This is a genomic window from Paraburkholderia sp. GAS32, from assembly GCF_050434225.1.
Lineage (GTDB): Bacteria > Pseudomonadota > Gammaproteobacteria > Burkholderiales > Burkholderiaceae > Paraburkholderia > Paraburkholderia madseniana.
In genome coordinates, this window is sequence record NZ_JBNPVS010000016.1 from 1 (window position 1) to 115,343 (window position 115,343).

The 115,343-nt window shown below is 59.9% G+C and carries 99 protein-coding genes and 5 pseudogenes (1 of these 104 running past the window's edge); 18 read left to right on the forward strand and 86 right to left on the reverse strand.

Going from position 1 to position 115,343, the window contains the following annotated elements; all coding sequences use genetic code 11:
* Positions 1-90 precede the first annotated feature (90 nt).
* Positions 91-1,248, reverse strand: coding sequence for a serine hydrolase domain-containing protein (locus P3T25_RS20060; protein WP_429358768.1), 1,158 nt, complete (start codon positions 1,246-1,248; stop codon positions 91-93).
* 467 nt (positions 1,249-1,715) lie between these two features.
* Between P3T25_RS20060 and P3T25_RS20065 the strand changes: the two genes are divergently transcribed.
* A complete protein-coding gene (locus tag P3T25_RS20065) occupies positions 1,716-2,978 on the forward strand; it encodes an NAD(P)/FAD-dependent oxidoreductase (protein WP_429358769.1) in 1,263 nt (420 codons plus the stop codon).
* 26 nt (positions 2,979-3,004) lie between these two features.
* The gene (locus P3T25_RS20070) at positions 3,005-3,322 is read left to right on the forward strand and encodes a 2Fe-2S iron-sulfur cluster-binding protein (RefSeq protein WP_171926215.1); all 318 of its coding nucleotides are present in this window, start codon (positions 3,005-3,007) and stop codon (positions 3,320-3,322) included.
* A 71-nt stretch (positions 3,323-3,393) separates the two neighbouring features.
* Here the strand turns inward: P3T25_RS20070 and P3T25_RS20075 are convergent, their stop codons facing one another.
* The 15 genes from P3T25_RS20075 to P3T25_RS20145 form a co-directional block, all read right to left on the reverse strand.
* Positions 3,394-3,972 carry a nuclear transport factor 2 family protein gene (locus P3T25_RS20075; RefSeq protein ID WP_429358770.1) on the reverse strand — a complete coding sequence of 193 codons (579 nt, stop codon included), beginning with the start codon at positions 3,970-3,972 and terminating at the stop codon, positions 3,394-3,396.
* A complete protein-coding gene (locus P3T25_RS20080; protein ID WP_154558371.1) occupies positions 3,969-4,805 on the reverse strand; it encodes an SDR family oxidoreductase in 837 nt (278 codons plus the stop codon). Before P3T25_RS20080 ends, P3T25_RS20075 begins: the two co-directional genes overlap by 4 nt.
* Positions 4,806-4,841: 36 nt before the next feature.
* Entirely contained in the window at positions 4,842-5,966 is a 1,125-nt protein-coding gene (locus tag P3T25_RS20085) for an acyl-CoA dehydrogenase family protein (RefSeq protein WP_429358771.1), read from the reverse strand.
* Between the two features lie 2 nt (positions 5,967-5,968).
* Positions 5,969-7,180, reverse strand: coding sequence for an acyl-CoA dehydrogenase family protein (locus tag P3T25_RS20090; protein WP_429358772.1), 1,212 nt, complete (start codon positions 7,178-7,180; stop codon positions 5,969-5,971).
* Positions 7,181-7,274: 94 nt separating this feature from the next.
* Positions 7,275-8,063, reverse strand: coding sequence for an enoyl-CoA hydratase/isomerase family protein (locus P3T25_RS20095; RefSeq protein ID WP_308102506.1), 789 nt, complete (start codon positions 8,061-8,063; stop codon positions 7,275-7,277).
* A gap of 55 nt (positions 8,064-8,118) precedes the next feature.
* The gene (locus P3T25_RS20100) at positions 8,119-9,012 is read right to left on the reverse strand and encodes a crotonase/enoyl-CoA hydratase family protein (protein ID WP_429358773.1); all 894 of its coding nucleotides are present in this window, start codon (positions 9,010-9,012) and stop codon (positions 8,119-8,121) included.
* Positions 9,013-9,054: 42 nt separating this feature from the next.
* Positions 9,055-10,587 carry a class I adenylate-forming enzyme family protein gene (locus P3T25_RS20105; RefSeq protein ID WP_429358774.1) on the reverse strand — a complete coding sequence of 511 codons (1,533 nt, stop codon included), beginning with the start codon at positions 10,585-10,587 and terminating at the stop codon, positions 9,055-9,057.
* Between the two features lie 35 nt (positions 10,588-10,622).
* Complete coding sequence (locus P3T25_RS20110) at positions 10,623-11,438, reverse strand: 2-oxo acid dehydrogenase subunit E2 (protein WP_429358775.1); 816 nt, start codon at positions 11,436-11,438, stop codon at positions 10,623-10,625.
* Between the two features lie 72 nt (positions 11,439-11,510).
* Positions 11,511-11,741, reverse strand: coding sequence for a biotin/lipoyl-containing protein (locus tag P3T25_RS20115; protein WP_154558364.1), 231 nt, complete (start codon positions 11,739-11,741; stop codon positions 11,511-11,513).
* Positions 11,742-11,761: 20 nt separating this feature from the next.
* On the reverse strand, positions 11,762-12,784 hold the full coding sequence (locus P3T25_RS20120) for an alpha-ketoacid dehydrogenase subunit beta (protein WP_171926207.1): 1,023 nt from the start codon (positions 12,782-12,784) through the stop codon (positions 11,762-11,764).
* Positions 12,781-13,767: a thiamine pyrophosphate-dependent dehydrogenase E1 component subunit alpha gene (locus tag P3T25_RS20125; RefSeq protein WP_429358776.1), complete on the reverse strand. Its 987-nt coding sequence runs from the start codon at positions 13,765-13,767 to the stop codon at positions 12,781-12,783. The genes P3T25_RS20120 and P3T25_RS20125 overlap by 4 nt, the downstream gene beginning before the upstream one ends.
* A 17-nt stretch (positions 13,768-13,784) precedes the next feature.
* Positions 13,785-15,491 (reverse strand): FAD-binding protein, encoded by a 1,707-nt coding sequence (locus tag P3T25_RS20130; protein ID WP_429358777.1) that lies wholly within the window; start codon positions 15,489-15,491, stop codon positions 13,785-13,787.
* Positions 15,492-15,493: 2 nt separating this feature from the next.
* Positions 15,494-16,852 carry an aromatic ring-hydroxylating oxygenase subunit alpha gene (locus P3T25_RS20135; protein WP_429358778.1) on the reverse strand — a complete coding sequence of 453 codons (1,359 nt, stop codon included), beginning with the start codon at positions 16,850-16,852 and terminating at the stop codon, positions 15,494-15,496.
* A 158-nt stretch (positions 16,853-17,010) separates the two neighbouring features.
* Positions 17,011-17,940, reverse strand: coding sequence for an electron transfer flavoprotein subunit alpha/FixB family protein (locus P3T25_RS20140; protein WP_429358779.1), 930 nt, complete (start codon positions 17,938-17,940; stop codon positions 17,011-17,013).
* Positions 17,941-17,942: 2 nt separating this feature from the next.
* Positions 17,943-18,692: an electron transfer flavoprotein subunit beta/FixA family protein gene (locus P3T25_RS20145; RefSeq protein WP_429358780.1), complete on the reverse strand. Its 750-nt coding sequence runs from the start codon at positions 18,690-18,692 to the stop codon at positions 17,943-17,945.
* Between the two features lie 232 nt (positions 18,693-18,924).
* Between P3T25_RS20145 and P3T25_RS20150 the strand changes: the two genes are divergently transcribed.
* On the forward strand, positions 18,925-19,710 hold the full coding sequence (locus P3T25_RS20150) for a glucose 1-dehydrogenase (RefSeq protein ID WP_266259071.1): 786 nt from the start codon (positions 18,925-18,927) through the stop codon (positions 19,708-19,710).
* 73 nt (positions 19,711-19,783) lie between these two features.
* Here P3T25_RS20150 and P3T25_RS20155 read toward each other — a convergent pair whose 3' ends face one another.
* The 19 genes from P3T25_RS20155 to P3T25_RS20245 all read right to left on the reverse strand — a co-directional run bounded on the left by P3T25_RS20155 (position 19,784) and on the right by P3T25_RS20245 (position 42,231).
* Positions 19,784-22,252, reverse strand: coding sequence for an efflux RND transporter permease subunit (locus P3T25_RS20155; protein ID WP_266259072.1), 2,469 nt, complete (start codon positions 22,250-22,252; stop codon positions 19,784-19,786).
* 21 nt (positions 22,253-22,273) lie between these two features.
* A complete protein-coding gene (locus tag P3T25_RS20160; RefSeq protein WP_429358781.1) occupies positions 22,274-23,350 on the reverse strand; it encodes a WD40/YVTN/BNR-like repeat-containing protein in 1,077 nt (358 codons plus the stop codon).
* Positions 23,351-23,448: 98 nt separating this feature from the next.
* Complete coding sequence (locus P3T25_RS20165) at positions 23,449-24,810, reverse strand: DUF1329 domain-containing protein (protein WP_429358782.1); 1,362 nt, start codon at positions 24,808-24,810, stop codon at positions 23,449-23,451.
* A gap of 39 nt (positions 24,811-24,849) precedes the next feature.
* Complete coding sequence (locus P3T25_RS20170; protein WP_429358783.1) at positions 24,850-26,493, reverse strand: DUF1302 domain-containing protein; 1,644 nt, start codon at positions 26,491-26,493, stop codon at positions 24,850-24,852.
* 379 nt (positions 26,494-26,872) lie between these two features.
* Complete coding sequence (locus P3T25_RS20175; protein ID WP_154558352.1) at positions 26,873-28,099, reverse strand: cytochrome P450; 1,227 nt, start codon at positions 28,097-28,099, stop codon at positions 26,873-26,875.
* A gap of 149 nt (positions 28,100-28,248) precedes the next feature.
* Positions 28,249-29,382, reverse strand: a complete 1,134-nt coding sequence (locus P3T25_RS20180; RefSeq protein ID WP_429358784.1) for an acyl-CoA dehydrogenase family protein — start codon at positions 29,380-29,382, stop codon at positions 28,249-28,251.
* Between the two features lie 9 nt (positions 29,383-29,391).
* Entirely contained in the window at positions 29,392-30,609 is a 1,218-nt protein-coding gene (locus P3T25_RS20185) for an acyl-CoA dehydrogenase family protein (protein WP_429358785.1), read from the reverse strand.
* Positions 30,610-30,662: 53 nt separating this feature from the next.
* On the reverse strand, positions 30,663-31,532 hold the full coding sequence (locus P3T25_RS20190; RefSeq protein WP_429358786.1) for a MaoC/PaaZ C-terminal domain-containing protein: 870 nt from the start codon (positions 31,530-31,532) through the stop codon (positions 30,663-30,665).
* 30 nt (positions 31,533-31,562) lie between these two features.
* Positions 31,563-32,369, reverse strand: a complete 807-nt coding sequence (locus tag P3T25_RS20195; RefSeq protein ID WP_429358787.1) for an enoyl-CoA hydratase — start codon at positions 32,367-32,369, stop codon at positions 31,563-31,565.
* A gap of 25 nt (positions 32,370-32,394) precedes the next feature.
* On the reverse strand, positions 32,395-33,561 hold the full coding sequence (locus P3T25_RS20200; protein ID WP_154558347.1) for an acyl-CoA dehydrogenase family protein: 1,167 nt from the start codon (positions 33,559-33,561) through the stop codon (positions 32,395-32,397).
* Positions 33,562-33,596: 35 nt separating this feature from the next.
* Positions 33,597-34,751, reverse strand: coding sequence for an acyl-CoA dehydrogenase family protein (locus P3T25_RS20205; protein ID WP_429358788.1), 1,155 nt, complete (start codon positions 34,749-34,751; stop codon positions 33,597-33,599).
* A 30-nt stretch (positions 34,752-34,781) separates the two neighbouring features.
* On the reverse strand, positions 34,782-35,981 hold the full coding sequence (locus P3T25_RS20210) for an acyl-CoA dehydrogenase family protein (RefSeq protein ID WP_429358789.1): 1,200 nt from the start codon (positions 35,979-35,981) through the stop codon (positions 34,782-34,784).
* A gap of 71 nt (positions 35,982-36,052) precedes the next feature.
* A complete protein-coding gene (locus tag P3T25_RS20215) occupies positions 36,053-37,195 on the reverse strand; it encodes a CaiB/BaiF CoA transferase family protein (RefSeq protein WP_429358790.1) in 1,143 nt (380 codons plus the stop codon).
* 2 nt (positions 37,196-37,197) lie between these two features.
* The gene (locus tag P3T25_RS20220; protein ID WP_429358791.1) at positions 37,198-38,052 is read right to left on the reverse strand and encodes an SDR family oxidoreductase; all 855 of its coding nucleotides are present in this window, start codon (positions 38,050-38,052) and stop codon (positions 37,198-37,200) included.
* 76 nt (positions 38,053-38,128) lie between these two features.
* Entirely contained in the window at positions 38,129-38,971 is an 843-nt protein-coding gene (locus tag P3T25_RS20225; protein WP_233464727.1) for an enoyl-CoA hydratase/isomerase family protein, read from the reverse strand.
* Between the two features lie 17 nt (positions 38,972-38,988).
* The gene (locus tag P3T25_RS20230; RefSeq protein WP_171926197.1) at positions 38,989-39,795 is read right to left on the reverse strand and encodes an enoyl-CoA hydratase/isomerase family protein; all 807 of its coding nucleotides are present in this window, start codon (positions 39,793-39,795) and stop codon (positions 38,989-38,991) included.
* Between the two features lie 12 nt (positions 39,796-39,807).
* A complete protein-coding gene (locus tag P3T25_RS20235; protein ID WP_429358792.1) occupies positions 39,808-40,608 on the reverse strand; it encodes an enoyl-CoA hydratase/isomerase family protein in 801 nt (266 codons plus the stop codon).
* 46 nt (positions 40,609-40,654) lie between these two features.
* Positions 40,655-41,806, reverse strand: coding sequence for a thiolase (locus P3T25_RS20240; RefSeq protein ID WP_429358793.1), 1,152 nt, complete (start codon positions 41,804-41,806; stop codon positions 40,655-40,657).
* Between the two features lie 59 nt (positions 41,807-41,865).
* Positions 41,866-42,231: a Zn-ribbon domain-containing OB-fold protein gene (locus P3T25_RS20245; RefSeq protein ID WP_171926194.1), complete on the reverse strand. Its 366-nt coding sequence runs from the start codon at positions 42,229-42,231 to the stop codon at positions 41,866-41,868.
* Between the two features lie 393 nt (positions 42,232-42,624).
* On the opposite strand from P3T25_RS20245, the gene P3T25_RS20250 reads away from it, so the two are divergent.
* Genes P3T25_RS20250 through P3T25_RS20270 form a run of 5 tightly spaced genes read left to right on the forward strand, consistent with a single transcriptional unit; the run spans position 42,625 to position 47,200 of the window.
* On the forward strand, positions 42,625-43,788 hold the full coding sequence (locus P3T25_RS20250; protein ID WP_429358794.1) for an acyl-CoA dehydrogenase family protein: 1,164 nt from the start codon (positions 42,625-42,627) through the stop codon (positions 43,786-43,788).
* 52 nt (positions 43,789-43,840) lie between these two features.
* Positions 43,841-44,317 (forward strand): MaoC family dehydratase, encoded by a 477-nt coding sequence (locus tag P3T25_RS20255; protein WP_154558337.1) that lies wholly within the window; start codon positions 43,841-43,843, stop codon positions 44,315-44,317.
* A 2-nt stretch (positions 44,318-44,319) separates the two neighbouring features.
* Positions 44,320-45,573 (forward strand): CaiB/BaiF CoA transferase family protein, encoded by a 1,254-nt coding sequence (locus P3T25_RS20260; protein ID WP_154558336.1) that lies wholly within the window; start codon positions 44,320-44,322, stop codon positions 45,571-45,573.
* Between the two features lie 43 nt (positions 45,574-45,616).
* Positions 45,617-46,381 (forward strand): SDR family oxidoreductase, encoded by a 765-nt coding sequence (locus P3T25_RS20265; RefSeq protein WP_429358795.1) that lies wholly within the window; start codon positions 45,617-45,619, stop codon positions 46,379-46,381.
* A 42-nt stretch (positions 46,382-46,423) separates the two neighbouring features.
* Positions 46,424-47,200, forward strand: a complete 777-nt coding sequence (locus tag P3T25_RS20270; RefSeq protein WP_154558334.1) for an enoyl-CoA hydratase-related protein — start codon at positions 46,424-46,426, stop codon at positions 47,198-47,200.
* Positions 47,201-47,217: 17 nt separating this feature from the next.
* Here the strand turns inward: P3T25_RS20270 and P3T25_RS20275 are convergent, their stop codons facing one another.
* From P3T25_RS20275 to P3T25_RS20285, 3 genes are all read right to left on the reverse strand, one after another.
* Entirely contained in the window at positions 47,218-48,378 is a 1,161-nt protein-coding gene (locus P3T25_RS20275) for an acyl-CoA dehydrogenase family protein (protein WP_154558333.1), read from the reverse strand.
* A gap of 85 nt (positions 48,379-48,463) precedes the next feature.
* A complete protein-coding gene (locus tag P3T25_RS20280; RefSeq protein WP_154558332.1) occupies positions 48,464-49,675 on the reverse strand; it encodes an acyl-CoA dehydrogenase family protein in 1,212 nt (403 codons plus the stop codon).
* Positions 49,676-49,686: 11 nt separating this feature from the next.
* Positions 49,687-51,621: an AMP-binding protein gene (locus P3T25_RS20285; protein WP_429358796.1), complete on the reverse strand. Its 1,935-nt coding sequence runs from the start codon at positions 51,619-51,621 to the stop codon at positions 49,687-49,689.
* A 351-nt stretch (positions 51,622-51,972) separates the two neighbouring features.
* Between P3T25_RS20285 and bktB the strand changes: the two genes are divergently transcribed.
* On the forward strand, positions 51,973-53,154 hold the full coding sequence (bktB, locus tag P3T25_RS20290) for a beta-ketothiolase BktB (RefSeq protein WP_429358797.1): 1,182 nt from the start codon (positions 51,973-51,975) through the stop codon (positions 53,152-53,154).
* Positions 53,155-53,236: 82 nt separating this feature from the next.
* Here bktB and P3T25_RS20295 read toward each other — a convergent pair whose 3' ends face one another.
* The 5 genes from P3T25_RS20295 to P3T25_RS20315 all read right to left on the reverse strand — a co-directional run bounded on the left by P3T25_RS20295 (position 53,237) and on the right by P3T25_RS20315 (position 57,862).
* Entirely contained in the window at positions 53,237-53,674 is a 438-nt protein-coding gene (locus P3T25_RS20295; protein ID WP_233468793.1) for a carboxymuconolactone decarboxylase family protein, read from the reverse strand.
* Entirely contained in the window at positions 53,675-54,676 is a 1,002-nt protein-coding gene (locus P3T25_RS20300) for an NAD(P)H-dependent flavin oxidoreductase (protein WP_154558329.1), read from the reverse strand.
* A gap of 424 nt (positions 54,677-55,100) precedes the next feature.
* A complete protein-coding gene (locus P3T25_RS20305; RefSeq protein WP_154558328.1) occupies positions 55,101-55,406 on the reverse strand; it encodes a hypothetical protein in 306 nt (101 codons plus the stop codon).
* A gap of 587 nt (positions 55,407-55,993) precedes the next feature.
* Complete coding sequence (locus P3T25_RS20310) at positions 55,994-56,782, reverse strand: SDR family NAD(P)-dependent oxidoreductase (protein WP_429358798.1); 789 nt, start codon at positions 56,780-56,782, stop codon at positions 55,994-55,996.
* Positions 56,783-56,962: 180 nt separating this feature from the next.
* The gene (locus P3T25_RS20315; RefSeq protein WP_429358799.1) at positions 56,963-57,862 is read right to left on the reverse strand and encodes a LysR family transcriptional regulator; all 900 of its coding nucleotides are present in this window, start codon (positions 57,860-57,862) and stop codon (positions 56,963-56,965) included.
* Positions 57,863-58,254: 392 nt separating this feature from the next.
* On the opposite strand from P3T25_RS20315, the pseudogene P3T25_RS20320 reads away from it, so the two are divergent.
* Positions 58,255-58,602 (forward strand): annotated as a pseudogene (locus P3T25_RS20320) (fatty acid desaturase); the annotation flags it as partial.
* Positions 58,603-58,899: 297 nt separating this feature from the next.
* Here the strand turns inward: P3T25_RS20320 and P3T25_RS20325 are convergent.
* Positions 58,900-59,175: a hypothetical protein gene (locus P3T25_RS20325; RefSeq protein ID WP_372342450.1), complete on the reverse strand. Its 276-nt coding sequence runs from the start codon at positions 59,173-59,175 to the stop codon at positions 58,900-58,902.
* 145 nt (positions 59,176-59,320) lie between these two features.
* Positions 59,321-60,274: an alpha/beta fold hydrolase gene (locus P3T25_RS20330; protein ID WP_429358800.1), complete on the reverse strand. Its 954-nt coding sequence runs from the start codon at positions 60,272-60,274 to the stop codon at positions 59,321-59,323.
* A 297-nt stretch (positions 60,275-60,571) separates the two neighbouring features.
* Between P3T25_RS20330 and P3T25_RS20335 the strand changes: the two genes are divergently transcribed.
* A complete protein-coding gene (locus tag P3T25_RS20335; protein WP_429358801.1) occupies positions 60,572-61,255 on the forward strand; it encodes a TetR/AcrR family transcriptional regulator in 684 nt (227 codons plus the stop codon).
* Between the two features lie 197 nt (positions 61,256-61,452).
* On the opposite strand, the gene P3T25_RS20340 is transcribed toward P3T25_RS20335, so the two are convergent.
* From P3T25_RS20340 to P3T25_RS20430, 19 genes and pseudogenes are all read right to left on the reverse strand, one after another.
* Entirely contained in the window at positions 61,453-62,031 is a 579-nt protein-coding gene (locus P3T25_RS20340; protein ID WP_429358802.1) for a YceI family protein, read from the reverse strand.
* Positions 62,032-62,475: 444 nt separating this feature from the next.
* Positions 62,476-62,637, reverse strand: a pseudogene (locus P3T25_RS20345) (IS3 family transposase); the annotation flags it as partial.
* A gap of 19 nt (positions 62,638-62,656) precedes the next feature.
* Positions 62,657-63,205, reverse strand: a pseudogene (locus P3T25_RS20350) (GlcG/HbpS family heme-binding protein).
* A gap of 232 nt (positions 63,206-63,437) precedes the next feature.
* Positions 63,438-64,889, reverse strand: a complete 1,452-nt coding sequence (locus P3T25_RS20355; protein WP_429358803.1) for an NAD(P)(+) transhydrogenase (Re/Si-specific) subunit beta — start codon at positions 64,887-64,889, stop codon at positions 63,438-63,440.
* On the reverse strand, positions 64,889-65,215 hold the full coding sequence (locus tag P3T25_RS20360) for an NAD(P) transhydrogenase subunit alpha (protein WP_097391320.1): 327 nt from the start codon (positions 65,213-65,215) through the stop codon (positions 64,889-64,891). The genes P3T25_RS20355 and P3T25_RS20360 overlap by 1 nt, the downstream gene beginning before the upstream one ends.
* A 12-nt stretch (positions 65,216-65,227) precedes the next feature.
* Positions 65,228-66,370, reverse strand: coding sequence for a Re/Si-specific NAD(P)(+) transhydrogenase subunit alpha (locus P3T25_RS20365; RefSeq protein WP_429358804.1), 1,143 nt, complete (start codon positions 66,368-66,370; stop codon positions 65,228-65,230).
* Positions 66,371-66,948: 578 nt separating this feature from the next.
* Positions 66,949-67,473, reverse strand: a complete 525-nt coding sequence (locus P3T25_RS20370) for a YceI family protein (RefSeq protein WP_429358873.1) — start codon at positions 67,471-67,473, stop codon at positions 66,949-66,951.
* Positions 67,474-68,182: 709 nt separating this feature from the next.
* A complete protein-coding gene (locus tag P3T25_RS20375) occupies positions 68,183-69,070 on the reverse strand; it encodes a LysR substrate-binding domain-containing protein (protein ID WP_429358805.1) in 888 nt (295 codons plus the stop codon).
* Positions 69,071-69,710: 640 nt separating this feature from the next.
* The gene (actP, locus tag P3T25_RS20380; RefSeq protein ID WP_429358806.1) at positions 69,711-71,357 is read right to left on the reverse strand and encodes a cation/acetate symporter ActP; all 1,647 of its coding nucleotides are present in this window, start codon (positions 71,355-71,357) and stop codon (positions 69,711-69,713) included.
* Positions 71,358-71,381: 24 nt separating this feature from the next.
* Complete coding sequence (locus tag P3T25_RS20385) at positions 71,382-71,672, reverse strand: DUF485 domain-containing protein (RefSeq protein ID WP_429358807.1); 291 nt, start codon at positions 71,670-71,672, stop codon at positions 71,382-71,384.
* Positions 71,673-71,860: 188 nt separating this feature from the next.
* Complete coding sequence (locus P3T25_RS20390) at positions 71,861-72,064, reverse strand: tautomerase family protein (RefSeq protein WP_429358808.1); 204 nt, start codon at positions 72,062-72,064, stop codon at positions 71,861-71,863.
* An 18-nt stretch (positions 72,065-72,082) separates the two neighbouring features.
* Positions 72,083-72,313, reverse strand: coding sequence for a tautomerase family protein (locus P3T25_RS20395; RefSeq protein ID WP_301787304.1), 231 nt, complete (start codon positions 72,311-72,313; stop codon positions 72,083-72,085).
* 26 nt (positions 72,314-72,339) lie between these two features.
* Positions 72,340-73,749 (reverse strand): MmgE/PrpD family protein, encoded by a 1,410-nt coding sequence (locus P3T25_RS20400; RefSeq protein ID WP_429358809.1) that lies wholly within the window; start codon positions 73,747-73,749, stop codon positions 72,340-72,342.
* 453 nt (positions 73,750-74,202) lie between these two features.
* Positions 74,203-74,829, reverse strand: coding sequence for an MOSC domain-containing protein (locus P3T25_RS20405; protein WP_429358810.1), 627 nt, complete (start codon positions 74,827-74,829; stop codon positions 74,203-74,205).
* Positions 74,830-74,942: 113 nt separating this feature from the next.
* Complete coding sequence (locus P3T25_RS20410) at positions 74,943-75,935, reverse strand: NAD(P)H-dependent flavin oxidoreductase (protein WP_429358811.1); 993 nt, start codon at positions 75,933-75,935, stop codon at positions 74,943-74,945.
* Positions 75,936-76,130: 195 nt separating this feature from the next.
* A complete protein-coding gene (locus tag P3T25_RS20415) occupies positions 76,131-77,048 on the reverse strand; it encodes a LysR substrate-binding domain-containing protein (protein WP_429358812.1) in 918 nt (305 codons plus the stop codon).
* A 192-nt stretch (positions 77,049-77,240) separates the two neighbouring features.
* Positions 77,241-77,588: pseudogene (locus P3T25_RS20420) on the reverse strand (transposase); the annotation flags it as partial.
* Between the two features lie 24 nt (positions 77,589-77,612).
* A complete protein-coding gene (locus P3T25_RS20425; protein WP_429358813.1) occupies positions 77,613-78,245 on the reverse strand; it encodes a DsbA family protein in 633 nt (210 codons plus the stop codon).
* Positions 78,246-78,420: 175 nt separating this feature from the next.
* Complete coding sequence (locus tag P3T25_RS20430; RefSeq protein ID WP_429358814.1) at positions 78,421-79,932, reverse strand: CoA-acylating methylmalonate-semialdehyde dehydrogenase; 1,512 nt, start codon at positions 79,930-79,932, stop codon at positions 78,421-78,423.
* A 108-nt stretch (positions 79,933-80,040) separates the two neighbouring features.
* Here P3T25_RS20430 and P3T25_RS20435 point away from each other — a divergent pair, with 108 nt between their 5' ends.
* Positions 80,041-80,982, forward strand: a complete 942-nt coding sequence (locus P3T25_RS20435) for a LysR family transcriptional regulator (protein WP_429358874.1) — start codon at positions 80,041-80,043, stop codon at positions 80,980-80,982.
* A gap of 20 nt (positions 80,983-81,002) precedes the next feature.
* On the opposite strand, the gene P3T25_RS20440 is transcribed toward P3T25_RS20435, so the two are convergent.
* The 8 genes and pseudogenes from P3T25_RS20440 to P3T25_RS20475 form a co-directional block, all read right to left on the reverse strand.
* The gene (locus P3T25_RS20440; protein ID WP_429358815.1) at positions 81,003-81,845 is read right to left on the reverse strand and encodes an oxidoreductase; all 843 of its coding nucleotides are present in this window, start codon (positions 81,843-81,845) and stop codon (positions 81,003-81,005) included.
* 50 nt (positions 81,846-81,895) lie between these two features.
* Positions 81,896-82,318, reverse strand: coding sequence for a VOC family protein (locus P3T25_RS20445; RefSeq protein WP_429358816.1), 423 nt, complete (start codon positions 82,316-82,318; stop codon positions 81,896-81,898).
* Between the two features lie 256 nt (positions 82,319-82,574).
* Positions 82,575-83,827: pseudogene (locus P3T25_RS20450) on the reverse strand (MFS transporter).
* A gap of 206 nt (positions 83,828-84,033) precedes the next feature.
* Positions 84,034-84,921 carry a LysR family transcriptional regulator gene (locus tag P3T25_RS20455; protein WP_429358817.1) on the reverse strand — a complete coding sequence of 296 codons (888 nt, stop codon included), beginning with the start codon at positions 84,919-84,921 and terminating at the stop codon, positions 84,034-84,036.
* Positions 84,922-84,998: 77 nt separating this feature from the next.
* Positions 84,999-85,976 (reverse strand): LLM class oxidoreductase, encoded by a 978-nt coding sequence (locus tag P3T25_RS20460; protein ID WP_429358818.1) that lies wholly within the window; start codon positions 85,974-85,976, stop codon positions 84,999-85,001.
* Between the two features lie 521 nt (positions 85,977-86,497).
* Positions 86,498-87,601 carry a mandelate racemase/muconate lactonizing enzyme family protein gene (locus P3T25_RS20465; protein WP_429358819.1) on the reverse strand — a complete coding sequence of 368 codons (1,104 nt, stop codon included), beginning with the start codon at positions 87,599-87,601 and terminating at the stop codon, positions 86,498-86,500.
* 106 nt (positions 87,602-87,707) lie between these two features.
* Complete coding sequence (locus tag P3T25_RS20470) at positions 87,708-88,742, reverse strand: ketopantoate reductase family protein (RefSeq protein ID WP_429358820.1); 1,035 nt, start codon at positions 88,740-88,742, stop codon at positions 87,708-87,710.
* 34 nt (positions 88,743-88,776) lie between these two features.
* On the reverse strand, positions 88,777-89,457 hold the full coding sequence (locus tag P3T25_RS20475; RefSeq protein WP_429358821.1) for a FadR/GntR family transcriptional regulator: 681 nt from the start codon (positions 89,455-89,457) through the stop codon (positions 88,777-88,779).
* A 252-nt stretch (positions 89,458-89,709) separates the two neighbouring features.
* Between P3T25_RS20475 and P3T25_RS20480 the strand changes: the two genes are divergently transcribed.
* The 3 genes from P3T25_RS20480 to P3T25_RS20490 all read left to right on the forward strand — a co-directional run bounded on the left by P3T25_RS20480 (position 89,710) and on the right by P3T25_RS20490 (position 93,980).
* Positions 89,710-90,753: an enolase C-terminal domain-like protein gene (locus P3T25_RS20480; RefSeq protein WP_429358875.1), complete on the forward strand. Its 1,044-nt coding sequence runs from the start codon at positions 89,710-89,712 to the stop codon at positions 90,751-90,753.
* A gap of 401 nt (positions 90,754-91,154) precedes the next feature.
* Entirely contained in the window at positions 91,155-92,498 is a 1,344-nt protein-coding gene (locus tag P3T25_RS20485) for an MFS transporter (protein ID WP_429358822.1), read from the forward strand.
* A gap of 336 nt (positions 92,499-92,834) precedes the next feature.
* Positions 92,835-93,980 carry a branched-chain amino acid ABC transporter substrate-binding protein gene (locus P3T25_RS20490; protein WP_429358823.1) on the forward strand — a complete coding sequence of 382 codons (1,146 nt, stop codon included), beginning with the start codon at positions 92,835-92,837 and terminating at the stop codon, positions 93,978-93,980.
* 162 nt (positions 93,981-94,142) lie between these two features.
* On the opposite strand, the gene mdeB is transcribed toward P3T25_RS20490, so the two are convergent.
* Positions 94,143-96,893 carry an alpha-ketoglutarate dehydrogenase gene (gene mdeB / locus P3T25_RS20495; protein WP_429358824.1) on the reverse strand — a complete coding sequence of 917 codons (2,751 nt, stop codon included), beginning with the start codon at positions 96,891-96,893 and terminating at the stop codon, positions 94,143-94,145.
* Between the two features lie 152 nt (positions 96,894-97,045).
* Between mdeB and P3T25_RS20500 the strand changes: the two genes are divergently transcribed.
* Positions 97,046-97,573 (forward strand): Lrp/AsnC family transcriptional regulator, encoded by a 528-nt coding sequence (locus tag P3T25_RS20500; protein WP_429358825.1) that lies wholly within the window; start codon positions 97,046-97,048, stop codon positions 97,571-97,573.
* On the opposite strand, the gene P3T25_RS20505 is transcribed toward P3T25_RS20500, so the two are convergent.
* The 3 genes from P3T25_RS20505 to P3T25_RS20515 are packed head-to-tail and all read right to left on the reverse strand — an operon-like array spanning position 97,570 to position 101,437.
* Complete coding sequence (locus P3T25_RS20505; RefSeq protein WP_429358826.1) at positions 97,570-98,589, reverse strand: D-cysteine desulfhydrase family protein; 1,020 nt, start codon at positions 98,587-98,589, stop codon at positions 97,570-97,572. The genes P3T25_RS20500 and P3T25_RS20505 overlap by 4 nt on opposite strands.
* 20 nt (positions 98,590-98,609) lie before the next feature.
* Complete coding sequence (locus P3T25_RS20510) at positions 98,610-100,136, reverse strand: M81 family metallopeptidase (RefSeq protein WP_429358876.1); 1,527 nt, start codon at positions 100,134-100,136, stop codon at positions 98,610-98,612.
* 14 nt (positions 100,137-100,150) lie between these two features.
* A complete protein-coding gene (locus tag P3T25_RS20515; RefSeq protein ID WP_429358827.1) occupies positions 100,151-101,437 on the reverse strand; it encodes an MFS transporter in 1,287 nt (428 codons plus the stop codon).
* A 129-nt stretch (positions 101,438-101,566) separates the two neighbouring features.
* Between P3T25_RS20515 and P3T25_RS20520 the strand changes: the two genes are divergently transcribed.
* Complete coding sequence (locus tag P3T25_RS20520) at positions 101,567-102,526, forward strand: LysR family transcriptional regulator (protein WP_429358828.1); 960 nt, start codon at positions 101,567-101,569, stop codon at positions 102,524-102,526.
* Positions 102,527-102,540: 14 nt separating this feature from the next.
* Here P3T25_RS20520 and P3T25_RS20525 read toward each other — a convergent pair whose 3' ends face one another.
* From P3T25_RS20525 to P3T25_RS20555, 7 genes are all read right to left on the reverse strand, one after another.
* The gene (locus tag P3T25_RS20525; RefSeq protein WP_429358829.1) at positions 102,541-104,250 is read right to left on the reverse strand and encodes an FAD-dependent oxidoreductase; all 1,710 of its coding nucleotides are present in this window, start codon (positions 104,248-104,250) and stop codon (positions 102,541-102,543) included.
* Positions 104,251-104,628: 378 nt separating this feature from the next.
* Entirely contained in the window at positions 104,629-104,922 is a 294-nt protein-coding gene (locus P3T25_RS20530) for a DUF1330 domain-containing protein (protein WP_429358830.1), read from the reverse strand.
* A complete protein-coding gene (locus tag P3T25_RS20535) occupies positions 104,861-105,463 on the reverse strand; it encodes a DUF3331 domain-containing protein (protein WP_429358877.1) in 603 nt (200 codons plus the stop codon). The genes P3T25_RS20530 and P3T25_RS20535 overlap by 62 nt, the downstream gene beginning before the upstream one ends.
* A gap of 61 nt (positions 105,464-105,524) precedes the next feature.
* The gene (gene wrbA, locus P3T25_RS20540) at positions 105,525-106,133 is read right to left on the reverse strand and encodes an NAD(P)H:quinone oxidoreductase (RefSeq protein ID WP_429358831.1); all 609 of its coding nucleotides are present in this window, start codon (positions 106,131-106,133) and stop codon (positions 105,525-105,527) included.
* Positions 106,134-106,558: 425 nt separating this feature from the next.
* Positions 106,559-107,536: a LysR family transcriptional regulator gene (locus P3T25_RS20545; protein ID WP_429358832.1), complete on the reverse strand. Its 978-nt coding sequence runs from the start codon at positions 107,534-107,536 to the stop codon at positions 106,559-106,561.
* A gap of 359 nt (positions 107,537-107,895) precedes the next feature.
* Positions 107,896-110,040: a PQQ-dependent dehydrogenase, methanol/ethanol family gene (locus P3T25_RS20550; protein ID WP_429358878.1), complete on the reverse strand. Its 2,145-nt coding sequence runs from the start codon at positions 110,038-110,040 to the stop codon at positions 107,896-107,898.
* Positions 110,041-110,177: 137 nt separating this feature from the next.
* Entirely contained in the window at positions 110,178-111,077 is a 900-nt protein-coding gene (locus tag P3T25_RS20555) for a transporter (protein WP_429358833.1), read from the reverse strand.
* 838 nt (positions 111,078-111,915) lie between these two features.
* Between P3T25_RS20555 and P3T25_RS20560 the strand changes: the two genes are divergently transcribed.
* The gene (locus P3T25_RS20560; protein ID WP_429358834.1) at positions 111,916-113,610 is read left to right on the forward strand and encodes a sigma-54-dependent Fis family transcriptional regulator; all 1,695 of its coding nucleotides are present in this window, start codon (positions 111,916-111,918) and stop codon (positions 113,608-113,610) included.
* A gap of 24 nt (positions 113,611-113,634) precedes the next feature.
* On the opposite strand, the gene P3T25_RS20565 is transcribed toward P3T25_RS20560, so the two are convergent.
* The 3 genes in view from P3T25_RS20565 to P3T25_RS20575 are tightly spaced (at most 60 nt apart) and all read right to left on the reverse strand, a layout consistent with a single transcriptional unit that may run on beyond the window.
* Positions 113,635-114,780: an HPP family protein gene (locus tag P3T25_RS20565; RefSeq protein WP_429358835.1), complete on the reverse strand. Its 1,146-nt coding sequence runs from the start codon at positions 114,778-114,780 to the stop codon at positions 113,635-113,637.
* Between the two features lie 34 nt (positions 114,781-114,814).
* The gene (locus tag P3T25_RS20570) at positions 114,815-115,051 is read right to left on the reverse strand and encodes a tautomerase family protein (protein WP_429358836.1); all 237 of its coding nucleotides are present in this window, start codon (positions 115,049-115,051) and stop codon (positions 114,815-114,817) included.
* A 60-nt stretch (positions 115,052-115,111) separates the two neighbouring features.
* Positions 115,112-115,343: the end of an SDR family NAD(P)-dependent oxidoreductase gene (locus tag P3T25_RS20575; protein WP_429358837.1), read on the reverse strand. It continues 479 nt past the right edge of the window; only the last 232 of its 711 coding nucleotides appear in the window; the start codon falls outside the window, past its right edge — the gene reads right to left on this strand; the stop codon is at positions 115,112-115,114.

A 115,343-nucleotide genomic window follows, 5' to 3' on the forward strand; every position in this document is an offset into this window, starting at 1 on the left:
TGTTCTCTACCGAAAGGGCCCGGGAAAAATTGGCCAAAGCCTACCCAGTACCGACCTCTGACAAACCGTCATAACCTCTGTGCAAAGGTACTAGTCCAGATTCAATGCTTCGCGGATCGCCCGCGCGACGGGCAGCAGAGGGTCTTCCTCGGGCGAAGTCGGATTAAACATCTTGTTGTGGCAAATCGCAACGGCCAGACCGGTATCCGGATCGGCCCAGCCAATCGAGTTGCCCTGCCCCGGATGGCATAAGGCGCGCGGCGATTGAACGGCGGTCACCGGCGGATGAGCGCCGCCGAACCAGAACCCACCGATGGTGATCGGAATCGGAAACCCGAACATCACCGGGTCAGGTTCTTCGCTGTTCGCCCGCGGCGTATTCAGCGTCGCGACGAGCTCTTTCGACAGCAACCGCACACCGTCAAGCTCACCGCCGCCCGCAAGCATCGCCCAGAAGCGCGCTTCGCTGCGTGCGTTGAATATGCCGCCAACCCCCGCCACTTCCGCGCGGCGCACATCGGCCCGCTCGAACACCGTTGGATTCAGCGCGACCTGCTCAGGCATCGAGGCGAGGAACAGCGGCGGCAGATATTCCACCGGCACCATTGCGTAAGTGAGCTTCGCGATACGTGGCTCGACTTCATCGGGGATACCGATCCAGAGGTCAGCGATGCCGAGAGGCGCTGCGATTTCCTCGCGCACGAAGCGTCCCAGCGAGCGCCCTTCCGGATCCGCCCGACGTACCAACTCGCCGATGATCCAGCCGAAGGTCATCGACAGATAGAGTGTTTTCGTTCCCGGCTCCGCCAACGGTTTCAGGTCGGCAATCGCCGTGGTCATCCACTGCCAGTCGCACATCCGTTCGGGCGTGACGCCGCCGGGCATCTGCGGCACGCACGCACGATGGGTCAGCACGTCTCGAACCGTCGTGCGCGCCTTGCCGTGCGCACCGTATTCGGGCCAGTAGCGTGTAACGGGTGCGTCGTAGTCGATGTGGCTCCGATCGGCCAGAATGTGCAGCGCGGTCGCCGCCACGGCCTTCGTGACTGAGTAGACGTTGAACAGTGTTTCGCCATCCACAAGACGTCCCGTCGCCTGATCCGCCACCCCGCTCCATGCATCTACGACCAGCTTGCCATCCAGATAGGCCGCCGCCTGGACGCCGATTTCGCCGCCCTCGCGAGTCGCATGGTCGAGCGCCTGCTGGACGATCGCAGTGATGTTCGAGGCTTGCGCCGTCAAGTTCATGCCATCAGTCCCTGATCAAAATTTCGCGTATGCAGGTTCGCGTCACGTTCGCAATACGCATCACGCCATGTCATCGTGCGTCCGCCATAATCAGATCGGCTGCGCGCCATGCCATGGCCATCATCGGGCCGTTCGTGTTGCCGGAAATCATCGTCGGCGTGACGGACAAGTCCAATGATGTGCAGTGCAGATGTTGCGGATCGCCACCCGCGACAGTTGCAAACCGAGGTGTTCACGCAGACCCCAAATTGAGTTCTAATATTCGAACTATGTTCGATTTAATGTTTTTGTGCAATAAGAATTTCCCGTCCCGAAACGCGAACGGGAACGGGGTGGCCGATAGGGAACCCGAGAGTTGACAGCCCGTCCGAATGGCGTTCACAATTGAGAATGTCATTCAAAAATAACAATTGTCGCCAGTGCGTCGCAGTCCGCACGATAGTCACACGGGACGGGAGTGAGCGTTTATGAGCACTGCAGCAACCCCAGAGGACATCGCACTGATTGTCGGTGCCGGCCACGCAGCGGGCGAGTGTGCAACCAGCATCCGGGATCAGGGCTGGACGGGCCGCATCGTGCTGATCGGAGAGGAGCCGCATCTGCCGTATCAACGCCCGCCATTGTCGAAGGCTTTTCTATCGGGCGAACTCAGCGCGGAACAGCTTTATTTAAAACCGAAGGCCACTTACGACAAGGCCCGGATCGAATTCATTCCTAATACCCGGGCCGAGCGCATCGACCGCGCGACGCATGTGGTGACCCTGTCGGACGGTCGCGAGATCGGTTATTCGAAGCTCGTAATCGCGACGGGTGGCCATGCTCGCAGGCTCGCATCGCCGGGCATCGAAGCGATCGAAAAGCAACCGAACTTTCACTACCTGCGCACGCTCGACCACGTCGCACGCATCCGCATGCAGTTCCATAAGGGGGCACGCCTCGTCATCATTGGCGGCGGGTACATCGGCCTCGAAGTCGCGGCTGTTGCAGTGAAGCGAGGGCTGCACGTGACCGTTCTCGAAGCATTACCTCGCGTGCTCGCCAGAGTCACGGCGCCGGAGCTTTCTGCGTTCTATGAACGGGTGCATCGCGAAGCCGGCGTCGATGTGCGCACCAGCACGGCGGTCAGCAGCTTCGAACTGGATGCATCCGGCGATGCGGTCGCAGCCGTGGTCTGTGCTGACGGTTCCCGCATTCCCGCCGATCTCGTCATCGTCGGTGTCGGCTTGCAACCCGCCACGGAACTGGCCAGCGCAGCGGGTCTCGCCGTGGATAACGGCATCGTGGTGGATGAGCACACCCGCACGTCCGACCCTGACATCTTCGCCATCGGCGACTGCACCAACCACCCCAACGGACTTCTGGGGCGGCGCTTGCGGCTGGAGTCCGTGCCCAATGCCATGGAGCAGGCGCGCACGGCAGCGGCCACGCTGTGTGGCAAGGAGCGCGTCTACAACAGTGTGCCGTGGTTCTGGTCCGATCAATATGACCTGAAACTGAAGATGGTCGGCCTGTCGCAGGGTTATGACGAACTTGTCATGCGCGGTGCGCCTGAAAGCCGTTCGTTCTCCGCGTTTTATCTGAAAGATGGCGTGATGCTTGCGGCCGACACCGTTAGCCGTCCGCAGGAATTCATGCTGGCCAAGCGTTTCGTCGGCGAGAAGATTCCAGTGCGCGCCACCGACCTCGCAGACGATTCGATCCCGCTCAAAAGCCTGCTCCCCGCAGCCTGATTGATCATATTCACTCCAGCTACATCATGCCCATCATTCGATTCGTTCAACCGGACGGCCATGAAACCACTGCGACGGCCAACATCGGCGAATCCGTCATGCAAACCGCCGTCAGTCACCAGGTGCCGGGGATTCTGGGGGATTGCGGCGGCAGTTGCAGCTGCGCGACCTGTCATGCATACGTCGACGAAGCGTGGGTCAACCACATGCCGCCCGCCGAGCCGTATGAGATCGACATGCTGACGTGCGCGATGGACGTGCGGGAAAACAGCCGCCTGACGTGTCAGATCAATGTCACGCCGGAACTCGACGGTCTGGTGGTTCGCCTGCCCGGCGCGGCCTGAAAGCGGTGCGGTGGGCGCGCTTGCGCTGTCCACCATCACCAGCCCTTCGCCGCTTTGTGAAGTGGAGTGAATCAGGGCGAACGCGTCAGCACACCGATCGCGGCCGGTTCAACCGCCTCCCAGAAAGACGCCCAGGTCGGAAACGACTGTGGCAGGCGCGGCTGGTATTTGTCGCTCTCGTACTTGCCGGGCCAGTTCTGTAAACGCGGCGTCCCCGGGCGCTCCAGCCAGTCGGTCGAATACCAGTGGCGTTCGTCGCGGCGTTCGAAATACCACGTCCCCTCGCGCCGTACGTAGTGGTCAAAATAGCAGATCGCCATGACCACCCAATGACCATTGTCCTCATGCTCGGCGCGGCAATACACCTGACCTGTCGCATGATCTGCATCGACCAGGTCGATCGCATGTCCGCAGATCTGGTGAATGCTGCGGTAGAAGCTGCGCAGGATATGCTCCGACCCATAGAATGTTTTCAGCGCGGCACGCCCTACACCCCACCGCCCGCAATTCACGTCGTCGGTAAAGAGCGCGATAAGGCTGTCCAGATCGCGCGAATCGACGGCAAGCGCGTAGCGCATGGGCAATTGCTGGATCGCCAGTTGCGCCTCGATACGGTCGATTCGAGCAAGCAGATCGGCATCGATGGTCATGTCGTCCTCTTCGCGCCGACCGTCACACCGCCAGCGGTGCGGGCGCGAATTTCATCGGCGTAGTACGGTTGATGCGACAGCAGCCCACCGTCCACGTTGATGATTTGCCCGGTGACAAAAGCGGCCTCATCGGACGCCAGGTAGACCACCGCATGTGCCACGTCTTCCGGCTTCCCGAGGCGCGGGGTGAGATGATGGCTCAGCATCATCTCACCCACGGGTCCCGCGTAATGGCCTATTGTTGCCGGCGTCACGATCAGGCCGGGCGCAATTGCGTTGCAGCGAATGCCCTCTTTGCCGTGCTGAGCGGCCACGTAACGCGTCAATGCTTCGATGCCCGCCTTGCACACACCGTAAGCGCTATAGCCGAGCGCACCGGCCTGAGCCGCGCCCGACGACGTATTGATGATCGAGCCGCCTCCGCGCGCCCGCATCAGCGGGATGGCATAACGTGACGCCAGCATGGTGCCGCGCAGGTTGATGCGCATCGTGTCGTCCCAGACAGAGACATCGACGGCTTCTACGGCGGCATCGACGGTGCTCGACAGCGAGGTGGCCGCCGCATTGTTGTGCAGCACGTCAAGGCCGCCCCAGGTTTCGACGGTAAGCGCAAACAACGCCGCTATTGATGCCTCGTCGCCGATATCGACCCGCGCGGCAATCGCCCGGCCGCCCTGCTGCTCGATACGCTGGGCCTGCGCCACGGCGCCGTCGAAATCCCGGTCCGCCACGACCACCCGCCCGCCTTCAGCAGCCAGCATCGCGGCACACGCCGCACCGATACCGGACGCCGCGCCCGTGACGATGGCGATCCTGTCTTTGACTCGTAACATAAGCGCTATTCCTTCTGATTGGACACGTGGCCCGATTCAATGCGGCGCGGCGAAGCGCGCGAGGTGAAAGTCGATGTCGCCGAACAGCTTTTCCATCATCGTCATCTTGCGGAAGTAATGGCCGACCTGATATTCCTCGGTGATCCCCATACCACCATGCAGCTGAATACCCTGCGCACAGACGAAACGGCTTGCCCGGCCGGCGACCGCCTTGCCCGCCGAGATGACGCGGCTGCGTTCCGTTGCCGGCCGATCCAGGTGCGCGATGCCGCAGTAGAGTATCGAGCGGGTCTCCTGCACGGCGACAAACATTTCGGCCATACGATGCTGCAGCGCCTGAAATTTGCCGATCGGCTGACCAAACTGCACGCGAGCCTTGATGTATTCGGCGGTGATGTCCATCACGGCTTCCATCACGCCGAGCATCTCGGCTACGCTCGCTAGCGTAGCGAGTCCGGTCGCCACCTCGAGCACTTCGCGGGCGCGATCGGAGGCAACCAGCAACGAGGACGCATCCAGTTCGACGTCGCGAAACTCAATGTCCGCGGCACAAGTTCCATCGAGCAGACGATATGTCCGGCAGGTCACGCCCGCCGCACGGCGGTCCAGCACGAAAATCGCGACGTCTTCCGCTTGCTCGTTCAGGCGCGCGGTCACCAGCAACTGGTCCGCCGAACCGCCCGCCATCACCAGCGTCTTGGCTCCGCTCAGCAAATAGCCAGCAGCCGTCTTGCGTGCGACTGTACGATCACCGCAGCCCAGCTTGAACCGTGAGCCCGCTTCGCTGTCGGCCAGCGCGAGCAGCAGCCGGCCTTCGATCACTGCCGGCAGGAGCGCCTGCCGTTTGGCATCCGAGCCGCTACGGTCAATGATGGCCGAACACAGAAGCGCGGTTTGCACGAAAGGCTCGAGCACCATGCCGCGCCCGAATGCTTCCATCACAATGGCAGTTTCGACAAACGAGCAGGCAAGACCGCCGACATCCTCAGGCAGCATCAGGCCGAGCCAGCCGAGGTCAGCATAGTCCTGCCAGCGCGCGCGGCTAAAACCCTCTTCGCTTGCGGCAATCTCGCGGCGCGTTTCGAATCCATACTCCTGCTGAATGAACCGGTCCACGCCGTCCTTCAGCATCAATTGTTCTTCGGAGAGGTTGAAGTCCATGGTCAAAGTCCAAAGGCGAGACGGGCAATAATGTTTTTCTGCACCTCCCGCGCACCGCCGTAAATGGTCGACGCGCGGCCGATGAGGTAGCCGGTCGTGCGGCCTGCCACGTAGCCGGGCCATGCGTCATCGTCGTCGGCTAACGGATCGTCGAAGCGCCAGTCATCGTGCTGCTGGAACCGCATGCTGCGCGGACCGAGCGCATCAATCTGCAGCTCCGTGACGCGCTGCTGCATCTCCGAGCCACTGATCTTGAGCGCCGACACCACCGCGTCGAGATTGCGCGTGCTCCTTTCCTCGGCCAGGATTCGTAACACCGACCATTCGAGCGCCAGCAGATCCACTTCGACCGACGCCAGCTTGCGGGCAAATTCTGCAGTGTCGATCAGACGCACGCCGTCCACCATTTCCCTTTCGGCGATGCTTTTGGCGCGCTGCAATTCCCGTTTGTTGAAATAGAGAAACGCGCTGGTGGTGCGCTCCTTTTCGAGCAGATATTTCGCGTAAGTCCAACCCATGCCCGCCTCGCCAACCAGGTGTGTGCGTGGCACGCGAACGTTCTCGAGAAAGACCTCGTTCAGGCCCGTTCCGCCTTCGATCGAAACGATCGGGCGCACGGTGATCCCAGGCGTATCCATTTTGACGAGCAGAAACGAGATGCCGCGCTGCGGCTTGACCGTCGTGTCCGTCTTGACGAGGAAGAAGCCCCATTCGGCAATCGAGGCGTCGCTGGTCCAGATCTTCTGACCGTTGATCACATATTCGTCACCGTCAAGGACCGCGGTGGTCTTGAGACCCGCCAGGTCCGAGCCCGCATTCGGCTCCGAAAAACCCTGACACCAGAACTCGTCCCCGGAAAGAATGGCGGGTAGAAAACGCTTCTTCTGCCAGTCCGAGCCGAACGCGATGATGACGGGCGCCACCATGTGGGTTGCCTGCCAGCCGTAGTCCATCGCGTCCGCGTTGTACAGCTCTTCCATGAAGATATGCTTGCGAAAGGCTGCCCAGCCGGTGCCGCCGTGTTCCACCGGCCAATGTGGTGCGCCCCACCCGCGCTGATGCAGAATACGCTGCCACGTACGAATGTCTTCCTTCAACGGAGGATGCGCCCCGATCGTCCAGCGATGCGCAATCGCGGCGGGCAACTGCTCCCTGAAAAACTGCCGGACTTCCTGACGAAACGCTTCGTCCTCCGGGGTGTACTCGAAGTGCATGCCTGATTCCTCCTGCTATGTCCCCATGCGCGCGTCCACCGAAGGTCGCACTGTCTCGCGGCCGCCGCCCGCTTGCGCCGGTTATTCAATCGACCTAGTGCCCCTTGAAGGAGGGGGTGCGTTTTTCCCGCGCGGCGACCCGTCCCTCGGCGGCATCGTCGGAATTCACCGCGAGCGCAACGGAATTCAACTCGTGCACGAGGAACTCTTCCATGCTGCCGGCGTTCAGGCGGAAGAGTTGTTTGGTCAGTCCGATCGAGAACGTCGGCATGGCCGCCAGTTCGGCGGCGAGCGCTTTGGCGGCATCCATGAGGCCCGCGTCCTCGACGACACGGCTTGCCAGTCCCGCCTCGAACGCCTCCTGTCCGGTCAGCCTGCGATTGAGATACATGATCTCCTTCGCGCGAAATTCTCCGCAGTGGCGGGCAAGCAGATGCACCATGCCGCCTTCGGGCAAGGTTGCGCGCATCAGAAAGGCCGGAATGAACTGCGCCGTGTCCGACACCAGAAGCTGGTCGGCGCACAGCGCAAAACTCCAGGCAATGCCGACCGCGACACCTCGCACCGCCGCGACCACCGGCTTATTGAGGTTGTAGAGCTTCAAGGCAACCTGCTGATAAACCGCCATCGATTGGCGCGCGTGCGACACGCTCATCGGCGGCGGCGCCGCGCCACTGCCCTTGATATCGGCACCGGCGCAAAAGGCCCGCCCTGCGCCCGTCAGAATGACCGCACGGATTTCCGGATCACGTTCGATGCGATCAAGATGCTCGATCAGCATGCTCAGCATGTCCGGCGTCAACGCGTTGAGCTTCTCCGGACGATTCAGACAGAGCGTGGCAACCGCGTCCTTCACTGAAAGTTCGACATCCATGGTTTTCATGTCTTAAGTGAGTCAGCCGGATGGCTCCGGGTCCCCCGCATGGTGCAGGGACGTTTCATTCGCCGCGTGCACGCAGCTTGATCACGCCGTCCCCGAAAGGCTCGTCGCGGCGCTTGAGCGCTTCCTTCAGGCCATTGGCTTCCATATCCGCCTTGAATTGCGCACGCCGTGGGCCCTGGCTCTGATGGGCACGCGCGTCGTTCTCGACAGCAAGGCGTTGCAGCGTGCGTGCGCCCGCCAGTTCAAGCCCGAGATTCACAATCCGTTTGTTCGCGGAGAGCAGATCGGCGTCGACGAACGACAGCCGACGCGCGAGTTCCGCAACCTCGGCTTCAAGTTCTTCCGCGGGTACGGCGTCCATCACGAGACCGATCTTTGCCGCATCGCGGCCGGTGAGCGAATCCCCGGACAGCAACAGGCGTTTCGCCCACTGTGGCCCCACGTGATAGAACCACATGTGCGCCGGCGGCGAGCCGTTGGCGCGCGTCGCGGGAAAGCCGATCCGCGCGTTGTCCGCGGCCAGCACCATGTCGCAGGCCAGCGCGAGGTCGGTGCCGCCCGCAAGGCAGTTGCCGTGAACCTGCGCGATGATCGGCTTGTGCACGTCCGCCATGATGTTCACAGTTTCCGCCTGCCGTTCCATCGACCAGCAGTCGTCATCGAAGCTTCGTACCGTGCCCCGGTATTCCCCCGGATCGACCTGCTCCGCCGCGCGATCCGAATAGGTGGTGACGAGGTCATAACCGGCGCAGAAGTCCTTGCCGGCGCCACGCAAGACGATCACGTTCACCGACTTCAGATCGTCCGCCTCGAGCAGCGCCTCTTTCAGCTCGCGCAGCAGGACACCATTAATCGCATTGCGTTTGTCCGGACGATTCAGCGTGATTCGCGCCACGCGCTCGGCGACCTCGAATTGAACGCATTCCGTGCTTTGGAGCCATTTGCTCATGATTCACTCTCATTCGAAGTAGGCGGCATGGCTGCCACGCGTTCAGCGGCCGAACCGCTGGCGCAATACAACCTTGCTGATCTTTCCGGTAGGCAGCCGCGGGAGCTCGTCGACGAATTCAACCGATTTCGGGCATTTGTAGCCGGCGATCAGCTCGCGGCAAAACGCGATCAGTTCAGCCTCCTGTACCGTCTCGCCCGGCCGGAGCACAACGATGGCCTTCACGCATTCACCCCATTTTTCATGGGGTGCGCCGATCACTGCCGCGTCGATCACGAACGGATGCTGCAGCAGGGCGTTCTCCACTTCGCGGCTGTAGATGTTTTCGCCGCCCGAGATAATCATGTCCTTCTTGCGGTCCACCAGGAAGACATAACCGCTGCTGTCCTGAAAGCCCATGTCGCCGCTGCGATACCAGCCGTCGCGCAAGGCGTCGATCGTCGCCACGCTGTTGTTCCAGTATCCGCTCAGTTGAGTCGCCGAGCGCAGCCACACTTCGCCGGTCTGGCCCTGCGGCAGGTCAAGGCCGCTATCGTCCACAATGCGCAGTTCGATCCCGGGACAGGGATGGCCGACCGACGCCAGACGCCGGACTTCTTCCGCTGTGCCATCTGGCCGCACTTCATGAGACGGCAGCCAGCAGGCGTTGCTCTCGGTCATGCCATACTGGACCGAGAACACCGGGCCCAGCACTTCGATGCCGCGCTTGAGGAGCGGCACCGGCACCGGCGCGGCTGCCGTTGTGATGTTCTCGATACTCGACAGATCGTACGAGGACAATTCGGGTATATCGAGCAAGGCCTGCAGCATGGCGGAGACAAGGAACGTGAACGTGATGCGCTCGGCCTGGATCGTCTCCAGCATCGCCTTCGGCTCGAAACTGCGATGCAGTACGGTCGTTCCGCCCAGCCACGCAACCGCGTTCACAAAGCCAATGCCGCCCACGTGAAACGCCGGTGTGGTCTGCAGCACCCTCGAGTGTCCGGAAAATTCGGTGACCAGCGCACAGCTATCCGCCGTGGCGCACATCGCGCGATGCGTGCGGACTACCCCCTTCGGGTGCCCGGTTGTGCCGCTCGTGTAGATCAGATACGCGAAGTCGTCGGGTCGCGAGCGAATCGGCGGCCCGTCAGGCGAGCCGGCTTCCATCGCGGATTCGAATGATGTCGCCCATGACGGCGCGTCGCCGATGCAGATATAACATTCAACATCGGGCAACTGCGGACGCAGGGCGTCCACCAGCGCAGCATATTGCGCTTCGAAGACAAGCGCTTTCGGTGCCGCGTCCTTCACGATGTGCAGGATTTCCGCAGGCGCCAGGCGGAAGTTGACGGTGGCGAGCAGAAAGCCGGCCCATTCGCAGGCACGGTAGGTCTCGTAGTACTCGGCGCAATTCATCGCCAGCACCGCGACCCGGTCCTGCCGACGCAACCCTTGCCGATACAACGCATCAGAGAAACGGCGAGCGCGCTCCGCCATCTCGCCATGAGTCACACGCCGGTCGCCAAACACCAACGCTTCCCTGTCCGCATGGAAACGCGCATTGCGCTCTATCATCTCCCCAAGCGTTTTCATCTCGATCCTGTCGTTGTCGGTTGGGTGTCTGCGGTTCAGGCTGCAAGTGCCTGAGGGTCGGCGAGCAGCGTGGCAATCAAGGCCGTAAAGCGCGCCGCATCCGCACCGTTGATGACCCGGTGGTCGTAGCTCAGCGAAAGCGGCAGCGTCTTGCGCCAGTCCACGCCGCCATCGTCTGAGGCTTGCGGCATCAGCCGGGTTTTCGTCACCCCGAGAATTGCCACTTCGGGGGCGTTGATGATCGGCGTGAAACCCGTACCGCCAATCCCTCCGAGCGAACTGATCGAAAAGCAGCCGCCCGACATCTCCGCCATCGAAAGACCTTTCTCTCGCGCCTTCGACGACACCGCCGTCAGTTCCGCCGCCAGCTCCAGAATGCTCTTTTTGTCGCAATCGCGCAGCACCGGCACCAGCAGGCCGAAACGTGTATCCACCGCCACGCCGATGTGAAAGTACTTCTTCAGCACTAGGTTCTTGCCGTCGCCATCCAGCGAAGCATTGAACTGCGGAAACGCCTGCAGCGCGCGCACGGCCGCCTTGATGAGGAACACCAGCGGCGTCAGCTTCATCGTCGCGCCGCCGTCGTTGTATGCCTTGCGAAAAACCTCGAGGTTCGTGATATCCGCGTCATCCTGATGGGTCACGTGCGGAATCGTCAGCCAGTTACGCGACAAAAATGCACCGGTCAGCTTCTGGATGCGGGAAACCGGCTTGACCTCGATCTCGCCGAACTCGGCGAAATCGACCTGCGGCCATGGCGGCAGATGCGCACCGATCCCGGCTTGCGCCGGACCGGTCGCCGCGGCAGGCGCTGCAGCGGGTGCTGGGGAGGAAACGGATTCGACGCTCATTGCAGATGCCTCGCTAGACTGTTTCGACCAGGATGAATGATGAATGACGAGTGACGGATACCGGGTGCCGGCTCAGACGATTTCCGCCAGTACCGTGCCGACCGGATACACCTCGCCTATCTGGGCGACGATCCGCAGCGTTCCCGACGCCGGCGACTCGACCTCCTGCACCGATTTGTCGCTCTCCAGCGCATAGAGGGCCTGGCCTTCGGCAACTGTCGCGCCGTCCTCCAGGAGCCATTCGGTCAGCGTGCCTTCGTTCATCGAAAAGCCCAGCTTCGGAAGCAAAACCTGTGTGGTCATAAGTGCACTCTTCAGGATGATTAAAGTCCGGATACGGCTCGCGAACCCGTGTCGTCGAGCGTTGCGCGAATCGCGGCCTCGATCTGCGCCGCGCCCGGTACAAAGGCGTCTTCGAGCGGCTTCGAAAACGGCACCGGGCAAAACTGCGAGCCGACCCGCTGCACGGGCGCCTTGAGCGACCGAAACAGCGATTCATAAATGCGCGAGGCTATTTCCGCGCCGACACCGAACGGCTTGACCGCTTCGTGCACGACAACGGCGCGGCCCGTTTTGGCCACCGAGGTCAGGATCGTATCCATATCAAGCGGGGAGATCGTGCGCAGGTCGATCACTTCGCACGAGATTCCGGTCGTACCGAGCTGGGCCGCCACGGCCATCACGTCGTGCACGCGGCGGCTATAGGTGATAACCGTCACGTCCGTGCCGTCGCGCACCACGTTGGCCTTGCCAAGCGGAATGCGCACACCACGCTCCGGCGCCTTGCCCGGGTTCCAGTAGCTCGGCAGGTTCTCGATGAAGAGGCACGGGTCGTCATCTTCGATACAAGAAAGCATCAGCCCATAGGCATCCGCGGGCGTGGACGGCGCGACCACCTTGATGCCCGCGACGTGCGCGAACCACGCCTCCAGATAGTCGGCGTGCTGGCCACCGGTACCGAAGCCGGCGCCGGTCATCGTGCGGATCACAAGCGGCACATGCGTCTGGCCGCCCGACATGAAGCGCAACTTCGCCGCGTGATTGACGATCATGTCCATCGCGACCGTCGTAAAGTTCATCAGCATGATCTCGGCTACCGGACGCATGCCGACGATTGCCGCGCCGATCGCCGCCCCGATGATGGCCTGCTCCGAAATGGGCGTGGATCTGACACGCGATGTGCCATATTTCGACGACAGCCCTTTGGTCACACCGACAATGCCGCCCTCCTGGCCGTCGGCCACGTCCTCGCCGAGCACAATGACGTTGGCATCGGCGGCCATCGCATCGTCAAGCGCGAGGTTGACCGCCTGAATCGTATTGATGTCAGTCTGTGTCTGGTTCATGCCGGCACCTCGTCTTTGAAGATGTCGCGCCGCAGTTCGGCGACCTCAGGATAGGCGCTCGTCAGCGCGAACTCGACTGCCGCATCGATTTCGGCGTTGTGCGCTGCTTCCATCTCCGCCAGTTGCGCTTCAGTTGCATGTTTCGCCGCGATCAACCATGCGCGGAACAGCGGCACCGGATCTTTCGCCATCCACGCCGCTTTCTCATGCTCGTCCATGTAGGCATCCGGATCGCCGAACACGTGGCCGTAGAAGCGAAACGTATTCGCTTCGATCAGCGTGGGGCCACCGCCGTCGCGGGCCCGTTCGATGGCCTCGCGCGCCACCCGATGCATCGCGATGGGATCGTTGCCGTCAACCGTGATGCCGGGCATCTGATACGCCACCGCGCGTTGCGCGATGTTCGGCACTGACGTCCCGTATGCGTATTTCGTGTGTTCGGCATAGCCGTTGTTCTGGCAGACGAAAACAACCGGCAGTTTCCAGACCGACGCCATATTCAGCGACTCGTGAAAAGCGCCGATATTGGCCGCGCCGTCGCCGAAATAGGCGACAGCCACGCGCGGTTCACCCCGGATCTGCGCGGCAAGAGCCAGGCCGTTCGCGATGGGCATCGAACTGCCCACAATGCCGGTGGTTACCATCACGCCGGACGCAGGATGGGTCACATGCATCGGGCCGCCCTTGCCTTTGCAGGTGCCGGTGACACGCCCCCCGAGTTCGGCCCAGAGATCCTTGAGCGGCACACCCTTGGCGATCATGTCATGCACGCCGCGATAGATCGTGCAGATGTAGTCGTCATTGCTCAGGCAGACGGACACCGCGGAAGGAATCGCCTCCTGGCCGCGCGGCGAGTAATAAGGCATGACCAGCTTGCCGGACTTGATCACTGCACGAAAACGCTCGTCGTTCTGCTTGATGAGTGTCATCCGCCGATAGATATCGATCAGCACTTCACTGCTGGGCGGTTGCTGGACTTTCATGCGAAGCTCTCCTTCGATCACCAGATCGTTTGGGCGCCGCTGGCATGCAGCGCGGCGATGTAACCGAATACGAACGACGCGCCAATGCTGCTGCCCGCGCCCGGATAGCAGCGGCCCACCACGGACGCCGTGCAGTTGCCCGTCGCGTAGAGCCCTGGAATCAGCGACCCGTCTTCTTTCAGCACGCGGGCGTACTCGTCCGTCACGAGCCCACCGGCCGTGCCGACGTCGCCGGGGTACATACGGACCGCGTAAAACGGCGCCTGTTCGATCGGACCGAGATTCGGATTCGGCTTGATCGTCGGGTCGCCGTGACAGCGGTCGAAGGCTCGCGAGCCGCGTCCGTAATCGCTGTCCACCCCCGCCGCGCAGAAACCGTTGAAACGCGTCACGGTCTCCTGTAAGCCTGCAGCGTCGATACCGCATTTCGCCGCCAGCTCTTCGATCGATCCGGCCTTGATCATGTAGCCGCTATCGAGCCATTGCTGCGGAATCTGCCCCTGCATCGCCGAACCCCAGGGGTAATACTTGCGCTGACGGCTGTCCATTACGACCCACGCGGGAACGGCTTTACCCGTCTCCTTCTGACGCCGGTACATGCGTTGCCCGATCTCCATGTAGGCGCCGGCTTCGTCGCAAAAGCGCTGGCCGTCCTGGTCGACCATGATCGAAAACGGCAGCGACAGATCGAGGTGGTGCATGAAGGGCAGCGGCGAGCCGTCCGGCGCGCGCGCACCCTCGGGCAACGTCTCATTGGGACCGAGCGAAGTCACGACCCACCACGCCTCTTCCATGCAATCGACGGCTGCGCCGAGACCCACAGCGGCTTCCAGCACTTCGCCGGTGTCGCCCGGATTGGCGTTCGTCCAGTTGCTCGACGACGGTTGCGGCTGATATTTGCGGCGCATTTCGGCGTTATGTGAAAAGCCGCCGGCGTTCAACAGCACGCCCTCGCGCGCGTGCACGCGCATTTCGCGCCCGTTGCGGATCGCGACCACCCCCGTGACACGGCCGTCCTCAACGATCAACTCGCCCACAGGCGTATCGGTCCAGATAGGAATATCGGCACGCAGCGCCATTTGCAGCATGCGCCCCTGAAGCGCGGCACCGTTCGAAACCAGCTCTTTACCTGTGATCTTCTGATACAGCATGCGGCCCGCGAGCTGCATTGCCTTGCGTTTGCCACCCCACGTGCGCTTTAGCAGGAACAACTCGGTAAACTCATTGGAGTTGGCCGGGATCGACGGGCCCTTGTATCGCGAAAGCTTCGGCGCCCACTCGCCCAGTTCCCTGATGTCGAACAGTTTGGCCAGCAGCGAGCGGCCACGCGGCTCACCGCCCGGCAGCGTGTCGTAGTAGTCCGACCAGCCGTCCGCATAGACAAACTGCATACCCTGCTGTTCGAGGAACTCGGCCATCTTCGGGCCCGTGCGCAAATACGCCTCACGACGTGCCGGCGATGTTCCGGGGCCCTGATAGGCGACCGCGGCATCGAAATATTGTCGCGCACGTTCGTAGGAGTCATTCACGCCGTGGCGCTTCATCACGTGATTGTTCGGCAACCACCAGACGCCGCCGGAATACCCCGTTGAGCCGCCTACTTTGCCCTGCTTCTCAAGGATGAGCGCCTCTTTGCCTGCGGTCTTGCACGCAAGTGCAGCGCACATCGAACCGCCGCCGCTGCCAACCACGACGAAGTCATAGCTTGCATCCCAGACAGCCATGCTCAATCCCCTTGCGCAATGAATTCCCGCAATGCGCGGTGGAAATTGGACACAGACGTCTCCTGAAGCGGGTTTGTGCGCGACCCCTTGAAACCCCGCGATTTCATACCTTGCTGCACATTCGTCATGTTCTGAAAGTCCTGCCAAAGGATCAGACCGAAATTCTCGATTGCGTTCTGCTTCCAGTCGTCGACGCCGTGGTAGATCTCGCGCTTTAGCGGTGGCTCCGCACCCGGCGCATAGCGAACCAGCGACCAGATGTCGTAAATGCAGGAATCCGGATTGTCGCCGTCGGGCCGCGCGCGGTAGAACAGCGCACCGTCGGGGTAAGGCAGGAAAATCAGATTCGGGAACACGTGCCAGTCGGCGCCCGCACGTCCCATCTGCTCGAACGAGATGTCAGGCCAGCCCGCCCCTTCGGCCACGGCCGCTTCGCGCTGGAACTCCATGGCCTTCGCCAGCACCTCGAACTGGTTGCCGCTCGGCGCCATCTCGGTCAGCAGACGTTTGGAAGCTTCGTAGTCGCGCGCCGAGTTGATCGCCTTCAGCGTGTCTTCCATCACCTTGAAGAAATTGACCAGGCCTTGTCGCACGTCTTCGGGCATCGGCTTGCCGGTACGCGGTGAGGGGGCGCCGATAAAGCGCGTGGCCGTCGCGTAACCGAACATGCCGTGGCGTCCATAAGGAAAGCTGCGAGTCACATCGTCGCCGGCGACATCGAGGAGTTGCGGGTGCGTGGCCGAGACGTGATAGCCCTCGTTGAACGCCTCCAGCGCGACCTTCCAGTTGCACGGCAGCCGGATCGACTTGTACCAGCGGTAGCGCATCTTTTCAAACTCGAAGCAGTCCGTGATTTCAGGTACCGGTTCGAGAAATTTAGCGAGCGGTTCCGCGTCGGGATCCATGTTGATAAATACGAATCCACCCCACGTGTCCACCCGCACTTCCTGCAGCCGCAGATCGCTGTCGGCCATGTCGGGGCAGCCTTCCCAATCGCCGCGATCGAGCACGCGTGCGATGCTGCCGTCAAGATTCCACTGCCAGCCGTGGAAGTTGCAATGAAACTTTGCCGCCTTGCCGCAACCATTGGTCAGACGCCGGCCACGATGCTGGCAAACGTTGTAGTAGGCTTTGATCCGGTCGGCCGCCGTGCGCACCACGATGATCGACTCACCGATTACATCGAACGTGACATAGTCGCCTACCGCGGGAATCTCCTCGAGCCGGCATGCCACCTGCCACACGCGCGGCCACAGGTTGCGCGTTTCCTGGTCGAGGAACTGCTTCGACAGGTAGCTATCCTTGGGGACAAAATCGAGGCGGACCGGATGCTCACCCGAACCGGAATTCGTGTCACGCATTGATATCTCCTTCATGGTTTCGTCGGCTCGCGCACCGATTCTGGTTTCTTCTCGCCGGCTCACCGCCCATCGGGGCCAGGTGACGCATCAGTCGGTATATATGAACACCGTTCAAAATACTAGGCTGACGGTGAGAACCTTGTCAATCCGGTCCAACGTCAGCCCAGTGCCGCTGTCAGCGCCGGTACGGCCTCAAAAAGATCGGCGGCGAGGCCGTAGTCGGCAACCTGGAAAATCGGCGCCTCGCTGTCCTTATTGATCGCGACGATGACCTTCGAATCTTTCATCCCGGCCAGATGCTGGATCGCGCCGGAAATGCCGACTGCGATATAAAGCTGCGGCGCGACGATCTTGCCCGTTTGCCCGACCTGATAGTCGTTCGGCGCGAATCCAGCGTCCACCGCGGCGCGCGATGCGCCCACTGCCGCACCGAGTTTGTCGGCGAGCGCGTCGAGCAATCTGAAGTTATCGCCATTCTGCATTCCGCGGCCGCCTGAAACCACGACGCTGGCGGCCGCCAGTTCGGGCCGGCTCGATCGGGTCAACTGCTGGTCGACGAAACGTGCCCGCTCATAAGCTGGCGCGGCCGGCGCCGACTCGACCGGCGCGTTGCCCTGCAATGGTGCGGCATCGAAGGCGGTCGTGCGCACCGTCAACACCTTCAGCGGATCGGCCGACCTGACGGTGGCGAGCGCATTGCCGGCATAGATCGGCCGCACAAACGTATCGGCCGCCTTGATGGCGACGACTTCGGAAATCTGCGCACAATCGAGCAACGCTGCGACGCGCGGCATGAAGTTTTTGCCGACGGCCGTGGCTGCGGCAATCAGATGGCTATACGACTGAGCAAGCGACAGCACCAGCAGCGCGAGATTTTCAGGAAGTGGATGCGCGTACGCGGCAGCGTCTACGTGCAATACCTTGCTGACTCCGCTGACTTTCGCTGCATCGGCCGCGGCTCCCGCTGCTTCATGGCCGGCTACCAGCAGATGAACCTCACCGCCGATCTGCGTTGCGGCAGTAACGGCGTTGAGCGTCGCGCGATGGAGCGTCGCATTGTCGTGTTCAGCAATAACGAGGATGGACATAGTCAGATCACCTTGGCTTCGTTGCGAAGTTTTTCGATCAACGTCGCGATGTCGGGCACCATCATCCCGCTCTTGCGCGCCGCCGGTTCGGTGACTTCGAGTACCGCAAGACGTGGCGCAACATCCACACCGAGTGCTTCAGGCGTCAGCGTGTCGAGCGGCTTCTTTTTCGCTTTCATGATGTTGGGCAGCGTCACATAGCGCGGACTATTCAGACGCAGATCCGTGGTGACAACGGCGGGCAGATCGAGCGCGACGCGTTCGAGCCCGCCGTCGATTTCGCGCGTCACGGTCAGCACGCCGTCCGCGATTTCCGTCTTGAAGGCGAAGGTGGCTTGCGGCCAACCGAGCAGTCCGGCGAGTTTCTGCCCCGTCTGACCGGCATCGTTATCGATGGCCTGCTTGCCGAGCAGCACCAGTTGCGGTGCTTCCCGTTCGACGATCGCTGCCATGAGTTTCGCAACGGCCAACGGCTGCAGCTCGGCTGAGGTCTCGATCAGGATCGCCCGGTCGGCACCCATGGCAAGCGCGGTGCGCAAGACTTCCTGCGACTGCGCGGTGCCGGCTGAAATCACGACGATCTCGGCGGCAACCCCTGCCTCTTTTAGCCGTACCGCCTCCTCCACCGCGATTTCATCGAACGGATTCATGGCCATCTTCACGTTGACCAGATCGACGCCGGAGCCGTCGGATTTGACCCGGGGCTTCACGTTGTAATCGATAACACGCTTCACCGCGACCAGTATTTTCAATTGACGCTCCATGCTATTTTCTGAACGATGTTCTACATTCTGAACCAACTCTTTTGCTGTTGTCAACGACAATGGCTTTTGCAGACCCTGCCCCGTGTAAACCCCGTTTCAAGGTCACCGGAATATATCCATAATTTAGAACATCGTTCGTATTTTAAAATCCCGCGCAGATCGACTGACTGCGTGCTCTGCCGCAGGATCGCCGGCGGTAGCTCCTGATAGAAACTCGCCCATGAAAATGTTTTCTCTCGATGGTCAGGTTGCGCTTGTCACGGGCGCTTCGCGCGGCCTGGGGCTGGCGATGGCCAATGCGCTTGCGTGCGCCGGTGCAACGGTGGTGCTCGCAGCCCGGTCGCGCGCCGGTCTCGACACAGCCGCGGCGTCCATTCGTGCCGGCAGCAACGCTCTGATCGATGTCGAGCCATTCGATCTCGTCGATCAATCCGCCATCGAAGCCGCCGTGCAGAACGTTTTTGCGCGTCATGGAAGGATCGACGTCCTGCTGAACAACGCCGGCATCTGCGAGTGGAGCGACTTTCTACAATCAACACCGCAGATGTGGCACCGCACCATGGACACCAACGTTACCGCTGCATACCTGCTCGCGCGGCAAGTGTCGCCGTCGATGATCGAACGTGGGCACGGCCGCATCATCAATGTCGGCTCGTATGTTTCGGTACTCGGGCGCGAAAAGCTCCAGGCCTATGTAGCGAGCAAGCATGCGGTGGCGGGTCTCACCAAATCGCTTGGAGCCGAACTGGGGCGGCACGGAATCCGCTGTAACGGCATTTGCCCCGGTTACTTCATGACCGAAATGGCCGAACCTGTCACGTCAAATGCGCAAATGAAGGAGATCGTCCGCTCGCACATCTCCGTCGGACGCTGGGGGCGCCCGGAGGAACTCGGGGGCGCCGCGGTGTTCCTCGCCTCCGAGGCGAGCTCTTATATGAACGGCCAGATGCTGATGGTCGACGGCGGCGTTTCGGAGATTCTGAGCTTCCCGATGTCGGTGGTCTAGCCTCGGCCAACAGCGGGTGCCGCCAGGTGGCCGGCGCCCGCAGCACGCATGGCGCTTGAGCGCCGCCGGGCCTTCACGCGCCTTTCGAGTTCTCGGCGAGTGCTATCGCGCTGCGTAACTCCGCGTGCCCGGGCCGCGACGATACCCCGCGCAGCAGAAAGTGGGACAGCGACGGGATCAGAACCAGTGCGCCGATCATGTTGGTGACGAACATGAAGGTCAACAGAATGCCCATGTCGGCCTGGAACTTGATCGGCGACCATGCCCACGTGACGACCCCGGCGGCCAGCGTGACACCCACCAACGCCACGACCTTGCCGGTGAACTGGACCGCCCGGCGGTAGGCGTCCCGCAGCGGCAAGCCGGCGCGCTGATAGTTGAGCTGCACCGACAGCAGATAGAGCGCGTAATCGACGCCGATGCCTACGCCAAGGGCGATCACAGGCAAGGTCGCCACCTTGACGCCGATGCCCAGCATCACCATCAACGCCTCGCATAGGACCGATGTGACGACGAGCGGCACCAGTGCGACGATGGCGGCGCGCCAGCTGCGGAACGTGATCAGGCAGAGCAGGACGACAGCCCCGTAGACCAGCAGCAGCATGCGTTCATTCGCTTCCTTGACGACGATGTTGGTCGCGGCATCGATACCCGCGGATCCGGCAGCCAGCAAAAATTGGTGGCTTGCGTCCTTGTGCGCATCCGCGAAACGTTGTGCCGCGTCGAGCACGCGAGTCAGCGTGGCGGCCTTATGATCGGTCAGGTAAGCGATGATCGGCATCGTATTGCACGCTGCGCTGATCAGATCGGGACGATCAAGCAAAACCTGGAAGAGCGAGCGATTCAGAATCGCCGGTGTGCGATTGATCGTGAACCACTTCGGATAACCTTCATAGGCACCGGACGTCACGAGCCGGGTGAGAGACGCGGCCGAACTCGTGGTCTGCACGCCGCTCACATTTTGCAAGGCGATCTCGAAGCGGTCGACATCCGCCAGCATCTGATAATGATCCGCATCGCAATTGGGCAGTGACGATTTGCCGATCACCACGAACATGTCGCTCGACAGACCATAGTGGGCGTTGATGAAGGCATTGTCCCGGTTGTAGACCGAGTCCGCTCGCAATTCAGGGGCGCCCGCGTCGAGATCGCCGATCTGCAGACGCTGGCTGACCGCAAAGCCTCCCGCGGCCAGCAGCACGGTCACGGCGATCGCCCCCGACGCCCAGCGCCGTTCCGTGAAGCGGTCCAGCCAGTTCCACAGGCTCGCGACGCGCGAGCGGCTGCCGGTTTCCGCGGCCTCTTCGATCAGCGTGCGCCGCGCGGCCGCGGGACTCACGCCCACATACGACAGCAACACCGGCAACAGAAGAAGATTGGTGAAGACCAGCACGCCCACGCCGATGCTGGCTGTCAGCGCAAGATCCTTGATGACCGGGATATCGATGATCGTCAGGACGGCGAAGCCCACCATGTCGGCCATGAGCGCGGTGAGACCCGCGAGAAAGAGCCGCCGGAAGGTGTAGCGCGCCGCCACATACTTATGCGTGCCGCGCCCGACGTCCTGCAGGATGCCGTTCATTTTCTGGGCGCCATGCGACACGCCGATGGCGAATACCAGGAATGGCACCAGCACCGAATAAGGATCGACGACGAGACCCAGCGTCGTGACGATGCCAAGTTGCCAGAGGACCGCGACAAGCGAACACGCGACCACCAGAAACGTGCTGCGCGGGCAGCGCGTATAAAAGAAAATCACGCCGAGCGCGATGGCCGCCGCAATGCCGAAATACGCCATCACCTGCTTCAGGCCGTCGATCAGGTCACCGATCAGTTTGGCAAAACCAACCACGTGGATGCGAATGTTGCCGTGCTGCTGCGTGCGCACCATGTCGTCGAGCAGATGCGAGAAGTGGGCATAGTTGATCGGCTTGCCCGCCGCGTCGCGCTCGAGCAGCGGCACCACGATCATGGTCGACTTCAGATCGTTGGCGACGAGCGAACCGGTGATGCCCGCGCGCGCGATATTGGTTCGCAGCGCGTCGATTGACGCGGGCGAGCCGTTGTACGTCGACGGCATGACCGGGCCGCCCGCATAGCCCTTTTCGGTGACGATATTCCAGCGCACCGCCGGCATCCAGATCGACTTGACCCACGGTCGGTCGACGCCGGGCATCAGAAATACCGCGTCGTTGATCTTTCTCAGCGACTCCAGATACGCGGGGTCGTAAATGTCGCCCTGAGTATTCTCGATCACAATCCGCAAACTGTTGCCGAGCCCCTTCAGGTCGCCCTTGTTCGCCAGGTAGTTGCGGATATACGGGTTCGACTGCGGAATCATCTTTTCGAAGCTGGCATTGATCTGCAGCCCGGTCGCCACCTTGATGCCGAAAAAGACCGACAGCACCGCGCACAACAGAATCAGGACAAGCCGATGATTGAAAACCAGCCGCTCCAGCGCGTTGCCGGACTTCGAGTCGAACGCACGGCGCTCCTTGACCACGGGCATGGAACTGATCTGCTCATTGTTCTTACCGGCCATCATGTGCTCCCTTTGCCGCGATCACTTGAGTACCCCGACGTTCTTTACGCCCCCGGCGCCCACTACCACGATGCCGCCGCGAGCGAGGCTCGTACCGTCCCAGAGCGACCACGCCTGCCCCGCCGCATTCGCCGCACTGAAGCTGGCGCCGCCGTCCGTGCTGATCAGCACACGCCCATCCTGGCTGAACAACGCAAGCCGCCCGTCGGCAAGACGCGCGCCGCCCAGCAGACTGGCTTCGCCGGGAATGCCGACCTTGATCCAGGTCTGCCCGCCGTCCACGCTGCGCATCGCATTGCCACGCAGGCCATAGAGAATCAGATTGTCAGGCGTGCCGACGATGCCAAAAAAGCTGCCCTTGTACGGCACCGAGACCTTGACGAACTGTTGCGAGGTCTCGTCGAGGCGCATGACCAGTCCCTGTTCACCGACCACATACAGCGCGTTGCCGATTCTGCGTATCGCATGCAGGTTCAGTGCGTCCTGTTCGTTTTCGGTGTGGTCGAACCACGGTGTCCAACTGGCCCCGCCATCGTCGGTCCTGAAGATGATATTGAATGAACCGATGATGAAGCCCGTGCGCTCGTTATCGAACCAGGCCGACAGAAACGGCCGCCCCGGACCGTCGTTGACGAAGCGCCGCGCTTCCTCTAGTCCGGCCGCAACCTTCGGGTCCGACTGGTCCCGCTTCTGGTAATAGGCCAGCATCAAGGCGGCCGCCGACCGGCCGTCGAGTTGCTTCGTCCATGTCGCGCCGCCGTCCGCGGTGTGCAAAACGATGCCGTCCTGACCGGTCGCCCAACCCGCGCGCGGCGAAACGAAATACACCGAGACCAGATCCGAGCTCACCGGCGCGGAAACCTGGCGCCAGGTCCTGCCATTGTCGTCGGACAGGACGATCAGTCCGCGTAAGCCGACCGCGACCAGCCGGTCGCCGGCACGGGCCACGGCGAGCAGCGGTGCGGTCTGCGCATGTGGGTTGGCGGTGGCCGGCGTATCGATCGGATCGGCGAACGCGGCAAGCGCCGGCTGCGAAACGGTCAACGCGAGGGTCAGCGCAAGCGCCGACACCGCCACGTTCATAGAGGTACTCAGCATCATGTCTCCTTGTGCTCGCCTGATACTCGCTGGCCGCACCGGGCGAAACCCGCTGCGGCCCTGCCTTTCGAGGCTATGCTGCCGGCCCGCGCAAGGTATCAGCGGATGCCAGTCGACTGCATTCGTTCAGGCGTGAAAAACCCGTTGGGAAAGTCCACGTTGAAGAAAATGCCGGAGGTGTCCGCAGGATGACTGCCCAGCAGATACACCCCGCTATTGAAGTCGAAGAACCAGTTGCCGAGTGAATACGGAACCTGGGCGTCGTAGGCCGGTACCGTATCGGCAAAGCCGCCTCGATATAGTTTGCCGGCCTGATCATAGGCATCCATCATGCCACCGCCCAGATCCTCGTCCGTATAGAGGATCTTTTTGCTGTACAGGTGCCGCGCACCGGGTTTGAGCGTCAGTTCAAGCACACGCACGCGGTGCAGTTCCCAGCGAATCAGGTTGGCATTGGGGAAATGCGGTGTCAGCATGTCCTTGTCCGAGGTCGCGTACTGCCACTTGTATCCGTTGTACGGAATGTACATTTCCTTGGTGCCGAGCATCTTGACCTTCCAGCGATCGAGCTTGCCGTACATCAGTTGGATATCGTCCATCGTGATCACGCCCGAGTAGCCTGGGTTAGGCGTATCGTAAGCGAGATCAGGGGCGACGCGCGTGCGGCGCTGGCCCGGCGAATACGACCAGCCCGGCCAGTCACGCGAACTCGCGGTGTAGTCCCAGAACAGCGATGTCTCGCCCTTCAGGCGCGCGGGCGCGGCGTAATCGTTCATCACCTGGTACCAGACGCCATCCGATTTCTTGAACCCGTCCCGGCCGAGCGTGGGATCGTAGTACGGAAAATAGATGCTGCTTTTAAACGAGCCCGTCAGCACCGGGGTGCCCGAACTGTCCATCAGCCAGGTATTGACGAAGTTCTTTTGCCTGGTTCCGACGAAACGCATGATGTAATTCCAGAGCGCTTCCTCGCCGGTCTTCGCAATCGGGAAAGGAATACAGCCAAAGGCGCCTTCGATATCCTGCCCGCCGTTGGTCAACTTGGCCTGCACCGCATTGATCTTGCAATTTTCACCGTACCAGTCCGGAAACGATGCGCTGCGATGGGTCGGATAGACCATCATCTTGTAATCGGGAAAGCGCTTGAACAGTTCCTTGGACGACTCGCTCAGCTTGTCCGAGTATTCCTGCCAATTCTGCGCGGTGATCGTCAGAATCGGCTTTTCGCCGGCAAACGGATCAAACCACTTGCCGCTATTAAGCTTAGATTCCGCAGGCGCCTTGGTGACTCCTCCGGTGTATGCCGGAATCTGTCCGTCCGCGCTGGCCGCGGCGTCCGCGCCGAACACTGTGAGCGTCGTGCCCAGCTTGGCGGCTTCTTCGGCCGATACGGATGCGTGCACTGTGGAACCATAGGTGGCGGCGATCAATACAGCCGTCACTAACCTTGGGATGTTCATTTGCGAATGTCCTCTGAAGTACCAGATAGTCGGCTTTGGTTAAAGCGTGGTCTGATAGGTGATCCCGATCCAGCCCTTGTCGGAATATGGCGCGCCGTTGACATTGGTCGCTGTTTTCTTCCAGTTGGTATAACCGGTGTAGGTGAGATTCACGATGTGCTTGTTGTAGATCGTGAATTGCAGGCCTACCTGGTAGATGTTGCTGCCCTGGTTACCGCCATCGACAGTCGGTGTATTGCCGTGGATGTTCCATTGTACGAACATCGGCAGGTCGAGATCGACGCCGGGAAACACCTGGTTCCAGTGCGGCGTGAACGACACACCAAAGGTGTAGTAATTTTTCGTCGCGCAACCCAGCGCGACCGCATCGGCTGCTTTCGTGCAAGCGGCGGAGTAACCCGGCGCATTGAAGTTCTGCGCGCCCGAAGTCACCCTGAGCAGGTGGGCCACCGCGATTTCCATGGCGAGCGGCGCCTCGTTCCAGAGCGGTGTCTTACCGAGGTATGTGGTTGTGTTGAGCAGTGCGTGCAACGTGTCACCACGCGCGCCTTCGAGCGTGCCCGGTGTGGCGCTGCCGGCCGAAGCCAACGGCGTATTGCGGCGATACGACACCTCGGCGCCGACCGCCGTGCCGCCAATCGTGCTGTTCACGCCGAGGCCCAGCAATTGAACCTTGTTCGCGTAGATATCCTCGGTCGTGAAATTGTTCTGATTAAACTGGGCGAACCACGGTGTCTTGTAGCTGAAGCGGCGATAGGTCAGCTCGACCGTGCTCGAGAACTTTTCAAGGCGATACTTGGTTTCAACCCCGATGTCCCCAATCTTGCCTTGCGGGCCCCTGACGTTGTAGATCGGGAAGTTCGGCCCCGCATACGCGGCGATCGGCGGCCCGTAGTCGATGGAATCTGAACCGCCGAAATAGGTGCCGCCTTCAGGATAGCGGTCGTGCGCCCATTCGAACGAGTAGTAGCCGCTCAATTGCATCCGCTCGGTCAACTGGGCCGACATGGCGACCTGCCCGGTCGGCAGCGACAGTTCCTTCAGCGATGCCCCGGGGCTTTGCGTCGCGGCAATCAGGTTTTGCGGAGCCTGCGATACCGCAACCGAGTTGACGCCGCCCACGCTGCCGATCAGCGACTGCCCCCAGATTTGCGCGAGGCGCCCTACCTTGATGTCAATCGGAACGGGGCCCGCATTGACGGTGGTGAATCCGAACGCGTCGCGCACCTCCGCCGACGGGCCGATGTAATACTTCTTGATGTAGCTGGTGTAGTTATTCCCCGGGTAGTTCGCAACACTTTCGAGACCCGGCCCGCTCTTGTCCTTGCTCGAATAGGCTGCGTCGTACCAGCCCGCAACACTGAACCGGAAGCCGGTCGTCCCCTTGTACTTGAAGTCGAATTCGCTCGTCACGTCGAGCCGCGCGAGTATGGTCTGGTAGCGCCTGAAGGTGTTGTCGCCTTCGTCGTAGCTCGGGTTGTTACCGATCGCCGAGTTGATGCCCTGAAGCCGTAACCCATAGTTCGCACGAACTGTCGTATCCAGATCCATCTCAATGTCCGGATTAGGCGTCGTAAACGTGAACGCCTGCGCTCCGTTCGCAAAACTGCCGCAAACACCAACCAGCAACATCACTTCAAAACGACGCCGGTAAACGGCCCCGCCTTTGGAAATCCGATTCATTTTGTCTCCTCCGCGAGGACATTCACACGACTTCTATTCGTTGTATTTTTCGCGTCGACTTGCTTCCCACATTTCAAGTTCATCTAATACTTGAATGCTGTTCAAAATGATAAACACCGCGTAGTGGGGTGTCAATAGTGTTTTCCAGTAGAAATCGGGACCCTTGCACACCGCTGGACTGAGGTATTGAGCAGCCGCCTGAGACGTTAGGAATCCGTCTAAAGTCACCCATGCGGGATCGATTCGCGCGGCTGGCGAATGGGGATAACGGCTGCGCCGGGCCCGTCACAATAGGACAAACAGACCTGTTGTGGCTGCCCACCTCGGGATGTCTGACGAAATGCGACCAGGGAGGCCGTCGATCGTCATCACATGGGGTTCATTTCACGTCCCAGACCAGCGGCAAGTGGTAGAGCGTGCCGTTGACGCCGCCATGCACACCGGCTTTGGCGCCGGGCCTGAGCGAAAAATCGGGGATGCGTTTGAGCCACTCCTGGAGGAACACCTTGATCTCGACGCGGGCGAGGAATGAGCCCGGACAACGATGCGCCCCATTGCCAAAGGTGGAATGAATCGGTGTCGGACGGTTGAAGTCGACTTCGAGCGGATTCTGGAACTTGCGCTCGTCCAGACCGTGCAGGGTTGTCGGTATGACGATCATGTCGCCGGCCTTCATCTGCACGCCCTGGTATTCGAAGTCATGCGCGACCTGACGTCCCTGGTTGACCACCGGAAAGCGGCGCAACAACTCATCGACCGCTTTTTGCGTCAGGTCCGGGTGGTCGATCAGATGTTTGCGATGCGCGGGGCTTCCCGCGAGGAAGTTCGCGATGAAGCCCATCGCAGAGGCGACCGTATCGAGGCCGCCGATCAGGACGAGCCCGCACAGCCCCTTAAGCTCCTGATCGCTCAGATCACGACCGTCAATCTTCGATTGAACGATCCGGCTGATCAGATCGTCGCCCGGATTCGCCCGGCGCTCGGCGATTTTTACGCCGAGATATTCGAAGATCGCGCCCAGCGCTTCAAGCTTCTGCCCGGAGGAAGCAGGCCGCACCATCTTGTCCGCCAGGCCCAGCAAATAGTCGCGATCTTCCGAGGGCAGCGCCACCATGTCCATGAAAATGCCGATGGGCAGATGTTGCGCGAACTCGGAGACGAACTCGCACTCGCCCCGCGAATAAAAGCCTTCGATCAGCTCGATTGTCATTTCGCGCGCCTTTTCCTCGAGCTTGCTGATCGCTTGCGGCATGAAGGCAGGCGCAATCAGCGCGCGGTAGCCGGTGTGTTCGGGCGGGTCGAAAAAGATTGGCGGCAGCGGCGCGTGGTCGACCAACGGCACGGTCAATTGGCGCGACGAAAATTGCTCGTATTCCTTGAAGATGCGGTAGATGTCGTCACCGCGCGTCGCGATCCAGTGGCCGCCGTTACGCGGCGTCCAGAAGATGTCAGGCACGGCGGGGTCGTGCAGTTTCTTGAGCGCGAGATGATAGTCGTCGGCGGCGCCGGGCGGATTGTATATGTCGAAGTCGACCACCAGTTGCGTCGGCACGTGCGCGGGAATAGGCGCCACTTCAGGCGTCGCGCGTTGATTGCTCTCTGACATTCGATGTCTCCTTCGTGATTCCGGACCAGCTGGCTGGCTCACACAATCGCCACGCCGACAATTTTCTGAATGACGTTCACATATGTATCATACATTTTCTGCTACTGGAACAACATAAAAAAAGCGGGGCAAAAGCGCACGCCGCCGCGTTACAGGTGCGTCCCGTAGCGCTCCAGATGGTGCTCGGCATCACCCCATGTCATGTCAATGCAGGTCAGCCGCTTGAAGTACCAGCCGACCGGAAGTTCTTCGGTCATGCCCATTCCGCCGTGCAACTGCACCGCCTGCTGGCCGACGAACCGCCCGCACCGGCCGATCAGGTTCTTGGCGGCGGACAGCGCCCGCCGCCGCTCGTCGGCATCCGCTCCGGCCAGCCGCGATGCTGCGAAGTACACCACCGAGCGGGCCTGCTCGACCGCCGTCAGGATGTCGGCCGCGCGATGCTGAAGCGCCTGGAACTCGCCGATGGGTCTGCCGAACTGGGTGCGCGTGCGCAGGTAGTCGTAGGTCATCTCGGCGAGCTTCGCCATGGTTCCAACCGCTTCCGCGCAGAGCGCGAACAGCCCGTGGTCGACGGTCCATTCCAGCAGGCCATAGCCGGTGCCGATCACGCCCAGCACCGCTCCGGACTCGACCGATACGCCCGAGAAGCACACTTCGGCGACCCGCTGCCCGTCCAGCGCCGGAAAACCTCTGAGCGTGACGCCCGGTGTCTTCGGGTCGATCGCGAACAGCGTGATGCCGGTGGTGTCATCCTGCGCGCCGGAAGTCCGCGCCGACACCAGCAGCAGATCGGCGCTATCGCCGTGCAAGACCACGCCTTTGCGGCCATCGATGACAAAACCCTCGCTCGAAGACCTGGCGGCCGTTGTTACGTTCGACAGATCGAATCGCGCGCCAGGCTCAAGCGTGGCCAACGCCGTTTTCACACGGCCAGCCGCAAGCTCGGGCAGCCAGCGCTCTTTTTGTGCATCGGTGCCGGCGTGGCTGATCAGCCGCGCGCCAAGCACCGCGGTCGAGAGATAGGGCTCCAGTACCAAACCCCGACCCAACGTCTCCATCACGATCATGGTCTCTGCCACGCCCCCGTTCATCCCGCCGTATTCGTCCGGAACGTTGAGCGCGAGGAGACCCATATCGGCCAACGTGTTCCAATGCTGTTCGGACCAGCCGCGCGGCGTCGCCGATAGCTTGCGCCGCGCCTCGAATGAATATTCCTTCTCCACGAAGCGGCCCACCAGGTCGGCCAGCATCTGCTGCTCTTCAACGAGCGTGAAATCCATGACGTGTCCTCAGATGCCAAGCGCCAGTTTGGCGATGATATTTTTCTGAATCTCAGTGGAACCGCCGTAGATCGAGATCTTGCGCCAGTCCAGATAGTGCGGCGCCAGCGCGTTGAGCAGTTCGCCGTGCGCCGTGGCATCCGCGCCTTCGCTCCAATCCGGCTCGAGCGCCTGCGGTACAAACGGCACCGCGTAGGGCCCCGCGCACGCCATGATCAGCTCGGTGAGTTCCTGCTGGATTTCCGAACCGCGGATTTTCAGCACCGATGCCTCGGGCCCCAGCGGACGGCCGGCTGACTCGGCGGATATCGCCCGCAACAGCGACCATTCGTGCGCGATCAGATCGATCTCGACCTTCGCGATTCGGTCGCGGAAGCGGATATCGTCGATCAGCGGCTTGCCGTGCTTCCGTTCGCTCCGCGCGATTTCCTTCAGCCGGAGCATGAAGCGTTTGCAGTTGCCGAGCCCCGCAATATTGGTGCGCTCGTGGCCGAGCAGATATTTGGCGATCGCCCAGCCACGATGCTCTTCTCCGACAAGATTGCCATCCGGCACTTCGACGTTTTCGAAGAACACCTCGTTGACGTCATGGCCGCCATCGAGCGTTCTGATCGGCCGCACGGTAATGCCGGGCGTCTTCATGTCGATCAGTAGAAACGAAATGCCTTCCTGCGGGCGGCCATCGCTGTGGGTGCGTACGAGACAGAAAATCCAGTTCGCCCACTGTGCAAACGAAGTCCAGATCTTCTGTCCATTGACGATATAGAACGGCTTGCCGTCGCGTGGAACGCACTCGGCGCGCGTCTTCAACGAAGCGAGATCGGAGCCCGCGCCCGGCTCCGAATAGCCCTGACACCACCAGTCCTCCATCGACACGATGCGTGGCAGAAAATAGTCGCGCTGCGCGGGCGTGCCGAATTTTTGCAGCACGGGCCCGACCATCGACAGACCGAACGGCATCTGACGCGGCGCACCTGCGGTAAAGCACTCTTCATCGAAGATATTGCGCTGCGTAGCGTTCCAGCCCGCGCCGCCGTATTCGACCGGCCACGCCGGCGCGCCCCAGCCATTCGCCGCGAGGATGCGCTGCCAGCGCACGTAGTCGTCGCGCGGCACGTGGCGGAAATTCAGCACGCGGTCGCGAATCTCCGTGGGTAGCCGGGCCGTCACAAACTCCCGCACCGATGCGCGAAAGACCTTATCGTCGTCACTTTCTCGCAAATCCATCAACCCTCTCCTTTGACGATGGGCGCGCCCTGGACCGCCAACCGGCCCCGCTCTCAGCCGATTTCGACAACGCCGTTGTTCAACACGACCACATCGCGTGCGTCGACGCGTGCCCGCACATGCACGCGTGTGCCGCTCTCGCGCCAGAACTGAAATCGGATGACCTCGCCGGGATAAACCGGCGAAGTCATCCGTAGCGCAAGCCGTCTGAGCCGCGCCGCGTCGTTTCCGGCCAGGGTGCGAATCGCGGCGTAGCCTGCCATGCCGTACGTCGCGAGGCCGTGCAGGATCGGTTGCCTGAAACCGGCCTTCGTAGCGACTTCGGGATCGGCATGCAGCGGATTCGAGTCGCCGGAAAGACGGTAGATCAGCGCCGCCTGCGCCGGGGTCCCGAACATGAATTCGTGGTCGGGTGCGCGCTCGGGAACGGGCGGCAAGGCTTCGGGCGGCGCATCGCTCTCGCCGGATTCCGCGCTGAAGCCTCCGTCGCCTCGCAGGAACGATACCTGCCGAACTTCCGCGAGCCGCTCGTCGCTCTCCGCTTCGAACAGATCGCGCCTGAGTTCGACGATCGCGCCCTTGCCTGCGCCCTTATCGGAAACAAGGCTCACACGCGTCTTGCTGACGATGGTGGCGGCGGTCGGCATTGGACGGAGGAAACGGACGTCCTGTTCGCCGTGCACCACCTTCAGATAGTCGACACCGGCGCGCGGGTCACGCATCCACGATTTGGGCCATGCAAACGCCGCGGCACAGGTCGGCATCGCCTGCAGGTCTTTCTCATAGACATAGCGAAGTTGCGCCGCGTCGAGAGGATCGCCACCGATGCCAAGACCCAGCGCGTACAACATGACGTCGCGTTCGGTGTAAGTGTGGGTGACGTCTTCGATCGGCCAGTTCTTGATGACTTCATACTTCAGCATGACTTTGCCCCATAGCGTATCGATCGCGTATCAATCGTCGGTGAAATTCGGCTTGCGCTTCTCAAGGAAGCTCGCGATGCCTTCCTTGTAGTCGTCGCACTGATTGGCGACAGGCATGTCCAGTCCGGCAGCCATGATCGCTTCATGGGGCGTCTGAAACGGCACCTCCCAGAGTTGCGCCTTCATGACGCGCATCGAGCGCGGCGAGCAGTTTTCCGCGAGATCTGCCGCATAGGCATAGGTTTCTTCCGCTAGCGTGGCAGACGGGAACGCACGGTTCACCAGCCCCATTCGCTCAGCCTCGATACCCTTGATCTTGCGTGCCGACAGCAGCAGGTCGAGCGCCCTTGCGTGCCCGACGTGGTGCGAAAGTATCCACGCCATGCCATATTCGGCGGTCAACCCGCGACGTGCGAAAGCGGTGGTAATCGTGGCATCTTCGGCCGCGAAGCGGATGTCGCAGAAGAGCGCGTGAATCAGGCCGATGCCGACCGTCGCCCCATTGAGCATTGCGATCACGGGCTTCGGTATCGCCGGATAATACGAACAGCGCGTTTGCCAGTCGGCGCGCTTGCGCATATCGAATGGACGCGGCAGCTTGGTCATCAACGCATTGGGATCGCCGCCAAAGCTATGAATGTCGCCGCCGGCGCAGAATGCCTTGCCCGCACCGGTGAAGACAATGACCCGTACGCCGCGATCGGCGCCCGCGGCCTGCATGGCGTCGTACACCTCGGTGGCCACCGTGTCGTTCCAGCTGTTCATCTGTTCGGGACGGTTCAGGGTGATCGTGGCGATCCGGTTCTTCACGTCGTACAGAATGGTCTCGTAGCCCATGGCTATCTCCCTCGATTGGCGACGCTCAGAACGAACGCGGCATGTCCAGCACGTGTTCCGCGACGTAAGACAGAATCAGATTGGTCGAGATGGGCGCCACCTGATAAAGACGGGTTTCGCGGAATTTGCGCTCCACGTCGTATTCGCAGGCGAAACCGAATCCTCCATGCGTCTGGAGGCACGCGTTAGCGGCCTTCCATGAAGCGGTAGCGGCGAGGTGCTTGGCCATGTTCGCTTCGGCGCCGCACGCCTCGTGGTTGTCGAACATTTCGCATGCCTTGTAGCGCATCAGATCCGCGGCTCGCACATCGATATACGCTTCGGCGATGGGGAACTGCACACCCTGATTCATGCCGATGGGCCGGTCGAACACCTGGCGCTCCGACGCGTACTTCGATGCGCGATCGACGAACCAGTAGCCGTCGCCGATGCACTCGGCAGCAATCAAGGCGCGCTCCGCGTTCAGACCGTCAAGGATGTACCTGAAACCCTTGCCTTCCTCGCCAATCAGGTTCTCTTCGGGAATCTCGAGATTGTCGAAAAACAATTCGTTGGTTTCGTGATTGACCATGTTCGGAATCGGCCGTACGGTCAGACCGTTGCCGATCGCCTGATGCAGATCGACCAGAAAGCACGACAGGCCTTCGGATTTCTTTTTCACATCGGCGAGCGGCGTGGTGCGCGCCAGCAGGATCATCATGTCCGAATGCTGCACGCGGGAGATCCACACTTTCTGGCCGTTGACCACATAGCGGCCGTCTTTCTTCACCGCCATGGTTTTCATTTTGGTGGTGTCCGTGCCGGTGGTCGGTTCGGTCACGGCCATCGACTGCAAACGCAGTTCTCCGCTGGCGATCTTCGGCAGGTACGCGCGCTTTTGCGCCTCGGAGCCGTTGCGCAGCAAGGTGTTCATGTTGTACATCTGCCCGTGGCAAAACCCGGAGTTGCCGCCGTTACGGTTGATCTCTTCCATGATCACGGACGCTTCCGCGAGGCCAAGCCCCGAGCCGCCGTATTCCTGCGGAATCAGCGCAGCCATCCAGCCCGCGCGCGTCAACGCATCGACGAACGCCTCCGGATAGACCCGCTCGTGGTCGACACGGCGCCAGTATTCGTCAGGAAATTGTTTCGACAGTTCGCGCAATGCATCGCGCAGGTCCCGGTACGGATCGGAGGTGGTGGATCTGCTCATTTAAAGGATTCCTGTCACACGACGACGCGGCGGACTTACAGCGCCGCGTCGATCAGTCCGCCTGCGCTGGCGAGCTGGGTCAAATGATGTTCGGCGGCGCCGAACAGAATGTCGATTACGCTCAGGCGGCGCAGGTAGTGGCCGACCTTGCATTCCTCGGTCATACCGATGCCGCCGTGAAGTTGCACACCCTGCTGCCCGACAAAGCGGCCGGCACGGCCAATCTGCACCTTGGCCGCTGCCATGCTGCGCGCGCGCTCCGCGACATCGGACTCCTCGCTCATCATGGTGGCAAACAACGCCATGCTCCGTGCCTGTTCGACCATGACCAGCATGTCCACCGCGCGATGCTGCAAAGCCTGGAACGAGCCGATCGCGACGCCGAACTGCTTGCGCACTTTCAGGTACTCAACCGTTTCCTCGTGCGCGGCCGCCATCGAACCGACCGCTTCGGCACATAGCGCAGCGATCGCCTGCGCGACAACGGTCTCGATCAGTGGCAGCGCCTCCCCGGCCACGCCGATCGCATCGTCGTCAGTGACGCGCACGCCCGACAGATCGATATCCGCCGCGCGCAACCGGTCCTGCGTCAGATATTCGCGGCACGTCAGACCCGGCGCTTTCGCGTCGACCAGAAACAGCGCGATGCCGTCGCGGTCGCGGCGCGCACCCGACACCCGTGCCGACACGATCAGCCGGTCCGCGCTGCCGCCGTGAACGACGACACGCTTGGCGCCGTCGAGTACCCAACCCGCGTTTTCGCGTCGCGCAGTGGTAGCGACGTCCTCCACGTCGTAGCGCGACTGCGGCTCGGCATGCGCAAACGCCATCAGCAGCGAACCGTCGGCGATGGACGGCAGGATGGCCGCGCGTTGCGCAACGCTGCCACCCAGACGAATACAGCCGCCACCGAGCACCACCGTCGCCAGATAGGGCTCGACAACCAGCCCGCGGCCAAATGCCTCCATCACGATCATCGTTTCGACCGGACCGCAACCGCTGCCGCCGAAGTCCTCATCGAAGGTGAGGCCCAGCAAGCCCATGTCCGCGTAACGACTCCATTGCGCGCGGCTGAAGCCGTCCGGTTCCGCGAGATAACGCGCCCGCTGTTCAAAGCCGTACTCGTCGTTCACAAGCCGGTCGACGCTGTCCTTGAGCATGCGTTGCTCGTCAGTCAGATCAAAGTCCATGGTCAGTGCGTCTCCTCGTTCGATTGGCGCTCACAGTCCGAGAACGGACTTGGCGAGGATGTTCTTCTGAATCTCGTTCGATCCGCCCACAATCGAAACGTGACGCGCAAAATAGTGATTCGGCGCGATGGTCAACGCCCAGTCGGGCTGGCGAAGCGGATCGCTCAAACCGCGCAGAAAGTCGAGGTCGAGCGGCAGCGCGTCGGGGCCGGCCACTTCCAGGAGCAGTTCAGCCGAGAGCTGCTGCAGTTCGGAGCCCTTGATTTTCAGGATCGACGTCTTGGGATCCGGCACGTGACTGTCACGCGCGGCACTTTCGGCGATCACCCGCATCTGGGTGATTTCCAGCGCCTTCAATTCAACTTCGACCGCCGCGACGCGCTCGCGAAACTGCAGGTTGTCCCACAGCACACCGTCGCCACTCGGCACACGTTTAGCAAGATCTTTGGCGTGCCGGATCCGCATCTTCGACACGCCTACCCGCGCAATCCCGCTGCGCTCGTTACCGAGCAGATACTTGGCATAATCCCAGCCCCTGTTTTCTTCACCGACCCGGTTTGCCAGGGGTACGCGCACGTTGTCGAAGAACACCTCATTGGTTTCGTGAAAGCCGTCGATGGTGATGATCGGGCGCACCGTCAAGCCGGGCGTCTTCATATCGATCAGCAGGTAGGTAATGCCCTGCTGTTTTTTGCCGCTCGCGTCGGTACGCACGAGGCAGAACATCCAGTCCGCGTGATGAGCGGTCGAGGTCCACAGTTTCTGGCCGTTGATCACATAGTGGTCGCCCTCGCGAACCGCTTGCGTGCGCAACGCCGCCAGGTCCGACCCCGCTCCCGGTTCCGAAAAACCCTGGCAGAACCAGTATTCGAGGCTCGCGATGCGCGGCAGGAAATCGCGCTTCTGCTCGTCGCTGCCGAAAGCGATCAGCACCGGGCCGATCATGTTCACGTTGAACGACAGCGGCTCGGGAGCCGGCGCCATATGCAGCTCTTCCTTGAAGATGTACTGCTGCACCGCGCTCCAGCCCGTTCCACCCCAAGCCTTGTCCCATGCGGGGGTCGCCCAGCCGCGCTCGTACAGAATGCGCTGCCAGCAGCGCAGGTCAGCGGCGGCATAACGTTGACCCAGCGCTGCCTTGCGGCGGATGTCTTCCGGCAATGCTTCCTTGAAAAAGGTTCTCACCTCATCGCGGAATGCCAGCTCTTCATCGGTGTATCGCAGATCCATGAGTGTCTCGTCTCAATTCGCTGCCGCAACGCGCGCGGCCGTCCATGCTTTTTGTCCCGCTCATTGGCTTCTCAGGCCAACGTTCCCGCTTTTTTCAGGTCATTGATTTTGTGGGCGTCGAGCCAGACAGACAGCGCGGCGTCCAGCGTTGCCGGATCAGGTGCTTCGGGCGGCGTCGGCGTCCCGGGCACGGTGGCCGAAAAACGCGGCGCGGGCGCGGGCTGCACGATCCCGTCAACTTCGATAAAGGTTCCGCGCGCTTTCAGATGCGGATGGTCAGGCGCTTCGCTCCACGACAGCACTGGTGCGAAACACGCATCGGAATGTTCCAGCAAGGTGGTCCACTGCGCGCGGTCGCGGGTCCTGAACTTGAGCGCGAACAGGGCGCGCGCGGCCGGCCAGTTACTCTGGTCGAGCTGGGCGCCAAGCGTATCCGGAGAAACATCGAGCAAGCGCAGCAGTTCCAGATAGAACTTGTCCTCGATCGGGCCCACCGTGATCCACTTGCCGTCGGCGCATTCGTAGACATCGTAGAAATGCGAACCCGAATCGGTGATATTGGCGCCGCGCTGGTCACGCCAGATGCCCGCGGCCTGCATGCCGAAAAAGGTCGTGGCCAGATTCGCCGTGCCGTCGACGATCGCCGCATCCACCACCTGGCCCGCGCCGCCATTGCGAGCGTGCAGGATGGCGGCAAGCAGGCCCATCGCCAGATACAGCGAGCCGCCCGCGTAGTCGCCGATCAGGTTCAGTGGTATCGAGGGCGCCTGGCCGGATCGGCCGATAGCGTTCAGCACGCCCGTGATCGCGATGTAGTTCAAATCGTGACCGGCATACTGCGCAAGCGGCCCCTCCTGCCCCCAACCCGTCATGCGTCCATAGACCAGCTTCGAATTGCGCGCCAGACACGCTTGCGGACCGAGTCCCAGGCGCTCGGTCACGCCCGGGCGGAAGCCTTCGATCAAGGCGTCGGCGCCTTCCACCAGCGTCAGCACGAGATCGATCGCGGCCGGGTCCTTCAGGTCGAGCGCAATCGTCTTGCGGTTGCGCAGCAGCAGGTTGTAGCGCACAGGACGCTCGATGCCGAGCTTGACCGGTTGCCGCCGGTCGATGCGCAACACCGTCGCACCGAGGTCCGCGAGCAGCATTGCGCACATCGGGCCCGGCCCGATGCCGGCCAGCTCGACGATCTTGACGCCAGCGAGCGGCCCCATGCTCAGCTTTTCCTCGCGTGGGCACGCATGGCGTCCCACTGTTCGTCGCTCCAGTCCTGCATCGCGCGGAACGTGGGACCGCCTACGCCCTGCATCCAGCGGCCGCCGTCGATCACGATCATGTCGCCCGTGATATAGCCGGAGCCATCCGAGGCCAGGTACGCGTACAGATCGGCAAGCTCGGCATGCTCGCCGAAGCGCCGCAACGGCACACTGCGATCCTGCGGCTCGACCTGCGAGCCGGGCGGATAGAGTTGTTCCCACGCGCCTTCAGTTGGAAAGAGACCCGGCGCCACGGCGTTCAGACGAATCCCCTTTGGCCCCCATTCGACCGCGAGACTGCGCGTCATGGCGAGCACGCCGGCCTTGGCCGCCGCCGACGGTGCCGTGAAAGCCGAACCGGTCATGGTGGGTGTCGAGACCGTGCTGATCACGTTGCCTTTGCGTCCAGCCGCGATCCAGCGTTTCCCCGCGGCGATCGTGCAGTAGAAGCTGCCGTGCAGCACGATGCCGAGCACCGCATCGACCGCGCGCGCCGACAGCGTTTCGGTCCGCGCGATGAAGTTGGCGGCGGCGTTGTTGAGCAGCAGGTCGAGCGGGCCGGCGCTCCAGATCGCGTCCATCATCGCCTCGACCGACTCGGCGTTGCGCACGTCGGCGGTGATCGTGGTGACGCACGCACCGCTAATCGCGGCGCGAAATTCGTCGGCGGTGGCGTCGAGCACTTCCTTGCGGCGCCCGCAAATCACCAGCTCGGCGCCGAGTTCCAGATAGCGCCGGCCAATGCTTTTGCCAAGGCCCGTGCCGCCGCCGGTGATCAGAATCTTTTTGTCCCTGAGTAGATCGGGTGTGAACATGGTCGGTGTACGTCCGTAAAATCCAGGGTCAGAAAACAACGCGCGACAAGACGAAGCGGCACAAGCGCCGTGACGCTCAGGTGCCGGTAAACACGGGTTTGCGTTTCTCCATGAATGCCGCCACGGCTTCAGTGTGGTCGCTGGTTTGCCGTGTCAATGGATTCAGATCGACTTCCAGCCGCCACGCGTCTTCAATCGAATTCCCTGCGTTGACCAGGCTCGCCTTGAGCAGCGCCAGCGTAACGGGCGGATAGCTCGCAAAGCGCGCAGCCTGCCGGATCGCCGCATCGAGCGCGCCGCCCGGTTCCGTGGTCTGATTGACAAGGCCGATGCGCTGCGCCGTGGCCGCGTCGAACACGTCCGCTTTCAACATCAATTCGCGCGCCTTGCCGCCGCCGACCTTCTGCGGCAGCGTCCACAAGAGGCCGGTGTCGGGCAGCAAGCCCACCTTGGTGAACGCACAGCAGTATTTCGCCGCACTGCTGCTTACCGCGAGATCGCACGCGGCAGCCAGTGATAGACCGGCGCCGAAGCACGTGCCCTCGACCGCCGCGACAACCGGCTTGGTACCGGTGTAGATCAAGCGGAACAGACGCACGCCGACGGCAATGCGCTCGCGTAGTTCAAGCAGCGTTGGCGTGGCAGCCTGCATTTCGGACAGGTCGCCGCCCGCGCAGAAATGACCCTCTGAGCCGGTCAGTACGATCGCGCGCGTGGCCGCGTCCTCGTGAAAAAGGCGCTGGAACACATCGATCAGCGCAACGCGCATCGCCATCGAAAAAGCATTGCGGCGTTGCGGATAGTTCATCGTGACAACCGCCACGTCGCCCTCGTGGCGCACCTGCACGAGATCATTCAGTTCGTCCGTGCCCGGTACGCCATCCACGCCGATCGGTGCTTCATTTCGCTCGACACTCATCGGAGACTCTCCAATGTTCATTGGCCGGTAAACACCGGCGTGCTCTTGTCGAAAAACGCCTGACATGCAGCCTGATGATCTTTGGACTGCCGCAATAGCGGCTGATAGTCGATCTCGGCACGCAACGCCGCGTCCATGGTGGCGGCGCCGTCGGTCAGCGCCGCCTTGAGCAGCGCCACGCCAAGCGGCGGATGAGCGGCGAGGCCGCGGGCCACTTCGATCGCCGCGGCGCGTGCGGCGCCCGGTTCGACGACCTCGTTCGCGAGACCGATCTCACCAGCCCTTACGCCATCGATTTCCGTCGCGAGCGAGAGCATTTCGCGCGCATGCGCCATGCCGATTTTTTCTGGAAGCGTCCACAGAATGCCGGTGTCGGGAATCAGCCCGACCCGCAGAAACGCCGCGCAGAAGCGCGCATTCGACGCTGCCACCACGTAATCGGTTGCCACTGCCAGCGACAACCCCGCGCCGAACGCCACACCTTCGACAGCGGCCACAACCGGCTTCGCGCCCGCCAGCATGTCGCGCACGACGACGCACGATTCAGCCAGAATTTCGCGGCTTTGCAGAATGGTTCGCTGCGTCATTTCGGAGATGTCGGCGCCGGCGCAGAAGTGCTCGCCCGCGCCGGTGAGCACAATGGCGCGCGATTCGGGATCGGCCGTCAGCAGGCGATGCATCGTGTCGCGCAGTAACTGACGCATCTGCCGCCCCATCGCATTGCGGCGGCCGGGATTGTTCAACGTGACGATGGCCACGAGGCCGTCCCGGGTCACCTCGATCGATGCGGGCGCGTTGCTCTTGTCCGTATGCTTTTCGCTCATGGTGTGCTCCCCCTAGTCGGCCACGAAAACCGGTTTGCGCTTTTCCATGAAGGCGCTGACGGCCTCCCGGTGCTCACGGCTGCGGCGCAGGATGGGCTGCAGATCGACTTCGGTTTCGATCGCCTGGTCGAGCGTGCGGATACCAGTTGCCAGCGCCGCTTTGAGATGCGCCGTGGCCACCGCCGGAAGCGCCGCGTACTGGTTGGCGATTTCCAGCGCCGCAGCAAGTGCCTGCCCCGGCTCGACGAGCCGATTGGCAAAACCGATCTGCAGGGCTTCCGTACCTTCGAATTCGCGGGCGCTCAGCATCAGCTCACGCGCCCGTCCACCGCCGACACGTTGCGCGAGGGACCAGTAAAGCCCCGTATCCGGCATCAATCCAACCTTGACGAACGCGCTCGCATAACGTGCCGCCGATGAGCTGACCACCATGTCGCACGCAGCGGCGAGCGAAAGGCCTGCGCCAAACGCAAAACCCTCGACGGCAGCGACGATGGCCTTCGGCCCCGACACCATCAGCTCGAAGATTGCGAGCGGCAACTGGTTGCGCTCGCGGTACTCGAGCACTTTGCGCGGCTTCATCTCCGAGATGTCACCGCCCGCGCAGAACGTGTTGCCGGCGCCCGTCAGCACGATCGCCCGGCAACCGTCCTCGTGGTGCATCAAGTGATGCAGACGCTCATACAGCGTCTCGCGCATCTTCAGCGAAAACGCGTTGCGCCGTTCGGGATAGTTCAGGGTGACGATTGCGATCGTCCCGTCATGCCGGACCTGCACGATCTGTGTCGCGTCTTCGGTGGTCTGTTCGCTCATCTGCGTGTCTCCTTTCGACCCGGCATCGCCGCCCGGATGGCGCCTGTCACAGCGTTTCTTCGGTACCGAGAATCACGGTAGCCTGACTCGACAATACGCCGCCGTTGCCGTGCGCGACAGCAAGCCGCGCGCCGGGCACCTGGCGCTCTCCGGCACGCCCCGTCAACTGGCGCATCGCTTCTTCCATGAGAAACAAACCGTACATGCCGGGATGCACGCACGACAAGCCACCGCCATTCGTATTGACCGCCAGCCGCCCACCAGGCGCGATCGCACCGTCGGCAACGAATCGGCCGCCCTCGCCCTTCGGGCAAAAGCCAAGATCTTCGAGAAACAGAATGGTGTTGATGGTGAACGCGTCGTACAGCATCGCGACGTCGATATCGCCGGCGCCGACGCCGGCCATCTCATACGCGCGTCGCCCGGATTCCCTCGCCGCGGTCATGGTCAGATCGGGCATGCTCGCGATCTCGCGATGCGACGTGGCCGACGCCGCGCCGAGCAGATAGACCGGCTTGTCGGTCAGGTCGCGCGCCCGTTCGGCACGCACCATCACGATCGCGGCGGCGCCGTCGGTCACGAGACAACAATCGCGCACGGAAAGCGGATCGGATACGAGGCGCGCCCCCAGCACGTCGTCGATAGACAAAGGTGTACGCACGAAGGCTTCAGGGTTGAGCTGGGCCCATCGACGCGCCGCCACCGCCACTTCGGCGAGATCCCTGCGGGTCGTGCCGTACTGGTGCATATGGCGGGCCGCGGCCAGCGCATACGACGACACCGGGTTCATCGGCTTATATGGACTCTCCCACGGCGACGGACGCGACGACTGCACCAGTTTGCCCGCCCCGCTACGCTGATTGCTGCCATAAGCGATCAATGCGACATCGATCTGGCCCGTCACCAGCGCCATGGCCGCCGTATGCGCATAGATCTCGAATGCCGAGCCGCCGCTGCGGTTGTTATCGGTGAACTTCGGGTGGATGCCGAGGTATTCGGCGAATGTCAGGCCCGACAACATGTCGTCAGGCATGCAAACGAACAGGCCGTCGACATCGCCCGGCGACAAGCCGATCTGCGCCAGCGCATCGACCGATGCCCGCGCTGCGAGATCCAGCGAGGACATTCCAGGCGCTTCGCCGATTCCGTATGTCGCGCCGGCCACCAGTGCGGTGCGGCCACGTAAGTTGAATTCCATGCGATCTGTCTCTCGTCGGTGCAGCACGCGCATTCCCTCGCGCTGCCGGTTGGCTTGCCTCAGGCAGGCTCGAACACGAGCAGTGCCGCGTCGTTCCTGAATACGATCCGCGCCTGAACGGGCATGCCGATACGCACCGCGTCCGGTTCGACCCCTTCGACACAGCTGAGCATCCGGACCCCTTCGTCGAGATCGATCAATGCGACGTTGTAACTCGGCGTAGGCGCCTTCTGCCTCACTACCGTCGTGGAGTAAACCGTGCCCCGCCCACAGGCTTCGACCCATTCGAGATCGCGTGCGCCGGTGACCGGCTCGGCTACCCGTGGATAAAACACGTGCCGGCCACTGCTGCGGCTGCACTGGATCATCAAGCGGCCTTCGGCCAGAAACTTCTGATAGTCGACTTCAGGACAAACAGACTCCATTTCCCGCTCCTCCAATGCATTCCGCCACGGGCCTTGATGCCAAACCGAGCCGTAACTTCTGTTTTCGATCGGAATCAATCAAATAACTGAACAACGTTCCACATTCTAAACACGCAGCGACTACCATGTCAATCTCGCCGAACGGCCTCGGTGCGCCGCCCGACAAGGCTCTCACTACATCGGAACAACGCCCGTTCCGCACTACGGGCAAACCCCTGTCCGCTCGACATCACGCTTGACGAGCACCATGCCATCGTTTACGTTATCGAACATTGTTCAGTATTTCGAAGAACACGAGATACCGGATTTACCTCGATCGTGCGTTCCATTCATACGTGTTTCAGAACGCCGTTTACGTATCGGGGCTCGCACCATTCGCAAGAGACTTACAACGTGACCTATCAACTAACAGACGACCAGATCCAGATTCGTGACCTGATACGGCGCGTCGCAACGGAACGGGTGGCGCCGCGGGCGGACGAAATCGACCGCACCGCGGAGTATCCGGACGACATGTACGCGTTGCTCAAGGACCTGGGTCTTTTCACGCTGCCCTTTCCCGAGGCCTACGGCGGGGCGGGCAGCGTGATGTCGGCCTGCATCGCCGTCGAGGAATTCGGGCGGGTTTGCTACAACACGGGGTATCTGCTCGTCGTGCAATGGACCCCGTTCGGCGCGATTCTGGAGGGCGGCACCGAAGAGCAGAAGGCACGCCTGCTGCCTGGGCTTGCGTCGGGCGAACTACGGGGCGCGCTTTCCATCACGGAATCGCAGAGCGGTTCTGACGTCTCCGGCATCCGCACCACCGCACGCCGCCAGAAAGACGGCTATGTGCTGAACGGCTCGAAGATCTGGTGCACCAATTCGCACATCGCCGACTTCATGCTGGTGGCGGCGAAAACGCTGGATGAAGCAGGCAAGCCGCTCGGCATCAACCTGTTCATCGTCGATCGCAAGACACCCGGTCTCACGATCGGGCGCGAGGAAGACAAGATGGGCGCGCGCGGTGTGCCCTCCTGTCCGCTGTTCTTCGACGACGCGTTTATCAGCGCCGACAACCGGCTCGGCCCTGAAGGCGGGCAAGGTTTCAAGGTGGCGATGGAAGCGCTCAACACCAGCCGGCCGATCGTGGCGGCACGCGCCGTGGGCATTGCACAGGGTGCGATCGATCACACCCTTCGCTTCATTCAGGATCGCGTCGCCTTCGGGCAAACCATCAGCAACTTCCAGGGTGTGCGCTGGATGGTGGCCGACATGGTCACGCAGACCGAAGCCGCGCGCCACCTCGTCTACCGCACCGCATCAATGGTGGATGCCGGCGTGGCCGGGCGCGAGCTGGCGCCGATGGCGGCGATGGCGAAGATGTTCGCCTCCGACGTCGCCATGAAGGTCGCCACCGACGCCGTGCAACTGTTCGGCGCCGCCGGCATCTCGAACGAATACCCGATCAACCGCTATTTCCGCGATGCCAAGGTGGTTCAGATCATTGAGGGGACCAACCAGATCCAGCGAAACATCGTCGCGGACAGCGTCCTCGGACGGGTCACGAAAAACTGAGCAACACGCCCTGCCCCTAACGGCGCGCGACAACAAGAGGAAGGACAGACAAATGGCAGAAATCGAAACAGTTGGGCTGGGGATTCATTGGGAAGATCTGCCCGTTGGCCGCAGATTCCAAACCGTCGGCCGTACGGTGACTGAAGCGGATGTCGTCAACTTTGTTTCGGTAACGGGCATGCTTGAAGTGCTGTTCACCAACACCGAATTTCTGAAAGAGACGTCCGCGATCAAGGGCCGGGTCGCACCGGGTGCACTGGTGTTTACGTTCATCGAGGGACTGCTGACCCAGGCGACGATGCAAGGTGTCGGCTTTGCATTCCTGAACATGGAACTCGACATCAAGGGCCCGACCTTCGTTGGGGACACGATTCATGCCGAGTGCGAAGTGATCGAATGCCGAGCCAGCAATGGGCGACCTGGGCTCGGACTCGTACGCACCCGCAACCGGGTATTCAAGCAGGACGGCTCGGAAGTCATGGTCTATACGCCGCTGCGGCTGGTAAAGGGTAAAACCTACGAGGCCTGACCATGCACACCCCACAGCAACCCCTGGATCTTCCGACCGGCCCGCTGACCGGTGTGCGCGTGATCGACCTGACCATCAATGTGCTTGGGCCCGTCGCCACGCAGCTCCTCGGCGACATGGGCGCGGACGTCATCAAGATCGAACCGCCGGAAGGCGACCAGAACCGCAAGAACGGTCCTGGCCGCAACCCGGACATGGCGGTGTTCTACACGATCATGAACCGCAACAAGCGGAGCGTATCGCTTAACCTGAAGCTGGCCGAATGTCGCGAAGCGGTGCTGCGGCTCGCCGAGACCGCGGATGTCTTCGTTCACAGCATGCGGCCGAGCGCGGCGAAGCGTCTGGGGATCGACTACGAAAGCATCAAGGCACGCAATCCGCGCATCATTTACGCATCGGGCCCGGGCTACCGCCCCGATGGCCCCTACAAGGACCGCCCCGCGTTCGATGACGTCATCCAGGGCGAAACCGGCATTGCCGCGATGAATCGCGATGCGTACGGCTCGCCGCGCTATTTTCCCACCGTGATCGTCGACAAGTTCTGCGGCTACGTGCTGGCCTCATCGGTGAGCATGGCGCTGTACCACCGCGAGCGCACCGGTCTCGGCCAGTGCGTGCAGGTGCCGATGTTCGAAACGATGCTGCAGTTCAATCTGTTCGAACATTTGTGGGAGGGCGCGCTCGGCTCGGCTGACGGCAAGGGCCTCGGTTATACCCGAATGTTCTCGCCCCACCGCCGCCCCTATGCGACGAAAGACGGCCACATCTGCCTGCTGGCGGTCAACAACGAGCAATGGCGGCGCGTGCTGTGCGCGATTGACGCAGCGCACCTGCTCAATGACCCGCGCTTTTGCGATATGGCGGATCGCATGCGCAACATCAACGAGTTGTACCGCGCAGTCAGCGACGCGATCCTGACTCGCACTACAGCCGAGTGGAACGCCATCTTCGCAGCCGCCGATGTGCCGCACGGCCCGGTACGCGAGCTGAACGACCTGATGCAGGACGACTACATCAAGGAGACGGGGTTCTTCCAGCACTTCGAGCACCCAACCGAAGGCGACATGGTCATGACCTCGATCCCTGTGCACTTCTCCGAGTCGCCGGGCAATGTCCGCTACCTGCCGCCGAACCTGGGCGAGCACAGCATTGAAGTCCTCCTCGAGGCCGGCTACACCGCTAGCGAGGCGGCCAGCCTGAGTGGCCGCACGCTGGTCGATACGACGGATGCGCCTGAAACTATCACCAAGGCTTGACGGGCGCCGAAGCGCTCCGCTAAATCATGCGAGGAATCCGAAAATGAAAGGTCTCAAGAACAAGGTCGTGGTCGTCACGGGTGGCGCGGGCGGTATCGGCACTGCCATCTGCAAACGCTTCGGTGAAGAAAGCGCCATCGTCGCGCTGTTCGACCTGAATATCGAAAACGCGGGTCGTGTCGTGGCTGAAATCGAAGCCGCCGGCGGCAAGGCTCGCGCGTACCGCGTCGACATCACCGATCACGCTGGCGTGAATGCGGCGGTCGCCCAAGTCGAGGAAGAACTCGGTCCGATCGAAATGCTCGTGAATAACGCGGGCTGGGACATGGGCGCCTTTTTCCTCCAGACCGAGAAGCCGTTCTGGGACAAGGTGGTCGCCATCAACCTGTACGGCCCGCTGAATATGCACCACGCCGTGCTCAAGCGGATGGCCGAGCGCGGCCGCGGCAAGGTCGTGAATATTTCATCCGATGCCGGGCGCGTCGGGTCGTCGATGGAAGCGGTCTATTCGTTCTGCAAGGGCGGCATCATCGCCTTTTCGAAGACCATGGCGCGCGAAATGGCGCGGCAGCAGATTCCCATCAACGTCGTGTGTCCCGGCCCCACCGCCACCGCGCTGCTCGACAACCTCGCGCAGGGCGAGAAAGGTGACCGGATCAAGGCGGCGCTCGTCAAGGCAGTGCCATTCGGCCGCATGGGCGAGCCCGGCGATATCGCCGGAACAGTCGCATTCCTCGCCAGCGACGATGCCGCGTTCATCACCGGCCAGGTGATCAGCATCTCCGGTGGACTGACGATGGCCGGCTGAACGCCACGCTCCGCTTATTCAACCCGCAACCGGACCAGGAAAATGGAATTTCAGGACATTCTCTATCACGAAGCCGACGGCGTCGCGACGATCACCATCAATCGCCCGAAGGTCTACAACGCGTTTAACGCCAATACCTGCGAAGAACTGATCAAGGCATTCGGCAAGGCTGGATGGAACAAGGAGATTGGCGTCGTGGTCCTGACCGGCGCCGGCGAAAAGGCATTCTGCACCGGCGGCGACCAGTCCGGCGACGGGTATGGTGGGCGCGGCACGGTTGGGCTGCCCATCGAAGAACTGCAAAGCATCATTCGCGACATTCCCAAGCCGGTCATCGCACGCGTGAACGGCTATGCGATCGGTGGCGGCAACGTGCTCGTCACGATCTGCGACCTCGCCATCGCATCGGAAACCGCGATTTTCGGTCAGGTCGGCCCCAAGGTGGGATCCGTCGATCCCGGTTTCGGTACAGCATACCTGGCGCGGATCATCGGCGAAAAGCGGGCCCGCGAGATCTGGTATCTGTGCCGCAAGTACAGCGCGAAAGAAGCGCTCGAATGGGGTTTGATCAACGCCGCGGTGCCGCCGGACCAGCTAGATGCCGAAACGAAAAAATGGTGTGACGAGATTCTGCAGATGAGCCCGACCGCCATCGCACTTGCCAAGCGTTCGTTCAACATCGATAGCGAAAATATCCGCGGCATCGGCGCGTTCGCGATGCAGGCGCTGGCGCTCTACTACGACACCGACGAATCGAAGGAAGGCGGCAACGCGTTCCGTGAGAAACGCAAACCGGAGTTTCGCAAGTATGTGAAGTGACGATTGCGCGACGTACGTTACGCAGCCAGAGCGCGGGCGTCAGCCTGAATCTGGCGTGCGTAGCGATTCAGGTGATACTCCATGTTGCCGAACAATGCGTCGACGATCAGCGTGCGCCGGTAGTGATGGCCGACCTTGTACTCGTCGGTAATGCCGTAACCGCCGTGCAGCTGAATACCTTGCTGCGTGACGAATTTCCCGCTCCTGATGGTTTGCGCCTTGCAACCCGACACTTCCACGCTGCGCGTGCCGTTATCGTCGCTCAGCGCTTTGAGTGCCCGATGCAGCGTTGCCCTCGCCTGCATGGCATCGATCGCCATGTCGGCAATCCGGTGCTGCAGCGCCTGAAAGCTGCCGATCGGCACGCCAAACTGCTTACGTGTCTTCAGATATTCGGCTGTGAGTTCAACCGTGTCGTCGATGTCGCCGACCAGCTCCGCGCAACTCGCGACAATCGCCTCGTCCACCGCGGCCAGCAAGCCCTTCAGCGCCTCGCCGGGTGTGCCGATCACCGCTTTCGCCTCGACGGTCACGCTGGCGAGGACCAGGTCGGCGGCAGGTGTGCCGTCAAGCAGGCGGTACGGCTCAAGTGTCACGCCGGCCGCATGAGGATCGACGACGAACAGCCCTAGCCCAGCCGCATCGCGCACTCCCCCGGCCACCCGCGCAACGACGATCAGACGATCAGCCATCGTTGCACCGACCACCAGCGTCTTGTGGCCGTCCAGTCTCCATGCGCCGTCCTGAGCCTGCTTTGCTGTCATCGACACGTGCGACACGACGCCTCGCGCTTCCCGCTCACTGTGTGCAACGGCAATCAGCGTTTCGCCCGAGATGATCTCTGCCAGCAGCTCGTCGCGCTGTTTGCCGCTCGCGCAACGGGTAACGAGCGCCGCTGGGAACACACCACACATCACGTAAGGTTCCAGTACCAGCCCCCGCCCCAACTGCTCCGCGATGAGCGCGCTCTCCACCGGCGTAAAGCCCAGGCCGCCGAATGCTTCGGGTACCGCGACGCCGAGCCAGCCCATCTCGCCGAACGCGCGCCACATGTCGCGCGAAAAGCCGCCGCCATGAGCCGCCAGCTTGCGGCGGTGTTCGAAGGTGTAGTCTTTCTGCACGAAGCGCTGGGCGCTGTCCTGCAACATCTGCTGTTCGTCGCTCAGATCAAAGTTCATGCTGCGTCCTTTCCTGCTCGCCAGAGGCCGGAGCAGTGATGTCGTATGAAGTGAAGTGCCTTGCGTTATGGCGTCCACTCAACCGTCACAGGCCAAACAACGCCTTGGCAATAATGTTCCGCTGGATTTCGGCCGTACCGCCGTAGATCGTGCAGGCGCGCCGGTAAAACACCTCGGCGGCAAGACCTGGCGCGTAGTCCGGTCCCACGAAGCTTTGCTCCCGCAGCGCGTGCTCTTCGTTCGGATCGGCGTAGAACACCGCGCCGTAATCGCCGATCACCTCAAGCAGCATCTCGGTCAGCTTCTGATGCAACTCGGAACCACGCACCTTGAGCATCGAACCGATGGCCATACCACCGCTGCGCTCGTCGAGCCCTTGATGCAGAATCTTCTGCACCGCCATGTCGATGGCAAGCACTTCGAGTTCGTATTGCGCGAGCCTGACTGCGAACGTCGGATCTTCGATCAAGGGAATGCCGCCCGTACGCTCACGCATCGCATAGTGACGAATCTTGCGCAAATAGCGCTTCAGCGCCGGCGCTTCGGCGCCGAGGAAAGCGCGCTCGTTGAACAGCAGGAATTTCGTATAACCCCAGCCCTTGTTTTCTTCACCGATCAGATTCTCCACCGGGACGCGCACGTTGTCGTAAAACACTTCGGCGAGGTGGTTGCAACCGTCCAGCGTTGCAATGGGCCGAACCGTCACGCCTGGCGAGCTCATGTCGAGCAGCAGAAAGGAAATGCCCTTCTGCGGTTTGGCTTGCGAATCGGTGCGGACCAGAACGAAGTTCCACTGGCCATAGCTGCCGAAGCTGGTCCAGATTTTCTGGCCGTTGACGACGTAGTGATCGCCATCACGAACGGCCGTCGTGCGCAACGATGCAAGATCCGAACCCGATCCGGGCTCGGAAAAGCCCTGGGTCCAGAAGACCTCGCCACGCTGGATCGGCGGCAGGAAACGCTGCTTCTGCTCTGCATTCCCGAATTCGCAGATCACCGGCCCGACCAACGACACGCCGGCCTGATTCTGCGCGGGCGCACCGGCCAGATAACACTCCTCCTCGAAGATATAGCGCTGCGCCGCGCTCCACCCCGTGCCGCCCACCTCCACCGGCCAATGCGGCACCGACCAGCCTCGCGTTTCGTGCAGGATGCGAGTCCAGCGCAACGCATCGTCGTCGCCCGCGAGAAATCCCTGTTGGCCGCGCCAGGCGAGATCGCGAGGTAAATGCGTATGCAGAAAATCCTGCACCTCGGTGCGGAAGGTTTTGTCCGCGGGCTCGACATGAAAATCCATCGTGTGGGTTCCTAGGGTTCGGTTCGACGGATCTCGCCTGCAGCGCTCGCGGAGCCGGCGTTTCGACCCACCAGCGTGCGGGGCGTCGGCACCGGCTCATACAGTTCGGCCACCACGTCACCGCGTCGCGCGAGGACGTTGGCCTGACTGATCGCGCCTTTTGCGCTCAATTCACCGTTATCAAGCGTGGGCGGCTCGCTCTCGAGCGCGACCCGCAAAATTCGGCTCGAACTACCGCCGGGCTGTGTCGCCAACGCGTCGAGCCCGCGCTGAAAGTGCGCACGCACCCCCGTGCTGCGGACGATCCGGTGCGCGTCCGGCGCAGGCTCGTGCAGGTCGTCGCACAACGCCCTGCACGCCTCCAGGTCCGGAAACACGAGCGCAGTGAGAAAGTCGCGATCATGGCCGGCAATCACAACGTCCCGTGCATAAGGGGAAAAAAGGTTCAACGCAAGCAGACGCAGTTCAGCCACGTTCACCCAGGTGCCGGTGGAAAGTTTGAAGTTCTCCGCGAGCCGTCCATCGAAGCGCAAACCCTTCTCCGGATGCTGCGGATCGATGAACGTGCCGGCATCTCCCGAGCAGAAATAACCCTCTTCATCAAATGACGCGGCGGTCCGTTCGGGATCCTTCCAGTAACCAGGCGTTACGCAATCGCCCGCATAGCGTATCTCCAGCTTCGCCCCAACCGGAACCACCTTGACCTTGACACCGGGCACCGGAAGCCCGGCAATCGCTTCCCGGCGTGGATCCCACGCCGCCGACATCGGCGTGGGGCCGGCTTCGGTGCCGCCAAGGCCGGACATGATCAGCACGCGCTGACCGATCGTCCTGACCGCGAGCTCGTCGAATGCGGCCCAGATGTATTCGGGCAAGCTGGCGCCGCCATAGTAGATCAACGCCAGCTTGCTGAAGAAGTTGCGCCGCAGTGCATCATCGGCACGCAGATGCGGGATCAGCGCTGCCAGGCCTTGCGGCGTATTGAGGTAGATGACCGGCGCGATTTCCCGCAATGCCTCGACGGTCGGACCGATCTGCTCCGGCGTAGGCTTACCGGGATCCATGTAGTACGTCCCGCCGCCGTAGAGCACCATGCCGAAGTTATGCGTGCCGCCGAAAGTGTGATGCCAGGGAAGCCAATCCACCAGCACAGGAGGCGCGCTCTGAAGAAAGGCGAAGGTCTGTGCGACCTGCTGCCGGTTGCTGCACAACATTCGTTGCGAATAAATCACGCCCTTCGGCGCGCCGGTCGTACCGGACGTGAACATGATCTTGCCTACCGTATCGGGACCGACACTTTCAAACGCCTGATCGACGGCAGCGGTAACGGGTGTCGCAAGCCAGTCAGAAAAGAGCGAAGCCGCGCGCCCTTCTGGAAGCGTGCGGCTCACGAGGCATTCGACCTCGCCGAACACCTCCCGCAGGGCCCGGCCGTAGAGCGCCCCGTCGTCTGCAAACACCAGGCCTGGCGTACACACCGCGGCGAGATGCTTGAGCTTGGAGAAGTCCTCGGACAGCAGCGAATACGCTGACGTAACCGGCACATAGGGCACACCGACATGGAGCGCCGCGAGTGCAAGCAGCGCATGTTCGAAACTGCGGTCCGAAAGGATCATCAGCGGCTTGCTGGGCGACAGGCCTCGTGCGAGCAGAGCCTCGCCGAGCGAACGTGCGCCGTCTAGCGCCTTGCGGTAGGTCAGATGCTCCCAGCCGGCGCCATCGGCTGAGCGCCGTGCAAGCAGCGGCCGCTCGGGCGCGACACTGGCCCAATGCACCAGCCGCTCAGTCAAGCGCGCCGGATAGGGCTCCAGCGCCTCCTCCAGTTCATAGACCACGCTCCCGTCAGAACGGTATTCGACAGTCGCCTTCGTACCGCCCAGGCGAATGGGGCGATACGGCACATCCATTAAAGGGTCATGTGAAAGCGGACCTGCATTCATCTCCATCGTCCTGTCGTTAGTTCGCCATGCTCGCGTGACTACTCATTTGAGGCCTTCTCCAATTCCGTCACAGCCTGCTGCGCGAACCTATATATGAACATTGGTCAAATTTAAGAACAAGAATATCGCTAAATTGCGTGTGCGTCCATCCAGACTCGCCCGATATAGGGCGCTGCCGGAACACGGCTTAGCGTGCCCGCCCGATTGATGAGTCTGCTCAGCCCAGTCTCGCAAGCTTCTTAAGCTCAGACACAAACCGACCCTGGACATCTCGTCAAATTTGAGCTATTTTATGAACGTCGTTCATATTTGTAAACGATTCGGGGATGTCATCATCCTGATGTGCTGGAGAGCAAAATGGAAAGGGAAGTCGTAATTGCAAGCAGTGTTCGTACTGCGATCGGCGATTTCGGAGGCGCGCTCGCCTCCGTGGCGCCGACTCAACTGGGCGCGACCGTCGTCCGCGAAGTGCTCGCTCGCGCGTGCGTCGAAGGCGACGCGGTTGGGCACGTCGTGTTCGGCAATGTGATTCATACCGAGCCGAAAGATATGTACCTCGCGCGCGTAGCGGCACTCGAAGGTGGAATCGGCGTCGAAACGCCGGCATTGACGGTAAACCGCCTGTGCGGCTCGGGTCTGCAGGCCATCATTTCAGCCGCGCAGGCGATCTGGCTCGGCGACACCGATATCGCAATCGGCGGCGGAGCGGAAAGCATGACGCGCGCGGCCTATCTCGCGACCGGTGCGCGATGGGGTGCGCGCATGGGCGACATCCGTCTCATCGACATGATGGTCGGCGCACTTACCGACCCGTTTGGCGCGTGTCATATGGGCATAACCGCGGAGAACATTGCGGCGAAATACGGCATCACTCGTGACGATCAGGACGCACTGGCCGTGGAATCGCACCGTCGAGCCGGGCGTGCCGTCGAAGCCGGGTATTTCGCGGAGCAGATTGTTCCCGTCGCGGTACACACAAAAAAAGGCGCGACAATGTTCGAACTCGACGAGCATGTTCGCCCCACCACAACGCTCGATGAGCTGGCGAAACTGCGCCCGGCATTCCAGAAGGAGGGCACCGTGACGGCGGGCAACGCGTCTGGTCTGAACGACGGCGCTGCCGCCGTGCTGCTGATGGAGAGACGCACGGCTGAGGCACGCGGGATCCGCCCACTCGCCAGATTGGTGGCCTACGCTCACGCGGGTGTCGATCCACGATACATGGGCATCGGTCCTGTGCCGGCGACTCAAAAAGTCCTTCAACGCGCCGGACTGACCGTAGCGGACCTGGACGTTATCGAAGCCAACGAAGCGTTCGCGGCACAAGCCTGCGCCGTGGCAAAAGAACTGCAACTCGACCCGGCAAAGGTCAACCCGAACGGCTCCGGCATTTCGTTGGGACACCCAATCGGCGCGACAGGTGCGATGATCACAGTAAAAGCCCTCCATGAACTGAAGCGAATTGACGGCCGCTATGCGCTCGTGACAATGTGTATCGGCGGTGGCCAGGGTATCGCGGCCATCTTCGAACGCATTTAAATGCAATAGGGGCGCCGGCAGAGAAACCATCGAAGGACGTGATGTGACACGCCGCCGAACAGGCGGCGCATACACTGGCCCGCTACTCCTGAATGGTTGCGACCCGGTCGCCCAGTACTTCCTTGCACGCCTTGAGCGCGACACTCACCGCGGGAAAGCCTACATACGGAATCGCATGGAGGACAACTTCCTCCAATTCCTTCTCTGTCAAACCGTTCGCAAGCCCGATACGGACATGATTGCTGAACTCCCAGGGCGTACGTAGCGCGATCAGCATACCCAGCGTGACAAGGCTTCTGGAGCGGCGATCGAGGCCCGGACGCGACCACGCATCACCGAACGCATTTTCGAGGGCAAGCGACGCCGCATCGGCACCGAACCCGCCGGATGCCGCAGCGGCATCCATCGCGCCCAAAAACTCCTCACCCAGCATTTCCCGCACTACCTGACGTCCTTTTTCACGACTTTCTGACACGGTCCGCTCCTTGTTCGTCATCGACTGTTGTAGCTCAATCTGCATTCAGGCTGCGCACGCCGCTTCGCTATCAGTCTTGCCCATCATGGTGGCAAGACGTCGGTGAATCAGTTCGCGTGCCTCCACAATCATGCGAGTCACCAGTTCTTCGCAAGTCGGGATATCGTGAATGAGGCCAATGGCGAGTCCTGCCGGAAACGTTCCGTCGTCGGTGTCGCCCGTTTCGTAAATGCGTTTTCCGCGCTCGCCGCTTACGAGCGGCTTGAGGTCGGCAAATGTGGTGCCGTCCTGGCGCTCCAGCTCGAGCACCTGCTCCGCCACTGCATTACGGAAAATACGCGAGGTGTTGTTGAGAGACCGGAAAATCAACGCGGTCATCCGCTCATCATGCTGCAGTAGTTGACGTTTGACGTTATCGTGAATCGGCGCCTCGCGCGTTGCCATGAAGCGCGTGCCCATATTGATGCCATCCGCGCCAAGTGCGAGTGCCGCAACCATCCCGCGCGCATCCGCTATGCCGCCCGATGCGAGCATAGGAATGTGTAGCCGCGCTGCTGCTGCCGGCAATAAGACGAGGTTCGGCACGTCGTCTTCGCCAGGATGACCCGCACATTCGAAACCATCGATGCTGACCGCGTCGCAGCCGATCGCCTCCGCTTTCAATGCGTGGCGCACTGACGTGCACTTGTGAATCACCTTGATACCGGCGGCTTTGAAGGCAGGCAGATACGGTTCGGGATTACGTCCGGCCGTCTCGACGATCTTGACCCCGCTCTCCACAATGACCTGCACGTACTCGTCATACGGAACGGGCTTGATCGTTGGCAGAATAGTCAGGTTCACGGCGAACGGCATTGCGGTCATCGACCTCACACGATCTATCTCGACGCTTAGCGCTTCGGGTGTCGGCTGCGTCAATGCGGTGATGGTGCCGAGGGCACCTGCGTTTGATACCGCCGATGCCAGCTCGGCGCGTCCCACCCACATCATGCCGCCCTGCACAATCGGATAGCGAATGCCCAATAGCTCCGTAATGCGTGTTTTCATGCCCTGGTTTCCGTGAAGCAATGGAGTTCTGGCGCTGCAACTGCCATCGTGCAGACGCAACCGCCTTGAAGATGCGCACCATCAACGCCCCTCTCACTGTTCTTATTTTAGAACGATGTACAATTATATACACTTTTCGAAATCCCACCAACACCTCATGAGATGGGAGCGGCGGTGGCATGTCGCCGCCACTGGGCATTTGCTCTTTGGAGCGCGATTCGAGCCCGGCAACGCATGGTGAAACACGAATCCAGGGAGACGTAGTGAATCCGCGAGACAACATCGGCGACAAGGCGGTCGTCGTTCGGTCATCGCTGGCAGAGTCAGAAGAGGTGGTGGGGATCTCGAAGCTGGCGCGAGCGCGCCAATACTCAACACCTGAATGCAGATGCCGACCCAACCGGCCGGCATCGTTCAACACTGCTTAATTGAGAAGCGCGACGAAAAATACGATTGCGCCGAGCAGTGCACCCAGAAAGCAATAGCCCTCGCTTTGCCCGTCTTCGGCACGCTGCCCACGGCGCGCAAGGCAACTCACCACGCCGAAGAACGATGCACCGCCGAGCACAACAAAAATCATGACGATGTCGAAGATCGCGGAACGACCGAGTTCCTCCATCCGCCAGTCACGCAGCACCAGATAGACGGCTGCGACAACGACCGACAGCAGCAGAAGCGGAAACATCACGCGCCGCTCGTCGCGGGAGAGTTTTTGAGTCAGACGGGTCATGAGCGGTTTCCCTCAAACATATCAGTTGGGGTCATCGCGGCGCCATTGCGCGGCGTGCTTTCTGAGCGAAGCAAGTTGACTTTGCGAAGCAACGAGGTCAAGCGCGACGGCGCGCTGGGCGGAGCGGTGGAATCCGGTTCGCCAACGTCTTCGCACGACAACCCGGCGTCGACGGGCGGGGCTCCAGAACTGAGCGAGTAGTCGGCGAGAACGCCGCACAAATCGGAATACAGGAGATACATCGTTTGTCTCCAATCAGGCGATGCCAGGTGGATGCTCGTGAGGCATCTCTTGACGTTCATCGTAGGCGAGCGCGTTCCGTTATGCAACTATCCGTTCAATTATTTGGATCGGTGTTTTCACTAGTTTTCATGACGTCGCCGTGCGGACGACGGCTCATTGGCTGCATCACGGTCAGATCGACAGAGCGCCGTTTATTCCGCGACCGCACATAAAAAATCCCCGATGCCGTACTTTCGGCACCGGGGACAAACAGACATCATGTACAGGCTTCACTCGCTGCTTACAACACGATTAACGCCACCCGATCTGGGGCGAGCGCGAGTCACCCGCTACATCGGCATCCTTCAGGAAATCTGGAAGCCTCCGTCGATGGCAAGCAACTGCCCAGTCACATAATCGGCGGCGGGCGACGCGAAGAACAGCACAGCACTTGCGATATCAGCGGCAACGCCCATGCGCCCCAAAGGCATGCGCCCCGGCTGCGTGATCGGCCCATGTGCCTGATGAACTTTCGTCGATGCAGCGGCGCCTTCGGTAGCGACGCCACCTGGAAGCACGGCGTTGACGCGAATACGGTCCGCGGCGAATTCGAGGGCAGCGACTTTCGTCAGATTGTTCACGCCGGCCTTTGACGCGCCGTAATCGCCATTGTCGAAAATCACCGGTTGCAGGGATGCCACGGACGAGATATTGATGATCGACCCACCCGTTCCGGCGGCCTGCATCCGCTTGACTGCCTCACGCATACACAGGAACGTTCCACGCAGATTGACGCGCAACACGCGGTCCCATTTCTCCGCCGACGTATCGACGAAGCTCGTCTTCGGATAGATTCCCGCGTTATTCACCAGCACATCAAGCCGGCCGAGTCTGGCGTGCACGGCCTCGAACATCGCAATGATCGAGGCTTCGTCGCCAATATCGACTTTCACCGCGATCGATTTGCCCGCAGCCGTTTGAATCTGTGCGACCGTTTGCTGAGCCCCCTCCTCGTTCAGATCGGCCGCGACAACGATCGCCCCGGCCGATGCCAGCAATAGCGCCGTTTCCCGCCCGATACCGGAACCTGCACCAGTCACGAGAGCAACCCGGCCGCCAAGGTTAAACAGGCTCTCCACTTTCAATGAACTCACTGCTCCTCCGATCACTCGCCATGCGAGCACTTGTTTTGTGAACGTCATTCACGAAAGTAAACAGTGCTGGGGGTGTTGTCAAGACAGAGGAAGTCCCGGGGGCGTGCGCAGTACACGATGCCAAGCTCTGTTGTCAGAGCAGAATCTCAGCGAGAGTTCATACGGACCTGACGGACCTGCTCACTTTTGCACGGTGAGCGACAGATCGCGAATGATATCGAGCATCGCGCGGTGATACGGCTTATGCGGACGATCGGTCCAGATCAGGGAGACTTCCGTATCGAGCGACGGCGATAAATCCTCGATATCGATAAACACCACGCCTTCAACCGGGAGATGTCTTGCCGAATCAAGCATCAATCCGACGCCGAGTTCGTTTGCGACGAGATTGAGCATCGTATAAGGGTGACGGGCTTGCTGGGTGACCTTCGAAGACACGCCGGCATCGCGCCGGGCAGCCTCGAACGCCGCGAACACGGGTTGCGAAATCTGCTGCGGAAACATGATGAGCGGATACGTCGTGAGATCTGCCATGCTGATGCGGGTTCGCCGAGCGAGCGGCCAATTTGCCGGAACCGCGGCCACCATGTTCATACGTTCGATGACGATGCTCTCCAGTTCATGCACATCGGCAACACTCGTGACAACTACGCCCAGATCAATGCTGCCGTTCTTCACACTGGCCACAGTAAGCGCACTGCCACGCTCAATCAGGCGCACGTCGACACCGGGCCATTGTTTGCGGAGGGCATGCAGGGCAAGGGGCATGATGTGCATCGCGCACATCGGCACGAACGCAATACTGAGGCTGGCCAGTTCGTCCGCCGCCTGACGCACGCGGCGCTCCGCCAGATCCGCCTGGGCGAGCAGCGGCTTCGCCTCCGCCATGAGCGCCTCGCCGGCAGCGGTCAGTGACACCCCACGCGGCGTGCGCTCGAGCAATTTAATGCCCAGCGATTCCTCCAGACGCATGATGGACTGACTCAGCGGCGGCTGAGCCATGCCAAGCCGTGCTGCCGCGCGGCCAAAATGCCGGGTCTCCGCAACCGCGACGAAATGCCGGAGGTGACGCAATTCCATGGCGTGATATCGAGTCGATATGAGGATGGCGAAAGAATATCGTTTTTGCGCTTCCCCGGCGAGTTGCATATTCGCCATCAATGGGTACGCCGCTAACCCCAGCGGCGATCCGTGCGGCCGGACATGGTGCGATGCCGAGTTGTTCCTCGAAGATCCGCTTCGAACCTGGCTAGTAACGCCTGTTGCCCCCCGCCAGTTTATCCGCGGCCCCCCAGCGGCTCTACAACTGTCTCGGAACGCTCGAAAATACTTGATCTGAGCGGGTCTGACGCTTCAAAGCGTCGCGACAGGCATCCGTAGCGACCTGCGGGTAAATTGCGGGTAAGAGTTAATATTTTCACCCAGCAATGACCCATCAAGTCCCAACCAGCAAGGCTCTGTGCGATCCTAAGTTGCTCCTGAACAACAACTATCATCTGGTTCACCACGACTTGCCTCATGTTCCGTGGTTTGCACTCCGGAGCGTCTATGAAACGTCCCGACAGCAGTACATAGAACGCTCGGGAGGCTTTCTCGTGCACGGTTATAGCGAATGGTTGAGGCTTTACGCATTCGCTCTGGTTGCGACTCCGGTGCATGGCGGCAATCTATCCGATTTCATTCAGAGAAACCCGCCTGCTTCCGCCCGGTTTGCGGGTAAGTTGCGAGGCACTTTCATGGCAGTTGTCCGTCAAGGAGAACTTCATGAAGCTCATCCGTCTGCGACTGCAGAACGCCGAAGCGCAGGACAAATTACATAAACTCCGGGGCCGCGAGGCCGCGTGTTTCCACGCGCTATGCGAAGGGTTCGCCACTCGGGACCATGCCGGTGCACGACAGGCGACATTCACGGCAAATCCCATCGCTAGTCGAAGAGCTGCGGCACCGGCTGAGCATTTCTACGCTACTGCGCGTCTGAATGAAAGGCAACGCCGCGCCTCATGGTCGAAAAGTCGGTCGCTACCCCCAGGCACCAGAACAGCCCGCTCTCCAAGTACCTGACGCGACGATTCACGCTCTGGACGTCCATCAAAATCAGGTGCGATGCGTGCGCTACATTAACGGCGAGAGTTAAACGAATCCGCGCCAGTAGCGATCACGGCTAAAGGAGTGCCCGATGCGGACGCATCAGTCACGACACCACCGACGCCGCTGAAGCCAGCAACGCGAACCTGTGCCGTAACGCGTGGTGCATTTTGCGCAGCGAGCGTCAACGCGCTTTGGCCGCGTTGCGAAGCCGGTGCACCGTCAATCGGGTTATATGACGGTGCGGGACCAAAGCCGCTCGCAAAGACAGGGGGCGCCAGGAAAGCCGTTGCGGCGACCATGGTCATTGCGAGCAGGTTTGTGCCGACGAACAACAACGGCGCAGCGAGATTCTTTTTCATGATGTTCATTCCAATGTGTCGTAAAGGTTGTGGGTCTGGCGTGCGTTCATTGAACGTCGTCAGAGCCGCGGCGCAGTAGCCGCTGCCGGACTCAGTTCGCTGCGAGGAAGTTCTGTACCGCGGCGATAGTCGGCGCGGGCGCTTCGTCCATCAACCAATGACCGGCGTTCGGCACGATGACTTCCTGCACGTTCGTCGCCGCGTTGCGCATCTGGACCGCCACGTTGGCGCCGAAGGCCTTCTCTGCGCCGATGGCGAGCACCGGCATCGTCAGCTTCGTCTGCATCGCCTTGAGGTTGTCGGCCTCGTCCTTCTGGTCGATCGCGAGGAACTGGGCGAACGCGGAATGCATCGCGCCGGGCCTGGCGTAGATCGCGGCGTAGTGGCGACGGGTCGCTTCGTCGATCTTCGACGGGTCGCCGGCGAACTCGTCCCAGAAGCGGTCGAGGTAGATGCGCTCGCGGCCGCCGACCAGGCGCTCGGCGTCCCGGCCGCCGAAGTTGAAGTGCCACAACGCGGGCATGCGCACGATCTGGTTCCACGGAGGGATGCCGGGTATCGGCGAATCGATCACAACGAGGCGGCTTGTTTTGTCCGGATAGCGCGCGGCGTACGCATACGCGACCATCACGCCGATGTCGTGGCCCACGATATCGGCGCGATCGATGCCGAGGTTGTCGAGGGCAGCGCGGATGTCGCCGGCCTGCGTCCACTTGTCGTAGCCGCCCGCGGGGTGCGAGGACAGACCCATGCCGCGCAGGTCGGGCACGATGACGGTGTGGTCCTTCTCGAGCGCGGCGGCCATCGGCGACCACATGTCGCCGGTCTCGCCGAAGCCGTGAATCAGCACGACCGCGGGCCCGTGGCCGCCGACGCGGACGTTGATCGTCGCGTCGTCGTTCACCACCTGCGAGGTGCGGAAGTCGGCCGGGAAAGGCGTGGGCGCGGCGTGGGCCGACAAGGTGCCCAACGCCAGGCTGGCGGCAAGGCCGGCCACGACTCGGCGGAAGCGGCGGGAAAACGTGGATGAAACGGCCGCGGACACGCTCAGCTCCTTGGGATGGGGGGACTGGCATCCCGCATTCGAAAACGTTCTCCGGATGCTGTTACGCCAGTCACGCTTTACCGTCACGTCTCCCCCCTCCGAACGCGCGCCATCGGCCACAACTCGCGCAAGATTTTCAGTGTGTCCGTGGGTGGAGTCTTGGAGAACAAATGCTTTCGCCATGGTGAATCTTCCTTGCCCTGGGGCAATGTGGATCAGTTGAGATGCGCTGCAGTTCGGCGGTCGAGGCCGGGTGCCGCATCGACTCCACGCATTTTATGACGATCGTCAGAAAACATGCAACCGATTTTTGTGACGACCGTGATAAAATGGGTTTTTGAGTCGTTCACTCTCACCATTAACCGAAGGATCCAGATGGCCAGGCCCAGGGAATTCGACGAAGACACGGTGCTCGAAGCCGCAATGCAACGTTTCTGGAACAACGGCTATGAGGCGACATCGATGCGCGACCTCGCCGACCTCACCGGAATGACTACGCCAAGCCTCTACAACGCGTTCGGTGACAAGAGAGCCATCTACCGTCTCGTGCTCGATCGGTACGTCCGTCTGGCGCTCAAAACCTGCTCGGCGATCTTCGGAGGCGATGAGCCGCCCTTACGCGCATTGGAGCGGTACTTCGATGCAACGATTGAAGAAGCGCTCGCCGACACGCTTCACAAGGGGTGTTTTGTCGTGAACACGGCGTTGGAGGTGGCGCCGCACGACCAAGGCTTCAGAGAAGTTGTAACCGGAGTCTTTGGTGAAATCGAAAAATGTGTCCGCGACTGTGTCGCGGCTGGGCAGCGCGACGGATCAATCCTTACCTCGCAACCTCCAGCCGACATCGCACGGCTCGCTCTGAGCACCATCCTGGGCCTCCGGGTTCTGGCCCGCGCCAATCCCGATCGCGAACTGCTGAGCGGGGTCGTTCGGCCGTTTTTCGTTTTGCTAAGGACACCGACTCAGGGAAGCGGCCAATGAGGAAGGAAAGTCGCGTTCGCGGTGGGGCAGAAATTTGCCCCAAAGTGGCGGAGCGATGGCCAACGCGGCCCGAGCCGCTACACGCCGGCAACACAGCTGCGGTACTCGACTGCGTACGCCGGGCCAAGGCACGCTGCGGGTCAAGCCGCGAGTCAAGCAGGTGGCGGCACCGGGTAGTTGTCGATGCCGCCTATAGACTAATCCGCCTTCACGCCTTCAACCTGAATCTGCAAGCGAGTCAACGTCTTGAAACCGTAATTGGTGCCCCAAGCCACGCCGTAGTCGGCGCGGTCGAATTTCGCGCTGGCTTCTGCACCGCACACTTCTTTCTTGATCAGCGGGTTGATGAAGCACTTGAACGAATCGATCTTCAACGTCAGCGGTTTGGTCACTCCGTGAAAAGTGAAGTCGCCCGAGACTTCGACCGGCGTGTTGCCGTCGAACCGGAGCGCACTACCTTTGAACATCGCGGTCGGGTACTTGATAACATCGAGGAAATCTGCTGACTTCACCCGCGTATCGAGTGGTGCATTTCCGGTGTCAATCGACTCGGTGTCAATCGACACGTCGACTGTTCCAGTCTTCGCCGCGACGTCAAGCGACACGACGCCGCTGCTTTTCGTAAACTTACCGCGCCACACCGAAATGCCACCAAAATGGTCGGCTTCGAAGCTGGGATAGGTGTGCCTCGGATCAAGGTTGTAAGTCGTCGGTGTCGCCACGGCTGACCCCGCGATCAGCGCGAGAACGGCAGATACAATCAGGTGCTTGTTCAAATCAGACTCCTTCGGTGTCGATGATGGGCCGCTTACTGCCTGCAGCAAACTTGAACAGCGCTGACGCGCATGCTCCAATTAAACAAAATATGACCGTACGAACCGTTAGCAATTTTTTTTCGCCGCAGAGCACGCTTGGTCTTGATGTATTGAAACGCGAAAATGTATCTTGCTTATGTCAGGAAGTATCGTTTGTGTAAGTGCGTGTATATAGATCCCGTAAGATACATTGCGATACAAAGAGGAGTGGGGACAGGGTGAATTCGCTGCCTGGATCGCTGCGCTAAGTTCCGCCCGCGTCAATTCCCCTCGCTTGCGACCAGGGCTGTTAATTTCTCGTAGCTCCGCAGACGCAGCGCCGCGAACGTTCAAAGTTCAGCGCGCTGCGGTGCCGCTCGATGGTGATGCTTCGGCCTGATGTAGCCCGCAGGCGTTGTGCTTGAGTCATGCCACGATGGCAGACCCAGCGAGTTTTGCGTAATAAGCGGCTCCCGCCTCGGCGGATGGAACGTTGCCGATCGGCTCCAACAGCCGCCGATGATTGAACCAGTCGACCCATTTGAGCGTAGCCAGCTTAACGGCCTGCAAGTTGTGCCACAGCCCACGCCATGGTCAATGGTGACGCTTATCTCACCATATCGGCGCCAGCCTTACATGCTGCAGCGTCCTGATCGGCTGTTGCACCGCTACAACCGATAGCGCCGATCAGCTTGCCACCTTCGATCAGCGGTCACCCACCAGGAGAGGCTATCAGCGTCGGATCGACCGTCGCCCAGTAGGCATGACCGGCCTCGAAGGCGTTGTAGAAAACGCGCGTCTCTCGACGGTAACGCGCCGCAGTGCGGGCCTTGCCCTGGGCAATGTTGATCGAGGCAAGCTGTGCGCCATCCATGCGCGAGAAGTGGACGAGTTCGCCATGCGTATCGACAACGGCGATGTTCACCTTCCAGCGATGTTTGCTCGCCTCGGCCTCAACCGCGGCGACCAGCTTTTTTGCAGTCTCCAGACTGATCGGAGTGCCGTACGGTATATCAAACGGCATGCCGTCCGCAGTGCCGCCGGCGGACGGTTGCGCTGGTGGTGCTGTTGGCGCTGCCGGTACTTGCGCGCAGACCTCGGCGTTGATTAGCAGCGCCCCCCAAACCATCAACGATGTCAACACGAGCCTACGCATGCGAATCCTCCTATAGTGTTGTCAAAGAAACGTATGTCGATCCATCCAATCAAAACTACTCTCTCGATTCGACCAGGCCCTTTGCGGCGTCTGCTCAGAATCTCGCAATTTTTGCGGGGCCTTCGCGTCATCCACCAAGGCGACGGCGGCCGTAGCACATTGCAACGGCTCGTCATCTTGATAGAACCTTTCCTGTCCACAATCTTCCATTGGCTTCATAACCTGAGTCCCGTTATGTTGACTTCGCCATATCTTCGATCACCTTCTTCGCATCGCCGAACACCATCATCGTCTTGTCCATGTAGAACAGGTCGTTGTCGAGACCCGCGTAACCTGCGGCCATCGAACGCTTGTTCACGATGACCGTGCGCGCCTTATAAGCCTCGATGATCGGCATGCCCGCGATCGGTGACTTCGGATCGTTCTTCGCGGCTGGATTCACCACGTCGTTCGCACCGAGCACCAGCACCACGTCGACCTGACCGAACTCGCCGTTGATATCGTCCATTTCGTAGACCATGTCGTACGGCACTTCGGCTTCGGCGAGCAGCACGTTCATGTGACCCGGCATCCGTCCGGCCACCGGGTGAATCGCGTACTTCACCTCGATGCCCTTCTCCACCAGCTTGTCGGTCAGCTCCTTTAACGCATGCTGCGCACGCGCCACCGCCAGCCCATAACCCGGCACGATCACCACGGTTTCAGCGTTGCCGAGCATGAACGAAGCGTCGTCAGCCGAACCGGATTTCACCGGACGCTGCTCCGCCGACCCACCCGCCACCGCCGCTCCCGCCTCGTTACCGAAGCCGCCGAGAATCACGTTGAAGAACGAACGGTTCATCGCCCGGCACATGATGTACGACAGAATTGCACCGGACGAACCCACCAGCGAGCCCGCGATGATCAGCATCGGATTGTTCAGCGAGAAGCCGATGCCCGCCGCCGCCCAGCCCGAGTACGAGTTCAGCATCGACACGACCACCGGCATATCCGCGCCGCCAATCGGAATGATGATCAGCACGCCGAGCACGAAGGCGATGATCGTCATGATGATGAACGGCAGCCAGGATTGCGTGAGGAAGAAGATCACGCCGAAGCCGAGCATCGCGATCGCGAGCAGCAGGTTGATCAGATGCTGCCCTGCATAGACGACCGGTGCGCCCTGGAACAGCCGGAACTTGTACTTGCCCGACAGTTTGCCGAACGCGATCACCGAACCGGAGAACGTAATCGCGCCGACGAATGTGCCGATGAACAGCTCGACGCGATTGCCGTACGGCAGGAAGCCCGGCACCGGATTGTCCGGATCGACCAGACCGAAGGCCGACGGCTCCGATACCACCGCATACGCAATACACACAGCCGCAAGACCGATCAGCGAGTGCATTGCCGCGACCAGCTCCGGCATCTTGGTCATCTCGACGCGAGCGGCGACGAACGCGCCGATCGCACCGCCGACCACCAGCGCGACCAGCAGCAGGCCGAGCCCTAACCCAAGATTCGAGCCGAGCGCATTCGCCTGCTTGACGATCAGCGCGATGGTGGTGAGGATCGCAATCGCCATCCCGACCATGCCGAAGGTATTGCCGGTGCGCGCCGTCTTCGGATTCGACAGCCCCTTGAGCGCCTGAATGAAGCAGACCGACGCAACCAGATAAAGCAGCGTGACGACGTTCAGACTCATTACGCGTTCTCCTTGGCGGCTGCGGGGAGCTTCTTCGGCTCTTTCTTCCTGAACATCTCCAGCATTCGCCTTGTCACCAGGAATCCGCCGAACACGTTCACTGCGGCGAGCGCGACGGCCAGCGTGCCGAAGAACTTGCCGGTGTCGCCTACGGTGAGGCCTGCCGCGAGCATCGCGCCGACGATCACGATCGCCGAAATCGCGTTGGTCACGGCCATCAGCGGCGTGTGCAGCGCGGGCGTGACGTTCCAGACGACGTGATAGCCGACGTAAATCGCCAGCACGAAGATGATCAGGTTGATGACGGTGTGGTTGATGACTTCCATCGCCGTTCTCCTCTATGCCTTGCGCGTGACTTCGCCGTCACGGGCCAGCAGCGTGGCCGCGACGATGTCGTCTGCGAGATCGATGTTCAGGGCGCCTTCCTTGGTGATGATCAGCTTCAGGAAGTCGAGCAGGTTGCGTGCGTATAGGGACGACGCGTCGGCGGGGACCATCGAGGCCAGATTCGTATAGCCGACGATCTGCACGCCGTTCCGGGTGACGACCTGGTCCGCTTCGGTGAGCGGACAGTTGCCGCCGCGCCGGCCTTCATATTCGGCGCCGCGTCCTGCCGCGAGGTCGACCAGCACGGAGCCCGGTTTCATCGCCTGCACGGTTTCCACCGAGATCAGCGTCGGTGCGGCGCGGCCGGGGATCAGGGCGGTCGAGATCACGACGTCAGCCTGCTTCGCCCGTTCGTGGACCAGCGCAGACTGGCGCGCAAGCCACGAAGGCGGCATCGGCCGCGCGTAGCCGCCGACGCCCTGCGCGGCTTCGCGCTCTTCATCGGTTTCGTACGGGACATCCAGGAATTTGGCGCCGAGCGATTCGATCTGCTCTTTCACCGCCGGACGCACGTCCGAGGCTTCGATCACGGCGCCCAGGCGCTTGGCGGTCGCAATCGCCTGCAAACCCGCCACGCCCGCGCCGAGAATCAGCACGCGGGCCGCTTTGACAGTACCCGCTGCCGTCATCAACATCGGCATAAAACGCGGATAAAGCGTTGCCGCCAATAAAACCGCCTTGTACCCGGCAATGTTCGCCTGCGAGCTCAGCACATCAAGACTCTGCGCGCGCGTGGTTCTTGGCGCGGCCTCCAAAGCGAACGCGGTCACGCCGGCTGCGGCGAGCTTTGATGAGTTTTCGGTATTAAACGGATCAAGCATGCCGACCAGCGTCGCGCCGCGCTTCAGAAGCGGCAACTCGGCATCGGCCGGCGACTGGACCTTGAGGACCAGATCAGCCCCAAAAGCAGTCGCCGCATCGACGATTTCCGCGCCGGCGGCTGTAAATGCTTCGTCAGGAAAGCTTGCGCCGGTGCCGGCGCCGCTCTGGATCGTGACCCGGTGGCCCTGGGTCACATACTTCCTGACCGTTTCGGGCGTCGCGGCGACGCGGGTTTCGTGCGCGCGCGTCTCGGCTGGCACTCCGATGTGCATCGTTGAATCCTTGTGAGATTATGGTTCTGCAGACAAACGCATGACTAGGGTGGCACTGCCGTTGCTACTGCGACGGAATCGCGTCAACCGGAGGAAATAGTCAACTAACGTCTGCAAAACTTTATTTCTGAGCACTGATCTTTTACTTCCTGCGCGGCATCAGCGCTGAGAATATGTTCGGACGTTGATCGCCCTGTTTTTGCGTCGTGCCAGACGACGTTCGCTGAGACTCCGCGCCCTAAACAATTTCGGATACCTTACTTCTGTGAATTTTTGGCCGCGTGCTAATGACCGTGTGAACCAGGTCTGACTCCGCGCCCACACCGTTGTACGCTTTCATTCCAACGTACCAGTCGCCGCCCTTCTGTATCTGACGCATTTTCCGATCGCGCATTCCCGAGTTGATCTTCGTCGACCCGAGCGCTGAAATCAATATGACATCAACCACCGACCCGGTTCTCAGCACCAAGCCTTTCTCCACAATGGTCTCATCGACCAGCGCCAGATTTTGAGCAGCCAGTCGGTGCGTATCGAGCAGGTGGAGAAACCGGGTAAGTTGTCGATGACCGTCCTACAGACTAATCCGCTTTCACCCCTTCAACCTGAATCTGCAAGCGAGTCAGCGTCTTGAAGCCATAGTTGGTACCCCAATTCACGCCGTAGTCGGCACGGTCGAATTGCGCGCTGGCTTCCGCACCACACACTTCTTTCTTGATCAGCGGGTTAACGAAGCACTTGAACGCATCAATCTTCAACGTCAGCGGTTTGGTCACCCCATGAAACGTGAAGTCACCCGAGACTTCGGTCGGTGTGTCGCCGTCGAAGCGGAGCGCACTGCCTTTGAATGTCGCGGTAGGGTACTTAGTAACATCGAGGAAGTCAGCCGACCTCACCCGCGTATCGAGTGGCACATTCCCAGTGTCAATCGAATCGGTGTCAATCGACACGTCGATTGTGCCGGTCTTCGCCGCGCGATCAAGCGTCACGACGCCGCTGCTTTTTGTGAACTTACCGCGCCAGATCGAAATGCCGCCAAAATGGTCGGATTCGAAACTGGGGTAGGTGTGCCTCGGATCCAGGTTGTACGTCGTCGGGGTCGCCATGGCCGACCACGCGATCAGCGCAAGAACGGCAGATACAATCAGATGCTTGTTCAAATCACACTCCATAAGTGATGGTAATGGGCCGCTTACCGGCCGCGGCTAACAGGACAGGGGTCGTACTTCCCGAGATAACGAGCGTGGCTGGCTGGTGCTTTCATGACCATGTCTGGCGGGAAAAGCGATCCACGGTACTCTGTCGGCCATGTTGACCAAAGTACCGCTGCACGCTTGGCACTGGAACGCGCGTTCAACAACGGCCTAAATTGCGTCAGGATCGCTAATGAATCTGTCCGTGGATTAGTAATCCATATCGGCAAAGTTCATGCAGTTATCCTATCCGGGTAACTTAACGAGGACAAGTGAACAGGTTTCTGATTCTTTTGCCATCTGCGCAACAATGCGAAGCAATTCGGCCCTCTCTGGCCACAGGCTACTGAGACGAATAGACGCCGACGCTGCCAGAAAGGCACCATCGCTGCTAACAGCGAGTTAGCTGACAAAGAAAAAGCAACAGAAAATGGAGCGTCAAAGACGACAGACGGCGAAGCGCTATTCACGTCGGAATAGAGGCACTACGCTGTCTGGGGGGAGGTCAAATCCATATGAGAACGGTGAGGCAGAATTCGGCTGAAATCAGCACTTCATGCGTTCCAGCAGACATGCTGAAACGCGATCCGCTACAGTCGTGGCATTGCTCCTGTACACCCGTCTATGCGGCGGCCATCATCGGCCCGAGCTGAGACCGTGCCACGTCAACGAACGCCAGCATTGCACTCGAAACATAAGCATCATGCCGTCGGATGAAAAGCGTTTCAACGTGCGCCCTTTCTGGCGATATTGTGTGGATACTGACGAGATCTTGTTCCGCCGCCGCCGAGACCACGCCTCGCGGCAATAGCGTGATACCGATGCCCGCAGCAACGCACGCAATGATCGCGTCCATTGAGCCAAATTCGAGAGGCGCGGCCGTGAGTACCCCCATTTCGGAAAGCAACGCGTCGAGCCGCTGACGGTACGAGCAGCCCAAACGGAAGACAATTGTTTTGAGGTCCGGCACCGATCTGATCAACTCGAGCGAGCGCATGGTACGCGGAGCAACCAAAACCAACTCCTCATGAAAGACTGTCTCGGTGTGAAGGTCCGGATGGTCTAGAGGACCTGCTATAAATGCCCCATCGAGTCGACACTCCGCAACGTCGGCAGTGAGACTACAACTCGTGCCGGTCGTCAGGGACAGTCGAACCTGCGGATACATTCGAGCGAAGTTACTTAATATTGGAGAGAGCCTAAGCGCCGCCGTTGTCTCGAGTGTTCCGAGCGTGAGCGTGCCACCCGGCGCGCCGTCATCCAGTGCCGCTATCTTGGCGTCCGTAATTAGCTTCGCGATACGTGCCGCATACGGGAGCAGGCGCTGGCCAGCGGGGGTCATGCTCACGCCGCGTACATGCCGCTGAAAGAGAACGACTCCGACCTCCCGCTCCAAGGCTCGAATTCGCGCGGTTACATTCGACTGAACAGTATTTAGCTCGGTAGCTGCCCGGTTCATACTTCCGTGACGAGCTACGGCTTCAAAGACCTTGAGGTCGGCAACGTCCATGTTTTCCACCTCTATGAAATGACCACAACCTTGATCAAGCTTTCGTTGTCCGACCAGCAACCTATCAACGCCCGCAATTCGATAATTCAGATCTATTTCGACGCGTGTATGGCGAAGCTCATTGAAAATGGATGCAGACTCTCGGCAACTATCGGAGCCAGCCCAAAAATTGCACCACTATCCAACACCAAAGGGGCAACAAAATCAGGAGGGAGTGCAGCCTCTCGGCAACTATGCGATCGCTTGAGCAGTGCTGTGAACCTGTCGTCCATCGTACACCAAAGCGAAATTGAGCATCCAACGGAAACAATACGCCATCGGCAATTTTCGAAAACGCAAGCGCTAGCGCCGAAGCAGAGCAGGGTTGCAGGAAAGTCAAGTCCAGCATGTTGCCGAACCTGGTGAATTGCCGACTTCTACCCGATACAAGAGCGCAGGAGAGGCTCGCCAATCCAAAGGTCAGACGTTTCGCATTTAACGCAAGGACGCGGCGTAAACGGAAAAAGCGGATCTGGTTGATCCGCCCTCGGACTGAACACACGCTGTGCCGCTTTGTCTCGCGGCGGAACGCCGGGCTGACCGGCCCGAAAATTCAACCACCTAACGGCGACACGACTTCTGTGTGCCGCTGCTACTGAATCTAGTGGCTAACCGGTCCCGCGAATACCGGACGCTCCTGCAGAGTCACACTCCGCGCCCGGTCAGTATCCGCCTGTTTGCTACGGTCCAGTACCGATACGAGCCAGCACGTCACGAACGCGAGCGGCATAGTCACTATGGTCGGCGGATCGATCGAGAAAAGTGGCTTCGCATGCCCCATAACATGCACCCAGACGGCTGGGCCTGCAACGGTCAACAATACTGCGGAGACCAACCCAACGGTTCCGCCCGCAACAGCGCCAAACGTAGTCAATCGCTTCCAGTAAAGGGCAAGTAGCAGCACCGGGAAAGTTGAACTACAGGCGACCGAGAATGTGAGCCCAAGCATGTAAGCAACATTCTGCGTCTTGAATGCAATGCCCAATACCACCGCGATCACCCCAAGCACCAAGGTCGAGATCCTCGATACCCGTACTTCAGTGGCTTGACTTGCGGCACCTTTGCGCCACACGCAAGCGTAAAGGTCATGCGAAACTGCCGAAGAACCGGCGAGTGTCAAACCCGACACAACCGCAAGGATGGTAGCAAACGCAACCGCCGAGATAAACCCGAGCAACGCGTTTCCACCTACCGCCTTTGCAAGATGGACGGCAACCATATTCACCCCTCCGAGCGGCTTGCCCGTAGCATCCATGAAGTCTGGATTGGAGGCGACCAGAGCGATAGATCCGAACCCGATGACAAACACGAGTGCAAAAAATATGTTCATGAATACACTGGCCCAGAATACCGAACCGCGTGCAGCCCGTGCGTCAGGAACCGTGAAGAAGCGCATGAGAATATGCGGCAGACCCGAGGTACCAAACATCACCGCAAGACCCAACGAAAATCCAGATACAGGATCTCTGACCAAAAACTGAGGGCTAAGAATCGCACTGCCCTTTGGATGAATCTCTACTGCACGCCGCAACAATTCAGAGAAGCTGAAACCGAAATTTCGCAGGACCAGAAAGCTCATCAAAAGTGTGCCAATCAGCAGCAGTGCTGCCTTCACGAGCTGCACCCAGGTCGTGGCGACCATACCCCCGAAGGCCACATAAAACATCATGAGAGTGCCCACAAGAATTTCTGCGTAAATGTAGTCAAGGCCAAACAGCAGCTTGATCAACTGCCCTGCCCCCACCATCTGCGCGATGAGATATAGCGAAACAATGCACAGCGAAGCGCAGGCGGAGAAGATACGAATCGGTCTCTCGCCAAGACGCACGGAAACCGCGTCTGCTACTGTGTATTTACCGAGTTTTCGCAGTCTCGTTGCCACCAGAAATACAACAATCGGCATCCCTGTCGAATATCCTACCGCATAGACAAGGCCATCAAATCCGCTGCTGAACACCAAGGCTGTCAGGCCAAGAAATGCACCGGCCGACATGAAGTCACCCGCGATCGCAAGACCATTCTGAAATGCGGTTATCTCGCCTCCTGCCGCGTAGAAATCATCTGTCGACTTTGTTCGCTTTGCGGCCCAGTAGGTAATAGCCAGTGTCCCAGCAACGAAGGCAAGAAAAAACAGAATCGCTACGCCGTTCCCGGTACTCACGCCGCTTCCAGCAGCAAAGGTTTCAGTACTTACAACGCACGCGGACGCTGCCAGCGCAAGCGAAGCGCCACATCGAAAAATAGTCATGGTAGGTCACCAGGTAATCAACGGTTAACTTTTGGCTGAATCGATACGAAAATTTCGCGAGTCTGCTGCGTTTTCGAGCAGGACATACAGCCCAATAAACAGCACTCCAGCGACTAGAATTACAATTCCGTACAAAAACGCGACCGTAATCCGCGACCCATCTACCACTGGTGAAGCGAGCGTTGCCGGCGACACGACGGCAAGCGTAATGAACCCAAAAAACAGCAACACTTCGGCAAGCGTCAGGAATATTGACAGCCCTACCCTCTCACGTCCGGTATCGATACTCTCGACCACCATCCTTGCTGCGTTCATATCTCCTCCAACTTCTTTTGTAGTACGTATTATCCATATCGAAAAACCTGCTTCTTTTCAGGCCTGACGTCAGCAGACCTATGGCTTCGCCATATTTTCCATCGTTGTCGCGTGGATCGAGACGCTGGCCGCCGGGCGCGACGCCCAGCGGAACGCAGAACAAGGCCTTAACCGGCAGTTTTGCGCGGTCAGCGCGTTGACTTCTTGAAGTCTTCTCCGTTGATCCGGCTGGAAATACTGATATTTTCAGCCGGATGCTCGTGCAAGATCACATTAATGATCTTCGGGTCCGATCCGATCGAGTCATGCGTGACCTGGATGATGTCCCTCATGAGTTGTTCACGTCGCTCTTGCGTAAGACCGCTCTTGATATGGCATTCGATGAAAGGCACGATAGTTCTCCGGTAGCACTATTTAAGACGTTCAATAAGTTCTTTGTCGTTCGCCGCACCCTCGACATACTCGGGAAGATGTTCACCATGTTCGACGAAATTAATTCCACGTCCTTCGCGAATCACGAAAAAAATGTCGTCCTTCGTTTCACCAGTCGCGGCGCTGACCACCCTGAGTAAGCCGGCTGCAAGTAGCCGTTTCTGTTCGTCGGTCCGGCCGAAGCGCATATCACAAGAAATTAGTGCCATATACATCTCCTATAGATCGGTATGGATTATTGAATCCCCGGATGCGTCGCCGGGAATCGAGGCTCTGGACTTACCTTCACCAGAAGGTTCATCAACTCTTCAATCGGGTGCTGATCCAATGTTGAAACCAGATCGATGATCTGGTCTCGAAGCGCCTGGTCTACGTATTGTTCGCTCAACCAGTTGAATTTTTCGACGGTGCGTTCCCACGTGAACGGGTTATCCAGTCCACCTTCGAAGCCGACATGCTCAGCAACCAACACACGACCATCCTTGCATATGATCGTCACGCGCGTGTTTAGCGCGCGCGGATACTGCGCAGAGAATTCGGCATCGGGTTTCACAGTCACTTTCTTGAGCAATGCCTGTGCATCGGGAGCCTGTACACGCTCAGGTTCGAGCTGAGCGGGGCCAACCTGATCATCGAGCAACGCAGCTGCAATCAGATACTTGAGGTTGTAGTCCGCCTGCTCTTTAGTTTGCGGGTTATCCTTTGGGCCGAAACTGCCGCCGCCGGCTATGTCGAATCCAGTCTGAAAGATGTCACATTGAACTTCATCCACGTCATGGCTCGTCAAACCATGTTTGCGCTTTAACGCGAGCGTAGCTTCAAGGACGGGCTGACCATGAATGAGCGAGCAGTATTTCTTCATGACGGTCTGGTGAACAACCTCGAGTTGAGGGTTTTCCCAATCAACTTCGAGCGGTTGGTCAAACATTCGCACCAGACCGTTAGGCCCCTCAAAAAGGCGAAGAGGACCTGTAAATCCACGCTTGGCAAGAGATGCTGAATAGACGGCTCTCATGCCCGTGATACCGGGAGAGAAGCCCTTCCACTGCGAAACCGGTTCGGAATGCACACACGTCAGCGAAATGTTGTCGATCGTTGCGATCGCAATCGCGTTTGCGATCTGATCTGCATCGAGACCAAACAACATTCCCGACCCTGCCGCGGCGGATACCGCCAACTGGATTGCGTGATTGAACCCTTTGGCCATAACTGGCACGATCGCCGTAATGCGGCAGCCAATTTCATAAGATACGGCCAACGCCAGCATGAACTCCTCGCCACTTGCGGACGCATGTTCAGCAGCGGCCAGAATGGCCCCGAAGTTATCACTGGGGTGACAGAGTCCGCCGGGAGACATGTAGCTATCCAGCAGGTCGACATATCGCACCAAACCAGAGTTGTACAACGCGGCTTGATCGGGTGAAGTCTTGCCGCCTCCGATCAATGAACACGTCCCCGAGCCACGGTACTCATCGAACTGGTTCCGAAGCGCGCTGAACGGCTTACCTGGCAGCGCTGCTATTGCGCAACCCAGGCTATCAAGAATATTCCGCTTTAAAATTGCCCTCGTGGCAGGCGTAAGATGCTCCGCCCGTGCAGCGTGTGCAAAACGGCCGATACGCTGAGCAGTCGTGGGGGTACTCATTTGAAGTCTGTTCCTCCAAAAATTCCGGATCGCCTCGAACGGCAATCCAATTGACGATTCGCGTTCGCCTCTTCAAATGACGCGCTCCGCCTTCCGTATACGCCTTTAGAGTTGTCGGGGCTTGACTCCCTTTCGCGGCCTAACGACTTCGCCCCTGCACGCGGCTCTCAACCCTATGATGCAAATTCGCACCCTTTGAACCGAATATCAAGCGAAGGTATTACATACGGCTATCTATCTCAGAGATAGCCCGGCCACTCCAGAACCCTGACCAATCCGGCTGCTGCGCCAGCGGAGACATTCATGGGATTCCGCTCAAATACTTTATGGTTTGCTCTGTCTCTCAACGATCGACAGTTCCCTGAATTATTTCCTCGCTGGAATCGAAAGATCTACCTCGCCGGCAATCACAATCACCCGTCCCTCTGGCAGTTCCAGCGCGCAACGTCCCGTTTATGGCTCCCGCCGCGCGCGGCTGCGCCGCAAGTCCAGCATCGCACTGATCGACTCCTGCCGACGACCGGGAATCACCTGAATCGGCGAACCTGCCGAAATGAACCCAGGTTTGGATACACTTAAGTAAACACCGGAGTACCCGCTCATCATCATGTGTTTCGCCGCGCGTACATACCCCATCACGGCGTTAAACTTGTAGCAGGGATTTCGCGGCGACTCGACGCGAAATTCGACCTCATCTATCAATATTCGGTCTCCAACCCAGAGTTGGGTTTCGAGCAACCCACACGTCGTCAAATTCTCTCCCACCGCGGCAAACGGCAATGGGTCGTCTGCACCCGGAACACCTGCTTCCAGCCGGCGCTCGCGCCACCATTCGTAGTGTTCGACGGGATACATATACACAGCTTTCTCGAGACCCCCGTGCACACTGCGGTCTACTTGCTCATCACCAACTAGGCCTAGTCTGCGAACCTCGATACGAGCCTGTTTTTGAAGCATGCTGACAGGGGTTTTGCGTATTCCGGAGTTGACCACTATCCCTGGCGAGGTATTACTCACATCCAAAGGGGCGCTCGAACCCACGCTAACTACAAGCAACCGGGCAGCGATTGAATCGGTCATTTCCGTGCTCGCGTGCGCTAGCCGCTCTTGCATAGCCATATCCGTATTGCGCTACGTACCATGCCTTCGACCAACCTCATTGAGTATGCATGGCCAATTCACTCCGGTAGCAATTACGCCGCAGATGTCACCATACGATTTTGTGCATAAAGCGAGTAGCCAAGTATCGCGTCCATTTCCCTGACGATATTTTCGACTATCGATCGTGCCGGCGACACATCGTGGATCAAGGCAGCAGATTCCCCTGCAATCACGGCAGCAGTGCTGTAGTCGTGATTTTCACGCGCGCTTGAATACCGCGTCCGTTCTTCATGTAGATGTCGAAACAGTTCACGCTCACGCCCAACCCACTTTTCGGAAAACTCGTTTCGCAGCACCCGGCCCGTGTACGGTGCCGGCCAAACGTTATCGCGCGCTATATCAAACAGAATCCCGCGGATGGTTTGCTCGCCACCCGCACACTCGACAATCCGCCGCTTGGCATCATCGTGCCCAATTGCTTCCTCGCTTGCGTACATGCGTGTTCCCAACACAATGCCCGAGGCACCAAGCACAAGGGACGCTGCAAAGCCTCTGCCGTCCGCAATGCCTCCGGCGGCAACCACTGGCACCGTGTCACCCACTGCGTCGACGACAGCGGGAACTAGTGAGATCGTGCCGCACGCAACGCCATGGCCGCCGCCTTCCGCACCTTGAGCGACGATGATGTCCGCGCCCTGACTAACCGCCTCAAGTGCCATCGCAACAGTCTGAACCTGGCAGATCGCGAGAATTCCAGCCTTCTTCGTTCGCTCGATGTGTTTGCTTGCGTTACCGAACGAAAACATGATTGCGGCCGGCGAATGTTCAATGCAGACGTCAATAAGATGCGGCTGTCTGGATAGACTCCATGTAATGAATCCCACACCGATCCGAGCCCCATGTGCCGCGGCAAACTGCTCTCGCAGCCACGTTTCGTCGCCGTACCCGCCACCGATTATTCCGAACCCGCCAGCGCCAGTGACTTCTGCGGCAAGCCTGCCGCCGGACACCAGGTCCATCGGCGCGAGCAGTACCGGATGGTCAACACCAAGTATCGTTTTAAGTTGCTCGTATCGCTCAAACACTGTCGTCTCCTCGTTTCTTCCTCAACGAATCTGTCTCGTCTGCGTCCGCAGTTGTAATACTGCTACTCGAATCGCAGCATCAAAAACGATTTGTTTTGATACCAGTAATCACTCAATCAGATAGGGCACAGCGAATGGGCGCGAATGTCCGCCATTGGGACGAGAAAAACTCGAAATCCGCGCGAAGTTTGCTGGTCAGCCATTGATGCATCCAGGCTGAGCGTAAGTCCAGGCCTGAAGAAATTGAAGCAGTTCTTTGTAAGCGTTGCTCTGATAGTTCGATTGGGCAACCAGGTACGTATCGATCGTGGCAATTTTCTGCACGCAAATATCCATCGGAACACGCTGCAGATTCAGAATCGATCTCGGGCAGAGTGCGAAACACGAGCCCGCGGCAACGCTGGCGAGAATGGCATGATACGAAACAAACTCCGTGACCTTCCAGTCGCCGTCCGCCTCGAAACGGGCGATTCCCAACCATTGTTCGAGTACATTCCGATACGCACAACCGTCGGAAAAGGCAGCCAGCGTCTTGAGCTTGAGGTCCGTAGGCTTGCTTACAGTGGGGTGGTTGGGTGGCAGTACGAGCAGCAGATCTTCCCGGTATGCGCGCGTTGCGCGTAGTCCACGCGCGGCGAACTTTGGCCGCGGGTCACGCGTGCCCAGAAAACTGCTATCCGCAACAAAGACGCAGTCGAGACGTCCTCTTTCCACGTCTTCGACAAGTGAACGCGACGTACCGATCGAGATCTCCAGCTCCACCTGTGGCCACCTGCTATGGTATTTGGAGAGCAGGGCCGGAAGGCGCGCGGCTGCTGTACTTTCCATAGCGCCAATGCTCAGGCGTCCGGGCTGCTGTTCCGGATTCATCGCAAGTCTCGCTTCTTCTGCGAGGTACAGGAGTCGTTGCGCATAGTCCAGCATCGTGCGGCCACTTGGCGTCAGGCTCATCCGCTTGCCACTTCTTGAAAAAAGCTGGACTTGCAGCTCCTCTTCAAGCTGTTGTACGCGCATCGTTACATTGGACTGAACACGGGCCAAATGGCGAGCCGCCCGGGTCACACTTTGCTCGGTGGCGACGGCACAAAATATTTCTAACGATGAGAAATTCATCTCGCCCCCAATCTGATTCTCGCTCGGAAATACAATCGGTACGAGTGTTCAGTTTGGCCGGACATGCCGTCAACCGGCGGAGGGGAAAAACACTCTTTCCACAGTGGCAAGACTTTCAGAATCGCTCTTGAATCATCGCACCGGCTCTGAACTCAGGTCGAACATGATTGGTGGAATAGGGTTCTATCTTTAACCTGATCCGGCATCGCGGAAGGAGGATGAATCGACCACAACGCGTGACCAGTCGATACGATCCGCCGCACGCAATCCAGTCAGCAGCACTTCGTGCAACCGGTCCCAGACGCCGGCTTCCTGCCAGCCGCGCATCCGGCGCCAGCAGCTCATGCCCGAGCCGCAGCCCATCTCCCGCGGGAGCATCTTCCACGGAATGCCGGACTGCAGCACGAACAGGATGCCGGTCAGCACGATGCGATCATCTAACGGTTTGCGCCCTGGGTAGCGGGCTCGCCGAGGCTTGGCCGGTGGCAGAAACGGCTGGATCAGTGTCCACAGTTCGTCATCGAGTATTGGTTTAGCCATGTCCTCTTCGCCAACGGAACTCAGTTAGTCGGCGAGACTCGCAAGCGCTCGTTGCACATCGTCCGCATGCATGTATCCTGAACCCAATCGCCCACGCTTGCCGTTCCATTCGACGAACAGCGTCGGGAAACCAGAAACACCCAGTTTCTGCGTAAAAGCGAAATCCGCCGCGGCTGCCTGTATCGCTTCGTCAGAAGACCAAAGCTCAAAAAACTCCTCCACAGTGACATTGAATCCAGCTTCACGAAGCGCCGCCGCACCGATCTCCGCTAACACCCTGCCATCTGTCGTATCGAGGCCGTCCACGTAAAACGCCCGCTGAAACGCACGGAAGATTTTCAACAGATCTGCCGAGGGCTGCAACATACGAGCGGTCACCACCGCACGACATACCGGCTCCGTATCGTAGACAAAGTTCTCTCTTGCCAGCAGCGCCTCACGATTAAACTCTGCACCGCTCATCTGTTCGACGCGCGCCCAGTGCGTCAGACGAAACTGCTTGCCGGCCTCGTCCAGAACCTGTTTTGAACCGGCAGCCAGGCCGCCCAATACGATCTGTACGTCGAGCTCAGGCATATTCTCGACAATTGAAGTCATCTCCTTGCCGAATCCATAACACCATGAGCACATCGGATCGCCTACAAATATAAGCTTCATCTTGCCCTTTCCTCTTCGAACATTTACAACGCGCAACAACGGCGCGAATCCATATCAAGGTGTCAGATGCAGACCGGACGTCTGGCCAATTGCCCGGATGCGGTTCTGCACAGACAAAAATCGGGCGCCGCACCGTGCCGCGCGCGACGCCCAATCACTTGCCGAACCAGTTTGCTTACTTCGCTGTGGGCATTGCAAATTCAGCGCCCTTTTCCGTGCTTTCCGGCCAACGCTGCATGATCGACTTCTGCTTCGTATAGAAGCGAACGCCTTCCTCGCCGTATGCATGCGTGTCGCCGAACAGGCTCCGCTTCCAGCCGCCGAAGCCATGCCAGGCCATCGGCACAGGGATAGGAACGTTGATTCCGACCATGCCTACCTCAATGCGCCTCCCGAACTCGCGAGCGACATGCCCATCGCGCGTGTAGCACGCCACACCATTGCCAAACTCATGAGCATTGATCAGATCGACCGCTTCCGAGAAGTCCTTTACACGGACGCAGGCAAGCACCGGGCCGAAAATTTCTTCCTTGTAGATTCTCATCTCCGGCGTGACGTTGTCGAACAGCGTACCGCCCGTGAAGAAGCCGCCCTCAAAGCCGTCTACCTTAAGGCCGCGACCGTCAACAACCAGCTTTGCACCTTCGTCGATGCCAATCGCGATGTACCCTTCGATCCGTTCGAGCGCCTGTTGCGTAACGATAGGCCCCATTTCCGCGTCGGGCTCCATACCGTTCTTTACGATGAGATTGCGCGCACGCTCGGCAAGCTTCGGAATAATTTTGTCAGCAACATCGCCTACGAGCACAGCGACCGAAATAGCCATGCAACGCTCGCCAGCGGAACCGTATCCAGCACCGACCAGCGCGTCAACGGCTTGATCGATGTCGGCATCAGGCATGACAACCATATGATTTTTGGCCCCGCCCAGCGCCTGCACGCGCTTGCCGTTCCTCGCACCGGTCTCGTAGATGTAATTGGCGATCGGCGTCGACCCAACAAAGCTGACCGCCTTCACATCCGGGTGCGCCAGCAATGCATCGACAGCGACCTTGTCACCCTGAACCACGTTGAAGATGCCGTCGGGCAGGCCGGCCTCCTTCAGCAGTCTTGCCATGAACAACGACGCTGACGGGTCGCGCTCGCTTGGCTTCAGAATGAATGCGTTACCTGCCGCAATCGCGACAGGGAACATCCAGCAAGGCACCATGCACGGGAAGTTGAACGGCGTAATGCCTGCGACAACGCCGAGCGCCTGACGCATCGTCCAGTTGTCCATGCCAGTTGAAACCTGCTCCGTGTAGTCCCCCTTAAGCAGTTGCGGAATGCCGCAGGCGAATTCGATCACATCGATACCGCGCGCCACCTCGCCTTGAGCGTCAGAGAAGACCTTGCCGTGTTCGGCGGTGATGATCGCAGCCAGTTCATCGCGATGCCTGTTCATCAACTCAAGAAACCGCAGCATGACACGGGCCCGGCGGATCGGCGGCGTGTTGCTCCACTTCGGAAATGCAGCCTTGGCGCTGGCCACAGCGGCGTCGACATCCGCGATCTCGCCCAGCAGAAGTTTGCGTGGTCGTTCACCAGTAGCGGGATTGAAAATCGCCTGGGTACGCACTCCCGTTCCGCGAACTCGCTCGCCATGAATAAAATGGGTGACGTCGGCTGTGTCATTGAAGGCTTGCATCTCGACTCCTGGATTGTGATGGGTGGTGAATGAAGTTTAGGAGTGGCCTATGAGTTTGCAAAGACGCTAAGATTGAAATGATTGTTTTCAATGGTGAACAAAAAACACATGGACACGCAAAAGGTTGAAAGCCTTTGGACTCATTTGCACTGGCTGACGGTTCTTGCCGAACAGGGCACGTACACCGCGGCGGCCGCACGCCTCGGAGTGAGCAAAGCTGCAATGAGCCAGCGCATCGCGGAACTGGAGCGAGCCGCGGGTATCGCACTGGTGCAACGTACCACCCGCAGCGTCCGGCTCACTGAAGCCGGGCAACGGCTCGTCGACAATACTCGTCTCGAGTACGAGCACATTGCGACGAGTTTTGCGACGGTACGGGAAATGGCGGGCGTTGCGCGCGGATTGATCCGGGTAACCGCCCCAGTGGCGTTCACGCGGCAGCAGTTGGTGCCGAAAATGTCGGCGTTTCTGCGGGCGAATCCCGAAGTACGAGTACAACTTGAAGCGTCTGACCGTCTGACCTCGATTGCCACCGAGGGCTTCGACCTTGCTATCAGACATAGCGCCCAGGTTCCTGAGACTCATGTCGCATGGAAGCTGTGCGAGACGCAATCCGTGATCGTCGCGACATCCGAATATCTGGAGCGTCGAGGCCTGCCTGAATCGCCAACCGATCTGTCCGCACACGATTGCCTGTTCTACCCTCGTGCGTCAGCGTCCGGAATCTGGTCTTTCGAACGTAGAACAGCGCGCCGCATGCATTCAGCTCCTCTGATGATCACGGTAAACGGCCCTCTTTCCGCTAACAATAGCGAAGCATTGAGAGACGCCGCCCTCGACGATCTGGGCATCGCGCTGCTGCCCGATTTCACAGCACAGGCAGCCATTCGATCAGGAAAGCTCGTGGTTCTCCTGCCCGACTGGCGGCCAATAGGCGCCTTTGCCGAGCAACTCTATGTGGTCCGGCCTTATACCCCACACGTACCACGCGCGGTCGAACTGTTTGTCACCTATCTGAGGAAAACTTTCGCAGACGGATTTTCTTCATAGCGCGCCGCCCCGCTCTGTTTTCACGAGAACCCAGTAGATTTCGAAACGGATTCCCAAGCGTCAATTTCGCGACTCAGTGCAGCCATTTTGTCCCGGACTACGCTTAACGCATCATCGCCCAGCACGAGATGGACCGGCGGGTCCGCCTCGTCGATCAGGTTCAGCAGGACCTCCGCCGCCTTCACCGGATCCCCCGGCTGCTTCCCATCTTTCGCCAGACGGGCGCGGCGGATCGGCGCAAACACCGGTTCGTAGTCTTCGATGCTGTGCTCTGTGCGGACCATCGATCTGCCCGCCCAATCAGTTCGAAACGCACCCGGCGCAACCGCCGTCACCTTGATACCAAAGCCGCGCACTTCCTTTTCCAGGGCTTCTGATATCCCTTCAAGTGCGAACTTGCTGCCGCAGTAGTATGAGATGCCGGGAAATGTAACCAGCCCCGCCATCGAGGTGATGTTGATGATGTGACCGGTGCGTCGGACTCGCATTGACGGGAGCACGGCCTTGATCATGGCGACCGCGCCGAACACATTCACATCAAACTGACGACGCAGTTCCTCGAGTGGTGATTCCTCAAGGATTCCTTCATGACCATAACCAGCGCTATTCACAAGAACGTCGATCGGTCCAACGCGCCCGGCGACTTCCTCGATCGTGGCATTGACTGAATCGAAATCGGACACATCAAGCAGCACGCCGTGAGCGTTGTGCGCATGCAATCCCTCAAACTCGGCTTTCGCAGAATCACTTCTTACCGTACCAATCACAGTGTTGCCGGCGGCCAATGCTGCTTTCGCCAAAGCACGACCAAAACCGGAGCTCGCACCGGTAATCAAAAAAATCCGCTGGGCGGCTTTGCTCACGATCGAAACCTCACTTTGGATAATCTTCGAACTGCCGGATCCAGCACAATTCAGGCAGGCTGAATTCGCGGATCAAAATCAAACTCGAGTCTGATGCCACCCGGTTCGTACACCATCGCGTGACGCTTGGGTCCTTCACCCATGTTTTCCGGCGGGAACTCAACCACTACCCCTGGCCATCCCGTGACCCGCGCGAAGATTGTGTCGAGAGCCTCTTTACTGCCGACCCGCAGCGCGAGGTGATGCAGGCCCACATTCGTCTTGCGGTCGAACTCCACGCAATTGACCAGATCCTTGACTTCCCAGAGCGTCAGCGTGACATGCCCGTCGGACACAAAAGCCGCCGGATAGCTGGGTCTTCCGCCAACCTGGGTCCAGCCCAGAGCATTGATGAAAAAGTCCCGGGTAGCGGTCAGATTACGGACCGTCAGACCAAGGTGGTCGATGCCAAGTGTTAGAGGTGCATCAGTCATCCCAAGCTCTCCTTTTAAACTTAGACAATATTAGCCAGGTCGGAAGCAGTCTCACGTGTACCGTATTGCTCATTGCAGACGTACCGTTCGAAAATCCGGCTGACCGTATAACGACGTTTGTCCGTTCGGATTGTTGACGTATCACGTAGGAAACAGCTTAACAATGTTTCAAGAACGCATAAGCGGTTTGTGACGATATGGGTATCGTCAAAATAGATACCCCCGAGCCGAAGATCGATCTGCCATGACGTCACGCTCAGCGATTCTTCGCCCAACGGTTCAGCGCCGCACATCCGATCAGCAACGCACCCGTAACGAAGAAGACCGAGCGCATGCCTAAGTGAACGCCAATCAGGCCACCAATCAGCGGACCGACAACCTGCCCCGCGTACTGAGCCGACTGCAGGTAACCCAGCATCTTTCCGGACTCCCGTTCGTCAACGGCATGGCGGACGAGCTTCGTGATCGCAGGAAGCAAACCCGCGAGCGTCATGCCCATCAGACCACGCAGCGCGGCAAGCGCCCACCAGTTCGTCACGAAAGCTTGCGGAATCATGATCAGCCCAGTGGCCACCAGGCAACCGATATCACGTTCCATCCGCCAATCCGGTCCGCCAGCGCCCCGAGCCGCGCGGCTGTCAGCATGCTGCCAAACGCCGAGCACGCCATGACAATCCCGGCCACCGTCGTGAGCCGATGATATGGCACACCCAGTTGGGAAATGTAGACGGTGATGATTGGCTCGATCGACATGTTCGCCAGCAAGACCATAGTCGCTGTAGCCAGGAGTGCGGCGATTGCGCTGTAGTTTCTGGCATGCGCGACAGCACCTGTCTGGACCTTGCTGGCCTGACGCCTGGTCGGTGGGGTGAAGTCTTCCTTGACCAGTACAACGGTCAGAATAGCCGCGACGGAAATCATCGCGCCGGCGGCGAAAAATGTACCCCGGATTCCAATCAGGTTGGGCACCAGTCCGCCAATCAGCGGCCCGACCAGGCTCCCGGCGAGCACCCCCGTCGACAGAACCCCTAGTGCCCAGCCGGAGCGTTCCGTCGGGGCCTGAGTGCCAATCATCACGATCGATGCAGACGCGTAGCCTCCGACAAGACCCGCCGCGAAGCGCAGTGTCACCAGTTCGTAGATGTTGTGCGCCAGTCCAATGGTGGACATGACCACGGCCATGCCGACCGCGGCTCGGATCAACATGGGCTTGCGTCCAAACCGGTCGGCCAGTCGCCCCCAGATCGGAGCGGTCAACGCTGTTCCAAGAAACGTTACGCCAAACGCTACGCCGGACCATTGCACCACCGCTGAACTCGACGTCACGCCCAATTGCTGCACGTACAGCGGCAGAAACGGCAGCAACATACTCAGGCTGACGAGCGTCGTGAACGATCCGAATACACAGACGACAAGGTTTCTTCGCCAATACAATGCATTGCGCGCGGCGTACGTGACCTTCTCGACCGACGAGGAGGAAGCAGGAAGTGCGTTTGCGGAGTCGTCCATCGCGGCTAATCGTGAAGCCCGTATTAACTTGGACCGAGTATAGAGTCCGAACAGCTCCAGACGGACGCCACTTTATTCTCTCTATGGAAAAGCTATCTTGCGTTCCCGTTCCGGGAAATGAACTCGAAAGATAGTTTCCTGACGGTAAAGCGAATTGCCGATGGGGCAATGACTCGCCATTGGGAAGCGCGATCGTACGTTGTCCGCTACGCCGCCGCCATCAAGGGTCCGAACTCCGAGCGCGAGACCTCGACGAAAGCGCGCATGGCGCTCGAAATGTAAGCGTCATGCCGTCGGACGAAAAGTGTCTCGACACGTGCTTTCTCAGGCGAGATCGCATGGATGGCAATGATGCCCAGTTGCGCTGCTGCCGCAACCACGCCCCGTGGCAGCAATGTGATCCCGATACCGGCCGCCACGCACGCGATGATTGCATCCAGCGAACCGAACTCGAGCAGCGTCGTCGCGAGAATCCCCATCTCCGCAAGCAGCGCTTCCAGCCGCTGATGATACGAGCACCCCGCGCGGAACACGATCGTCTTCAAGTCAGGGATCGACGTCAAACGCTCCAGCGAGTGGATGGTGCGCGGAGTCACAAGCACCAGTTCTTCATGGAAAATCGTCTCGCTATGAAGCTCCGGGTGATCGAGCGGACCCGCTATGAACGCCCCATCCATACGACATTCCGCGACATCCACCGCGAGGCTGCGGCTTGTTCCAGTTGTCAGCGACAACCTGACCTGCGGATACGTCCGCACGAAGTTGCTCACTATCGGTGAGAGCCGCAGCGCCGCAGTGGTTTCCAGGGTTCCCAACGCGAGGGAGCCGCATGGCGGACCGTCGTCCATGGCTGCCAGCCGGGCGTCCGCGACGAGCTTGGCGATTCGCGCCGCGTAGGGCAGCATGCGCTGGCCCGCCGGGGTCATGCTCACACCCCGGACATGTCGCCGGAAAAGCGCAACGCCAACTTCTCTTTCCAGCGAACGGATCCTGGCCGTTACGTTGGACTGGACGGTATGCAACTCTACTGCCGCCCTGTTCATGCTCCCGTGCCGAGCAACCGCTTCAAATGCCTTGAGGTCGGCAACATCCATAACACTGTCCTATCAAAAGAGCGCCTGTTCCAGCGGTAACCGGATTGCGAATACGTGTTGCAGGATCGTTCGTCCGATCACAGCGCACCCAAGGCCGGAAAACGCGGCACGACATAGGTGGCTAGCTCGTCGAGCACCGCCTCCGCGGGTCTGGTTCCGAACTTCAGGTTGAGCAGTACGTGGTTCGCGCCTGCTCGCTCGAGCGCCTCCAGATGCCGCATCAACCAGCTGCGGCCCAGACGGTGGCCGTTATGGATCGGCGTGGGCGATACGTCCGGATCGGCGACCAGATCGATCTTGTAGGGCAACGCAAACGGCTTGAACGCACCGGGCGCGACGGCATCGACTGTGTCGTGCCATTGGCGGATCAGCTCCACCTGAAAGTCCAGGGGTCGTAGATAGGTGATCCACCCGTCAGCCCTGCTCGCGATCCATTCGACCGATTGCTGGCTGTTACCGGTGACGATTAACGGCACGCGCGCCGAAATGGGCTTGGGCACGGGGTCGGCGCCGTACAGCGTGCCATAGCGGCTCTCGAATTCCGGATAAGTGTTGCCCCAAACGGCGTTCAGATAGTCCACTTGCTCGCGGAACAGGACACCACGTTCTTCACGGTCGACACCGAACGCCGGAAATTCCACGGGGCGGTCGCCCGAAGCGATGCCGAGCACGAGACGGCCGCCGGTGAGCTGATCGATACTGGCTGCCGCCTTGGCGGTGTGCAACGGATGACGCAGCGGCAGCACGATAGCCGCTGGAAATAGAGCGATGGACTCGGTCTGGCCGGCCACATAGCCAAGCCACGTCCAAGGGTCGTAGATCTGACCCAGATCGCCAAACGTCGGATCGCGCAGTGGCACGTCGCGTACGCCAAGCGCGGCGAACCCCACCTGCTCGGCCTTGCGGGCGAGCGGAATCTGATCACGCATGGTTGGCGCATCGCCGGGATATGACTCGATGGCGAACGTCAGGCCAAGTGTCAGGCGGCCGCGCGCGAACATACGCGAAAAGCCGGGATTGGCCTGCGGCGCGGCATGGGGCGAAGGTGTCAGCATGGCAGGCTCCCTGTTGAAGAGCCGGCCCGGGCCGGGCGTAACAAACGCCAGGCGAATGCGCGGGAAATATGCGGCAGGTCGTCGGCCGGGCGGCCGGCGCTGCTGCCACAGGTCGTCGCCAAGGAAGCGTGTTGCGAGTTAGTGTTCATTTGAATAGCCTGATAATCTCGAGAGACACCATGAAGTTTCGGTCGTGATCGGAATGCTCCGTATTCTGGACGACCTTCGGCGCGAAATTATTGCAGTGCGTGGCAATTCAATTGTTCCTGTTCGTCAACCATGCATCTCCACCATTGCATGGATTGCACGGCATATGGACACCTGCTGGACGTTTGGAGAAACACTCAGGCCGATTCAATTAGTCGGTCTGGTTGAGGGCGCGCCTGGAACTGCGTTGGCGACGCTTAGATTAAGGCATCCTGAGGATTTGGCCCGGTCATGCCCGGTTGCCGCCGTGTGATCGCGACATCCCGTTCCGCAGTCGGCTCGCCCAGCATAGGCGCGAGCCAGACACTCCGCTTTTACGCCACGCGGTATTCGCGGATGACGTCCGGATTCGGTTCAAGGCCCAGCCCAGGACGTTGAGGGACCGCTATCGCCCCGTCCCGCGGAGCGATGGCGTCACCGTAGAGTTGTGCCTCGAGTCCCAGGCATCGCCATTCAACCAGGGCGCCCGCGCCGCCCAGCGCCGCGCTCGCATGCACGCTCGCGAGCAGCCCCGGGCCGTCATAAAACGAATGGACCGCTACTTCAACGTTATTGGCATTTGCCATCGCAAATACCTTTTTCAATTCCGTAATGCCGCCCATTTTGGCGGGACTCGGCTGAATGAAATCGACTGCCTTCGCCTCAAGCAGGTGCTGAAAATCCATTAGCGTCGAAGCGTTCTCGCCGGCGGCAATCGGCATGCCTCCTTCGCGGCGCACCTGCGCGAGCCCCGCATAGTTTTCCGGGGGCCAGACAGGTTCTTCGAGCCAGCGGAGATTGAATTCCCGGAGCCTGTTCGTCATGTCGAGTGCTTCGCGCACGGACCATGCACAATTGACGTCGACGGTGATCTCTATGTCATCGCCCGCTGCTTCGCGAGCAGCACGGATGCAGTCGATATTGACTTCGTGCAGTTTGAGATGGCGAAAGCCATTTTTCAACGCACGCTCAACGTGTTCTTTCACCAGCACGGGGTCGGAATACCGGACCAGGCTCGCGTAGCACCGCAGGGACGCCGCGTCGCTGCCGCCGAGCAATGCGTGCACTGGCCGGTTCGCCACCTTGCCCGCGATATCCCAAAGCGCGATATCGATCGCGGACAGCCCGAAGATAATGGCCCCGCTGCGCCCGAAGATATGAAACTGCTTCTGCAGGTCAAGCGTCAGCTTTTCCAGCAGAGCTGCGTCGCGCCCCACCAGCGCGGGCGCCAGGATCGAATCGATCGCGGCTCTCGCCGCTGGAATGCCTGCGAAGCCGAACGTTTCGCCCCAGCCCACCACCCCGGTATCGGTTACGACTTTGACAATCAGCGAATCGACCGTGGGCAGTCCTTTCCCGCCCCACGATCCGATTTCCAGCCGGCCCTCGCCGGCAAGCGGAATCCGCAGTTGAATCGACTCAACGCTGGCGATCTTCACGATGTTCGTGTCCTCATATTTCGACCGACGGCAGCCCGCGCCCCGGCGAGGCGGGGGGCCGCTCAATCTGATGTATTACGGCTTTGCCTTGCTCGTCGCGCCTGGGTCACGCCTTTGCATGACCATTTACGTACGGCGACAGCGCATTGGTGACCAAGGTGTTGACGGGCACGGGGACATCGACCTCGCGCGCCAGCGACACCACGCCACCACCGAGCCAGGGCAGTTCAAGACGATTGCCTTTTTCCAGGTCGTGGAACATTGAAGACGTCATCGTGTAGGGAAGGTTGTCGACCAGTTCCATGCATTGGTCGGCATAATCTTCCGGCAACGAAACACCGTGTGCGCGCCCCACCAGCACACCCTCCGCGATAACGGAGCGAAGCACACCCCGGCTGCCTTCACTTTCGCGAATCGGCCCGATTGTCAGGTGAGTGAGACAGGTCATGGAAGACAGTCCGACCAAGAAGACGTATTTCTCCCAGAGGACTCGCGCGATATTGTCCGACAGCGTCGCCTCGACGCCGGCGTCGGCGAAGCTGCGCACCAGTTCGTCCGTGCGTGCACGTTTCTGGCCGTCGTATTCACCGAGCTTGATACGCTGCAGGGCGCCAACTTGCTTGATCACACCAGGGCGACCAATGGATGTCGCCACGTAGCCCACACCGCCGATGACGTTTTCCTCGCCAAACTCGCGGCGCAAGACGTAGTCCTTGATCACGCCGTTCTGCAACGAGAGCACCGCGGTATTCGGGCCGGCGATCTTCTTCAGGTCGCGCGCAATGTCCTCCAGGTCCCACATTTTGACGGCGATGATGATCAGGTCGGGTCGATCCAGCGACAGGATGTCATCGGTTGCCTTCACTTTCGCGGAGGCGTTATTGCCGAGGTCGTTTTCAATGTGGAGGCCCGTTTCCCGCATGGCCTTCAGGTGCGCGCCGCGCGCCACGAACGTCACGTCGTGGCCGGCTTGCACCAGCTTCAGTCCATAAAACCCGCCTACGCCACCTGAGCCAATCACTGCAATTTTCATGTCGCCTCCTCCAAATTGGGTAACCAATTGATCAATTGGTTCATTCTCCCCGAACCAATCTGGAGTGTCAAACAAAAAAAACGATTTGCTGGATGGAACAGAGGACAAGATGCCCCGGCAGCCGGGCCAGCCGATTAGCCGATCACGGATGCAGCAACGCCGAGTTGATGTATTGCAAATGCTCGCGTGCGGCACCGAATGCCGCTGCGGAGTCGCGGCTGCGTATCGCGGCCAGTATCTTGTCGTGCTCCTTGCGCGAGGCGGCACGACGCTCGGCGGTCAGGAAGCGCTGGCGAATGCTGCCCCACTCGGCCTGCGCATCGGCCGTCATGAAGGTTTCGTACGCGCTGATCAGGAGCGGGTTGTGCGTGGCCATGGCAATCGCGCGGTGGAAGCCTTCGTCGGCCAACTCGTACGCGTCGAAGTTGTCCGCATGGTGGTAGCGCCGTGCGCACTCGCCGAGCCGCTCCAGATCGAGCGACGTGCAATTCATGGCCGCGAGGCTCGCGAGATTGGGCTCGAACGCGAAGCGGGCCTCGACGATCTGCTTCGGACTGACGTCGAGCGCTTCCGCTTGCCCGCGCGCCGGTTCTGCGCGCTCCGCCGCCCTGTCTGCGGTCTGCTTGACGAGATAGGTGCCACTGCCGACCTTGCGCACAACGCGGCCCTCGATCTCCATGACGGACAAAGCTTTGCGGATCACATTGCGCGACACCCCCAGCTGCTCCGCCAGGACTCGCTCGGTCGGCAGCTTCGCGCCGGCTGTAGTAGCGGTGCCCAGCAAATGACTGCGGACCGTTTCGACGTTTACATCATTCTTCACTTTGTGTGTACTCCAAAGCGTGGATAGATCGACGGCTGCCTCCGGGTCGATCAAAGCCGGTCACAGGCTATTGTATTGGGTAACCAATATTGGGGATAGCCCGAATTGGTTAAATTTTGGTTACCATTTGGTTCAATATGGTTTATAACTCTACCACCGTGACCTACGTGGAGAAATGACGTGACTGCTGGTTCCTCGTCTGGCGTTCAGCCTGTTTTGCATATCTCAGCCATTCGCACCCGTTTTGTAAAGGTGCCCATGCGCTTTCCGCTGGGCACCAGCGCTGCCCGAATGACAGCCGCACCATTGCTGCTGGTGGATCTGGAAACCAGGGAAGGCGTGGTGGGCCGTAGCTATCTCTTCTGCTATCGGGAGAGCGGCGCCAAGGCCATCGCGGAAGTCATGAAGGAAGCCACGGGGCTGATCGACGGCATGCCTGTGGCGCCTGCCAGGATTGGCGAGCTGCTTGGACGGCGCTACGCTCTGCTTGGCGTGACGGGCGTAGTTCGGATGGCGCTCGCCGCTATCGACATTGCGTTGTGGGATGCACTCTCAGTGGCAGCCAACATGCCGCTTGCCACGTTTCTGGGCGGAAGCCTCGAGCCAGTTCGTGCCTATAACAGCGACGGGTTGGGAATGATGTCGGCGAACGAGGCCGCGCAAGAGGCCGTCAAGTTGCTCGAACCCGGCTTCGACGCGTTGAAGCTGCGACTTGGTCACCCTAATCCTGCTACCGATCTTGAAGTGACCAAGGCCGTGCGTGCGGCAATTGGCGAATCCGTCGAACTGATGGTGGACTATAACCAGGCGCTGACGGTACCCGACGCTATCCGGCGCGGGCTCGACCTGCGGGATATGAACATCTATTGGCTGGAAGAGCAGATTCGTCACAACGATCTGCAGGGGTACGCGGCGATCGCGAGCGAATTGACTACCCCGATCCAGCTCGGCGAAAACCTCGATGGACCGGAGGCCGTATACGACGCCGTGGCGGCGAAGGCCGCCGACTACCTCATGCTGGACGTGGCGCGCATCGGCGGAGTGAGCGGATGGCTGCGTGGCGCCGCCATCGCAGCCGCGCGCGGCGTGCCGGTGTCCTCGCATTTATTCCCTGAAATCAGCGTACATCTGCTTGCCGCAACACCCACCGTCCACTGGCTCGAATACACGAGCTGGGCCGATTCGATCCTCGAGGAGCCGTTGCAGGTTTCGAACGGATACCTCACGCCGCCGAACAAGCCGGGACTGGGACTTCAGTGGTCGAAGGAAGGCATCGAGCGCTGTCGCGCGGATTGAAGGGCGCGCTTATCACCCGGCTGCGTGCAGTCGGGTTGCTCCGAAAGTTAGAACACGTTGTTTTCAGCGCAGCTTGATAGTCGCCCGGTTGGGCCGGAGTATTCCGGCCCGGCATGTGCGGCGAGTTGTACCAGCGCGCGCTGTCGTTGAGCGGATTCTTGAGTGACGTTCGCGATTCAATGATTTTTCTGTTTTTGACAAACAATTAGTTTGCAATCCTTAAAACATGAACTGAACCGTTAAATTGATTCTGGCCGCCTCGATCCGCTCGATTCGCCGACGAAATGGCGCGGGCGGTGCCTGGCGACGTCGATCTGTCTGTACTTGCACATTCTGAAATGCCGCGCCGGCAAAGCAACCAGTGCGGCACCGAAACTGAAAATGAGTCCCCGGAGATAACCATGCATGACGAGAACCCCTTAGCGTCGGCGTTGCGAAAGATCAATCGCCGCTACATTCCACTGCTTTTTGCGTGTTTCGTCATAGCGTGGCTCGATCGCGTCAACGTAGGTTTCGCGGCACTCACAATGAGCCGGGACCTTGGCCTGTCATCCACGGCATTTGGGATTGGCGCGGGTATTTTCTTCGTGACTTACGTAATTCTCGAAGTACCCGCTAACGTCATGCTGGAACGTGTCGGCGCGCGGCGCTGGTTCGCGTTGCTCATGCTCGGCTGGGGTCTTGCGTCAGGCGCTATGATCTTCGTGCAGGGAGAGAAATCTCTCTATCTGGCGCGTTTGATTCTGGGTGCCGCCGAGGCGGGTTTCGCTCCCGGGGTCTTTTATTATCTGTCTCTTTGGGTGCCGGCTGAAGCACGCGGCCGCATGATTGCCGGCTTCCTGGTGGCAATGCCTGTCGCCAGTGTGATCGGCGCCCCGCTGTCGGGGCTGCTGATGCAACTGGACGGTCTTGGGGGCCTGCACGGGTGGCAATGGATGTTTCTCATCGAGACACTACCGGCCCTTGCGCTCACCCCTTTCGTTCTCCGCATACTCTGCGATCGCCCTGAGCAAGCCACGTGGTTGACCGATGCGGAGCGTAATGCGTTGGCTTGCAGTCTGGTTACCGATACCGCAGGTGTTTCCTCGGGTCATGTTGGCGTGTTGAGTACCATGCGAAACCCATTGGTGCTGGCCTTAGGCGTTGTCTATTTCGGTGTGGTCGGTCTGAACTACGAGTTGAGCTTCTTTTTGCCGCAAATCGTCCACCAGTTCGGCTTATCGATCGTCCAGACAGGTTTCGTGGCCGCGATTCCGTTTTTTGTAGCCGGCATCGGCATGACCTGGTGGGGGCGCAGATCGGACCGATTGGGCGAACGTCGCTTTCATCTGGTCACGCCGTTGGTACTGGCCGTGGCAGGACTGGCCGGCTCCACGGTCACGGATCTGCCCGTGCTACGCCTCGCGCTGCTCTGCGTCGCCGCCTTCGGGGTGTTTTCCGCGTTGCCGATTTTCTGGACACTGCCGGCGGCCCTCTTTCCCCTCGGTGCGGTGGCGGCGGGTATTGCGGTCGTCAATTCGGTCGGTAGTGTGTCGGGGTTCGTCGATTCTTACGCCATCGGGGCAATCAAGGATGCGACCGGCTCCTTTGCAGGTGGGATGCAACTCGTTGCTGGCTTCGGCGTCGTTGCAATCTGCATACTGGTTCTGATCACGCGCAATACCGCATGGGCTGCGAAGGGTAGTAAACAGACGAAGCGCGCCACGCGCTCAGAGGTGGCGCCAGAAATTCCGACAGGTCGATAAGTGGAGCGGCTGGGGTCTGGATAGATGCCAGATCCAGGAGAACTTCCCGCATCACTCATTTTGATACCGAAAGCGTCGATACCGGCAGACTGACGCTGTCTTCCTAACCTGAATTGGAATGTTCATCCTGTCCGGCGATGAACTCCGAGGCGGAAACAGAAGAAAATTCCGCAGACCCGCGCGTATCATGATCCGTCAACTGCAGGTGTTCAACTGAGTAGAGACGCAAGTCAGACCCAGGTAAAGACCCAAGTAGAAACCCAAGTAAAGACGCATGCAGGGCGGCACGGGACATTCGCCCCGGAAATCTAAAATCAAAGGTGGAAGGAGACGCAAATGAAAATTAGGATTACCAATCTGCTGCCGATTAGCGCTGCAGTCACACTGTTTGCGACGCTGGCTACGGCCGCGGTTGCCGACGAGACCATAAAAATTGGCCACGTCGCTCCGCTCACTGGGTCGATTGCCCACCTGGGCAAAGACAACGAAAACGGAGCGCGCCTTGCAGTCGAAGAAATCAATGCTGGCGGACTGGTGATCGGCGGTCAAAAGGTCACGCTGGTGCTTGACGCCCAGGACGACGCCGCCGATCCGCGTACGGCCACGCAGATCGCGCAGAAGCTCGTCGACGACAAGGTCGTTGCTGTGGTCGGTCATCTGAACTCCGGCACGTCAATCCCTGCGTCGAAGGTATACAGCGATGCGGGCATCGTGCAGATATCGCCTTCGGCGACCAATCCCGCGTATACGCTGCAAGGTTTCAAGACGACCTATCGCGTGGTCGAGACGGACGCACATCAGGGGCCGGTGCTAGCACGCTACGCTGCGACAACCCTGAAGCTCAAGAGTGTAGCGATCGTCGACGACGCGACCGCTTACGGACAAGGCCTCGCTGATGAGTTCGAAAAGACCGCGAAGTCTTCAGGAATGGTGGTGCTGTCCCGCGATGCGACTAACGACAAGGCCGTCGACTTCCGCTCGATCCTGACGAAGATCAAGGGTGAAAACCCGGATGCGATCATGTACGGCGGCGTGGACGCGACGGGCGGCCCGCTCGCCAAGCAGGCGAAGCAGCTCGGTTTGCGTGCGAAGATCCTGGCCGGTGATGGCGTCTGTACCAACAAGCTAGCCGAACTCGCCGGCGTCGCGACCGACAATATAGTTTGCTCGGAAGCTGGCATGGCGCTCGAGAAGATGCCTGGCGGCAAGGCGTTCGAGGCGAAGTATGAGAAGCGTTTCGGGCAAGGCATTCTGTACGATGCGGCATCCACCTACGACGCTGTCTATATCGTAGTCGACGCGATGAAACGTGCGAACTCAACCGACCCGTCCAGGATCCTGGCTCAAATGCCGAGCACCGATTACCGTGGCGTGATCGGCGAAGTGACCTTCGATTCGCACGGCGATCTCAAACACGGTGCGATCTCGCTGTATGAGTACAAGGCAGGCAAAAAGACTTTGCTCGATGTCGTGAAGATGTAGCGCAGATAGTGCAGACGTCTGACGAATACTTCAGTGAGGGCACGCGCGTTATCCCCGCGCGTGCCCTCACTGACTTCTACCTGCTGGTGTCTCCCGAGCAGGCAAGTTTCCTGCGAGAACACCTTTAAGCCGGTACGCTCGAGAAAGCCACGGTCTTTGACGTCAACAATTCCATGGCGCCGCGCCAGGGGGCGTAAGACGCCCATATCTTTCCCTCACATCGTTCATTGTTATCGCACCGAGCTCACCGGTATCCGACAGCGCCTTCAATGCTGCAATCACGATCGCGGTCCGATCCACTTCGAAGAACTCTCGCAACGCTTGGCGCGTATCGCTGCGGCCAAAGCCGTCCGTGCCGAGGGTCACATAACGGCGTGGGATGTAAGCGCGGATCAGTTCCGGTACGGCGCGCACGTAGTCGGTGGCAGCGATCACCGGGCCTCGGGAAGCTTCGAGCGCGGTAGTCACGTACGGCGCATCGGCTGATTCGCCGAGGCGCGCAAGACGCTCGGATGCCATGCCGTCACGCTGCAACTCGGTAAAGCTGGTCACGCTCCATACCGCCGCCTCAATGCCCCAATCCTCTTTCAGCATCTGCTGCGCAGCGAGCACTTCGCAGAGAATCGCGCCTGAGCCGAGCAGTTGCAGCTGTGCCGCGTTTTCATCTTGCGGCTCCGATACCGTCGCACGCAGTGGATAAATCCCCTTCAGAATGCCGTCGCGCACCGCATCCAGATCGCCGCCGGGTACCGAAGGCTGCGCGTAGTTCTCGTTCATCACCGTCACGTAATAGAACACGTCGCGCTGTTCTTCGACCATCTCGCGCATCCCTTCGTCGATGATCACGGCAACCTCGTAAGCGAACGCGGGATCGTACGCACGGCAGTTCGGAATCGTCGATGCCGCCAGATGGCTCGTGCCGTCCTGATGCTGCAGGCCTTCTCCACCGAGCGTCGTCTTGCCCGACGTCGCACCGATCAGAAAACCTCTCGCGCGCTGATCCGCAGCCGCCCAGATCAAATCGCCGATCCGCTGGAAGCCGAACATCGAGTAGTAGATGTAGAACGGCAGCATCGGCAGGTTGTGCACGCTGTACGACGTCGCCGCCGCAATCCACGACGACACCGCGCCCGCTTCCGAAATCCCCTCTTCGAGAATCTGGCCTTTGGTGTCCTCGCGGTAGTACAGCATCGAGCCGAGGTCTTCCGGCTCATACAACTGCCCAAGCGGCGAATAGATGCCGACCTGCCGGAACATGTTCGCCATACCAAAGGTGCGTGCTTCATCCGCGACGATCGGCACCACGCGCGGGCCGACTTCGTTGTCCTTGAGCAGCGCGGTCAGCATGCGGACCAACGCCATCGTCGTGGACATCTCGCGGCCATTCGAATCCAGCGCGAATTGCCCCCAGGAGGACATCGGCGGGACGATCAGCCCCGTCGATGCCACTCTCCGCCTTCTGGGCAGATAGCCTCCCAAGGCAGCCCGGCGAGCATGCAGGTATTGCATCTCCGGGCTGTCGTCCGCTGGCTTGTAAAACTTCACCTGTTCGACGTCCTCATCCGTGAGCGGCAGGCGGAAACGGTCGCGAAACGCCTTGAGGTCGTCGAAGCCGAGTTTCTTCTGTTGATGCGTGGTCATGCGGCCCTGGCCCGAGGTGCCCATGCCGAAGCCCTTCATCGTCTTCGCGAGAATCACCGTTGGCTGGCCGCGATGCGCGAGCGCCTTCGCATACGCCGCATGCAGCTTGCGCACGTCGTGGCCGCCGCGGCGCAGACGGTCGATGTCGTCGTCGCTCAGTTGCGCGGCGAGCGCGGCAAGCTCCGGGTTCTGGCCGAAGAAACGCTCGCGGTTGTACGCGCCGTCGTTGGCCGAGAAGGTCTGGAACTGGCCGTCGACGGTATGTGCGAACGCGCGCAGCAGCGCGCCGGTGCGGTCGCGTGAAAACAGCGCGTCCCAGTCCGAGCCCCATACCACCCTGATCACGTTCCAGCCGGCGCCGATGAAGTGCGCTTCGAGCTCGTCGATGATGCGGCCGTTACTGCGCACCGGGCCATCCAGGCGCTGCAGATTGCAGTTGATGACGAACACGAGGTTATCGAGCCCCTCGCGCGCCGCAATCGAGAGCGCGCCGGTCGATTCCGGCTCGTCCATCTCGCCATCGCCGAAGAAGCCCCACACCTTGCGGCCTTCCGTTTGCACGAGGCCGCGATTGGCGAGATAGCGCATGAAGCGCGCCTGATAAATCGCATTGATCGGACCGATGCCCATCGAGCCGGTCGGGAACTGCCAGAAGTCCGGCATCAGCCACGGATGCGGATACGAACACAACCCCGGCCCGCCGATCTCGCGACGGTAATGCTGCAGGTGTTCCTCAGAGAGAAAGCCTTCGAGGTAAGCCCGCGCATACACACCCGGCGACGAATGCGGCTGGAAGTAGACGAGGTCGCCCGTGCCCTCCTCTCCGCCCGGCGCCGCGGCGCGAAAGAAATGGTTGAAGCCGACCTCGAACAGATCCGCCGCCGACGCATAGCTCGCGATATGGCCGCCGAGTTCGCCGTACGCCTGGTTCGCGCGCACCACCATCGCCAGCGCATTCCAGCGCAGCGCGCCGGCCAGACGTTCTTCGAGTTCGAGATTGCCCGGATAGCGCGGCTGCTGATCGAACGGAATCGTGTTCTGGTACGGCGTGACGTTGGTCCGCGCCGATTCCACACCCATCGACAGCGCATGCCCCGCAAGCTTGTCGAACAGAAACTGCGCACGATCACGGCCGACGTGCGCAACCACCGCATCGAGCGCTTCCAGCCATTCGGCGGTTTCCTGCGGATCGGCATCTTCCGGCTCCGCACGCTCCGCGCGCTGGAGATCCAAAGACCGCAACTGCTTGCTACCGCTGGACAAATCCGTCATGGCACCACTCCCGCATCAACGCGTTCGGCTCAAAATCGATTGAGTCAATGGTAACCATGTGCTCACAAAATGAGCATCTCATTTGCTTGTGATCCTGCACTGAGATAGGCTATTTATTCCGGATTCGGCCCACACCACAGAATATTTACTCTATGACCACGCCACCCAGACGACTCGGCCGCATCGACATCGGCATCCTGAGCCAGTTGCAGCAGAACGCGCGCATCACCAATGCGGATCTGGCCCGCTCGGTGAATCTGTCACCCACGCCCTGCTTCAACCGCGTGCGCGCGCTCGAAAAGCTCGGCCTGTTCAAGCAGCAGGTCACGCTGCTGAATCCGGAGCCGCTCGGGCTGCGCATCAACGTGTTCATTCAGGTGAGTCTGGAAAAGCAGGTGGAAGACGCGCTGACTCGCTTCGAGCAGGCGATTTCGGAGCGCCCCGACGTGATGGAGTGCTATCTGATGACCGGCGACGCCGACTATCTGCTGCGTGTGGTGATGCCGGACATGCAGACGCTGGAGCGGTTCATCGTCGATCATCTGACGAAGATTCCGGGCATCTCCAACATTCGCTCGAGCTTTGCGCTCAAGCAGGTGCGCTACAAGACGGCCTTGCCGCTGCCGTCGTCGGGACTGACACTGGTCGATCCCGACGACGTGGCTACGGACTGGCGCTAGGCATGCTCAAACGCGGTGCGATAGGCAAACAACGAAGGGGTACCGCCACTCATGAGAAACAGAATTTTTTGTCCCGCACCGAATTTTCCATTTTCGACGCTCTGAATCACACCCGCGAAGGCTTTGCCGCTATAAACCGGGTCCAGTAGAAGACCTTCCTGGCTGGCCAGAAGAGTAACTGCCCGGAGCATTGAACTGGTAGGGAGCCCGTAGCCACTTCCGAGTTGGTCACCTTGGAGAACAACATCGTCGCCGGAAACCGTGAGACCGGAATCGAGCAGGTCAAGCGTCTGTTGAACTTTTTCGCAGGTGATCGCATAGGCTTTTTCGAGCGGCGCAAGAACCGTATACCCCACCACTTTCGTTGGCGACACGCCAGCAGCGATCGCTCCGGCTACAAGCCCCGCCTGCATGCCGCCGCTGCCATTTGCAACAACAATGTGGTCGAAGGCAATACCGGATTCTCTCGACTGCTCGAAAATCTCGAGTGCACAGGAGACGTAGCCCAGACAGCCAACCGGGCTCGATCCACCGAGTGGACACACGTAGACGTTTCGTCCTTCGCGGCGCAACGTTGCGGCGCGCTCTTCCGCAACCTGCAATGCGCTGACGTTCCCTGGAATGTCGTGAATGAGCGCACCAAAGAGGCGGTCCAGCACCACATTGCCATTTTCGACGTAGTCGTCGTCTTCGATCGGAACCAGCCGCGAGAGCACCAGTTCACATTTCATTCCAAAGCGCGCCGCCGCTGCTGCAGTCAACCGCGCATGGTTTGATTGTCGGCCGCCGACCGTGATGATCGTGTCGGCGCCAGCGGCCTGCGCCTCACCGATCAGAAATTCGAGTTTGCGCAGCTTGTTGCCACCGCCCCCCAGGCCATCAACGTCTTCCCGTTTGACGTAGATTTCGGCACCGCCCAAGTGCCTGCTCAATCTGGGCAGCGCCAGAATCGGTGAGGGTCCGTCGCGCAATTGCGCTTTGGAAAACCGGGAAAGATCAGGTACTCGCAATATCATTGAATCGCCCTACAAGTTGGCTAATCGTTCGTCTGGATGGAGATTATCGACGTTGCCCGGTCTGAGTTCAAACTCGCGACCGGGCGCACACGCGTACTGGCGCTTAGCCGTTTCCACGGCAGATCGGCCGGATCGGCTGCCATCGGACCAGGAGACTTGGCTACGAGGATACGTTCGGCGATTGGACCGAAGTCCGCGCGAAAATGCACCGAGCTCTTGTTCACCAGAATCTTCATTTTCTCAGGCTGGATGCCAGCCATTCTGAAAAGGTTGCGGTCGTTCATCGGTGCCTTAACGGAACTCACCGCAACTCTCACGTCATCAATGCGCAGGCAGACAGTTGGACCAACATCGACGTGCATGCCGTGCATCATCGGACCGTCAAGGATACATTTACCGTCTGAAAGGTGTTCAACGTGAAAGGTCGCCTCGAATGGGAAATCACCGGCGACCCCAGACTTGCCGCCCAACGCTACCGTGATGTCATTTCCTTTACCCGCCTCGTGAGCCATTCGAGCAACTTCCGGGTCCCACATCAAGCCCAGCGCAGCGCCCTGAGCTTTGTTGCGCACCAGTGCCCGGAGCATTCCCGTCGTATTTGAATCAGCGCCACCGTGAGGGTTATCCTGCGTGTCGGCGATGACTACTGGACGGCTCGCGCGGGAAGCGATTCGCTGTGCCTCACGCACAGCCTCATCCGGGTCGAGAAATTCAACCGCCCATTCGGACTCTCGCTGAACGATTTCGTCATAGATGGCTGCCACCGCCGCATCCGCGTGGGCAGGCTCGGAGGCGTAACACCAGACCATCGGCCCGCATTCAGGAAAATCGGCGGCAGGGAACCCTGGTGTGAACGAAATGGACAATACGTCTTTATTTTCCCGCGCTACCAGATGCTCGTAGACGCCGCGCGCCGGCTCAAGCAGCGTGCACATCGCATTCACCGGAATGAGAAACGGGATGCGCCGATACACCATCGTGACCGGCGTTTCGCTCGCCATCAACCTTCGCAGTAGATGCGCCGCGGCCCTTCCGGTATCGGCCATGTCCACGTGGGGATACGTTCGGTATGCCACAAGGCCGCTTGCATTGCGCAGCATCTGTTCCGTTACGTTCGCATGCAGATCGAGCGACGCGACAACCGGGATGTCACTGCCAACAATGTTCCGAATGCGTGCCAGCAGTTCGCCTTCTCCGTCATCGACATGCTCGGCGACCATAGCTCCGTGCAGATCCAGATAAATCGCGTCGACCCTGGTGGCGCGGACTGCGTCGACGATTTCTCCCGCAATTCGCTCATACGCTGATCGGGTTACGTGGGCCGAAGGACTCGCCGCCGCCCATATGACCGGAATCAGGTGATGTACTTCCGCTTGCATCTCCTGAATAAATCCCCCGATAGGGATGTTCACTGTTTGCAGTTGGAATACGTCCTCGTTGCGGACCATGGCTGGAAATCCTTCTCCACGGACGAAGCTCTCATAGTCCGCCCTGGACGGCGCAAACGTGTTTGTCTCGTGCTGGAACCCGGCAATCAGTATTTTCATCATCGTGGCGTCTTTCAAGCTTCCTGTTTGGATCGAATAAGCGCTAGAACGCACGCTCCCACCGCCAACAGAGCAACTGTTGGCAACAGTGCGGTCTGCATACTCCCGGTTGCGCTTTTTACCCAGCCTATGATGCTCGGGCTGATAAATCCGCCAACCAGCCCAATCGTGTTGATCAGCGCAATGCCGCCGGCCGCTACGTCCCCCTTCAGATGCTGCGAAGGCATGGCCCAGAACACCGTGTACGCAGCCCACGTGAGAGCAGTCGCCAGCGTAATACTGACGAGCGATATCCACAGTGAGCCTATCGTAAGTGCCGAAATAGCCAGTGCAATTGCGCCGACAATTGCAGGGACCGCGCTATGCCAGCGACGCTCCATCCGTTTATCAGAGCTTCGGCCTATCACCCACATCGCGACCACCGCAAAACCATAGGGAATGGCTGACAGGAAGCCGATGGTCATGAGATCCGATACGCCTGCCGACCTCAGGATTGTCGGGAGCCAGAAACTGACCGCGTATATGCCACATATAAGGCAAAAATACGCCAGTGCCATAGCGTAGACGCGGCCGTCGGTGCAGACGTCTTTAAACCCTGCATGGCTTGCCTTCCGGCTTCCGATGTCCTGCAAAAGCGAGGTCTTCTCATCGCTGGACAGCCATCGCGCCGATTCAATGCGATCGTCCAGACAGAAGAATGTAACGACTCCGAGGGCAACACAGGGCAGGCCCTCGATGAGAAACATCCATTGCCAACCTGCGAGTCCATGCACACCTGCAAGCGAGGCCATGATCCACGTCGACAAAGGCGCCCCGATAATCCCGCCGAGAGGCGCAGCGGCCATAACGAAAGCCATCACCTGTGCCATTCGAGCCTGCGGATACCAGCGCGTTAGATAAAAGACCATTCCCGGTGCGAAACCGGCTTCGAAGACGCCAAGCATGAAGCGCAAAATGTAGAAGGAATGCACATCGTGAACAAACATCATCGCAGCGGATGTGAGTCCCCATAGCACCATGATCCGGCTGAGCGTTTTGCGCGCTCCGAGGCGAGGTAGTAGCAGATTGCTCGGGATTTCGAAAAGCATGTACCCAAGAAAGAAAATCCCGGCGCCAACTCCGAACACCGCGTCGGTGATTCCAATGTCGGACTGCATCTGCAACTTCGCGAATCCGATGTTGATCCGGTCAAGATAAGCGAGGAGATAGCAGCACACCAGTAGCGGTAACACGTGCAGGTCTATGCGACGATAAACAGCTCGCCCGTCGTTCACGAGTGACGCAGAAGATAACGTAGACATCGAATTGCTCCGGTTTCGACAGGGGATTCGGCGGTTCTGGTACCTGCATCGTTACCCGCGAAAAACCTGGTTGCAAGAGCAACTGTAGACCGTTATCGTTGTCTTTTGAGCAACGCGGGGAGTTGTGCCATGCGGGAGATAAACCAGCGTAGGCTTCGTTATTTTCACGAAGTGCTGAAGCACGGTTCAATTCGCGGCGCTGCCGACGGCATCAATACGGCAGCTTCGGTCATCACGCGGCAAATCAAGTTGCTGGAAGATGAAATCGGCATGGTCCTGTTTGAAAGGCAACCCCGCGGCGTAGCGCCGACCGAGGCGCCACATCAATTGCTGGAATACTGGAGGGCTTGCCAGGCACAGCAAGAGCATCTTCTGGGCAGATTAAACGAGTTGCGCGGCTTGCAGCGAGGTCAGGTTCGGATCTCCATCAGCGAGGGCTTCGTCGATGACTTCCTGGACGAGGTGCTGAACAGTTTCTCGGCGCAGTACCCGAAGCTGGATGTAGTAATGAACGTTGCACCGGTCAACGAGGTGGTAAGCGAAGTCGAAGAAGATATCGCGCATATCGGAATTGCATACAATCCGCCCAATTCCCCGCACATTCGATACCTTGCGAGCTCCCCGGAACCTGTCGTCCTGCTTGCCGCACGGGATCATCCACTGGCGCAGGGCGATACCCGCACGCCGATTTCTATCCATCAGGCACTGTCTTATCCAATTGCTCTCATGCCAGTGGCGTTCGGCCTTGGTCAGTTAATGCAGGCTCTTGCCTTCGCAGAAAATCTGCGCCTCGCGCCAGTACTCACCGTAAATTCCCTGCATGTGCTGATCAGATTCGCGAAGGCGGGACGTGGGGTTGTTTTCGCAACCACGTTTGCCGCGCGCGCCGAGCTTGAGGCGGGGACCCTGATTTCGAGAACCATCGATCATCCGCTGTTTTCGTCGGCGCAGGCGAGAGTTCTCGTGCGCACTGGGCGTCCTCTCTCCAAGGGAGCTGACGAGATCCTCAAACGCATCCTGTCCGACATGACGGTATTTCAGTCACGTAGTTCTTCTGCACGGAAGCGAAACACACGCAAAAAGGGATGATGGGTGCATCGGCACTATTCGGCCGTCAATAGCGCATGGACTTCGGACACTACAGCGGCACCCTCCCCGACCGCGGACGCAACGCGTTTAATCGACGTCGAGCGCACGTCGCCGATTGCAAAAATGCCGGGAACACTCGTCTGGAAAGCAAAATGGGCGACCGTCGACTCCGTCGAACCCGTGCGGCCCGTTATAACAAAGCCTTTGTCATCAACCTCCACGCCACATCCACGCAACCAGCCAGTGGCCGGTTCAGCACCGGTAAAAAGAAAGAGGTGGCGAGTCTCGATTCGTGTGCGATTCCCCGCCGAATTGAAATGAACCTCCGTCAGACCATCCTCGTCAGACACGACGGACTCGATGGCAGAATTACCATGAATTGTCACGTTGGCGAACGAGCTCACGCGATCGATCAGATATCTTGACATGGTTTCGCGCAAGCTCTCGCGTCGAATCAGCACGTGTACGTGTGCCGCATAGCTCGCCAGGAAGACGATTGCCTGTCCAGCGGAATTTCCCCCTCCCACCAGCACGATTTCCGAGCCCTGACAGAGACGGCCCTCGATCGACGACGCCCAATAGTTGACGCCACGAATCCCAGGCTCATCGAGGCCCCTGATCTGAGGGCGACGATAGGCGGCGCCGGAGGCGATAACAACCGTCTTCGCACGGGCGCAGCGACCATCCCGAAGTTCGACCGTCAACGGCGATTCGGTGCAGTGCAGTTTTGCCACTTCGGTAGGTATGACTATTTCCGCCCCGAATTTAACTGCCTGCTCAAATGCGCGGCTAACGAGAACGTGACCGGAGATGCCGGTTGGAAATCCGAAATAATTTTCGATCCTGGCGCTTGCGCCGGCCTGTCCGCCAAACCCCTTTGAATCGAAAACCAGTACTGATAATCCTTCTGACGCGGCATACACGGCTGCAGCAAGTCCGGCCGGACCGGCGCCAACAATGATCATGTCGTGCGTAACGGCTTCATCGAAGCCGCAGAGCAGACCAAGCTTCGACGCGAGGAGTGTTTCATCGGGATTGTGCAGGACAGAGCCATCAACCAGCACGGCCAGCGGCATCGGTCCTTTCACGTGCGGTGGTTTCGAAAGAAAATCGCGAGCCTCATCATCCGCGGCCGGATCAAGAATTCGATGCGGATGATTCGTGCGCCGTAGCATGTCCGCAAGAACGATGAGTCTCGGGTCAGTTGAGGATCCGATCAGAATCGGACCACTACCATCTTGAATCAATCCGACGCGCCGGAGAATGAACGCGCGCATGATCTCCGAGCCGAGCTGTGCTTCCGCAATCAGAAGCGATCGGAGTCGCTCAGGCGCGATGAGGAACGCGTCGACGTCGGTAATGGCAATCGCATCAACGAGGTATGGCTTGCCGCTGAGGGTTGCTGTCTCTCCGAGAAAGTGCCCCTCACTGACCTCCTGAAAAAGGTGGGACTGCCCAAACCCGTTTCGTACGATCAAATGTACTATTCCACGAGTCAGGATCCTCATGCCTTCGCTCTGCTCCCCAGCGCGAAACATGACGTCGCCAGCCTTCCAGTGTTCCGTCGTTCCGAAGCGGGCCGCCTTGGCTACCCGCGCTTCGGTCAAACGGGGATACATCTGGTACCGGCGCCGGTCAATCTGGGTGCGCTGCGCTGCTTCGACGGTCTTGTAGTCTTCAGGCGCGACACGGCCTGCCGGTAATTCGCTGCCTTTCAATGTCACGCGAGTCTCCTTGCCATCAGTTGATGGCCGGCGGTGAGGCGGCGGGCTATTTTCGCCATCGTTCGAATTTGAGCTCATGGTCACGGTCACACTTGAAAGCAGGCTACGGGGCGGGCATATGGAGTTGATCGCGCCGCATTGCCACATGCAGATAGTACCTCGGTGCGGAATCGGCCGTACCCTACAGATCGGCCGGACCTGATTGACCAGGCACAGTTCACGATTGACAGCCGCTGACTCGACGAGGCGCGGCTGGAGGAAAACCTGAAATGGATGTCGCGAAAGTGATGAGGTCCGATTATTCCCCGGCTGAAACCTGGACGTTGATGCGAGTGCGACACTGCTATCGGCTGTCGTCGCACCGTTTGAAAAAAATTGCTATTCCGTGCCTTCAACGATTCGAAAGTCCCGTTCCACAGCGTCCCCAAGCACCTTTAGCGCGGCCTGATAGGCATCGCCTTCAAACGTCGCGATTGCCTGTTCGATGCTATCGAATTCGGTAACTACAGTGCGTTCAGCAATACCTGCACCATGTGCCACCCTCGCGGTGCCACGAACCAGAAGACGTCCACCGCCATTCGTAATCGCCACCGCGGCGAGCTTCGAATACTCAGCAAGCTGGTCCGGCTTCAGTACCTTGCGATATGACACAACCCAATACCCTTTTGCCATCTTCATCTCCTTCGTGAGGAATATCCGCCGAACTCTCGCACGCACCCACGATCACGGAAGTCAGAATCATCTCGCTCCCGTTTAACGGCACGTCCTTACCCGATCGCCGTGGGCGGTAAACAGACTGCCCTCTCAGTATGCGGGCCCCGCTGACCGCACAACGCCCGTTCTTCGGGGCGCCGCTCATCCACCATACCTGCTCGGCATAGTTGAGCGACGTGGGGTCATGCCACGACAACGCTACCGCCGAGGGTGACAGGCGTTCGAGAATTCGAATAGTTGCACATGTGTCGCTCACGTTTCTCGCTGCCCGTTTGACCTTGCCCCTGCTCGCCCTCGACAGCAAGGACGTGCGGCGACGAAGCTGGTCGAAATATTCGTCGTCGCAATCGCCCGGCTTGAGTCCCGAACAACTGCTTAGCATCGCAAGAGTCTGCAACCACGGATCCAGCTGAAATACGTGTTTCATCTTGAGCTCACTATCGAAAGTGGGGCGGAGGCTCTCACGAACCGCGCCGCCCAATCTCACCGCAACACACATCAACCAGAAAACATAACAACGCGCCGGCACCAGGATCACACCCTGCTACCCGTGCGCCCGATCAGGAACGCCCGCGCGCGAGTGCTGCCGCAATTTCAGCAATATGGCGTCCCTGGAAACGTCCGCCCTCAAGCTCGTTCTCGCTCGGTTGACGTGAACCGTCCGCCGCGGCCACCGTCGATGCGCCGTAAGGGGACCCGCCAGTGACTTCGTCCATCTTGACCAGACCTGCATACGCATATGGCAGGCCTACCGTGATCAGTCCGTGGTGCATCAGCGATGTCAGCACCGAGAACAGCGTGGTTTCAGCACCGCCGTGCTGACTGGCGGTCGATACGAATGCGCCGCCAACCTTGCCGATCAGCTTTCCCTGCGCCCAAAGACCGCCCGTCTGATCCAGGAAACTGGCCATCTGTGCAGACACGCGACCAAAGCGAGTCGGTGTTCCGATGATGATGGCATCGTAGTCGGCAAGCTCGTCGGGCATAGCGATATCCGCGGACTGGTCGAGCTTTGCTCCGGCCGCTTTCGCAACTTCAGCGCTCATCAGCTCAGGAACACGCTTCAGACTAACCTTCGCACCGGTCGACGCAGCGCCGTCGGCAACAGCTTTGGCGAGTGCTTCAGTGTGGCCGTAAGTCGAGTAGTACAGCACGAGAACCTTCGTCATTCTTTTCTCCGTAGCAGGGGATTCGTAGATGGCGGCAGTCTTGCCAAACCAACGCGATAGAAATTGAAACATCGTAGATAGCCTTCGTCCAGGGAAGCATGACCTGCTCCAGCGGAAATAGAATGAAATGGGATTTGCATTCGATCCGCCCGACTCACGCCCCGTGTTATCACTACGGCCGGTCGGTGACACCACGACAGGCACCGTGTCGAGTACCAACTATAAGGTCTGAGACGTCGCCGAATAAGGTCCGCCTCATGAACAACACTTTTTACACGTGGTAAATAGAAACACTGGAGACAATCAGCATAACCAACATTTCGCATGCTGCCGGTACGATGCGAGCTTAAACGCCTGGCATCGGTCACAATGGCCCGACGATCCGTAACGCTCCCGCGATCAGCCGACGCGATTTCGCCCAGATCTCATACCGTTGTTAGCATATGATCTGCGCTGCGGTCCATGGGTGATGAAATCGTCGCGATCTCATTGGTGATATTTCGGGGAACCGAGCGGAAAAACTCGGTGCAGAAATCGACGAAATTCCTGAGCCTCGCAGGAAGCAATTCACGGTGCGAGTAGAAAAGACATATCTCGACGCCACTTTCTGACGTGGAGCACTGGGGTAAGACGTGCGTGAGATGCCCCATCGCAATGTCTTCACGAACCATGGCCTCCGGTAAGGTCGCTATGCCGGTCCCCGTTAGCGCCGCCGCCCGAAGCAGTACTTCGTTGCCATCCATGGACGACATTGGAAGCACACTCACTCTCTTTCCGTCTTCCAGCAGCTCGATGAAATTCGTGCCCTTCTGCCTCGATGCCGGATCTAGCAGAATGAAATGCTTAGCCAACTCCGAAGCGGTTTCGGGTGTACCGCATTGCTCAAGATAACCCGGTGCGGCTACGAAAATGTGCCGCGACGTCGACAACGTACGACGAATTACCGCAGACTGCTCTACAAAATGCGGCGGAAGAATCGCCATGTCGAAATGGCCGTCATACAAATTCACCGCTTCCTCCTGAACGGAAACCATGAGGTTCACGTTGGGAGCGATAGCGTGATAGCTCGACACAAGTCGGGAGAAGGTTTTGCTCACCAGCATCGGGTGCACAACGAGTCGCAACCTTCCACTGTCGATTTCACGCTCCTGCGTGATGCGGCGATTCGCTTCGTCAAGCTCCTCGAGGAGACGGCAACAGCTCAAATAGTACGACTGTGCCGCGTCGGTCACCGAAACCGATCGGGTTGTTCGATATAAAACCCGCGTCTGGATACTCGCTTCAAGCTTGGCGATGGCTTTGGAGATCGAGCCGGTGGTCACGCCCAATGACGCGGCAGCCTTGCTAAAGCTTCGATGCTGGGCGACTGCAACGAAGGTCCGCAACATATATAGCTGGTCCATCTCCTACCTCGCTGATAGATTCACAAAGCGAACATCCCCGTGACTGGAACTGCCGCAGATGAAAAAATCCGACGGCTGCCATCATTGCGGATGTACCCATCGAAAATCCGACGGACCAAATAACGGCGTTTGTACGTTCGGATTGTTGACGTATCACGTAGGAATGCAGCTTAGCAAGCTTTGCAGAACGCATAGACGGTTTGTCGCGATAGGGGTATCGTGAAAATAGATAACCAACATGCCACCGTGTTCCGGCGGCATGTTGGCTTTGATCCCGAATCCCCTGCGCAGAGGCGGATGTGCGCAGCGTGGACCATGAGCGGCCGGCGCTGCGGCCGGCCGTGTTGTGCTGCCAGGCGCTACTGGCTCTTACGGACCGAGTCAGCCGTTCCCTGGATAAACGCCTGAATCTTGATCACGTCATCCTTACTGAGCTTGCCTGTGAAATCGGGCATGCCTCTATCGACGAATGGACCGTTGAACACGATCTTGTCAAGATTGTCGATCAAACCCGAACCCACATAGCCCAGGTTGGGAATCGCGCCCCCCTTGTCGACCCCGGGCACGCCATGACAGAACACGCAATTGTTCACATAGAGTTTTTGACCCGCGGTGACGTTTGCGGGATCGTACTTCACACCAGTCAGCAGCTCAGCCGCAGGGTACGCCGCTGCCTCCGGCATTGCGGCTTTACCGCCGAGTGCAAACGTGAGCACACGGCCCGGCGCCTGCCTGTTCGTGTGCCGTTGCATCAGACCATATACCCCTCCCCAGCCGACCGCGATCGACACATATTGCTTGCCGTTGAGAAAGTAGGTGACCGGCGGTGCAACCGCACCGGTGCCGACCGACGTTTCCCACAACTTGGCACCCGTTTTCGCGTCATAGGCCACGAGTCGACCGTCGGCCGTGCCCTGAAATACGAGGCCACCCGCCATCGTGAGCGTGCCTCCATTCCAGGGCGCAGCGTACTCGTGCGTCCACGCCGCTTTCTGGCGAACCGGGTCCCAGGCCACCAGCCGGCCGAAGGGTTTGCTCTTCGGCGGGACCGCGTTGATCGTCATGCCAAGGTTCCAGCCGGTACCTGTCTGCGGCTCGCTCGTCTTCTCCGAACCCTGTAACCAGACGGGATCGTCCGCGATGGTTGCCGGTACGTTTTGCGCGGGAATGTAGACGAGTCCTGTTTGAGGGTTATACGACATTGGCTGCCAGTTATGTGCACCGAAAGGGCTTGGGATGGATTCGACCGAGTCCGTCCCACCTCGCCCAATCTTTGTCTTGATCGCATGACCGCTGGCGTCATATCCCGACGCCCAGTTTACGTCGACGAAGTTATTCGCCGAAATGAACTTCCCTGTCACGCGATCAACCACGAAGAAGTAACCGTTCTTCGGCGCATGCATGATCACTTTTCGCGGTTTGCCGTCAATCGTCAGGTCCGCGAGAATAAAGTCCGCAGTCGAGTCATGGTCCGCACCCTCGGCCTCTTCTTCCTGGTAGTGCCACACGTATTGGCCCGTGTCGGGATTAAGCGCCACGATCGAGTCGAGGAACAGATTCCGACCCAGCTTTGGGCTGCGCAACCTGGCGGCCCATGGCGTACCGTTGCCGGTGCCGATATAGAGCAGGTTCAGATCGGGGTCGTACGTGAGCGCATTCCACGCGTTGCCTCCGCCGCCGTGTTTCCAATACATGGCGCTCGGATCCCACGTCTTCGCGGCCAGCTTCATCGAGGCGTCCTCGAACGGTTTCGACGGATCGCCTGGTACGATGAACCAGCGCCATAGCTGTTTGCCGGACTCGGCATCGTAAGCGGAGACATACCCGCGCGTATCGAACTCTCCTCCACTGTTGCCGATGATTACCTTGCCCTTGATCACGATTGGAGCCTGGGTGATCGTATACGAACCCGGTTGACCCTTAACCGTATCCTGTTCCCAGACCTTCGCGCCCGTCTTCGCGTCGAGCGCGATTAGCCGGCCGTCGAATGAGCCCACGAATACCTTGTCGTGATACAACGCGACGCCGCGATTGACCACGTCGCAACAGCCGTGAGAGCCGAAACGACCCGGCACTTTCGGATCGTAGGTCCAGAGATTTTTGCCGCTGCTTACATCAATTGCGTGGACAACGCTCCATGAGGCCGTCACATACATCACGCCATTAACCACGAGTGGCGTCGCCTCAATACCACGAATCGAGCTCAGGTCATACGACCATGCAAGCCCGAGATTCTTCACGTTCGATGCATTGATCTGGTCGAGCTTGCTAAAGCGCGTACCTGCGAAATCAAGACCGTGCACCGGCCATTCGCGGGTGGCAGCTTCGTTGGCACGAACAGAGGCTTCGTCGACGTTCACCGCAACGGCGGACGTCGCGTCCGCTGCGGCAACATACTGGGAAAAGACACCTGCCAGCGTAAGCGCAGCGCCAAGCACAGCAATTCTACGCGCGGTACGGCCGACACGGAAGAACAGGGACCGCGGTTCCGGTCCAGACGCGATCACGTGTCTCTTGACGAAACGATGAATGGGTTTCAAGTATGTCTCCATTGCCGACACGTGCGTCGCCATCGCGGTGGTCGGCTTGTTCAGGTTCAGATGTGCGCCAGCTGATCCGCCAGCGCTTGTGCCGCTGGTGCTTAGAATACTTTCAGCAGTCGCAGTTTGAAGTGGTTTTCCTCCTTAGGTCCGTTCTGCACCGAAATGTCCTGCCCATAAAGGCCGAGAACCTGCCATGTCGGCCCCGGGAACCATGCAAAGCCCGCCGAGAACTTGTTCGTGTTGGTCCGGTTTTGTTGCGAGACACCGTTGATCGTGGTCCTGCCGCCGTACGATTCCGCGAAACCCACGCGTACATCGAGTGACTGTGTTGCGTTATAGCGAAGCCACACCTGCCCTTCGACGAGCGGGGCCTGCTTGAGCGTCGCACCACCGGCCCCGTAATCCCTGTTGTCGCCGAAGACGGTGACATCCGCAATCAGATCGAGTATCAGATTGCCGACTAGCGGTGTGATGAAGCCCGCTTGCATCGTTTCCTTCCAGCGGTGTTCTCCCAGGTTCAAGGCGCGGTTCCTGTCATAGCTCCCCGTCGGCACGAAAAGGTACGGTGTGACACCGAAATAGGTCTTCTTGTCGGGATTATTGACGAGCCATACGGTCGCGGCCAGGATCAGATCAGCCGTGCCGCCCGAACTACCGAGCGGCTGAAGATTGTCGCTCCCCCGAACGTTTCCGAACGGCAGCAAAAATTGCGGATCGACGATGAAGCCGCCAATATCCATGTAGTGGACGCCCCGCAGAATGCTGGTATCCGATTTCAGGTTACCGCCGGCGACCTGATTGCCGTTTGCAAACACTTTGTTATCCTCAGCGTGCTGGTAGTACAGCACAGCGAGATTGGTTCCAGCGGGCAATGCCGTGTAGTCCGCGGCATCAACATCGACCGCGGCGGCAGGCAGCGATGTCACGCCAAGAGCCGCACAAAGAATGCCTGCTGCCTTGCGAGTCCCCAAAGGGCGAAGCGTTTTCTCCGATTTCATGTCGTCTCGTTGTCTGTTATTTATCAATCGCCTTTTCTTCCACCGGCAATTCGAACCGAATTGAATAGCGGATGAAGCACCCGGCGATCTGCACTCCCTGACGCGCTTGCGCCGACGGCTTGCCGTGCTCACATGCGAGTGTCTGAACGAGCGACGGGCCTTGTTGCACAGAAGACCATTAAAGCGCCCGAGTTTGTCGCGATGCTCAACAATGGGCTAAGCCTCTCACGGTCGCTGCGCCCACTTTGCAGCCGCGACAGTTGCGCCTGCAATCGGATCAAGCCCAGGTGGCCTTGCTCGTCTCGCCGGTCCGCGCGGCATCAGATGCAAAAACAATGCCAACGACGTGCGTTGTTGTGCAATACATCACGCCTGCCAGCGTTGTACCGCGCGTTGCGCCTGCTATAGAATCCGGCGGGAAATGCAACAACAGCACAATTCGTCGAAGCGGGTTATATATAGCGATATTGAGGTGCCTGAAACGAATCGTCAGGGGTGCCGCAGAGTGAGTCAGTGGCACACGACCTGACTCATATGGAGACACCAGAAGGAGACGTACAGCATGCGACCGCACATTGCCCCAGAAGATCGGATACTGAGAGCACGCCAGGAGTTTTTCGAAACCGGCTGCGTCAGCGATCAGAAAATTTCCGCGCTGCTGCTGCGGTCATGGGAACGCTCGCGGGGCTACGGGATCTTGGCCTCAAGCCGGCTTTTGCGAGACGCAGCGCGCTCGTCCGCGCCGCGTGGCATCGAAGAAGCAAACGCACAACTGGTCCGCCATTCACGTTCCGAGATGGAGCGATTACACCATGCGTTTAGTGATGGAAACTGGTTGGTGGCATTGGTTAATGCGGAGGGCGTCGTCGTGCGTTGCGTTGGCGGCGACCACGCCACGACGAGAGAACTCGTATCCGCGCTGCGCCCCGGTACGGATGTGAGTGAAAAGACAATTGGCACCAATGGCCCGGGCTCCGCGCTCGTCGAGCGACGGCCGATGCTGATTCGAGGTCGCGAACATTTTCTGGACGAAGCGGCGGGATTCGCTTGTGCCGCCGTGCCGTTGGTGGACCCTTTCGGCGCGTCGGCGGGGGTACTCGATGTCAGCTACCTGTACACTGCGCTGCAAATCGACCCTCTTCAGCTACTTGCAGTTGCCGCGCGTGGCATCGAGAATCAAATGCTCGATAGCCTGCAGGACGTCACCGTTGTGCGTTTTCACTATCGTCCGGACACGCTCTGCACACCGTACGCCGCGTTACTTGCGGTTTCGCACGACGGTTACGTGGTTGGCGCGAATCGAGGTGCGCGCGCGACACTCTGCCTCGGCGACGGAGCGTTGGAGCGACTCGAGTTCTCTTCGTTCTTCGATTTGCCGCTGCCGCAACTGATTGACGCAAGCCGTCTCTCCACCCCGGCGCTGGTGCACCGTCATAGCGGTGTGCGTCTCTACGCGAGCGCCTCCGGGCATCGCGGGAAAGAGCTTCAGCACGCCGAGTCGACCCATCGTGGTGCAGGCGTAGCAGGCGCGGTTTCCAGAGCGCCCACGCACGGCTCTACCTCTACCGCCACCGCGCCTACACAGCCAGGCGACGAATCCTATCTGATGGCCGATTCGCGACTCCAGGCATCGTTCGAGAAGGCACGGCGTGCATTTGATCGCGACATCCCCGTTATCGTTTACGGCGAAACCGGCACCGGCAAGGAAGTGTTCGCCCAGCGGCTGCATACGGGCGGACCGCGGCGCGGCGGCGCCCTTGTCGCCATCAATTGCTTTGCACTACCAGCCAGCCTGATCGAATCGGAACTGTTCGGCTACGAGCACGGCGCGTTCACAGGGGGAAGGCGCGGAGGAGCGCCTGGCAAGTTCGAAGAAGCCCACAATGGCACACTCTTTCTCGACGAGATCGGCGACATGCCGTTCGACGTTCAGGGCCGACTGCTGCGCGTGTTGCAGGAGCGCAAAGTCACCCGGCTCGGAAGCAGCCGCGAGATAGCCGTGAATATCTCACTGATATGCGCGACTCACCGGTCGTTGCCCGACCTCGTTGCGGAAGGCAAATTCCGTGAAGACCTGTTCTATCGCCTGAGCGGTGTCAGCATCACATTGCCGCCGCTGCGCGAGCGCTCGGACCTTCGTCAACTGATCGACTGGCTGCTCGCGCGCGGAGCCGTCGACGCCTTCGCAGAGCACCCAACTTACAGGCTTGACGACGAGGCGTTGGACATGCTGCTTAACTATCGGTGGCCCGGCAATGTGCGGGAATTGCGTAGCGTGCTTCGCGCAGCGGCCGCGCTCGGCGACTCCGATGGTGAAATCCGTGCCGAACATCTGCCATCGGAACTGGTCGAGCAGGTCGAGACGGCCCGCCTGAGCAAGCCGTTGTCGGCATGCGCGCCTGGCACCCTGGCGGCAATGGAAACCGATGCGATTCGCCAGGCACTTGAGCTTCACCATGGCAATATTGCCGCTACCGCACGCAGCCTGGGCATTGGCAGAGCAACTCTGCATCGCAAGTTGCACAAGATGTGACCATGCGCGAGGCATCGCCACGTGTCATGCCGTGCGTTGAATGCCGGCGAATGCGTAACTGTGCTGATAGAGGCCAGAAACAACATCGGCCTGGGTCAGCATCCCGACGAGCCGGCCATGGGAATTAACAACGGGTATATGGTGGTGTCCGTGCTTCACGAACTTCGGCACAACTGTTATCAGTAATGTTTTGGCTTCGACAGTTTCCGGCATCGCTGTCATCAAACTATCGACTAACGTCTCCTGGCAGCGATTAGTCCGGCGCTCGAGACGCAGATCGCCGGTCTCGGCAATGCTGGTGGTTTCTTCACATCCGCGAACGTCCGCCCACGTGACAATGCCAATAACGCGATCCGATTCGTCCGTTACCGGAAGAGCTCTAATGCGATGCTCCCGCAAAATATCAAGCGCTGCTTTCAGTGAGGTCTTTGTTGGCACGCAGATGACCGGACGTGACATGACGTCACCACATGTCAGCTCGCTGAAGCTGCGAACGTAAGGCAGCATCTGTACTTCCTGCAGCAGCGAGGCAAGATCATCGGTGCCTATATCGAGGAGTTCTCCACGCCGACGTAAGGCGGACTCCAGTTCAACGCGGGAGATCTCCTCGTGCGACCCGCCGGACTTATTGATGACGTTGTTATCGTGCCTGGCATGAGGATAACGGTGACCAGTGAGCGCGTGATAGGCAATCGCGCACACCAGCATGATCAAGGATTGCACCGCGATTGGCGCGAGCACGAAGCCGTATCCAAGGGAGTGAATGCCGGGCCCGCCCAACACCGCCGTGAGTGCGACGGCACCAGAAGGAGGATGCACGCATCTGAACGCGAACATCGCGCATAGCGCAAACGCAATAGCGGCAGCTGCCGCGAGTAACGGGTCAGAAATAAACTGCGAACAGGTCACGCCAATCGTGGCGGAAATCAGATTCCCGCCAACGAACGACCACGGCTGAGCGATCGGACTTGCCGGCACTGCGAAGAGCAAGACTGCCGACGCCCCCATAGGTGCAACCAGGAATGGAACCAATACGCTGCTCTGGTTGAAGCTGCGCATGACTATCCCGGTGATCGTAATGCCGATCAATGCGCCTATGCACGAACGAACACGTTCGGACCAGCTTACCGAGATGGGTGACGGAATGAAGCGCTTAAGCCAGTCGATCATCGGATATTCCCGGACCTACTGCACGCTATAGCGCTCAGCCCGATTTGAGTGTCCGCTGTCTGCGAAACTCGTCTAACGGCAGTCCACCCCAACCCCAGTTCTCCGTGTCCACCTCCTCGATGACAACAAACGTCGCGTCGAGGGGTTTGTTTAGCACATCGAGCAACACGTGGCTGACGCCTGCAATCAATCTGGCCTTTTCTTCCGCCGTGACTGAAGTTGTGCCGGGCTTGCTGCCCTCGCGGGTAACCTGAATCGTAACTATAGGCATGTCGTTCCGCCTTACGGTGATTGATACAAAAGAGCGCCGGCTAGCGGCGCTCGGGCGGCTTTAGTGACCCGCGCTCTGTCCGCCATCGACGTGCAGGATTTCGCCCGTCACGAACGGCGCCGCATCCAGATACAGAATCGCGTTGACGATGTCGCTCATCTCGCCCATGTGACCCATCGGGTGGAACGCGCCGAGCGCCTCGTGCGTTTCGACAGCATGCATCGGCGACTTGATAATGCCAGGGGCAACCGCGTTCGCACGGATGCCGCGCTTCGCGTATTCGATGGCGAGT

What these genes read in the sequence shown, in the direction of transcription:
- P3T25_RS20060 (WP_429358768.1), bottom strand. Translation starts at nt 1,248, where the DNA reads ATGAACTTGACGGCGCAAGCCTCGAACATCACTGCGATCGTCCAGCAG.
- P3T25_RS20065 (WP_429358769.1), top strand. Translation starts at nt 1,716, where the DNA reads ATGAGCACTGCAGCAACCCCAGAGGACATCGCACTGATTGTCGGTGCC.
- P3T25_RS20070 (WP_171926215.1), top strand. Translation starts at nt 3,005, where the DNA reads ATGCCCATCATTCGATTCGTTCAACCGGACGGCCATGAAACCACTGCG.
- P3T25_RS20075 (WP_429358770.1), bottom strand. Translation starts at nt 3,972, where the DNA reads ATGACCATCGATGCCGATCTGCTTGCTCGAATCGACCGTATCGAGGCG.
- P3T25_RS20080 (WP_154558371.1), bottom strand. Translation starts at nt 4,805, where the DNA reads ATGTTACGAGTCAAAGACAGGATCGCCATCGTCACGGGCGCGGCGTCC.
- P3T25_RS20085 (WP_429358771.1), bottom strand. Translation starts at nt 5,966, where the DNA reads ATGGACTTCAACCTCTCCGAAGAACAATTGATGCTGAAGGACGGCGTG.
- P3T25_RS20090 (WP_429358772.1), bottom strand. Translation starts at nt 7,180, where the DNA reads ATGCACTTCGAGTACACCCCGGAGGACGAAGCGTTTCGTCAGGAAGTC.
- P3T25_RS20095 (WP_308102506.1), bottom strand. Translation starts at nt 8,063, where the DNA reads ATGAAAACCATGGATGTCGAACTTTCAGTGAAGGACGCGGTTGCCACG.
- P3T25_RS20100 (WP_429358773.1), bottom strand. Translation starts at nt 9,012, where the DNA reads ATGAGCAAATGGCTCCAAAGCACGGAATGCGTTCAATTCGAGGTCGCC.
- P3T25_RS20105 (WP_429358774.1), bottom strand. Translation starts at nt 10,587, where the DNA reads ATGAAAACGCTTGGGGAGATGATAGAGCGCAATGCGCGTTTCCATGCG.
- P3T25_RS20110 (WP_429358775.1), bottom strand. Translation starts at nt 11,438, where the DNA reads ATGAGCGTCGAATCCGTTTCCTCCCCAGCACCCGCTGCAGCGCCTGCC.
- P3T25_RS20115 (WP_154558364.1), bottom strand. Translation starts at nt 11,741, where the DNA reads ATGACCACACAGGTTTTGCTTCCGAAGCTGGGCTTTTCGATGAACGAA.
- P3T25_RS20120 (WP_171926207.1), bottom strand. Translation starts at nt 12,784, where the DNA reads ATGAACCAGACACAGACTGACATCAATACGATTCAGGCGGTCAACCTC.
- P3T25_RS20125 (WP_429358776.1), bottom strand. Translation starts at nt 13,767, where the DNA reads ATGAAAGTCCAGCAACCGCCCAGCAGTGAAGTGCTGATCGATATCTAT.
- P3T25_RS20130 (WP_429358777.1), bottom strand. Translation starts at nt 15,491, where the DNA reads ATGGCTGTCTGGGATGCAAGCTATGACTTCGTCGTGGTTGGCAGCGGC.
- P3T25_RS20135 (WP_429358778.1), bottom strand. Translation starts at nt 16,852, where the DNA reads ATGCGTGACACGAATTCCGGTTCGGGTGAGCATCCGGTCCGCCTCGAT.
- P3T25_RS20140 (WP_429358779.1), bottom strand. Translation starts at nt 17,940, where the DNA reads ATGTCCATCCTCGTTATTGCTGAACACGACAATGCGACGCTCCATCGC.
- P3T25_RS20150 (WP_266259071.1), top strand. Translation starts at nt 18,925, where the DNA reads ATGAAAATGTTTTCTCTCGATGGTCAGGTTGCGCTTGTCACGGGCGCT.
- P3T25_RS20155 (WP_266259072.1), bottom strand. Translation starts at nt 22,252, where the DNA reads ATGGCCGGTAAGAACAATGAGCAGATCAGTTCCATGCCCGTGGTCAAG.
- P3T25_RS20160 (WP_429358781.1), bottom strand. Translation starts at nt 23,350, where the DNA reads ATGCTGAGTACCTCTATGAACGTGGCGGTGTCGGCGCTTGCGCTGACC.
- P3T25_RS20165 (WP_429358782.1), bottom strand. Translation starts at nt 24,810, where the DNA reads ATGAACATCCCAAGGTTAGTGACGGCTGTATTGATCGCCGCCACCTAT.
- P3T25_RS20170 (WP_429358783.1), bottom strand. Translation starts at nt 26,493, where the DNA reads ATGAATCGGATTTCCAAAGGCGGGGCCGTTTACCGGCGTCGTTTTGAA.
- P3T25_RS20175 (WP_154558352.1), bottom strand. Translation starts at nt 28,099, where the DNA reads ATGTCAGAGAGCAATCAACGCGCGACGCCTGAAGTGGCGCCTATTCCC.
- P3T25_RS20180 (WP_429358784.1), bottom strand. Translation starts at nt 29,382, where the DNA reads ATGGATTTCACGCTCGTTGAAGAGCAGCAGATGCTGGCCGACCTGGTG.
- P3T25_RS20185 (WP_429358785.1), bottom strand. Translation starts at nt 30,609, where the DNA reads ATGGATTTGCGAGAAAGTGACGACGATAAGGTCTTTCGCGCATCGGTG.
- P3T25_RS20190 (WP_429358786.1), bottom strand. Translation starts at nt 31,532, where the DNA reads ATGCTGAAGTATGAAGTCATCAAGAACTGGCCGATCGAAGACGTCACC.
- P3T25_RS20195 (WP_429358787.1), bottom strand. Translation starts at nt 32,369, where the DNA reads ATGGGCTACGAGACCATTCTGTACGACGTGAAGAACCGGATCGCCACG.
- P3T25_RS20200 (WP_154558347.1), bottom strand. Translation starts at nt 33,561, where the DNA reads ATGAGCAGATCCACCACCTCCGATCCGTACCGGGACCTGCGCGATGCA.
- P3T25_RS20205 (WP_429358788.1), bottom strand. Translation starts at nt 34,751, where the DNA reads ATGGACTTTGATCTGACTGACGAGCAACGCATGCTCAAGGACAGCGTC.
- P3T25_RS20210 (WP_429358789.1), bottom strand. Translation starts at nt 35,981, where the DNA reads ATGGATCTGCGATACACCGATGAAGAGCTGGCATTCCGCGATGAGGTG.
- P3T25_RS20215 (WP_429358790.1), bottom strand. Translation starts at nt 37,195, where the DNA reads ATGGGGCCGCTCGCTGGCGTCAAGATCGTCGAGCTGGCCGGCATCGGG.
- P3T25_RS20220 (WP_429358791.1), bottom strand. Translation starts at nt 38,052, where the DNA reads ATGTTCACACCCGATCTACTCAGGGACAAAAAGATTCTGATCACCGGC.
- P3T25_RS20225 (WP_233464727.1), bottom strand. Translation starts at nt 38,971, where the DNA reads ATGAGTGTCGAGCGAAATGAAGCACCGATCGGCGTGGATGGCGTACCG.
- P3T25_RS20230 (WP_171926197.1), bottom strand. Translation starts at nt 39,795, where the DNA reads ATGAGCGAAAAGCATACGGACAAGAGCAACGCGCCCGCATCGATCGAG.
- P3T25_RS20235 (WP_429358792.1), bottom strand. Translation starts at nt 40,608, where the DNA reads ATGAGCGAACAGACCACCGAAGACGCGACACAGATCGTGCAGGTCCGG.
- P3T25_RS20240 (WP_429358793.1), bottom strand. Translation starts at nt 41,806, where the DNA reads ATGGAATTCAACTTACGTGGCCGCACCGCACTGGTGGCCGGCGCGACA.
- P3T25_RS20245 (WP_171926194.1), bottom strand. Translation starts at nt 42,231, where the DNA reads ATGGAGTCTGTTTGTCCTGAAGTCGACTATCAGAAGTTTCTGGCCGAA.
- P3T25_RS20255 (WP_154558337.1), top strand. Translation starts at nt 43,841, where the DNA reads ATGGCAGAAATCGAAACAGTTGGGCTGGGGATTCATTGGGAAGATCTG.
- P3T25_RS20260 (WP_154558336.1), top strand. Translation starts at nt 44,320, where the DNA reads ATGCACACCCCACAGCAACCCCTGGATCTTCCGACCGGCCCGCTGACC.
- P3T25_RS20265 (WP_429358795.1), top strand. Translation starts at nt 45,617, where the DNA reads ATGAAAGGTCTCAAGAACAAGGTCGTGGTCGTCACGGGTGGCGCGGGC.
- P3T25_RS20270 (WP_154558334.1), top strand. Translation starts at nt 46,424, where the DNA reads ATGGAATTTCAGGACATTCTCTATCACGAAGCCGACGGCGTCGCGACG.
- P3T25_RS20275 (WP_154558333.1), bottom strand. Translation starts at nt 48,378, where the DNA reads ATGAACTTTGATCTGAGCGACGAACAGCAGATGTTGCAGGACAGCGCC.
- P3T25_RS20280 (WP_154558332.1), bottom strand. Translation starts at nt 49,675, where the DNA reads ATGGATTTTCATGTCGAGCCCGCGGACAAAACCTTCCGCACCGAGGTG.
- P3T25_RS20285 (WP_429358796.1), bottom strand. Translation starts at nt 51,621, where the DNA reads ATGGAGATGAATGCAGGTCCGCTTTCACATGACCCTTTAATGGATGTG.
- bktB (WP_429358797.1), top strand. Translation starts at nt 51,973, where the DNA reads ATGGAAAGGGAAGTCGTAATTGCAAGCAGTGTTCGTACTGCGATCGGC.
- P3T25_RS20295 (WP_233468793.1), bottom strand. Translation starts at nt 53,674, where the DNA reads ATGCAGATTGAGCTACAACAGTCGATGACGAACAAGGAGCGGACCGTG.
- P3T25_RS20300 (WP_154558329.1), bottom strand. Translation starts at nt 54,676, where the DNA reads ATGAAAACACGCATTACGGAGCTATTGGGCATTCGCTATCCGATTGTG.
- P3T25_RS20305 (WP_154558328.1), bottom strand. Translation starts at nt 55,406, where the DNA reads ATGACCCGTCTGACTCAAAAACTCTCCCGCGACGAGCGGCGCGTGATG.
- P3T25_RS20315 (WP_429358799.1), bottom strand. Translation starts at nt 57,862, where the DNA reads ATGGAATTGCGTCACCTCCGGCATTTCGTCGCGGTTGCGGAGACCCGG.
- P3T25_RS20325 (WP_372342450.1), bottom strand. Translation starts at nt 59,175, where the DNA reads ATGACCATGGTCGCCGCAACGGCTTTCCTGGCGCCCCCTGTCTTTGCG.
- P3T25_RS20335 (WP_429358801.1), top strand. Translation starts at nt 60,572, where the DNA reads ATGCAACCGATTTTTGTGACGACCGTGATAAAATGGGTTTTTGAGTCG.
- P3T25_RS20355 (WP_429358803.1), bottom strand. Translation starts at nt 64,889, where the DNA reads ATGAGTCTGAACGTCGTCACGCTGCTTTATCTGGTTGCGTCGGTCTGC.
- P3T25_RS20360 (WP_097391320.1), bottom strand. Translation starts at nt 65,215, where the DNA reads ATGGAAGTCATCAACCACACCGTCATCAACCTGATCATCTTCGTGCTG.
- P3T25_RS20365 (WP_429358804.1), bottom strand. Translation starts at nt 66,370, where the DNA reads ATGCACATCGGAGTGCCAGCCGAGACGCGCGCGCACGAAACCCGCGTC.
- P3T25_RS20370 (WP_429358873.1), bottom strand. Translation starts at nt 67,473, where the DNA reads ATGGCGACCCCGACGACGTACAACCTGGATCCGAGGCACACCTACCCC.
- P3T25_RS20375 (WP_429358805.1), bottom strand. Translation starts at nt 69,070, where the DNA reads ATGGACGTTGCCGACCTCAAGGTCTTTGAAGCCGTAGCTCGTCACGGA.
- actP (WP_429358806.1), bottom strand. Translation starts at nt 71,357, where the DNA reads ATGACTATTTTTCGATGTGGCGCTTCGCTTGCGCTGGCAGCGTCCGCG.
- P3T25_RS20385 (WP_429358807.1), bottom strand. Translation starts at nt 71,672, where the DNA reads ATGAACGCAGCAAGGATGGTGGTCGAGAGTATCGATACCGGACGTGAG.
- P3T25_RS20395 (WP_301787304.1), bottom strand. Translation starts at nt 72,313, where the DNA reads ATGGCACTAATTTCTTGTGATATGCGCTTCGGCCGGACCGACGAACAG.
- P3T25_RS20400 (WP_429358809.1), bottom strand. Translation starts at nt 73,749, where the DNA reads ATGAGTACCCCCACGACTGCTCAGCGTATCGGCCGTTTTGCACACGCT.
- P3T25_RS20405 (WP_429358810.1), bottom strand. Translation starts at nt 74,829, where the DNA reads ATGACCGATTCAATCGCTGCCCGGTTGCTTGTAGTTAGCGTGGGTTCG.
- P3T25_RS20415 (WP_429358812.1), bottom strand. Translation starts at nt 77,048, where the DNA reads ATGAATTTCTCATCGTTAGAAATATTTTGTGCCGTCGCCACCGAGCAA.
- P3T25_RS20425 (WP_429358813.1), bottom strand. Translation starts at nt 78,245, where the DNA reads ATGAAGCTTATATTTGTAGGCGATCCGATGTGCTCATGGTGTTATGGA.
- P3T25_RS20430 (WP_429358814.1), bottom strand. Translation starts at nt 79,932, where the DNA reads ATGCAAGCCTTCAATGACACAGCCGACGTCACCCATTTTATTCATGGC.
- P3T25_RS20435 (WP_429358874.1), top strand. Translation starts at nt 80,041, where the DNA reads ATGGACACGCAAAAGGTTGAAAGCCTTTGGACTCATTTGCACTGGCTG.
- P3T25_RS20445 (WP_429358816.1), bottom strand. Translation starts at nt 82,318, where the DNA reads ATGACTGATGCACCTCTAACACTTGGCATCGACCACCTTGGTCTGACG.
- P3T25_RS20455 (WP_429358817.1), bottom strand. Translation starts at nt 84,921, where the DNA reads ATGGATGTTGCCGACCTCAAGGCATTTGAAGCGGTTGCTCGGCACGGG.
- P3T25_RS20460 (WP_429358818.1), bottom strand. Translation starts at nt 85,976, where the DNA reads ATGCTGACACCTTCGCCCCATGCCGCGCCGCAGGCCAATCCCGGCTTT.
- P3T25_RS20485 (WP_429358822.1), top strand. Translation starts at nt 91,155, where the DNA reads ATGCATGACGAGAACCCCTTAGCGTCGGCGTTGCGAAAGATCAATCGC.
- P3T25_RS20490 (WP_429358823.1), top strand. Translation starts at nt 92,835, where the DNA reads ATGAAAATTAGGATTACCAATCTGCTGCCGATTAGCGCTGCAGTCACA.
- mdeB (WP_429358824.1), bottom strand. Translation starts at nt 96,893, where the DNA reads ATGACGGATTTGTCCAGCGGTAGCAAGCAGTTGCGGTCTTTGGATCTC.
- P3T25_RS20500 (WP_429358825.1), top strand. Translation starts at nt 97,046, where the DNA reads ATGACCACGCCACCCAGACGACTCGGCCGCATCGACATCGGCATCCTG.
- P3T25_RS20505 (WP_429358826.1), bottom strand. Translation starts at nt 98,589, where the DNA reads ATGATATTGCGAGTACCTGATCTTTCCCGGTTTTCCAAAGCGCAATTG.
- P3T25_RS20510 (WP_429358876.1), bottom strand. Translation starts at nt 100,136, where the DNA reads ATGAAAATACTGATTGCCGGGTTCCAGCACGAGACAAACACGTTTGCG.
- P3T25_RS20515 (WP_429358827.1), bottom strand. Translation starts at nt 101,437, where the DNA reads ATGTCTACGTTATCTTCTGCGTCACTCGTGAACGACGGGCGAGCTGTT.
- P3T25_RS20520 (WP_429358828.1), top strand. Translation starts at nt 101,567, where the DNA reads ATGCGGGAGATAAACCAGCGTAGGCTTCGTTATTTTCACGAAGTGCTG.
- P3T25_RS20530 (WP_429358830.1), bottom strand. Translation starts at nt 104,922, where the DNA reads ATGGCAAAAGGGTATTGGGTTGTGTCATATCGCAAGGTACTGAAGCCG.
- P3T25_RS20535 (WP_429358877.1), bottom strand. Translation starts at nt 105,463, where the DNA reads ATGTGTGTTGCGGTGAGATTGGGCGGCGCGGTTCGTGAGAGCCTCCGC.
- wrbA (WP_429358831.1), bottom strand. Translation starts at nt 106,133, where the DNA reads ATGACGAAGGTTCTCGTGCTGTACTACTCGACTTACGGCCACACTGAA.
- P3T25_RS20545 (WP_429358832.1), bottom strand. Translation starts at nt 107,536, where the DNA reads ATGGACCAGCTATATATGTTGCGGACCTTCGTTGCAGTCGCCCAGCAT.
- P3T25_RS20555 (WP_429358833.1), bottom strand. Translation starts at nt 111,077, where the DNA reads ATGAAATCGGAGAAAACGCTTCGCCCTTTGGGGACTCGCAAGGCAGCA.
- P3T25_RS20565 (WP_429358835.1), bottom strand. Translation starts at nt 114,780, where the DNA reads ATGATCGACTGGCTTAAGCGCTTCATTCCGTCACCCATCTCGGTAAGC.
- P3T25_RS20570 (WP_429358836.1), bottom strand. Translation starts at nt 115,051, where the DNA reads ATGCCTATAGTTACGATTCAGGTTACCCGCGAGGGCAGCAAGCCCGGC.